Raw genomic sequence first — 115343 nt, forward strand, 5'->3', positions numbered from 1 at the left:
TGCATAATGGGCCTGCGAGTTACGTTACGTGGCAAGGTTAAGCCGATAGGTGAAGCCGGAGCGAAAGCGAGTCCTAACAGGGCGTCAAGTCGCGTGGCGTAGACCCGAAACCTTAGCGATCTATCCTTGGTCAGGTTGAAGGATTGGGTAACACCGTCTGGAGGACCGAACGCACCATAGTTGAAAATATGGGCGATGAACTGAGGATAGGAGTGAAAGGCTAATCAAGCTGGGAGATAGCTGGTTCTCCTCGAAATATATTGAGGTATAGCCTCGGACGAATACCGACGGAGGTAAAGCGCTGAATGGGCTAGGGGTCCTACCAGATTACCAAACCCAATCAAACTCTGAATGCCGTTGAGTAGTATCCGGGAGTCAGACAGTGCGAGATAAGTTGCATTGTCGAGAGGGAAAGAGCCCAGATCGTCAGCTAAGGTCCCAAAGTCTGACCTAAGTGTCAAAGGATGTGGAAGCGCATTGACAACCAGGAGGTTGGCTTAGAAGCAGCCATCCTTTAAAGAAAGCGTAATAGCTCACTGGTCAAGCGAGTCCGCGCCGAAAATATAACGGGGCTAAAGGTCAGCACCGAAGCTACGGGCTTAGAAATAAGCGGTAGAGGAGTATTCTCAGGTAGATACACGCCGGACCGTGAGGACCGGTATCGGACCTGAGAAGAGCTTATGCAGGCATGAGTAGCGATAAAGCAGATGAGAAATCTGCTCGCCGTAAGCCCAAGGTTTCCTGGGGAAGGATAATCCTCCCATGGGTTAGCCGGTACCTAAGCCGAGGCCGAGAGGCGTAGGTGATGGACAACAGGTTAATATTCCTGTGCTACCGAGGAAGGCGTTGAAGTAAGCAGGGACGGAGTAGGATAGGCCAAGCGCGGCGTTGGTTTGCCGTGTTCAAGCCCGTAGGGTGTCTCACCAGGACCCAAGAGGGACAAACAGTGAGACATTAGCCCGAGAGGTGATGAGGCGAAGCTTCGGCTTCGAAACTTGGTGATTCCACACTTCCAAGAAAATCTGCGTACAGAGCCCCTTCGGTAACCGTACTGCAAACCGACTCAGGTGGGCGGGAAGAGTATTCCAAGGCGCGTGAGAGAACCCTGGTTAAGGAACTCGGCAAATTGACACCGTAACTTCGGGAGAAGGTGTGCCCTTTTTCGTGAGAAACTTCGCGTTTCGAGCGTCGGAGGGTTGCAGAGAAACGGCGGTTGTGACTGTTTACTAAAAACACAGGACTCTGCAAAGTCGTAAGACGACGTATAGGGTCTGATGCCTGCCCGGTGCTGGAAGGTTAAGGGGACATGTCAGCGCAAGCGAAGCATTGAACCGAAGCCCCAGTAAACGGCGGCCGTAACTATAACGGTCCTAAGGTAGCGAAATTCCTTGTCGGGTAAGTTCCGACCTGCACGAATGGCATAACAACATCCGCGCTGTCTCGACCAGGGACTCAGCGAAATTGTATTGGGGGTGAAGATACCCTCTACCCGCGGCAAGACGGAAAGACCCCATGAACCTTTACTGCAACTTGGCAGTGAGTTTCGGGACATTCTGCGTAGGATAGGTGGGAGACTTTGAAGTCGGGCCTCTGGGTTCGATGGAGTCACCGTTGAAATACCACCCTGGATGTTCTGGGATTCTAACCTGCGCCCATAACCTGGGCGGGGGACACTGCCTGGCGGGCAGTTTGACTGGGGCGGTCGCCTCCTAAATCGTAACGGAGGCGTGCGAAGGTTCCCTCAGCCTGATTGGAAACCAGGCGTAGAGTGCAAACGCACAAGGGAGCTTAACTGCGAGACCGACAGGTCGAGCAGGTGCGAAAGCAGGCGTTAGTGATCCGGTGGTCCCGAATGGAAGGGCCATCGCTTATCGGATAAAAGGTACTCTGGGGATAACAGGCTGATCACTCCTGAGAGTTCACATCGGCGGAGTGGTTTGGCACCTCGATGTCGGCCCATCGCATCCTGGGGCTGGAGCAGGTCCCAAGGGTTCGGCTGTTCGCCGATTAAAGCGGTACGCGAGCTGGGTTTAAAACGTCGTGAGACAGTTTGGTCCCTATCTGCCGTGGGCGAAGGATACTTGAGAGGAGCTGACCATAGTACGAGAGGACCTGGTTGGACGCACCTCTAGTGAGCCAGTTGTCACGCCAGTGGCACAGCTGGGTAGCTATGTGCGGAACGGATAACCGCTGAAAGCATCTAAGCGGGAAGCCGGCCTCAAGACAAGGTATCCCAGGCGCAAGCCTCTAAAGACCCCTTGTAGACTACAAGGTTGATAGGCTGGGGATGGAAGTCACGTAAGTGGCGGAGTCGACCAGTACTAATAGGTCGTGCGGCTTAACCATGTCTCTAAGGCAACAATTGAGTTCGCGCCCAGGATTGGGTTTGCGAAGCTTGTTTCGCCTAGCGCCCGTTTGAGAAAAGACGATCTTTTCACTGAGCACCAACAACGCTCGGAAACGTGGACACCCACAGTTTCCGGTGGTGATCTCGAAGAGGCCACACCCGATCCCATCCCGAACTCGGAAGTTAAGCTCTTCGGAGCCGATGGTACTGCACGGGAAGCCGTGTGGGAGAGTAGGACGCCGCCGGGATTATCTTACGAAGGCTCGAGTCGATTACGACTCGGGCCTTTCTTTTTTTGTCTTTGGACCTTTGTTCATCGGCATTTTGGGCGTTTGGAACGCCGCGAAAGTCGCGCTCGTAAGCGGCTGTGCTTTCCTTGCGTGCTCAAGCATTTCTCCATCGATCGATTTCGCGGCAACTCGCGTTAATCTCGGTAGGTGTTGCGTCGACTTCGAGATGCGCTGCGCTCGGTTCCTACGTGGGTCGTTCGCTGGGTGCTGTTGAGTGTGGCCGGCGTGGGCTTGATCGCCGTGCTGTCGTTTCCCCCGTTGATGCGGGGACGCGTGAAGGCCGTGGCCGAAAAGCGCGGGCTCGAGGTGGGCGTCGGGAGCATCCGCCCGGGTTGGTTCGCCCTGAAATTGTCCGATGTGGACGTCCGGCCGGAGGGGGTGCGCGGGGCGAAGCTGTCGTTGTCCCAGGTGGAGATCTCGCTCGACATGTGGATGCGACCGCGGAAGGTCGCGATCGTCGGCGGGCACGTCGAGGCAGACGGTGCGCTGGACGATCTCGAGAAGGAGATCGACGCGTGGCGTTCGCGCCATCCGTCGCGCAGTGGCGGTACGCCTAGCGGCAAACGGCCGCTCGAGGTGACGGCGGACGCGATTTCACTCGCGTGGAATGGCGGGGTGGACGCGCTCGAAGGCTCGGGGATCTCTTTTGCGCGCGGTGAAGACGGGACCCGCGTCACGGTGCCGGAGCTTCGCGTGAGGCACGATGCGTGGAGCCTCGAGCTCGGCGAGGCGGGTGCACGGTTTTCCAAGGAGGGGGCGCTCGCGGAGGCGCAGGCGGCGCGGGTCGCGGTGGATCTCGTCGCGCGTGCGCCCATGGAGGCGACGCCCAAGCCCGCCGCGGCACCGGCGGAACCCGTGCCTGCGCCGGCGCAGCGGGAAGATCCATCGCCACGTTCGCGGCGTTCCGCGAGTGCGCGTGCGAAAGGGACGCCGCCACCGGCGGCCGTGCCGGAGCCTGCACAGGATGCAACCCCGCTGTTGTCGCTGCCGGATCTGCACGCGATGCGGGCGCGCCTCGGGCTTTTGGCCAAGGGGCTCGCCAAGCATTGGGAGCCGGAGGCTTCTCTGCGCGTGGACGGCTTGTCGTTCCGATGGGGTCGTGATGCCGATCGGCTCACGGTGGGGCCGGGGCCGGTGTCGATTGCCCGACGCGGTGACCGGCTCCTGGTGGAGTTCTCCACGAACCGCGCGACCGGTTCCCCCTCGGGGACGCCGCTGTCGCTTCGCGGGGAGCTCCCGCTCGAGCGCGGCGACATGGAGCTTTCGCTGGCCGGTGGGCCGGTCGCGCTGGCACCGCTCGGGGTGAAGGAGGGCGCGGGCGGTCTCACCGACGTGGGGCGCGGCACCTTGTCCGGGAAGGGGAGCCTCGTGCTCGCCGACGCGGGCGACGCTTTGGCCTTCGACCTGGACGTGGGGGCGAAGGATCTCTCCATCTCCAACCCGAAGCTCGCCGACGATGTGGTGCGGGGGCTGGCCATCTCGGCGCGGGCCAAGGGGGTACTCAACGACAAGGGGCTTCTGCGCATCGACGACGCGCAGGCCACGCTGGGGGCGCTGCGCGTGGCGGTGCGCGGCACCTTGGAGCAGACGGGGAGCCATGCGCTGGGATCGCTGTCCTTTGCCGTGCCGCAGGCGCAGTGTCAGGCGCTGTTCGAGAGCATCCCCAGCGCGCTCTTGCCGACCTTGAGCGGCGCAGCGATGAAGGGCACCTTCGGCGGAAAAGGGCAGCTGCAGTTCGATTCGCGCAAGCTCGACGACTTGATGCTCGAGTACGACTTCGACAACCTATGCAAGCTCACCGTGGTGCCGCAGGAGATCGACCACGGGCGCTTCACCAAGCCGTTCTTGCACCAGGTGTATCACCCCGATGGAACGGTGGGGCAGGAGGAGACGGGACCGGGTACCGAAGCGTGGACGGATCTCGGAGCCATCAGCCCCTTCATGCAGGTGGCCGTGCTGACCACCGAGGATGGCGCCTTCTTTCGCCACCATGGCTTCAACCATCGCGCCATCCGTGAATCGCTCATTGCCAACCTAAAGGCCCGCCGGTTCGTGCGCGGGGCGAGCACCATCACGATGCAGCTCGCGAAGAACCTCTTTTTGTCGCGAGAGAAGACGCTGTCGCGCAAGTTCGAGGAGGTCATCCTGGCGAGCTACCTCGAGCAGAATTTCTCCAAGCAGGAGATCATGGAGCTCTACTTGAACGTGGTGGAGTTCGGGCCCGATGTGTACGGCATCGGCCATGCGGCAGAGCACTACTTTGGCCGCAAGGCGGACGAGATTCATCTTCCCGAGGCGTTCTTCCTCTCCTCGCTTTTGCCGCGTCCGCTCGCGTACCATAAGACGTACGAGCGCGGGGAGCTCTCCGAGTCGTGGACACGGACGATTCGCTCCTTGATGGAGACGGCGTTCAAGCGCGGAACGATTTCGCGCGGGGAACTCGACTATGGTCTCTCCGAGACGGTGATGTTCCACAAGCCAGAGCAGCCGCGCCCGCCGCCGCGCTCTCCGGTCATCGGGTCGCGGCTGTTCGAGCAATCGATTCAGAAATAGGGACTACTTCTTCCCCTGCGCCCGCAGCGCGGCGAAAAAAGCGCGCAGGCGCGACGCGCACTCCTCTGCGAGGACGCCGCGCGTGACCTCGTAACGGTGGTTCAACCGGGTGTCCTGCGCAATGTTGTACAGCGAATGGAGCGCGCCGCCCTTGGGATCGTCGCAGCCATAGACCACGCGCGTGATGCGGGCGTGCACGAAGGCGCCCGCGCACATGATGCAAGGCTCCAACGTGACGTAGGCCGTGACGCCGTCGAGCCGCCAGCTCGGTGCTTTGGCCGCGGCCGCACGAAGGGCGACCATTTCCGCGTGCGCCGTGGCGTCGAGCCATGTCTCGCGCAAGTTGTAGCCACGTGCGATTTCGACGCCATCGGCCCCGACGAGGATGCAACCGACGGGCACCTCGAGGCGCGCCGCCGCGGCGTCCGCCTCGGCCAGGGCCGCTTGCATCCACGTCACATCGCGCTGCTCGTCCAACACGCTTCACTTAAGCCACATCGCTGCGGCGCGCAACAGCCGTGGCGGGTGCCGTTCGCGACCTACTGGCAGGCATCCTTTTCGACCTTGGCGAGCCGTTCGTAGGGGTCGATGCCCTGGTCGTAGTCGTCGTTCGGATAAATCGAGAAGTGCAGGTGCGCCTCGGTTCCCCGTGCTTGGCCGCTCTTGCCGAGGGCGCCGATCTCCTGGCCTGCCATCACGGTTTGGCCTTTCGCGAGCGTCGTCGGCGAGTCCATGTGGGCGTAGTAGTAGCTCCAGCCGTCCTTGTCCTTGAGGGTGATCGAGTTGCCGCCGATGGGGGAGGCACTCGGATCGTGCGAGGGATTCTCCGTCGTGGTTTCGACGACCGTGGCATCCGTCATGGCGACGAGCTTCGTTCCGACGGCGGCGAAGATGTCGTTGCCCAAATGCCCATTCTGGTGGTTGGCGTCGCCGGCGCCCGTGTGAAAGTCCGAGTTGGAGTTCGACCCATCGCAGCTCCACGTGGCCCAATTGGCGTCGTAGCCGAGGTTGTGCGGGCCCGCGACGGGGAAGCGGTCGGCTTTTGACGCCTCGTTGCATTGGGTTCCAGAGGTGTCCTGCGCCTGCACGGCGCGTCCGACGCCGGCGCTGTTGCAGTCGCCCCCGTTCGAGTCGGCGCACTTCGACGCCGTCGAAGCCCCCGCGTTGGCCGAGTCGACGATGGCGCCGGCGCAACCTGGCAGCAAATTCGTTGGCCCTTCGACGAGGCCGCCGCCGTCGCTGTCGGTCAATCCTTGGAGCCGCAGTCGCTCGTGGAACGCGAGTGGCTTCGTAGCGCGCGGCTTTTGCGAGCCGAGATCCGCAACGATGCGATCGAGAACGCGGCGTGCCTGCGGATTCGCTGGAAACGTGTTTTCCAGCACGTCGAGCGGAGCGGACGTCCCGGCGGTGGCGAGCTCCATGCGGGCGACGTCGTCTTTATGGCGCAACCGCGCCTCGAACGTGTGCTTCGCGCCGCGCGCGGTCGTGTAGTCGAATTCGACGATGGCGGTGTTCGTCGCATCGTAGCCCCGCACGACGGTGAATCGACCTTCGCCGAGCCGCATGCCCCACCTCTCGACGCCAAGCTCGGATCGCGTTTGGCTCGACGCCTCCATCTCGACGGCATCGGCCGACGGCGTCTCGGTCGACTTCGTGCACGCCAATCCAACGGTGGTGAAGAGTCCCAGAAAGACGAGGGCCGTCAGCTTTGCATGGGGCATGTTGGCCGCTTAGGGCAAGCGGCAGGCCACGCTCGCGCAGCGCAAAACAACGCGGTCGCGTGGGTCGCGAGGAATCGTCCTTTCCATCGCGCGGAAGCTTCCGTTCCGCGGCCCGGTGCCCGTTCGTGCCCGCTCGTGACTAGGCCCGGGTGGATCGCATCAGCGATGCGACGAGCGGCTCGAGCTCCTCGACCGAGAGCGGCGTATCACGAATCAGTCCCTGCATGAGCAGGCCCTCGAGTCCTGCGAGAAAGGCGCGGAACGTCATCTCGTCGCCGTGGTGCAGGAGCCGGGTCAAGATGTTGGCCCATCGACGCGCTGCAGGACGAAGTGCCGGCCGGCGTGCCGCCAGCAAGTAAAGCTCGTACTCGGCCATCAATCGCCCGCGACGCGGCCCGAGAGCGTCCGCGATCATCTCGGCCAATTCGCGGATCTCTTTGCGCTCGTCGCCACGGGCCCGCGCGATCCGGTCTCCGACGGTGACCGCGAACTCGTCCGCGCACCAGGTGAGCGTGGCGACGAGCAGATCGTCCAAGCTTTCGAAATGGTACGTCGTCGATGCGGTGGGCACCCCGGCCTCGTTGGCCACGCGCCTGTGCGTGATGCCCGCCACTCCGTCGCGCTCGACCAACCGCAAGGTGGCGTGGATGAGCGCTTCCCGCCTTCGATCCCCGCGGACCTTGCGCCCGTCGACCATGGTCATGCGTGTGCGCGCCCCAGTTCGAGCAACACCACGCCACCGATGACCAGGGCCAGCCCGCCGATCATGGTCAGGTTGAGCGGCTCCTTCAGGAACACCGCACCAATGAGGGCCACCCCGGCGATGCCGGCGGCGCACCAAATCGCGTAGGCGACGGCAATTGGAAATCCATCCTTCAACAGGCGCCCGAGCGCGCTGAACGCCACCACGTAGCCGATCACCACGACCACCGACGGCAGCAGCTTCGCGAAGTTCTCGGAAGCCTTCAACGCCGATGTGGCGGTGACCTCCGCGACGATGGCGATGGCCAAAAGGAGGTAGGGATTCATGCTCCACATATGTTGGGACGATCGTCCCAATAGACAAGGCTGCCCTAGGATTTGGCGGCTTCCCATCGCTGAGCCGCGCGCGCGTAGAGGACGATGGCCACGGAGCTCGCCAGGCCGAGTCCGACGAAGACCAGCCAGAACATGTGCGGGTGGTACGTGTCCCAGAGAAGCTGCGTGGCTTGCGTGGCGTCCAGTTGCGTGGCGCGCTGGAGTTCCGCCATGGCCTGTGTGCGCGTGATCGTGGCGAGGACCTCGGGCGTGAGCAGGTGGTGTTCGCCGAGGTAGCGCAGGGCCAGGTTGGCCTTGTCGGAGATGCGATCGTAGAGGAAGCCGCCGGCATAGGTCGCGGACGTGACGCCGATGGCCGCGGGTGCGCCGGTGAACCCCATGTAGAGTGCCTCCTCGCCGCGGGGGGCGATGGATGCCAAGTAGGCCCAGAACTTGGGCGCGGCGATCATCTCGCCGAGCGCGCAGACGAAGATGCCGAACAACGCGCAAAGCCCCATCGGTGTGATGCCGGCCAGGAGAAAGCCCATCGATACGACGGTGCCGCCGATGGCCAGGGCTGGGAGGCGCCCCAACTTTGCGGTCATCGCCGTGACGGGGAGCATGAGCACGACGATGGCCGTGCCCTCGACGTTGATCAGCAGCTCCGGAGGCACCTGCAGCCCGCGCGGCGTGGGGACGGCCAGCCAGCCTTCGCGAAGGCCGAACAAGGCAATGACGTCGCGACTATCGATCCATTCTTCGATGAAATTCGGCATCGAATCGAAGAGCTGGAAGTACAGGCCGAAGAAGCCCGACATCGCCACGAGGAAGGCGAGCAATCGCGGGCGCAGCATGGTTCGCACGGAGTGCACCACCACGCCCCACGTGCTGCGCGTACGCATGGTCTCGTCCGCGGAGGGCGGCGGGTCGCGGTAGGTCAAAAGGACGAGCCCATTGAGTCCGACGATGGCGGCGCAGGCGAGGAAGACCCAGCTCCACGAAAGGCGGCGCAGGTAGCCCGCGACCGGCGGGCCAAGCCAGCCGGCGAGGCCCACGACCTGGTAGAAAATGCCCCAACCGAGCGCGGAGTTCCGCTCGTCGAGCGCGCGGGCCAAGGTGGCTTGTTGCCCTGGTTTGAAGAAGGCGCTGGCCACGGCGAGCACCTGGCATCCGAGGAAGAAGCCCCAGAACGAGCGCTGCGTGGCCATGAGCACGTAGCCCGCGACCTTGAGCCCGATGGAGGAGGCCATGGTGGCGCGCCGGCCGTACTTGTCGGCGAAGCCGCCGACGAACATGGGCAGCACGGACTGGATCAGCGTCCAGCACGTGAGGATGATGCCCTTGGCGCGATTGTCGAAGTGCAGTCCGTTGGGATCTTGCGAGCTCGCGATGTACACCGGCACGACGACACGCGCGCCGTAGTAGGCGAGCCGCTCGAAGACCTCCATGGCGTTGGCCGCCCAGAACGGACGCGTGAGGGTGCGCAGTTGCGAAATCAAGACGCGCTGGACACTAACGCAGAACGTGACCAATCTTCATGGCATGCGTGAACGGCACGTGGCGTGGGAGGGCTTTTACAACGCGCGGGATCTCGGGGGGCTGAGCAACCGCGCCGGATGCGCCATTCGATTCGGGCAGCTCATTCGCTCGGCGGACTTGCGCTTCGTGACCGCGGCGGGGTGGCTCTCCGCTTACGATGCAGGCGTGCGCACCGTCGTGGACCTGCGCAACGAGCGCGAAGCGCGCCCGACGGCCGATGCGGTGGCGGCGCTTCGGCACCCGGAGATCCTTCGGGTCCACGTGCCCCTGGATGGGATCGACGACGTCGAACTGTGGCAGTTTCTGCGCGCGCAGGAGCTCGATGGCAGCCCGCTCTATTATCGGCCGTTCCTCGAGCGCAAAGCGGAGCGGGTGGTGGCGGTGTTGACGGCCATCGCGAATGCGGCGCCGGGCACGGTGATCTTTCATTGCTCCGCGGGGCGTGACCGAACGGGGCTCGTTACCTTGCTTCTGCTCGCCTTGGCCGATGTCGACATCGAGACCATCGCCGACGATTACGAGCTGACGACCGAACCACTCCGCACCCTGTTCGAGCGCATGGGCATGGGAAATGGTGACCTCGACGAGGTGGCCCGGATCCTCGCCCGAAAGAATACGACCGCGCGCGAGGCGCTTCGCCGGACCTTGGAGGGCCTGGACGTGGAGGCTTACCTGCTCGGTGCCGGAATGAGCCGGACGGACGTGACGCGGCTTCGGGCTCGTCTGATCGACTAGGTGGCCGACAACGTGAACGAGAGAATGCCTCCCTCGCGCAGGAAGCTGCCGCCGAGCTTCCAATCCCGGTAAGGGACGCCGTCGACGCGCAGGCTCTCGATGTATTTCCCTTCGCCCGACGTGGAAATCACGATGGGCGCACCGCCATCGGGCAGGACGAACGCGCTTGGAAACAAAGGCGCCGAGAGGAGCAGTTCCGCGGAGCCGGGCGTGCGCGGGTAGAGGCCCAAGGCGGCGAAGACGTACCAGGCGGACATGGTGCCGAGATCGTCGTTGCCCGGGAGCCCGGAAGGCCCCGTGGTGTAGACGGTGTTCACGATCTCGCGCACGGTCTCCTGCGTTTTTCGTGGTTGACCGAGCTCGTTGTAGAGCCATGGCGCGTGGATGTCGGGCTCGTTGGTCGGATCGTACTTGAGCGGGCCGCCTCCGCGCAGGAGCCAACCGCCGTGGGCGTCGTGGAAGAAGGCATCGAGTCGCGCGATGGCTTGGTCGCGTCCCCCCATGGCCTCGGCAAGGCCGGAGACGTCGTGCGGGACCATCCACGTGTACGCGGCGCTCGAGCCCTGCGCGAAGCCGCGATCGCTGGCCGGATCGAACGGCGTGACCCAGGCGCCGTCGAGGTTGCGCGCTTGGATGTACCCGGTTGCGGGGTTGAAGACGTTGCGCCAATAGCCACCGCGGGCAGCGAGTTCGCCGGCGATGCGGTGGTAGCCGAGCGACTGCGCCCAGCGGCCGAGTGCAAAGTCGGCCACGGAATCCTCGAGCGTTTCCGCGGCGCCGCCCCAGCAGTGGCACGCGTCGTTGGCGCTGTAATGCGAGGCGAGGTACTGCGCGAGGTTGGGGCGCTGCCCGACGCATTGGCCGGGGCAACCGGCGTCCTCGAGTCCCTCGGGGCGGGGCACCGTGGCCTGCCGGTACAGCGAATCGAACGCGCCGCGCGTGTCGAAGTTGCGCACGCCCATGGCGTGGAACGTCGCGAGTGTGGCGGCGGAGGGATCGCCCGTCATCACGTGGGTGGCGCCGTTGATGTGCACCCAGCGGTCCCAGACGCCGTCGTTCTGCTTGGCGTAGTTGAGCAGCGACTGCGCGAAGTTCCCCGCGACGCGCGGTTCGAGCAGCGCGAGCAACTGGATCTGCGCGCGGTACTGGTCCCAGCCGGAAAAATTGGAATACTGCGCATCCTGGCCGCGCTCGATGCGGTGTGGCTGCCGGTCCATGCCGAGGTAGCGGCCATCGACGTCGCTGACCAGGTTTGGCTGCTGGAGCGCATGGTAGAGCGCCGTGTAGAAGATGGTGCGTTGGGCGCCGGTGCCGCCGCCGACCTGGATGCGCCCCAGGTGATGGTTCCACGCGCGCCGGGTGGCGGAGGCCACGCTGTCGACGGTGGCGCGGCCGGGGAGCTCGGCGCGCAGGTTCTCGCGCGCGCCCTCGAGGCTGACGTACGAGATGGCGAGCCGCATGGTCACGTGGCTGCCCGGCGCAAAGGTGACGTATCCGCCGGAGCCGCGACCTTTGCGGTCGTTGCCGGTGGCGTAGCCCTCGCCGCCGGTTTGATGGAGCCCCCCGGGCTGGAGGGTCGCGTCTTTCCAGGTGCCGGTGCCCGTGAAGGGCTGATCGAACTCGGCGACGAAGTGAAGTCGGTAATAGCTTTTCCGGTTGTTGCTGCCGCCATTGGCGCGCCGGCCGCAGAAGGCCCCGGTGAGCACCGAGCCAATCACGCGGCGGTGCTCCGGATCGAGGTGGGTCTCGGCATCCTCGCTGCCATTGAGCGAGTTCGACGTGCGAAACAGCAGATTGGCCGGCTTGCCCTCGGGAAATCGAAATGTGCCGATGGCGGCGCGCTCGGTGGTGGCCACGTCGGTCGCCACGCCGTTGGCCAGACCGAGCTCGTAGCGTCCGGGTTGTGCGCGCTCGGCGGCGTGCGTGAAATCGCTCGCGTAGATGGCGTCGGTGACGTCGGCCGTGGGCGAGGAGGTGACGTCCCCCGCGTGCGGGAAAATGGGAACGTCGCCGGCGGCGCCGGGGTTGCAGCCGGCGCCATTGACGTGCGTGAGGCTGAAGCCGCGCAGGCGTGTGGTGCCGTACTCGTAGCCGTTGGCCGCGCCCGTGCTGGTCTGATCGCCGCGCGTGCTGGTGGGGCTCCACGCCATCATGCCGAAGGGAGCGGTCGCGCCGGGGTACGTGTTGCCGCCGCCCCTCGTGCCGATCAAGGGATCGACGTAGTCGGCGGGTAAGGCCCCGGAGCTCGAGGCGGTGGCGGTGGACGCAACGTCGAGCAGGATCGCGGCCAAAGCCACCACGAGAGGTCGGCGCATGGCGGCAGCGTAGCGCAGGGGCCGCGCTACGGTGCCGGATAATCGACGCTCAGGGAGGTGTCCCGCCACGCATCGAATTGGCCGCGGAGAACATCGAGTCGCTGGTGCGCCATCTGCAACGCGGACGCACCAAGTAGGAGGCGAAGCGGCGGCGTTTCCGCGTCGACGGCCGCGAGGACGGCTGCAGCGCCCCGGGCGGGATCGCCGGGTTGCTTGCCACCGCTTGCGCGCGTCGAGCCCCGTCGCTTGCCGGCCGTGGCGGCGTAGTCGTCGAGGACGATGGACGATTCGCGGAGGGACTTGGACGCCCACTCCGTGCGGAAGGCGCCCGGTTCGACGATGGTCACCTTGATGCCGAGGGGGGCGACCTCTTGCGCGAGCGATTCCGACAGGGCTTCGACGGCGAACTTCGTCGCGTGGTAGTAGCCCGTGGCGGCGAAGGCGACGAGCCCGCCGAGCGAGGAGAAGTTGACGATGTGGCCGCGCCGCCGTGCGCGCATCCCGGGAAGCACGCGCTGGATGGTGGCGACGAGGCCGAAGACGTTGGTCTCGAACTGGGCGCGCACGGCGTCGTCCTCACCTTCTTCGATCGCCGCCAGGTAACCGTAGCCGGCATTGTTGACCAGGACATCGACGCGGCCGAAATGCTCCTCGGCGGCGGTCACGGCGCGATCGATCTGCGCGCGATCGGTGACGTCGAGCGGCAGGGCCAGCGCGCGGGATCCATGCTCCTTCACGAGCGCGCCGAGCTGCTCGGGACGGCGTGCCGTCAGCACCGCGCGCCCGCCGCGGGCGAGAACGAGTTTGGCGATCTCATGGCCAAAGCCACTCGAACAACCGGTGATGAACCATATCGGGGTATCGTGGGTCATGGCCAAGGTATGCGGTCGGCGCGGCGCGAGGCGTTAGGGCGATGCTGCCAGTTCCTTGCACGATCCTTTCAATCCGCGACGCCATCGTTCGCCACTGCACGGCGCGGCGGCAGGCCACGAGCATCCCGCGGCTCACGCTTTTCCACGTCCGCGAGCCGACACCGCCCGTGCGCAGCATGTACGATCCAAGGCTCTGCGTGGTGGTGCAGGGCCGCAAGCAAGTCCTCCTTGGCGATCGCACGTACGACATCGGTGCGCGCGAATCCCTCATTGCCACGGCGGATCTGCCGGTCACGGCGCGCGTGACGAAAGCCAGTGCCGATACCCCGCACCTTGCGATCACCTTGGACCTGGATCGCGCGCGCATGGCGGAGTTGTTGCTCGCGATGCCCGATCCGCCGTCGCCGGCCGGTCCCTCTTCGGGGCTGGCCGTCGTGCGTCATACGGACGATCTTCTCGAGGCGGTGGCCAGGTTGATGGGCCTGCTCGATCGGCCTGCCGATATCCCGGTCATGGCACCGCTCATCGAGCGCGAAATCCATTACCGGTTGCTGCAGGGCGAGTTGGGCACGTTGCTCGCGCAATTCGCCACGGCGGGAACGCACCTGTCGCAAATTGGTCAGGTGACCGATTGGATCAAATCGCATTACGCGGAGCCGATGAGCATCGAGGATCTCGCGAAGCTTGCTCGCATGAGCGTGACCTCGTTTCATCGCCACTTCAAGGTGGTGACGGCGATGTCGCCGCTGCAATACCGAACGCGCATCCGCCTCGAGGAAGCGCGCCGCCGCTTGCTCGTGGAAGGGCGCGACGCCGGCGCCATCGGCTTCGAGGTGGGGTACGACAGCTCTTCTCAATTCAGCCGCGAATACCGCAAGATGTTCGGCGTGCCCCCTGCCACGGACGCGGCGCGCCTGCGCCGCGTCCATTCATGATCCGTTCATTTCGCGGATGGCGTCGCGACACGATGATCGCGCTCAACGTCGATAGATGACCACCTCCAAGGCGGCGCCATTTTTACGGCTTGCGTACAGTTCGCATCCGTCGTCGGAGACGCCGAAGGGAATGTCGTTCGTATTGGGTACGACCAATGTCGCCGTGCCCGCGCTCGAGGGCAGGGAGTTCGGCCAGCGCTGCTCGAAAATGCCGTACCCGCCCGTATTGAGTTTACCCCCGAGAAAGAGAACGAGGCCTCCTGTCGATTCTTCGGAGGTGGCCGCAAGGCCTTCCCATCCACTGGTGCCGGAACCCGTTAGGTTCGCGGCCATGGACCATACCGTTTTGTACCCTTCTTTTTCATAAATCTCCGCACCGTTGCGTACGAGGTAATACTCGGTGCGGCCGGTGCCCGGCGTATTCCAGCGGTCGACGGTGGTCATGACCGAGGTGGGCCCGAGCGTGGGTAGATTGTACGTGTAGTCCATGAGATTCGCATCGCTCGATTGGCGTACGCGGTACTCACTGGGTTGTCCGGCGCGCGTGATCTTGGAAATGCGTTGGTAGCCGGCGACGGACAGAATGCGCTCCTCGGGGTGATAAATTTGCTCCTCTTGTTGGATCTGCAGATTCCCATTCACGAAATCATCGTGCGCATGATGGAGAATGCGGCGGGGATCCTGTTGCGTTGCGAAGTCGAATTCCCTGTATCCGAACGTGTAGCCCGCCACCGTATACGTGCTGGGCAAAGGCACCACGAGCGCCTGTTGAAATGGCGTTCCGCGGCATACTCCGCCAGCGTCGGTGCCGGCGTCGTTTGGGGGCGCGGGATCGCATCCGCCGTCGGCGGCGGTTGCGAGCGGGTCATCCGTCGAACGGTTTCCGGTGTCGGAATCGGCCGCGCACGCAGCCACGTTCCACGCGAGCAACGAGAAGAGGGAAGCGAGGGTCAAGCGAATCGGGAGGGTCATACCCGCGTGTTGTGCCCGCATGCGTGAATCCGTCACGGGCTCGCTAAAAACGTCGCGCGCATCGTCGGTGTTGGCACGGTTCGTTCGTCCTTCGTGCGAACAACGAGGAGGTTCCCATGTTGCAGAATTCACCGATGTACGCGTATCTCCCGGCCAAGGACGTAGCTCGAGCGCGGCGCTTTTACGAGGGAACGCTCGGCTTCAAGCCCAAGGCCGAACTTTCCGGTGGCGTCGCCTACGAGTTTGCCGGCGGCAGTGCCTGTTTTCTCTACCCGACGCCGAACGCGGGAACATCGCAGGCGAGCCAAGCCTTTTGGGATGTTCTGGACATCGAACGGGAGGTGGACGAGCTCAAGGCCAAGGGCGTGCGCTTCGAAGAGTACGACATGCCCGGGATGCGCAATGGCATCTGCACCGCCGGGGGCGCCAAGGCCGCGTGGTTCAAAGATACGGAAGGAAATATTCTCGCCATCGTGCAGCGGCTAACGTGATTGGGCGCGCTAAAGCGTCGGCAGGGCGGCGAAGGCGCGGGCGTCGTGGGCGGGCACCAAGGTGAGATCGGGAAAGCGCGTGGCGATCGCCGCCATGCGCAAAAGGTTCTCCCGGACGCGAGGTGGATCGCGGTCGGCGAAGGTGCGCGCGAGCCAGGGGCGTTCTTCGCGCTCGGTGATGCCTTCGCGCTGCCACGCCAGATCGCCGACGAAGGCGTAGCGATGTCCGTTGGGAAGCGCAACGAAAGCGATGATCGAGCCCGGCGTATGCCCCGGCGCCGGCACGACGACGATGGATCCATCGCCGTAGAGATCGTGGCTTTGAGGAAAGCCGAGGTAGGCGCCGCCGTCGAAGGCGTACGTCTCGTAGTGCGGCGCGGCCATGCGGGCCACGGCGGTGAGCCGGCCTCCGTCTTCGATGAAGCGGCGTTCCTCGGAGGTCACCAGGACCGGTACCTCGGGAAAGTCCGAGACGCCGCTGACGTGATCCCAGTGCGCATGGGTCAGCAGAATGCCGCGAAGCCGCGTGCGATCGTAGCCCGCGGCTTCGAGCTGCTCGGCGGCGGAGCGGCCCCGATCGAAGGACGTGATGGCGCGGAAGAGAAAGGGCATCTCACGAAAATGCGCATCGATGTTGCGGCCGAAGCCGGTGTCGATGAGCAGATCGCCGCGCGGGTGTTGGACCAGGGCCGCGGTCATCGTGAAATCACGCGGATCGCGAAAAGAACCACCGCGGTACGCAAAAGCCGCACTTCGATGCGTCACGCCCGTGGGCAATTGGAAGAGCGCCATGCCGGCGGGCGGTGATGCAGCCGGCACGGGATCGGGCAGCGGCGCCGGTGCGGGAAGTGGCGCCGCGAGAAACGAGCTCGCGAGCAGTGCAAGCGGCGCGAGCACCATGGCCAAGGCAACGAGCCGCAGCTTTCTTCCTCGGATCACGGCGCCATCGTAGCCCTCAGCGGCTCTTCCCGTCGACCAGCGTCACCGTGAAGGAGCCGGGCGGCACGTCGTCGAGGCAGCGCACGTTCACGATAGCCATTTTCGTACCGTCGGGTTTGACGCTGCGCCAAAACGACTCGACACCACATTGTTTGCAAAAGAGATGATCGGCCACGCGCCGGTTGAATCGATAATTGGCGAGCGACTCCTCCCCCTGCAAAAGCGAGAATCGGTCGGCGGTCACGAAGGTCAGCAAGAAGCCCTTTCGCGAGCAATGCGAGCAGTTGCACTCCACGACCCGTGCGAGATCGGTTTCCACTTCGAAGCGTACGTTTCCGCAATGGCATCCGCCGCGGTGCGTTTCGATGGCGCCCATGGTCAAAACATCCCATTGGGGTTGGCCGATTCCTCCGGAATGGGCTGCATGACATCCCAGTGTTCGACGATTTTGCCGTCTTCCAATTTGAAAATATCGACAATGGCCGATCCGCGCTGCCCGGGTTCGCGCACCCCGTGCACGTGGGCAATGACGAAGTCGCCCTCCGCAAAAACGTGTTTGACGTCGGCGCGCAAGTTGGGAAACTTCTCTTTTAGAAAAGCGAGAAAGGCCTCGAAACCTGCATGCCCATCGGCGATGAGCGGATTGTGCTGCACGTAACGGTCGCCGAGGAGTTTGGAGGCGGTGGCATAATCCTTTTGCCGCAGCCCGGCCTCGTAGAAAGCAAGAACGGTTCGTTTGTTGGCTTCTCGTTTTGCATCGTCCTGCAGCATGGCGAGGTCCTCTTTTCTTTACCTTGAGGTCAAAAATGGACGAAAAAAAACCGTTACAATGCGGCCATGGCCGCGCGCACGGCGCGGACCAAGGCGTCGGGCTTGGGAGAGACCTTGGCGAGCACGGTCATGCCGAGAATCGTCGTCAGCATGAGGCTCGCAATGTCCTTCGCGTTGCGGTGCGCGTCGATTTCGCCGGTGCGTTGGCCCTCTTCGATGGTGGCCTGGAGCGCGCGCGCCATTCGCTCGAAAATGCCGCGCACGATGGCTGCCGCCGCCTCGTCCTCGTCGCCGAATTCCGCGGCCGTGTTCACGGCGAGGCAACCGCGGCGCCGCAGCTTTGCGCGCTCCGGGGTGGCAAGCCGCTCGAGCGCTGCCTGCAGCCTTGCGCGCACGGGGCCTGGCTGCGCGAGGGTTGCCATCAAGCCTGCGACGCGCTCGTCCCCGTACCGACGCAGCGCCTGCTCGAAGAGCGCGCGCTTGTTCTCGAAGGTGTTGTACAAGCTGCCCTTGCCGATCCCGAGCTCCTCGACGAGATCGGCCGGGGTCGTGGCGCCATAGCCTTTGCGCCAGAACAGGTCCATCGCAGTGGCGACGGCCGCGTCGGGATCGAACTGCTTGGGCCTGCCCATGGATTGAAAGGTACGATTTCTGTACCTGCGAGTCAAAAATTAAAATGAATGGCGCTCCCTCGATTGGTCCAAAGCTCACCCCAATTGAGACGCGAGCCACGCCCGGGCGCTCGCTTCGTCGGAGAAGGGCTTCGTCGTCGCGTGGAACATGCGTTTGATCACGGGTGCGGCGAGGCGCAAAACCATCGACTGCGCCGTGGAGCTGGTGACCATGGCGATGCCGGCGCACTTCCCTTTGATCTCGTTGGTGCGGGACTCGACCCATTCTTTCCAGCGTTTGCTCACTTCCTCGGGGATGGGCGCGCCCTTGTCCTTGCTGGCGAGTACGAGCATGCCAAAACGCGGCAGCTCGAGGACGGCGCTGTCGAGGATGGCGATGGGCGCATCGAGGGCGCTGGCGCCGGTGAGCAGATCGTGTGCTGCGCGGAGGTCTACGAGGACGATGGGATCTTGTCGTTCGACTTTCATGAGATGTGCCTCCGTGCCTTTCGGCGGGGCCATGTGGGCTGCAGCCGTCGTGAGCTTAGCGAAGCGAGCCAACGCGACCCCGAAAAAATGACCCTTGAGGAGTTTTCCTTCCACGACGGAAGAATACGAATTACGAAGTGAACCGAGCGGACACTGGGACGCGATGGCAGATGAGGCCTACGAGGGCCGGAAGGCCCGAGTGAAGGCTTTGGCAATGCCTGCGCTGTCGTGGTGCATGTAGAAAAGGGTGATGGCGCCGTTGCGGACGGCGAACTCGGCGACGAATTTTCCTTCGTACGACGAGTTGCGGTTCACGAAGCGGAAGCCTTCGGCGCCGGGAAGAAAGACGCGATCGTGGCAGGCGAGCGGTTCGTCGGGGCGAAAGTAGGTGTGCTGCGCCTCGGAGCTTTCGGCGATGAGGAACGCGCGCACCTCGTCGCGTCCGCGCCAGGTGCCCGCCCAGGGGATCACCGCGCGATCGCCGGGGACGTGCAGCACGATGTCCTCGGCGAGCAGGCCGAGGGCGCGTTCCAAGTCGCCCGACTGGAACGCGTTCACGAAGGCGAGCACGACCTCACGGGGCGCGTCGCTCAAGGTGACGCCGTGCTCCTGAAAGGCGCGGCGCGCGACCGCGAGGGCATTGAGCGCACGCGGGTAGCCGGCATATCCGCTGACCTGCATGCACGCTTCCACGATCTCCTTGGGCGCCGCCCCCGCGCGCAAGGCCATGCCGATGTGGAGCTGTAGCTGAGGTTCACAATTTCCGAGCGCGGACAGCATGCACACGGTGGCGATTTCACGCGTGCGCACGTCGAGCCCGGGCCGGCCAAGGAAGTCGCCCAAGGCGCACAAGGTCATCCGCCCGAAGTCCGGCGCAAGGTCCGCCAAGGTGTCGGCGGGGCTCGCCGTCGGTTCGGCGTTGAGACTACGAAAGATCTTCAACCCTCGTTCGAATCGCTCGTCGGTCATATGGGCCGTATTACTACAGCCGCGCGAATCGTCACCGCGTGACGATCTTCGACGGAAGAGGTTCCAGCGCTCCCGTCGATCCAATTCGGAGCGCGAAAGTGCCTTCCACCGTTTCTAGAAATAAGAGCGCCCCCGATGCAAAAGGAACGAGGCGAAAGCCGTGGAGGGTGGAGATGTCCTGAAAACTCCCGGCACGAACATGGTCGTCGTAAAGAACGGTATCGGGCACCGACATGATGCTCTCGATGGGGGCCATCCTCATGCGAAGACCGCCGCGTGTGCCGGCGGACCACACGACCAACAGCTTTCCATCGAGGTAGGCCGTGGCCACGGAATCGTGGTCGGCTGGAAGAATGTCGCTCGAATGATAAGGCCGTTCCGCGAGACGCATCGATTTCGACGTGCAAGCGACGTCCGTGCAATGGATCTCTCGGAGCACCCCGTCGACGAAGGGCAACGGGTGGGCGCGCTGTTCGAAGAACGAAGGCTCCACACCGGTCAGAATGGCTTCGCCCGCCGCACATTGAAGTTGGCTAACGTATCCATTGTACCAGACGGGCGGGGACCAGCCGCGTGTGCCCAAGAAGGAAAGATAGATATGTCCCCAGCTGCTCCCGACGGCGAGAACATCGGTGCCGTTCGCCCGGCAGCGGCCGAGGCTCGGCGGGGCATTCGACGCTTCTTGGGCGCGCGCGACATCGTCGAAGTCTCCCTGCGCCGCAATGCGAACCCGTCGCGAGGGGCTCTTCGAGGGACAGCCGTCTTCGACACGCGTCAAACTGTCGTCCTTGTCTCCGATATACGCCAGACTGCCATCTTCGAGTGCCGATGGACAGGGCTTGAGCCACGTGCCGAGGCACCATGCCGGGTCCAGCTCCAGGTGCGTCTCGCGCCCGGATGTGTAGAACACCTCGAGGCCCGAGGTGACGTTGGAGCGTTTGGGTGTGTGCATGGGCGAGCACGTCATCTCCGTCCCGTCGTGCGCGAGCACGCACGCGGCACGCTCCGGCAGAAGGCCTCCCACCATGACGCGCAGCGTGCCATCGTAAAACGGTGACGGGCGTATACCGGATACGGGAACCCACTCGCCCCGCATGCGCGCGGCCCTGGGGAGTGTGGTCACGTTCAAGGGCGATGCGGGAGCAGGTGCTTCGTCGGCGTCGTGCGCGCGGTCTGCGGCCAATGGGATCGCGGCCGCGGCGGCGAAGAGGGCGCGAACGTGCGACTGGAGGTTGGCCGTGCCGTCGTCCGGTTCGGACAGATCATGGGCGAAGGCTTGGCTCGAATCGACCAGTGTGGGAGTGCTCCCTTGCCTTCGTGCGGCTGCCGCGAGGCGATGCGCGAGCGGGCCGCATCGCCCGGGCCATACCGGAATCTCACTTTCGCTCCATCGATTCCAGGGGAGGCCGAGAATGGCGAGTTGCGCATTGCGCACACGGAGGCTCGCCTGCTCCGGCGTGAACGTGCCCTGCGTCCCCACCAGGCACGTGGCCAGCCGATCCCACGCCTGCCATGTCTGCTCGAGGCGCACGCGGCGATCATGTCGATCGTGAAGCACGAGAGCACACGTCACCAGCCCGCCCACACCGACGAGCACCCCGAGGCCGGTGAGCCGCCGGCGAAGCCGCTGCCGGCGCTGCTGCGCGAGCAGCTCGGGGTCGGGCACGAGCTCGAGGTCATCCAGCCCGTAGCGCGTGCGGTAGGGCATCATCCCATCGATGATACCCAGGCCCGGTGAAAACCTTCCCGCGTGCAGCGTCGGCGCTAATTTTTGCCGCGGACGCTGATGCGGTAACCCGTTTTGCTGCGGCAGTCGCCCACTTGTTGCACGACGGTGAGGACGTCGCTATCGGTGAGGTTCCGGCTCAGCACGATGATGGTGCCGCTTCCGTCCCCGAGTTCGTTCCCGCCTGCGTCGTAGACGCGGATGCGTGCGCCGGGGATCGATTGCCATACGACGACGAAATTCGTGCCGGCAATCGGCTGGTGGATGCGCGGTGCGGGTAGCTCTTCGCACCGACTTGCCGGCGGTGTCTTGGTGGTGGGCCCTGGTTTGCACAACGTCTGCTGCGCCACCAAGACGTCACCCGAAATGAGGCTTCGCCCAAGCGGTGTCTTGATATCGTAATTGGGAAACCACGATATGGGCGTGGTGAAGCCCCCGGCGGAGCCCACACCGGCGACGTCGATTTTCGTGTGCGTCCCATTGGTCAGTGACGAGAGGTTCACCAGCTCCTGGCCGGTGAACGTCATGGGCGGATCGAAGGTGGGTGCGGAGAGGCTGGACGGCGCCGCGACGGCTTTTTCGACCGCCGATAGCGGGCTTACGTCGCTGCATAGTTGGATTTTCGCCTCGAAGGCGTCCCCCACGGTGAAGGGGCGCTTGCCCGGCCAGATGGCCGTCCAATCCGTGCTCGTTCCGCCGGTGACGGCGGAACCGCCGTTGACCGTGACGGTGAGTTGCGCCCCAGGAACGTGGCGCACGGAGATGATCTCGGCGCATTCGTAGATCAGCGCAGGGTCGATGACCGGCGCGGGCAGGCCCGCCGGGTAATCGACTTTGTGATCGCGCACTTTGACGGTGGCCGACGGCCCGGATACGACGCCGAGCGACTCTTGGCGCGCGACCACTTCGTCGCCCACGGACAATGCCGGAACATTGAATACCTCTTGCGCGGGGTTGCGGGCGATGAGGCTTCCCACGTCTACCCCGTTGATGGATAGCGTCACCTTCGCATCGAGGATGGCCCCGCGGACGGCGACCTGCGTGGCGCACGCGTAGAGCGGATCGATGACGATGGGCGGCGAGACGTGCGACGGATCATCCTTCGTGTCGACGGGGACCACGGTGCCGGTCGACGGCGGTGCTTTGCACTGCGCGCGAAGTGCATCGATGTGCGCTTTGAACTGCGATTGATCCATATCGTACGGGGGCATGGTTCCCGGCGACGGCCGCGACCTCACCGCATTTTCGAAGACGCGCGAGCAATAGCCGCTCATGCGCGTCGAAAGCGCCGGAAACCGCCCGGACCCGCCCGCGCGATGGCAGCTGTCGCAACGGCCGGGCGATGAAATCGCGTCGAGCAAGTTGGTGGGCGCGGAGTTCTGCAGCCAATCCGTGTGAACGAGCGGATCGTACCAGGACGTGCCAAACGCCGAGAATCCGACGAAGGGCGTCTTTTCGGGGTGCACGACGAAGGGATTTTCGCCCCCGTGGCAATCCGTGCACTCGCCCTGGTTGTTGGCCTTGAGGTCGAATCCACCGACGAAGCGATTGATGTCGATCACCTCGCCGCGGGTGAACTTCGGGCCGCTCCGAGGGCTGTCCCAGAAGCAGGCTTTGTTGCTCACGGTGCCGAGGCAGATGATCCCGAGAAGGGAAATCGTTTTGTTGTCCGCCATGTAGCGCGGCAGCGCCAAGCAGGTGCCCGCGGGCTGGGTGCTCTCGTAATGCATGACCTCCGCGCCGCCGGTGCCGAGGAAGTCGTCGTCGATGAGACCGCGGTTCGTCCACGCGCTGGAAAACATCGGCGGAGGAATGGGCACGCCGGCGGCCATGCATTCGCGAATGTACTTTTCGCCGCCCGAGTTCGTGGCGGTCAGAAGATTCATTTTGCGCGCCTCGTTGGCGGCGACGTCGCCAGGGGCGAAGTGCTCGATGTAATACGCGCGAAGCGCTTCGTTGACGGTGCCGATGCGGATGCGATCCACGGGGCGCACGTCCTCGTTCAGCCAATCGATGAACCGCGCCCGCGCGAGAACCTCGTCGGCGACCTCGCCGGCAATACGGGTTTCGGTGGCGTGGGACGAGGGGTGGCCCATGGCCGCGGCCTCACGGCGCAGCATGTCGATGAACTCTTCCTGGGTGCGGCGCAGCAGCGCCAAATCGGGCGAAATGGATTTGCCGTTCGCGCCGACGAAAACGCCGTGCCCGAAGGTCACGATGGATTCGTGGGTGGACGGATCGGGCGGGCGCGCCGGCTCGCTGCTTTCGCAGGCCAAGAACGCAGACGCCACGGCGAACATCACGACGAGAATCGGTAGAAGCGTACCCGGTCGCATGTGTCCCTCCTCGGGCAGTGCTCGAAGATGGAATAAGAACCGGGCCGCTATTCGGGCAGTCACCCGAATAGGTGACGGCTAATTAATTAAAATAGCCGTCGAAAAGAATGCGGCTGATTTCGGTCGTGGTGGTGCGGCCCACCTCGAAGCCGCCTTGGACGACCTTGGTGTCGTTCATGATGGCGAGGGAGAATCGCTCGCGTGGACCGGCGAAACCCACGGAGTTCGTGATCCAGGATCCGTCGTCGTTGTCATCGGCCCAGCCGTTCTTGTTGCCCGGCTGGGCGGCGGCGCCTGCGCCCCAAACGCCCCATTGCTGGTTGGGATCGACCATGCGCATTTCGCGCACGAGGTAGTCGCGGTGCTTGGGCGGCATTCGCGTGAGTACGAAGTTCACCAGGCGGTCCAGATCGTCGGCGGTGGTGCGGATCCAGCCCCAGTGGTGTGGGTGCTCGCGGGTGAAGGTCATGTCCGTCATGCCATAGCGCGGAAATCGCGCACCGAATTCCGCTTCGCCGCCGTAGCGATTCCATAGGGCATGGGCCGCGGCGTTGTCGCTCGTGTGCAGCATGTCGTGCATGTGCGCGCGGTCCTCGGCCGTCAATGCGACGGTGCCTTGATCCTCGCGCACGAGTAGGTCCACCGCGATGGCGAGCTTCGGCGTGGAGCAGGCCCACATGCGCGTCTTCGCGTCCGCGGTGCGCCAGACCGCGCCCGTCTCGCGATCGCGCAAGACAATGCCGGCGATGCCCGGGCGGCTTTTGGCATAGGTCTCCGCAAGCTCGATGCGATGGCGCAATTCCGCGTCGAACGCGGCTTCGTGCTGGACGGCGACGTCCGCCCTCGGCGATCCGTGCGGGCTGCAGCCCAGCGCGGCCAACGCGGCCAACGCGGCTAGAGCCCAAAAGGCAATTCGAGCGCGCGGTGCTTGCGCCATTCGCGATCCCCTCCGGCGATTTTTCGTTCGGCCAATTCGTGCATCATCAAATTGATGGGCCAATACGCGATGTTTTGGATCCACGAATGGTCGAGCGCAAAATCGTACCGTTTTCGAATCGAGGAATACGAATACATCGATCGCCAGGCGCGCACCCAGCCCGAGCGCAGCTCGTCGCGCGACATGCGCGCCGGCTCGAAGAATGGAGCCCCCGTATCGTGGTCGCGTTCGAGCCACCAGCGATCGCGCAAAAGGCGCCCTTCGGATTTGAGGCGCTTGTAAAGCTTGGTGCCCGGGTACGGTGTGAGCAGGGCGAAAAGGGCCATGGTCAGCCGGGACTCGATGCAAAATTCGACGGTGCGCTCGAAGGAATCGCCGTTGTCGTCGTCGAGGCCGAAGATGAAGCTGCCCCACACGGCAATGCCATGATCGGCCAGCATGCGCACGATCTCCTGGTATTTGCGCGGCTTGTTTTGCTTTTTGCCGACGGTGCGCACGGTCCCATCGTCCACCGATTCGAAGCCGATGAAGAGCGCGCGGCACCCCGCGCGGGCCATGACTTTCACGTTCTCCACCCGGTGCAAGGCCGCGAGCGAGGCTTGGGCCACCCAGTGCTTTTTGAGCGGCACCATGGCCTCGAACAGCTCGTGGCTGTATTTCGTGTGGATCATCACATTGTCGTCGCCGAAGAGAATGCGCGGGCCGACATCCTCGAGCTCGCGAATCACTTCCCGCACCGGGCGAAAGCGGAACGTGGTGCCGTTGTACGTCGAGACGCTGCAAAATTCGCAGGGGAATGGGCAGCCCCGGGTGGTTTGCACCACATCGAAGGGCACGTAGCGCACCGATTTGATGAGACCGCGCTTGGGCAATGGAAGGTTCTCCAGCGCAGGCCACTCGTCGTGCTTGTACACGCGGCGCGAAAGCAACGAGCGCGTTTGTCCGAGCCGGCCTTTGCGCGCATCCTCGATGACTTTGGGCCAGAGAAATTCGGCTTCGCCGGAGACGACGGCATCGGCGTGCTCGAGGCCCTCGTCCGGAAGTGCGGTGACGTGGATCCCGCCGAGCACGACTTTGGAGCCGCGCTTTCGATACGACTCGGCAATGGCGTAGGCCCGTGCCGCGGTTTTCGAGTTCACACTGATGCCCACCAGATCGGGCACGTCTTGGGCTTTCTCCAGATCGATGGGGTCCAGGCCGTCGTCGTGAAATGTAAGCTCCACGTCGTCCGGCGTGTGGGCAGCCAACGTCGCCACCCACAAAGGCTTGATGTACGTGGAATCTTCGTTGGAGGGCGCAATCAGGTGAACGTGCATGGGCGATCTCGCCCCCCCAACTTAGCTCAACCCCGCTGGGCTCAACCCCAGATCTGGCGTGCGGTCTGCACCACGCGCTCGAGCTTCGCCCATTGTTGCTCTTCGGTGAGAATATTTCCCTCCATGGTGGAGGCGAAACCACACTGCGGGCTGAGCGCGAGGTGTTCGAGCGGCACGTAGCGCGATGCCTCGTCGACCCGTGCGCGCAAGGTCTCCACCGATTCGAGCGTGGGGGTCTTGCTGGTCACCAGCCCGAGAACCACGAACTTGCCGTGCGGCACGAAACGAAGGGGGTCGAAGCTTCCCGAGCGCTCGTCGTCGTATTCGAGAAGGAATCGATCGGCGTTCAAGCTCGAAAAGAGCTTTTCGGCGATGGCGTCGTATCCGCCCTCGGCATACCAGTGGCTGCGGTTGTTCCCGCGGCAAAGATGGATCGCCAAGGTGACGCCGTCGCGCCGCCCGGCGTCCAAGCAGGCATTGTCGGCGGCAATGGCTTCGTCGAGCGCGGCCTCCGGATCGACGCCCATCTCGCTCTGCATCCACCCGCGCCACTTCTCGTCGATGTAATAGCTGTATCGCGGCGCATCGATTTGAATGTACGGAACGCCCGCTTGGGCCAGAGCGGCCACCTCGGCCTTCACGATGGACACGATGTCCCAGAGAAGCTCCGAGTGCGATGCATACGCGGCATCGGAAACCCCGCGCTTGTAGGCAATGGCGGGAAACTGCGTGGCGCTCGGAAGTGTGATCTTGAAGGGGCCGGGCGAGCGCTGGATCAGAAAGGGTAACTCGTTGGTGGTGAGCCCCCGCCGCTGGTGCAGTTTGGACACGACGACGCCGGTCACGTTGCTCACGGGTACGCGGCTATCGCGCTTCGACGCGTCCCACCTGCGCGACACTGCCCCATCGAGGTCGAGACCTTCCACGGCATCGGTGAAGTTGCTCATGAAGTTGCTGCGACGCAGCTCGCCATCCGTGAAGACATCGAGCCCGAGCATTTGCTGCTGGGCGAGGAGGCGGAGCACGTAACGATCTTCGATGGCGGAGAGCTCCTCCGCAGGGACGCCGCGCCACCGTGCAGCAAGGAGCTCGCGCGGCCGCAAAAGGCTTCCGACGTGGTCGGCTCGATAGGCGGGGATCATGGGCGGGCTTTATTGGATACACCCATCCCGCACGTCTGCCAATCGCGGATGAAGTACTCTGGGGCGCGATGAAGAAGACCTTCGAGACGACAATCGTGCGCGACGGTTCGGTGTGTTTCATCCCGGTGACGTTCGATCCGAAGCCTGTGTTCGGCAAGGTGCGCGCGCCTGTCAAGGTCACCCTCAATGGCTACACGTACCGGAGCACGATTGCCTCGATGGGCGAGGGCCCGTGCATTCCTCTGCGCAAGAGCAATCGCGAGGCGGCAAAGCTCGAAGGTGGCGAGACATTGAAGGTCACGTTGGAACTCGACACGGACGCGCGTTCGATTGAACCGCCGGCCGACTTCGTAAAGGCGCTCGAGGCGGAGCCGCACGCGTGGGTGCGCTGGCAGGAGCTCAGTTATTCGCATCAGCGCGAGCACGTCGAGGCCATCGAGGAAGCGAAGAAGCCCGAGACGCGCGCACGCCGCATCGCCAACGCGGTGAAGACGATCGTGAGCCAGCCGCCGAAACGTCGGCCGAAGGTCTGAGGCGGCCGGCAGGCGGTTGGGCAACTTGTTTGTTGCTTGGACAACATTGCCGCTGCGTCGAATTTGGACGCGCCAGGGTGGTGATTGACGCTGGCTATTGCCAATTTCCAAATATCGATTCGCCCCTTGCGCAGCATTGAAACGGTACGTACAAACGGGTGGCTCCGAGGTGCCCGCCTTCCGGGGTGCTTTTCGGACGGCTCGGACGCATCGAACATGAGCGCGCCCCGTATGGCCGTGCATGTTCGTGCTTTCATCCGCATGATTTCGTCATCGTGATTCGGGGTGCTCGGCCCGCGATGCCATTAGCCGATCCATGCCCGGCGTTCTTGCCGATCCGGCAGCTTAATAGGGACAAAAGAGAGGTCCTTGGTCATGAAGCAGCGTTTTCGTTCCATGCGATTGGCTTCCGCGCTGGTGCTTCTCGCGGCCGGCGTGGCATGCGGTGCGGGCTGTGGCACCGATGCTTCTGGTTCGGCGGCGGAAGAAGTCCGTGATACGCAGATGAGCTTCGAGGAATTCGAAGCCACCGTTTACCGCGAGCCCGAGACGGGTATTTACATCGTGGACGGGGATACCCCACTTCAAAACCGCGACGAACTCAAAGCATTCTTCGAGCAGTACGTCAGGCAAGGCGCATTGATCGTGAATCGCGTGGGAAATGCCGTCGATCGATGGGACGACAACCAGAAGATCCACATCTCCTATTGCGTGAGCACCTCCTTTGGCTCGAACTACAACACCGTAGTCACCGCCATGGCCAATGCCACGGCGGCATGGTCGAACAGCGCGTACGTGGCGTTTCAACACGTTAGCGGGCAAGACGGAGCGTGCACGGCGAGCAACACCAACGTGGTGTTCGACGTGCGCCCGGTCAGCGGGCAGCCCTATTTGGCGCGCGCATTCTTTCCGAGCTACGCCCGTGCCAATCGCAACGTGTTGATCGATTCGAGCTCATTTGGAAATACCTCTCCGTGGACACTCACGGGCATTTTGCGGCACGAGCTCGGCCACACGCTCGGCTTCCGCCACGAACACACGCGACCGGAATCGGGGCGTTGTTTCGAAGACAACAATTGGTTCGCACTCACGCCCTACGATTCGGCCTCGGTCATGCATTATCCGCAATGCAACGGGACCCAAACGGGCGACTTGGTGTTGACGGCGCGCGATCGCGAAGGCGTGGCCTTGCTTTACGGCACCGGCTTCAATGGCGGCGGCGTTTGGATGAGCGGCTGGTGCAGCCACGTCGGTGCCAGTTTCGGCCAGGCCGATTTCAACGGCGATGGTCGGGACGATATCTGGTGCCACGATCCGATGAACAACAGCGCGGGCAACACCTGGGTTGCGCTCTCCAACGGGAGCGCCTTCACGGGCGGCGGCGTGTGGATGGGCGGTTGGTGCGGCCATTCCGGTGCAAGCTTTGGGACCGCGGACTTCAATGGCGATGGCCGGGACGATATTTGGTGCCACGATCCGATGAACAACAGCGCGGGCAACACGTGGGTTGCCTTGTCGACGGGCTCCGGCTTCACGGGCGGTGGCGTGTGGATGGGCGGCTGGTGCGGCCATAGCGGCGCGACGTTTGGGCAGGCCGATTTCAACGGCGATGGTCGGGCCGATATCTGGTGCCACGATCCGACGAACAACAGCGCAGGCAATACGTGGGTTGCCTTGTCGACGGGCTCCGGCTTCACGGGCGGTGGCGTGTGGATGGGCGGCTGGTGCGGTCATAGCGGCGCGACCTTTGGAACCTCGGATTTCAATGGCGACAATCGTGCCGATATCTGGTGCCACGATCCCATCAACGGGACCAGCGCAGGCAATACGTGGGTTGCGCTGTCGACGGGCTCCGGCTTCACGGGCGGTGGCGTGTGGATGGGCGGCTGGTGCAGCCACTCCGGTGCGACCTTCGGGCAAGCCGACTTCAATGGCGACAACCGTGCCGATATTTGGTGCCACGATCCCATGAACGGGACCAGCGCGGGCAATACGTGGGTTGCCTTGTCGACGGGCTCCGGCTTCAGTGGCGGTGGTGTGTGGATGGGCGGCTGGTGCAGCCACTCCGGCGCGACATTTGGGCAGGCCGACTTCAATGGCGACAACCGCGACGATATCTGGTGCCACGATCCGACGAACAACAGCGCGGGCAATACGTGGGTGGCGTTGTCGACGGGCAGCGGATTCTCCGGTGGCGGCACGTGGCTTTCCGGCTGGTGCGGTCATAGCGGTGCGACGTTTGGGACGGCGTTGTTCAACGGCGACGCCAAGGCCGATATCTGGTGCCACGATCCGATGAACGGTTCCAGCGGCGGCAACACTTGGGTGGCCACCGCGCGCTGACCGGAAATGGCCAAGGGCGCCCCACGATCGGGGCGCCCTCGGTCGCGTCGCAGCGCGTTGAAACCCGCGATGGAAAGGCGCCGTGACGCCGAATGCGCCAATGGCACCCATGTTGGAGCCATTGCGAAATTTCGGGGCCCTTTGCTGCGAAGATCTGCACCATGAGTTTGGACGCGTCCGTTGCTGCAGAGCTTCCCGTCGTGGAGGAACGTACCCGCGCCCCGATCGAGCGCCAGGCGCGCATCGCGGACATCGACGTGATCCGCGGTGCTGCGCTATTCGGCGTTCTGATGTGCAATCTGGCCTTTTGCTACCGCACGCCATTGTTTGCCCACGGCGGCCCGCGTTACGACAGTGGCCTGGAGCATTGGGTCTCCACCTTCGAGCTGGTCTTCCTGTCGGACAAAGCGATGACGCTTTTTTCGATGCTGTTCGGCGCCGGTTTGACCATCTTCTACGAACGGGCGAGCGCCCGCAGTTCCGGTGCCATGGGGCTTTTGGCGCGCCGGTTGTTCTTCTTATCCCTCTTTGGCTTTTTGCACATGTTCCTGCTCTGGAACGGTGACATCCTGGTCGATTATGCGACCGCGGGCCTCTGCGCCCTCGCGTTCATGAAGCGGCGCGCCTGGGTGCTCTGGGTGGGCATCGTGGTGCTCACGCTCTTTCCGGTATTGGGCGAGTTCTGGCCGGCGTTGCGGGACGCGGCCTATGGGATGGACTCTGCCAAGCATTACGAGGATGCCATTCCCATCTATGGGCACGGTACCTATTTGGACATCGTTCGATATCGATGCCACGAAGCCGTCGTGTACATGTGGCGGGCGTACATCTTCTATTGGCCCGGCACGATGCGAAACATGCTCGTGGGCATGCTGGTCTGGCGCTCGGGTATTTTGCGCACACCGCTGGCGCACGCGCGCGCGTTGCGGTGGACGGCGCTCATCGGCATCGTGGTGGGCCTGGTATATCCCGTGGTCCGAACGATTCATTACGAGATTCACCATCGGTCGCTCTTTCCGCCGAATAGCGTGTGGAGGCCCGCGTTGAGCGCGATCTCGGCGCCACTCTTGGCGCTGGGGTACGCGGCGGGGATTCTCTTGCTCCTTCACCGAGGCGGTTTGGGGCAAAGGGCCTTCGCGGCATTGGCGCCGGTGGGGCGCATGGCGTTTACGAATTACCTGACCCAGAGCATGGTCTTTTCCACGGTCTTTTATGGATATGGCCTGGGGCTCATTGGCCAGGTTGGATACACCGTTCCAGCGCTCATGGGGATTTCGTTCTATGCCCTCCAATGCGTGGTGAGCACCTATTGGTTGCGCCACTTTCGATTCGGGCCCTTCGAATGGGTGTGGCGCTGCCTCACCTACGGGCGATGGCAGCCCATGCGCCTGGCTACGGCGCCATCGTAAGCGTTTCTCCCGGGGCGAGCGTCACCCGGCGAAGCGCACCGTGTTGCCAGCCAAGCAGGGCGATGCGCGGATCCTCGAGTGGCGCATCGAGCACGATGTCGAGGGCGGTGGGCGCACCCGCCTCCGCCGCGGCAACGGTGATGCGCATGCCCTCGACCTCGGTGACGTCGCCGACGGCATAGGTGCGTTCGGGGCGTCGAAACGCGCGCTCGAGAATGCCCTTGAGCAACGTCGTTCCCTCCACCTCGAGGCGTAGGGACGAGGGGCCGGTGCGCGTCACGCGATGCGTGCCGCGCGTGGCGGAAAGGGTGAACCAATTCTCGGTGAGCTCCGGGTGGTTCGCCCTCCGAATGAACCACGGATACAGGCCGAGGAGCGGATCGACGGCTGCGAGCACCACGACCCGCTCGGTCCCGGGCGCGATCTCCGCCGTTTCGGCGGTGCGTTCCAGGCGCTCGGCGATGTTGCCCAGCATGAACATGCCCTTCACGAGCACGAGCGGCGCGAGCAGCCCGTGGACGACGACGAGCACACCTGCGCCTGCCCGGCCGATGCGCCCGACGCCGTGAAGGATCACTGTGGCGATGAGCGCCATGGTGCCGAGGCTCGGGATGAGCAGCAGACGCGAGCCGAGGATCCCACCCAGCGTCAGCAACGAGGACATCGCACTGCCCGCGGCGAGCCAGGTCAGCGTTCTTCGCGCGCGCTGGTCGAGACGTGGCCACACGGCGCGTGTGCCTGCCGCGAGGCCCACGAGCGCAAGCAGCCCGACGGTGATCATCGGCCCCTTTCGCAGCGTGCCTGCAAGATCCGCCGGTACGCCCAGGATGGCATCGGCGGCGAGAATCGGAAGCCGCTCGACGGCGTTGGCCAAGTACCGCGCCGTGTCCGCACCCGGATCGACGTAGGCACCGCTTTCGCGCGCCCCGCACCCGAGCGCGCGGTACACGATGGCGTAGACGGCGAGGACGCCAACAAGGGGCAGGCTGTGCCGAAGTCGCCCGCGCTCGCGTCGCCCGAGCCACTCGTAGGCGAGCCAATACGCCGCGACGCCGGCGGCGGCTTCGCTGGCCGCGAGCCCGATCGCGAGGCCGAAGGGTCCGAGCCATCGCCCCGCACGAAACCCGCGCTCGCGATAGCGCACGTGCGCGGCCAAACCGAGCAGCGCAGGCACCGCGCCCGTGAGCAGGTGACGCGATGCAATCCACGCGATGGGAAGCGCGTGGCCGTCGTCGAGCACGAACAGGAGCAGCGCCAGATGTCCGAGCGCCCCCGGCAATGCTTCTCGATAGAGGAGGGCAACCACCCCGACGAGGGCGAGCCACCAGAAGATCGTGTGCACGTGGTAGCCGAGCGGCCGATGCCCGAACCACGCGAAGTCGGCGGCGACGAGCGCGCTGGTGATGGGCCGAAAGAAGTGCAGCGCGAAGTCCTTGGGCGTCCACCACGGGTACACGCCTTGGGCCACGAGCTTCTCGAGATGGCTCGGGTCGTCCGGCGTAAAGCGATAAAGGTCCCACCACGACGGGTTCCACACCACGCGCTTCTCGAGAAACGTGAGATGCATGAAGTCGTCACTGAAGAAGCCCACGCTCAGCGAAGGGAGCGCCACGAGCAGCGCGAGCAGCAGGCATGCCAAGGGAAAGCGGGGATGCTCGAAAAGATGCCACCCGAGGCGGCGGAAGAAGCGCGAGTCCATGCGGCGTCCTTGGTCTATGGCGGCCAGGGACCACAAAGTCAAACGATTGTTTGAAACGTGTGTTCTGCCTCGTGTAACCCTTGCTGCGTAGCGCGACAGACCCGATGCTCGGCGCGATGACAGCGCCTGCGGTGGCGGTTGGAAAGATTGGAAACTCTGTATCGCGTGTGGGCATCGCGGCCGTGGGCGCGTACGTCGGGGCGCAGGTGATTGCGGACATCACCAGCGTCAAAATCGGGACCGTCTTCGGCTTGGCCGTGGATATGGGGACGTGGATTTATCCCATCACGTTCACCTTGCGGGATGTCGTCCACAAGGCGCTGGGGCGACATGCGGCACGCACGCTGGTGCTCACCGCGGCTGCAGTCAATCTGGCCATGGCGGCGTATTTGCAATGGGTGGCCCGTCAGCCGAGCGATCCCAGCTATGCTTTGGGAAACGAATTTGCGGCGGTGTTGGGGCCATTGTGGCGGATCGCCATCGCCTCCATCCTGGCCGAGGTGGTGAGCGAGTTGCTCGACACGGAGGTGTACCATTGGTTCGTTCGCCGGGTGACGACGCGCCATCAATGGGCGCGGGTTGCGCTTTCGAATGCGGCCTCCATTCCGGTCGACAACGTGGTCTTTGCCGTGGGAGCCTTTGGGGCGTTGCCGTTTCTAAAGGACCATCCGCTGACGTTGCCGTGGCCCGCGGTGTGGTCCATCTTCTTGGTGAACCTCACGGTGAAGGGCGCCGTGTCGGCGCTCAGCTTGCCGCTCATTTACGTTTCCGCCGATCGCGATTGGCATGCAGATCCCGAAGATGCCTAAACGGTATTTGTCGCCGAGTGAAACGCGCATCATCGACGATGGTGTGAAGGCCATCTTCGCGGTGACGACGGTGCGCGGCGTCGTCGATCGCGATCGGCTCCAGCGTGCGCTCCACGTCCTGCTGCGCGAACATCCTCGGCTCGGCGCGACGATCGAGCGCGATGGCGATGGCTACGTGTTCTCCGAGCAGGGCACGCGGGCCCCGGAGATCCGCGTGCGACGGGTTTCGCTGCACACCGAGATCAACACGACGCTGGAGCGCACGCAGGCGCTGGTGCGCGTGAGCCTTCTGCCCGACGGTGCGCGGAGCCAGGTGGTATTGGCCATCGATCATCCGATTGGAGATGCCCGGTTCGTCGTGGCGATGAACGATAGGCTGTGGACTCTCTACACGGCGGCCGATGCGGCCGTGCCGGCCGTCGTTGCCGAAAAGGTCGTGCCCATGGAGGATCGGCTCCAAGGTCGGTTCGACGAGGCGGAGTTGGCGGATCTGGTGGCCCGCGTCGCGAAGGCGCCCAAGGCGGCCATGTTGGCGATTCGGCCGGACCCCGCACCGGATGCCACGCGATTCGAGGGGACGAGTCTCGACGTGGCGACGAGCGGCGCGTTGTTCGAGGTGGCGCGCGCAAGCAGGGTTTCGGTCCACTCGCTGGTATGCGGTGTCCTCATGACGGTGTTTCGCACCCGGTTCGATCCGGCGGGTGCACCGCACACCATCGCGTGCGACTCGCCGGTGGACCTCCGCGCGCGCTTGAAGCCGCCGCTTCCCACGCACGTGCCGGGCCTATGCGTCGGATTCGCGACGGTGTGGGTTTCCACGAACGGTGACGAGGACGCCGTCCATTTGGCGCGCGCATGTCAGGAGCAAATGGACGCAGCGCGCGCGACGAATTTCCCGGAAAAATTCTTCCTGGTGGGCGCCAAGTTGCCCATCGACGTCCACTGCCGCACGACGATGCTCGTCTCCAACCTGGGGAGACTGGCCGTCCCCCCGCTGCCAGCCGATCTCGACTTCGTCGATCTGCAGCTCCTCACCACCGGCACCGCGCCACCGCCCTTCTTCTTCGTCACGACCCTCCGCGGGCAACTGCGTCTCACGCTCCTCTACACCGAAGCCCACCACGAGCCCCTCCGCATGCGCGCCTTGATGAGCGACATCGAAGTGTCCCTGCGCCGGGCCGCGGGCTCATAACGTCGCTAATCGAAAAGGTACGCAACCTCGGACGGGCAACGGCCGATGGACTACTCATCGTGGCCCCCGATCGAATTGTCGGTTCAGGTGTTCGTCTCGTTCCGTGGCTGGCCTTCGTTGGTCTCCTGCTTCTGCTCGCGGGCGATGCGCGCGCGGCGGAGTCGTGGACCCTGCGTCCCGCACCGTCGTGGCGCACCGTCATCCCGTTGGAGAAAGATGGCACGGCACCTGCACCGGCTGCGCCAAACGGCAGTCGTTATCTGCTTTACGATCATCAGGTTCGCGTTTCCGAGCGTGCAGTGGAGTCGTATTGGCACTGGGCGCGAGTCATTACGAACGAGGCGGGCCTGCAGAGCAACTCCCAGGTCAATATCGAATTCGACGCCAGCTACCAACGTCTTCTCTTGCACTCCATCGTGGTGCGGCGTGGAGCGGAGGTGCTCAATCGCCTGACGCGAGATTCCGTCAAAGTCATCCAGCGGGAACAAGGTCTAGACAATCATGTGTACGACGGACGAAGCTCGGCCATCGTCTTTCTGACCGATCTACGGGTGGGCGACATCGTCGAATACGCCTACACGTTGGACGGGGGCGATCCGACGTTGGACGGTCGTTACGCGGACGTGATGACGCTGGGTTCTCCCGAGCCCATCGACCGCCTGTACGTACGCCTCGTGATGCCGCATGGCAGGCGGATCGCAATGGCCTTGCACGGGCCTCCGGGCAGCGAAGCACTCGTCGCACAGCGGCGCGCAATTGGCAGTGACGACGAGTACGTGTGGGACTTGGCGGAGACGAAGTCCCACGCGGCCGAAACGCAAGTGCCTTCTTGGTATGACGTTTATCCGTGGGTGCAAATATCGGAATACGAAACATGGCACCAAGTTGCAGTATGGGGCACCGAGCTTTTTCGAGTCCCGTCGAGCGTCCGCTTGCACGATTGGGTGGCCAAGTCCCTGCGGGAAAGTGGCTCGCCGGATGAGTTTTTGGCGCGAACGATTCGCTTCGTGCAGGACGAGGTGCGCTATTTGGGGATCGAGGTCGGTCTCGGGCGCCGGAGGCCGGCCCCTCCCGACGTGGTTTTCCAACGGCGATACGGCGATTGCAAAGACAAAACGGCGCTTCTCGTGGCGCTTTTGCAGGAGGCTGCAGCCACGGGACTTCGAGCACGCCCGGCGCTGGTCAACACCACGCACGGGCACGTTCTCGATCACTGGGCTCCGAGCCCGGGTGCGTTCGATCACGTCATCGTTCGTGTCGAGAAGGCCGATGGGACCATTTACTGGATCGATCCCACGATGGCGCTTCAAGGCGGCGGGCTCGAGCGCCTGCGCGACGCGCCTTACGAGCGTGCGCTCATTTTGGACGCCGCGACCACCGCGCTCGAGTCGGTGCCGAATGCGGTTCCCATCGAGCCATCTCCGTCGGTCCGCGATCACTTCGTGGTGCCCGCGCCCGGTTCGACCGATCCCGCGCGCCTCGATTCGGAGCGCCGGTACCAGGGTGTCCTGGCGGATGCCGCGCGGGTCTCGCTTCGCACGCAGACGGCGGAGCAGCTCGCCAAGGGATACCTGGAGCTCTACAAAGCCGATTATCCGGGCATCTCCGAGAGAGCTCCGCTCGAGCAAGTCGACGATCGCGAACGCAACGTCGTTACCGTCAGTGCCCATTTCGTGATACCGAACTACTGGACGTGGCAGGCGAACGAAGGGCGCTACATCGCCACGGCCGTGGCGCGATCCATCGATCGTTCGTTGGTGCGGCCTGCCGAAGACCGAAAGGTGCCATTGGCCGTTCCCTATCCCTTTCGCATGCGTTACCTCGCGGAATTCGAGCTTCCGTTCGATCTGACCTCGGATCTGGCCGCCCAGGAAACGGTGCGCAGTCGCGCGATGGAGCTCGTGTTCCAACCCACGTATGCGAACCGCGCACTGTATTACCAATACGATCTCACGACGCTCGCAGACGTGGTCGATCCCAGGGAAGCGAAGGTGCACGCGGAGAAGATCGATCGCGTTCAGCAGATCATCGCGCGATCCCTCACGTACCGCACGCCGCCGGCGGACGGCTTCAATTGGGGCGTCTTCGTGGTGGTGTTCGGCTTCACTGCGCTCACGATCGCGGGGGCTATCCGTGTTTACCGCTCCACCGCTCCTCGCAGCCAACTCGACGTCGAGCGCGAACTTCGGCCGATGCCCGTCGGCGGTTTGCTGGCCCTCCTCGGTTTGCAGGTCGCCGTCGCGCCCTTCATCCTCTTCGTGCGGGCGGTATCCGAGCTCAAGACTCACCACCGCGGGACTCTCGACGTATCGCCCGGGGCTGGCCGTCGTGATTGTCATCGAGCAAATCATGGCATTTGGGCTCACGATTTATGCGGTGCTCCTGGCGGGATTGTTCTTCACGAAGAGGCGCGTATTCCCGTTCCATTGCACGCTGTACCTGTCCATCAGCATCGCGTATGCCCTTCTGGAGGCTGTCGTGATGCATACGTGGCAGAGCGATCCGGCGCAGGCGACGACGAGTGCCGGCGCTGTTTTTACCACCCTAGCGTGGAGCGCGCTTTGGATCCTGTACCTGCGTGGGTCGCGCCGGGTGGGAGCGACCTTCGTACGCGGCTGAGAAGGCGCGACTTCCCAGCGGCACCCATGGCATGATGGGCCGTTTTCCACCATGGGAGCCTCCTAAAATGTCCAGCTTGTCCGCTTTTCCGATTACGGCCCGATGGCCTGCCCAGCACGAAGACCGGCTGCAGCTTTATTCGTGCACCACCCCCAATGGGGTCAAGGTCTCGATCATGCTGGAAGAGATAGGGCTGCCCTACGAGGCGCACCGGGTCGAGATCAGCAAGAATGAAAGCTGGACCCCCGAGTTTCTCTCGCTGAATCCCAACGGGAAAATCCCAGCGATCATCGACCCGAATGGACCGGGGGGAAAGCCGCTCGCTTTGTTCGAGTCGGGTGCCATTCTGGTGTACTTGGCGGAAAAGACCGGCAAGCTCCTGCCCGCGGATCCGGCCGGGCGTTACGAGACCATGCAGTGGGTCTTTTTCCAGATGGCCGCCATTGGACCGATGTTCGGGCAGGTGGGCTTCTTTCACAAATTCGCCGGCCGGGACATCCAGGACAAGCGCCCGCTCGAGCGTTACGTCACGGAATCGAAACGCCTGCTCGGCGTGCTCGAAACGCGCCTTCGGGACCGCCCCTGGATCATGGGCGAGGAGTACACCATTGCCGATGTGGCCACCCTCGGGTGGGTGCGCAATCTGATTGGCTTCTACGGTGCCCGTGATTTGGTCGAATTCGATACATTCGCCCATGTCGCGGCATGGCTGGAACGCGGCCTTGCACGCCCTGCCGTGCAGCGGGGGCTGAACATCCCCGCGTGAAAGCGCGCGTCGTTGCGGCGATGAGCATCACCCTTGCCATGGCCGCGCGGGCGGAGGCGCGTCCCACGCGGCCGCGGTTCGAGCCGACGGATCTCGAGCTCGAGGACACGGGGGTGGCGGAGCTCGATCTGCAGATCGGACCGGCATTCGGCGACGGGCCGGGCGGCAATCGCATGCTCTTGCCCGACTTCGAGTTCGACCTCGGGCTGTTGCCCAACGTGGAACTCGACATCGATGGCGCGTTCAGTCTGGATCACGTGGCCGAGCCTTCTTCGCGCGCCATGTTCAGCGAAGCACTCTGGACGTGCGTCAAGCTCGGTGTGTGGGATTCGCGTGGAAGCGTGGACGGGCCGAACGTCTACGCCGTCGGGCTTCAAGCCGGACCGCGGATCCCCATCCTGGACGGGCACGGGATCGGCTACGGCGCCCTCGCGCTCTTTGGCCTGACGCGGGAGCGCTACCATCTCGCACTGAACCTGGGGTTCATCCTCGATCCGGGCGACACCATCCACACGGGCCGCCCGACGAGCTTCGTGGGCGGCCTCGATGCGGATATTTCGCTCGATCGGCGCGGCGCGTGGTCGCTTCTCGGCGAGATTGGCGGCGTGTATTACACGAGCCGCGATCCCAATGACATCACCGCCGCCGTCGGTGTCGCTTGGCACGTCGGCGAGATGCTCGACCTCTCCGCCATCGTCCTCGGTGGCGCCTTCTCGGGGGCCGATCGCCTGGCCGTGCTCGTGGGGGCGTCGCCCAAGATTGCGTTGTGGTGAGCTACGGAACCGGCGCGAAAATGACGCCGAGCTTGTCGACTTCATCGCCGGAGCGGCCGTGAAATCCGACGATTTGCCAACCCTCGGGGGCCGTGTACGTCACGGACGAACCGCTCTTGGTGCCGCCGGCGAGCGTGCGGCCTTGGCTGGTGCCAAAGCTCGCATGGAAGATGCGCGTATGGCCGTCGAAGTCGTCGGCGTAAAGCTGGACCGACGTGACGTGTTCGCCCGCGTTCAAGGCCAGCGACTGCTCGGTTCCGCCGGTGCCGCCATGGCTCGAACGGGTGCCATTTCCCAAGGTCAAGCTGACTTGGTCGACCCGGTTCGCGCTGCGAAGCGAAATCGATTGCACCGTCGGGCGCGCGGGCAATTGGTTGGCATCGTTGTAGCTATCCCCGTGCGGCCCGCCGAATTGATCGCTGAGGCGGAGGCCCGAGGCCAGCGTGTATTGGAATTTCGTAAACACGGGACGGTGGTCGGAAAGCATGTGGCCATCCGAATCGCGGAAGGCACCATCCAACACCGAGTACGTTTGCGCGGACAGTGAAATGTAGGCATTGCTCCGATAAAGGACCTTGTCGACGAACTCGTACCCAAAATCGGTCAGCACCGTGTTCTCGTCGTCCCAGACCAGGGCCGGCGAACCTTGGGCCGGCGGCGTTCCGCCCTTCATGAGATCGACCCAGCTATCGTGCCCGACCGCGCCCAGCAGATTACGAATGTTGTCCCCGGTCCGCGTATACCGCGTATTCGTATCACCGAATACCAATACGGCATTTCCTGCGGAATGGCTACCGATGTAGTCGACGAGCTGCAGGATGTTCGCGCGCCGCGCACTCAGGGCGGCATCGGAGTCTCCGGCGTTGGTGTGCACGTTGTACGTATCGATGTAAACGCCTTCGGCGAGCCGGAGGCGCAGCCAGGTGAAGCCCTTCGGCGTGAGGTTGTTTCCATCGGTGCTGCTGTTCGTCTGCCATTTGACCCGATCGATGTCGTCTGCAAATGGGAATACCGACATGGTATTCAGGCCGGATCCGATGCCGGCTCCGCCGCTGGTCGCGGTTCGGTAGGGGTGATTGTCATTGGCATATAGAGCGGCGTGCGAATTGAAGTCTTCCTGCACGTTGACGAGATCGTATTGGCGCAGCTTCTGCCCAATGGTCGGGGTGTATTTCTCCGGGTCTCCACCATTGCCCTGCAGAATGGCCGGCAGGCCATCGACGTTGTACGTGACAACGTTGAACGTGCCGCTCGCGGCCACCGGCGATGCCGACGTCCCCTCGGACTCCGAAGGTGACGTTGCGGCGGTACATCCCACCGCACTGCACAATAGCGCGGTGGCAAACGTTTTGGATACGCGCATACGGTTCTCCTCGGCCACGCGTCTGCGTGGCGGTGAAGGTTCATTGGCTCGGCTCCGGCGTGGAGCGCACGAGCGTCGCGCATGCTTAGCCGCGGCGGCGCCCGTGATTCAACCCTGCGCGCCAATTACATCGAAGTAAGTAGAAGCTTGTAGGTCAAAGCGACAGTCGTGCAAACAAATGACGTCGTTGTGATGGGCTATTCGAAATGCGTTGACGATTGCACATCAAAAGAACGAAGACGCCCTGCCATGCGATCCTCCTTCGCCCCACTTCGAATTGTGCTCATTTCCGCATTGCCCTTCGGATTCGTATCCTTGGCATGCAGCAGCGACGGCTCGGCCGTGCCGCAGACGATCCCGGTGCCGGCGCCCCCGGCGGATCCGGGATTCACCGATTCGGCCCCGGTTCCCGCGGTTCCGGCGTATGTGGACCGGTACAAGTCCAATGTGGCGGCCAATGCGACGGAGGATACCAATGCGACGTTGGGGCTGCTCGCGAACTTCGACGCGCTCTGGATGCGTGGAGCGACGTGGGACGGCGGCCATCCCACGGAGACCGGAAGAGCCACCCTCGAGGCCAATATTCATTATGTGGTGAATGCCACGCAAGGTCGCACCTCGAACCAAGCGGACGACGCGTATTTCGATGATCGTCGAAATCAGAGTTACAGCATCATCGACGGCCTCGGCCCGCTCGCATCTCGGTACTATTCCGGGGCGGGGGCCACCACCACCATCACCGCCATCCCGGCCGATGCGACGACGGTGAGGTACGACGACCTTGGCACCGGCGCCGGTGATGCGGCCAGCGCCCTGGGAAAGGTCGTCGGCCTGGTGAATTTGCTGCGTGGAAACTATTCGTCCACCACACCCACGAAGAATTACTTCCTCTATCCCCGTCCGTTTCGACAGAGCGCCGACGTCGTCGTCGTTCCTACGTTGGTTCCGGCCGAGAGCTCGACACCGGCCACGGACAGCGGCTTTACGAGCGGGCACACGAACGCCGCTTATTTGGCGGCGTTTGCGATGGCTTATGCCATCCCTGAGCGCTTTCAGGAGCTACTGACCCGCGCCTCCGAGTTGGGGCACCATCGCATCGTTGCGGGCATGCATTCTCCGCTCGATGTCATCGGTGGACGGATGGCGGCAACGGCCATTGCCGCATCGGTGCTGGCCGATTCCGACAATGCCGCGGCCAAGCGGGCGGCCTACGAGCAGGTGCACGCGTACTTCGAAGAAGGGCAACCCGCCACGAGCCTCTACGAGCAGGCGCACGCGGGGCCGCCATCGATGGACCGGTTTGCCTCCGAGCGTGACAATCGGGCCGCATACCGTGAGCGCATGACGTACGGCTTTGCCCCGCCGAATGCCGCGGCCATGACGCCATCGGTTCCGTCCGTCCCGAAGGCCGCCGAGGTGCTGCTGGAAACGAGGTTCCCGTATCTCGATGCGGAGCAGCGGCGGGTCGTGCTCCGTACGACCGCGCTCGAATCGGGGCTTCCGGTGCTCGACGATCCGGAAGGGTGGGGGCGGCTCGATGTGGTGGCGGCCGCCGATGGCTATGGCCAATTCGCTGGCAATGTCGTGGTGACGATGGATTCGTCGCGGGGTGGATTCCACGCCGTCGACCGCTGGAACCATGACATTTCGGGTCCCGGCAAGCTGACCAAGCGCGGCACGGGGACGCTCATTTTGACGGGCCAGAACGGCTACGCGGGCGGCACGCAGCTCGAAGGCGGCACGCTCGAGGGGGACTCGAATACGGCCTTTGGCGCGGGCGCGGTGTACGTCGGCGGCGGCACCTTGATCGATCATGCGCCGGGGACGCTGACCATGGCGGGCGACTACACGCAACTCGCCGCGGGTACGTTGACCGTGGACTTGGGCACGGGCGGTGCGGGGCGTGTGGCGGTTTTGGGGCGGGCCACCTTCGTCGGGGGCACGCTGCACGTGCGTTTCCGTTCGGAGTACAAGCCTGCGGTGGGCGATACGCTCGAAGTGCTTTCGTGCAGTCGCTGCGCGGGCAAGTTCGACACCATTGCGGTCGACGGGTTTGCCGTTACGCCGCAGTACTCCGAGGGCGGCGTGAAGCTCCACATCGAGCGGGCTCCATCTCAATGAACGGCGCGGTAGGGGCGCAGCCTCGCCGGATCGAAGGTGGCAATCAGGAGCGCCTCGCCGGCTAGCACGTGCTAAGAACATGCATGCCCGACGTCAAACTCGATTTTCAGGCATGGCTCGCAGCCCGGCGCGACAGTGAGCTGTCGGACGAGAGCGATGCGCTGGGCGAGGAGCTTTTCACCTGGATGGACGAACAGGTCGTCGTCGAGAAGAGCGGCTGGGCGCCGGAGTTATGCGAGCGCGTCGCAACGCGACTGCAAGCCGCCGACCCTGCGAGCATCCGCAAATGCCCCGTGGTGTTCTGGTCCGAGCAGCGAACGGCCTTCGCCGTGCCCGGGCGCTACATTTACATTGGGCGGCGCCTGATCGAGGAAGCCATGCCCGAAGATGCGGTGGCCTTTCTCTTCGCGCACGAGCTCGCGCACCACCGACTCGGGCATACGAAGCAGCTTTTGCCGGCGTTGCGCTGGGCGCGGCATCTTCCCGTGGCCCAGATCGCGTCCTTTCTCGCCGTCGCGGCGGTGCGCCTTGCAACCTCGCGCGAGCAGGAAACGGAGGCCGACGCATGGGCCTTCGATCGATGCCTCGAGGTCGGTTACGACGGCCGGTCGTGCCTGCAGCTGTTCGACGTGTTGCGAAAGGTCGCCGAAGACTACGGCGATCTCGATATGGCATATGGCCACGACGACGTGGAGGCCGCCGCCCAGAGGGAGTTGGACAAGCACCAGCAGCCCGAATGGCGAAACGCCCTTTCCGCGCTTCTCGAGCGTGGAGCGCGCGCCCGCTGGGAGATCATCCGCGGGTATCCATCCATCCGCGATCGACGCGCCCGGCTCGAAGCGCGGCTCGCGGAACGCACGAGGTGACGCCTAGGACTCGGACGGCAGTCGTATCTTCGTGATTCTCGATGGGAACGGCGAAGGGGCGCCGGCGAGAAACCAGATGGCGATGACGGCGTCGAGGATCAGGCATCCAAAGGACGACGTCTCCATGAAAGGCCAAATGGGATTCCCGAACAGATGGTGCACCAGATCCCAGGCCGAGTGCATGAGCCAAGCGACACCGATGAACCGATGGGAGCGTAAACCCAAATAGGCCACGAAGCTGCCGACCGCGGGAAAGAGCAGCTCCCACGGTCCCAGGCCGCCGCTCAAATACGCACCGGTCGCGCCCGCGACGAAGATCGCATTGAAGTTTCGCCGCGCCGGCTCTTTGACCAACGACATGCAAAGAATGAAGACGAGGCCGCCCAGCACGGGGCCGAGGTAGTCGCCAATGTGTTCGGGGAATCCACGATGCATGGGACGAAGGATACGAAATGGGCCATACTCCGCGAGTGGCAACGAAGACATCTTTCGCAGGATTCTCGCCAAAGCGAAATGCGCGCTCGCCTCGCCGTCATTTGGTGGCCGTGCTGGCGTTCGACGGTGTCGTTCTCGGCGATCTCGCGACCCCTTGCGAATTGTTCGGGCGCGTTCGGACCGACGATGGGCGTGCGCCGTACGAGGTACGGGTGTGCGGCACGTCCAGCCGCGTGGCCTCGGAGCTTTTGACCCTGCACGCACCCTGGCGAATTTCGTCGGTGGACCACGCCGATACCGTGATCGTGCCCGGCGTAGACGATGTCGAGCGCCCCGTCCCCGTCGCGATCCAAACGGCCATCCGGCGCGCACTCCGTCGCGGTGCACGCATCGCCTCCATTTGCAGCGGCGCCTTCGTCTTGGCCGCCACGGGCATTCTCGACGGCTTGCGTGCGACGACCCATTGGCTCGGCGCGCCCGAGCTCGCGCGGCGCTATCCGCGGGTGCAGGTCGACCCCGATGTTCTCTACGTCGACAATGGGCAGGTGCTGACCTCCGCGGGCGCCGCCGCGGGGCTCGATTTGTGCCTTTACCTGGTTCGGCGCGACTTCGGTGCGGAGGTGGCCGCACGCGCCGCGCGGATTGCGGTGATGCCGCTCGAGCGCGCGGGCGGCCAAGCGCAATTCATTGCCTACGAGCCGCCGGCCCGGAACGGAACCGCGATGGGCAATCTGCTCGCGTGGATCGAGCAGCACCTCGCGGAGGAATTGACGCTGTCCGTGCTCGCCCGCCGCGCCGCGATGAGTTCGCGGACATTCTGCCGCCGCTTTCGCGAGCAAGTGGGCACGACGCCCGCGGCATGGATTGCGAGGGCCCGCGTCACGCACGCGCAGCGCTTGCTCGAGAGCACCAACCTATCCATCGAGACCATTGCCTCCGAGGTTGGGCTGCGATCGTCCACGGTGCTGCGCGATCACTTTGCGCGCCTATTGGGCACCAGCCCCAATGCCTACCGGCGCGCATTCTCGGCCGCCTGAGTGCCGGCGCGTCTGGATCCTCGGTGATCCTTCCACGCGAATTGCGGTTCTGTAAATTGGTGTGAACGGAGGCTATCCATGGGCGTGCAATGGCGTCGAATCCGTTGGATGGTTGCTTTTCTGGCTCTCACCGAGACGCGCGCGTTGGCTGCGGAGCCAGACCCCGTGATGAACAAGGCCGTCTTCAACGATCCCATTGGATCCAAGGCGGCGCAAAATGCGATTTTCATTCAGTTTGCGCGATTGATCGATCGCGTGCCGTCGGGGGAAGAGATCCAGATGTCCTTCTTCGGGTGGGACCCGCCCAATACGGGTGACACGGCCGAGGAGCCCGATCTCGGGGCCCGGTTGGTGGCCGCTCATGCCCGCGGTGTTCGGGTCAAGGTCATCTTGGATCAGGGAAATACGGGGAACGCGGCGCACACGCGTCTGGCGAACGCGCTCGGGAGCGATGATACGAAGCCCTCGTACGTGGTCACGTGCAATGACCAGTTTCCGAATGGTCCGAAGCGCGGCTGCATTGGAACGCGCGTCGTCACATGGTCGGACGGCAGCAAAACCTATGCGTACAATCACAGCAAGTTCGCTCTCTTTTCGAAGGTGGCACTTGCCGCGGGGACCGTGTCGAGCGTGGTCTTCCAAGGGTCTTCGAACATGGGACTCTGGGATACCAACGAGTCGTACAACAACATGCTCACGTGGAGCGACGCCGGCACGTACGGGGCATTTCGGACCTATTTCGAAGATTTGCGGCGTTACCGCCGCACGGCGGGCGGCAACAATGACTATTATTGGGTAACGCCCAGCGGGACCGACTACAAAGTGCACTTCTTCCCGCGGCGCGAGCGCTCCGGTCAGCCTTTGGACGATGCGGCTTCCGACACCGTGTACAACATCTTGGAGAGCATTCGATCGTGCAGCTACGACGACAACGGCGTGACGCGGCAAACCGACGTGCGCGTGGCCATGTGGGCCATCAATCGCCCGGTGGTGGCGCGCAAGCTCACCCAATTGCGCAGGGCAGGCTGTTGGGTCGACGTGGTGTTCTCCGAGGCGAACGAGTCGTCGTTGAACGAACTCCGTGCCGCGGGCGGGCCGCAGCTGACGAAATGCAACTACAACGTCGGACCCGGGCTCGATGTGCGCGTGCATTCGAAGTACATGCTCATCGACGGCGCTTACGATGACGACATCGTGCCGCGCGTCTTCACCGGGAGCCACAATTACGCCTACTCGGCCCTGCGCCAAGCCGATGAAACGTTGGTGCGGATCATGGGCCGCCCGACGCACACGGACTACCTGAACGACTTTTACCGCATCCGCGATACGTGCCGCGCCCGCGGAGGGATCATCCGCTAGCGTGCGGGCGGCGACGTTCGTTGCGCTCCGTAGCCGGAAATCGAGCCCTCGATGAGCTTCGTGATGACGTCCGCGATCTTCTCGAGCGGCTCGGAAAACTGGCTTCGAAACCAGCGCAAGGCGATGTGGTGGACCGCACCGACGTAGCCCGTGGCCAATGCGTCCCGGTCGGAGACGACCTTCGACTTCGCAGGGAATTCCTCTGCGATCATCTCTTGGAAAACGGTTCCCATGGCGGAGAGAAATCGTTCCACCTGCTTCACCGTGGGCGCCACGGTGAAGGCTTCGACAAGCAGGATTCGGGCGATGTACGGCTTGCGGTGGATGACCTTCAGGTAGGCGGTCACGCCGGCGCGCAGGCGATCGGGGAGCCGCGGCGGCGCGGCGGCGATGGCGTCGGTGATCTTGGCCCGCCATTCGTCGCCCAATTCATGGACGATTTGCGCAAAGAAGTCATCGATGCCGCTGAAGGACTCGTAGAAGTATCGCTGGGTCAAGCCGGATTCCGCGGCGATGCTTCGCGTGGTCGTTGCGGCGAAGCCGTCCCGCCCAAAGCACACGAGGCCCGCAGCCATCAGTCGCGCGCGTCGCTCCTCCCGACGCTGATCGCCGCTAACGCCTCCGTAAACACGCTGTCCTTCCATGGCTTTCGCACCGGCCGCCGAACGAGTCACAGCAAGATTTGACCTCATCTGCTTCCAGATACAAGGCGGAGAAATTTCCCACGTCTGCACACACAGCAGGAAATCCCGCAAAGAATGGCGTGCTCGTCGATCAAATTTGACATCGTTTGCTTCCTCATCAAAAGTGGAATCAAACGATGTCACATTGAGGGGTAGCCATGCGAGGGGATCGAACGGTTCTGCGCGCCGGCGCTGTCGCCATGTTGTTGTGCGCCTGTGGGGGCGGGGACGCGGAGCACACTGGAGGCGATGGATGGTCGCCCGACCGGGGGCCCGTGTCCGGTGGTTCCTCGTCCGAGGGGAAGCCCAGCGTCGGGCTCGTGGTGCTTTCCAATCGGCCCGATCTCCTGAGCGCCCATGACGCGCTGGTCGAAATCGTTCTTCCGCGCGGCGCGAGCGAGCCCGATATTGCGACACTTCGCGTCGATGTCGATGGGCGCGATGTCACGGCGGCGTTCGAACGCCGCAAGAACGGTCGCGTGATGGGGCTCGTGACGGGGCTTGCGCTCGGGCGCAACGTCCTTTCGGCGAGCTTGGCCGGCGGTGTACCGCATCGTGTCGAATTGGTGAACCATCCCAATGGCGGTCCCGTGTTCGCGGGGCCCCAGGTGCAGCCGTGGGCGTGCCAGTCGACGGCGGTCGACGAGGCGTGCAACCAGCCGGTCGCCTACAGCTTCTTTTACCGGTCCACCAACCCGAACAAGGATTGGCAACCCTACGATGCGGAGCACCCGCCGTCGGACCTGGCCATGACCACCACCGATGCGGGCGTGACCGTGCCCTTCATCGTGCGCGTCGAGACCGGGTACCAGGATCGCGATCAGTACACGATTGGCGTGCTGTTCCAGCCCGGCTCACCGTGGACGCCCTGGGAGCCGCAAACGCAATGGAATCGCAAATTGCTCATCACCCACGGCGGTAGCTGCGGGGTCAGCTACGCGGCCGGGTCTGCGCCCAGCATTTTTTACGACGGGGCCGCCGGAAACATCACGGGCCTTCCCATCATAGACAATCAAATAGCCAACAGTCCGACGGTGGCCTTGGGGCGGGGTTTTGCCGTCATGTCGACGGCGCTCGACAACAATGGGCACAATTGCAACCTGCTGACGCAGGCCGAATCGTTGGTCATGGCCAAGGAGCACCTCGTCGAAACCTACGGCGAGCTCCGATACACCATTGGAACCGGGTGCTCGGGCGGCTCCTTGTCGCAGCAGTGGATCGCGAACGCGTACCCTGGGATCTACCAAGGCATCTTGCCCCAGTGCTCGTTCCCCGACACGTGGACGAGCACCACGCAGGTGGCGGACTATCACTTGCTACGCGCCTATTTCGAGAACCCGCTCAAATGGAAGTTCGGCATCCTTTGGACGCCCCTGCAATGGGGCTCCGTTACAGGGCACCCGAACTACCTCAACGTCCAGCTCGCCGACAATGCCTTCTTCTCAGCGGCCGTCGCGACCTATGCGTGCTCTGGAACGACGGCCGAGAACCGCTACGATCCATTGACCAATCCGGGCGGTGTTCGCTGCGGCATTGCCGATCATGCGATGAATCTCTTTGGCCCGCGCCCTGCCGACGTGTGGACGGCGGCCGAAAAGACCGTGGGGCGCGGCTTTGCGGGGTTGGCCCTCGACAACGTTGGTGTTCAATACGGATTGGCGGCGCTCCAGAGTTGGGCGATCACACCGGCCCAATTCATCGATCTGAATGCCAAGATCGGTGGAGTCGATATCGATGGCCAGGTGGTCTCGAAGCGAACCGTGGCCGACCCGCAGGCGCTGGCCCGTGCCTACCGCAGCGGGGCGATCAACGAAGCCAACAATCTGGGTCAGGTTGCCATCATCGACCTGCGAGGGCCCGATCCCGGGTTTGCCCACGACGCATATCGGACTTGGGCCATCCGGGCGCGGCTCGACCGGGCGCAGGGGCACCACAAGAACCATGTCGTATGGTTCGGCCAGGTTCCCGTCTTCGGTGGGCTCAACTACCCACGGGAGGGCCTGATTGCCATGGATCGCTGGCTTTCCGCGGTCGAGGCGGATGGGCGTGACGCACCGCTCGCGCAAAAGATCGTCGAGGACAAGCCGGCCGACATTGGCGACTACGGTGCGGGGTATTTCTACGGTACGCCCCGGACGGTGGCCGGGGAGGCGATCACGACGGACATCAACAAGTGCCAGCTGAAGCCGCTGAGCCGGAATGACGACTATGGACCCGGGTTCTCCGACTCGCAGTGGTCCGAATTGCAAGCTATCTTTCCGGACGGGGTTTGCGACTACGCCAAATCCGGCGTCGCGCAGGACTCGACGATCCCGTGGCTCACATACCAAGATTCGTCAGGTCACGTCGTCTATGGGGGTCAGCCAATGCCAATGAATCGACAGGCTGGCGGCTGGGCAAGTGCGGCATTTTCGCCAAAGGAGCACTGAATCATGGCAACACGCGGTACCTTTCCATGGCTCGTGGCCTTCGCCCTTTCGCTGCTTGCGCCGACCATTCCGGCGTGCAGTTCGTCGTCGGATTCCGGCCGGCCCAATCCTGACGCAAATGACGCAGATGCTTCCACCCCGCCGCCGCCGGCGACGGGTGTTCCGGCGCGGACGTGGACCTGGGTCGACATCCCTGGCTCGCAATGTGCCAATGGCCAGCCCACGGGCATTGGCGTGTACGTGAATCCCGACTCGCCCGAGCTCTTCTTCTACATGGCCGGCGGCGGCGCATGCTGGGACGGCGAGACCTGTTTCGGAACCAAGTCGGCGACCTACGTGGAATCGGGTTACGCGCAGCGCGAGTTCGAATCGGATTCGCAGGCGCTGCTGGTCCAAACCATCCCGACCGGGAACAACCCACTTGCCGGTAGGAGCATGGTCTACGTCCCCTATTGTACGGGGGACGATCACGCAGGAAACAACGTCATCGACTACGAGTACAAGGGCGTGACCAAGACGGTCCACCACGTCGGCTACGAAAACGTGGGAAGGGCTCTCGAGTACGTCGCCTCCACCTGGCCTGGGATGAAGCGCTTGATTCTTGCGGGGGTGAGCGCGGGTGGCTTCGGAACCGTGTTCAACTTCGACCGCGTGCAGCGGCGATTTCCCAACGTGCGTGTCGATGGGATCGATGATTCGGGTCCGCTGATCCAGCCGGCACCGGGAATCTGGGAAACGGTGAAGTCGCACTGGAATGCGCAGCTCCCTCCCGACTGCCCGGGGTGCGGGGAAGTATCGGGCTACTTCGATTTCCTGGCTGGGAAATATTCGAACGGGCCGAACCGATTTGCGCTCATCTCGTACACGTTCGACAGTGTCATCGCAGGGTTCATGCAACTTTCCGGGGCACTGTTCAACTTGAAGCTCGAGGAGCTGGGCAAGCGAATCGCCTCTTCGTGGCCGGCGGCACGCTATTACTTCATTCCGGGCACGTTGCACGTCGGCATCGCCAACGATGCCTCCCCGGAGTTTTATGCGTGGGTGGCGGCCATGCTCGACGACGATCCGAATTGGGCCAATCATCCGAATTAGCCAATCACCTCGCGCGCATTGCCACTCAAATGTCACCCGCGCATCCGCGGAATGCGTGATATGCGGTCTTGCAAAAAAGGAGGCTTGTCATGGGCCGAATTCGTACGACCGTGGTACTCGGTTTGACGTCGCTCTGTGCGGCGAGCGTCTATTTGCAAGGTTGTCGAGGTGACGGTGTCGAGGAATCGCCGGCGCGCACCGAACAGCGGAGCACGCAAACCTCGGGGAACTTGATCGTCAATGGCGATGCGGAGTTCGGCGACTCGAGCGCCAGCGGATACGACGGCGTGACCATTCCTGGGTGGGAAATGGTCGGGGTGCCGAGCGTCGTCAGTTACTTGAACAGCACCGGGTTTCCCGACGCCGCGACGCCGGGGCCCGAAGATCGCGGCACGAACTTCTTCGCCGGCGGGCCGGTGGGGAATGCCTCGCTGCAGCAATTCATCGACGTCAGCAGCGTCGCCGCGGAGATCGACACCGGCACCGTCACCTTCGATCTCGCGGGATGGTTGGGCGGCTATGCTTACGAGCGCGCGTCGGCGAAGCTCACCGTGAAGTTCCAGGGCATTGCCAACGATGCGCTCGGCTCCGCGACCATCGGCCCCGTCACCGTCGTCGACCGTTGGGGCTCCACCTCGTTCCAGCGCCGCTCGACCCAGGGCGCCGTTCCCGCGGGGACTCGCCGCATCCGCGTCCAACTCGACCTCGACGGCGATCCGGTGCGCAATCTCCTGGTCCAAACGAACGACGCGTACGCCGACAACCTGTCGCTGACCTTGTCGCTGCCTCTGCCCGCCGCGCCGCCTCCGGAACCTGCCGCGAGCACGGCGCCTGCGCTGGACCACGTCTTCTTCGTCATCATGGAAAACGAGGGATTCGGGGCGGTCATCGGCAACGCTGCGGCGCCTTACCTGAACGACCTGGCGGCCAACAACGTGACCCTCGCCAATTCGTACGCGCTCGTGCACCCGAGCAATCCGAATTACATCGCCGTGGCGGGCGGCAGTGCTTTCGGGCGCACCGACAATCCGCCGCTCACCCTGGCCATCGACGCGCCCCACATCGGGGATCGCGTCGAGGAGGTGGGGCGAACGTGGCGTGCCTATGTCGAGGGCGCAAACGGCCTGTGCGACGGAGTTCCCCACGATACGCCCACCGGCAAATACTACCCGGACAATGTCCCATTTTGGTTCTTCGCCGACATGAAGGATCCCGCCCGCTGCGCGGCGCGATTGCATCCGATCGAGCAGCTCTGGACCGATCTGGCCAAGGACACGACGACGCCGGCGTTCGTGTGGTTCGAGCCGAATGGCTGCAACATGATGCACGACTGCAGCGTGGCCACCGGGGACGCCTGGATGAAGGCGAACTTGCCGAAGTTGTTCGCGTCGGAGGCGTGGACGAAGCGAAAATCGCTGCTCGTCATCACGTGGGACGAGGACCATTACTTCGACGGGCAACACATCCCGACGATCATCGCCGGCTCGCCTGGGCTCCTTCGCGCGGGGTTCGTGTCCAATATCCGCTACGACCACTACAGCATCGCGCGGACCATGGAAGAGGCCCTGGGCCTGCGCTTTCTGACCAAGAATGACCGGTACGCAAAGCCGCTCAACGACATTTGGCAGCGTCCGTAGCGAGCGAATCGCCGCCAAACAAAATTGCAGCCCAGGGCGTCGCGCCGGCATCCAAGAAAGGTGCGGCGCCCTCCCGCTCGAACGGCAAAGGTTTCGCCCGGCAATGCGGAAGCTCTCGCGCATCTGCTCGGCGCCGTTCCTCCCGAACCGCAGCTCGCCACGCTCGCGGAAAGTGTGCCATCGCCGAGTCGATGGCGGTACGAGCTCAAATTCGATGGTTATCGCATTCTCGCGTATTGCGATCGCGGCCATATCCTGTTGATGTCGCGGCGCGCGCTCGATTGGACCGGCGAGTTTCCCGAAGTGGCCAATGCGCTGCGTGCGCTTCGTCTACCCGCGAGCGTTCTCGATGGGGAGGTTTGCGCCGTCGACGAAGGCGGCATTCCTCGCTTCAACCTGCTTCAGAATCGCGCGGGCGGTGCGCGTCTGGTCTACGTCGCGTTCGATTTGCTTTGGCGGCGTGAGGACCTTCGCCGTGCCCCGCTCGAAGAGCGCCGAAGGGCCCTCGAGAAGCTCGTGGGGCACGATGCCGCGAGCACCGTCTTCGCTTCGACGTCGGCCGAAGGCGATCCTCGCGAGATCCTGCGCTTGGCGTGTCGCGCGGGCTATGAAGGCATCGTGGCGAAGCAGCAAGGCTCCCTCTATAGCCCCGGTCGTTCCCGCACCTGGCTCAAATTGAAATGCAGCAAGCGCCAGGAATTCGGGGTCATTGGCTACGTTCCCATGGTGGGCGGAAAGGTCGTCGGTGCTCTTCTTCTCGCCGTGCGCGAAGGCGATCGGCTCGTGTACGCGGGACGGACGGGGACCGGCTTCACCACCGCCCAACGCGCCGAACTTGCCCGCGGGCTCGATCGCCATCGTGTCGAGGAGCCTCCGGCGGCCGACGTTCCGCGGGATGTCCTGTCCACGGCGATCTGGTCGAAGCCACGCCTCGTCGTGGAAGTCGCCTACCTCGAACGAACCAAGGGAGAATTGCGGCATTCGTCCTTCAAGGGAATTCGCGCGGACAAAACGCCCATGGACTGCACATGGGAAATCAGCGACCCCAACGCGAATCCTAGTTAGTGACGAAGCGGTTCGAAGTAGCGATCGGCGCGGCGGAGGATTGCGCGGGCCAGCGATGTGGAACCTGCGGCGATGGCGTCGCGCTCGTGGTCCGTGAGCTCGGTCCATTCTTGGCGCAAGAAGTCCATATCGGACATGGCCTCGGGATGGCGGAGATCGGGATCCTCCGCGGCAAGCGCGGCGAGCCATGTGAGGGCGCGAGCCTCGCGCGTTTCGGGATCGGCGGCTTCCAACGCATCCACGGCGGCCGGGATGTCCTGCCGCGGATCCCCTGTTGGGTCGCCCGGAAGCCACAAGGCCGTCAGCCCCGCATGGCGCTCATTCATGAGCTCTTCCAGCGATAGCGGGGCTCCCGGTTCGCCGAGCGATACCTCGGAAGGAAGTGGCCCGACATCGATGTAGCGGAGCTCCGCCAGCGCGTTCCAATGCCGTAGCACCACGGAGATGCGGGCTTTCAGCGCGCCGAGATTGTACCGCGGCGCGGGGTCCGCGACCGTGAGCGCCACGGCTCCCCAACACGTGTTTCCCACGGCTGCGGCAAAGGCATCCTCGACCTGATCGCGCTCCTGCCAGTCCAAGGCCTCCTGGACGGCAATGCGAAGGCTGCGCACGAGGTAAAGCCGATAGCCGGGGTAGCCGGATGCCAACAGATCCACCGCTTCGTGGACGATCACCGGCGACTCCGGCGCGACGGCGAGCCATTCGCTGTCGGCGATCATCTCTTGTTGCGGATCGACGAAGCTGCCCGTCCGAGCGTAGCGCTTGGCGAGGAAGAGCGTCATCTCGCCAAGGAGACGCGCCGCCCGGCGATCGGGGCGCCACATGAACGCGGGAAATCGGAGTTGGCTATCCTCCCGATACGGTAGGGTCGTCACGGGTACTGAACGCGAGACTACACTGCACTTGGACCATGCGCACCGGGGTTCGGGCTTGGCCTATGTTTACAGAGATCCACGTCTTCCCAGGGCGGACAATCGCGCCTCGGCGATCGGCGCGCCTCTACCTTTTCTCGGGTCGAGCGTACCAGGCTTCGTGCGGGGACCACTGGGTGCACGCAAGACATGCCGTGTCGTGCCATTGTTTTCGGTCAGGGTCTTCGTCGGCTCGGCGAAACATCGTCCGTAGATTCGGCGGGTTCCTCGGGAAACCGAATGGCGTTTTCCGGGATGACGATGCCGGGGAGCTTGCGTGAAACCCAGATATGGACGGCGGTTGCCGCATCGACTGGCTCGTCCAAGGAGCCGGCTTTGATGGTGACGGATTCCGACGGCCCTTCCGGCTCGTGCCACAATCGAGAGCCGCAGTCCGCGCAGAATGCGCATCGGAGCCTTCCGCCGCTGTCCGTTCCGCGGGTCCACCATTTCGGAGTACCGCGGGTCAATCCGAAGCCCGCGCGGGGAACTTGAAGCGACATGCCGAACGCCGAGGCCGATTGCCTTCGGCATTCGCGGCAATGGCAAATATAAAGCCCCAGAGTCTCGCCCTCGCTTGCGTAACGTACGTTCCCGCACTGACATCCACCGGTGAGCATCACGGCACCAAGAATACGCCGGTTCAATCGAACTTCGGACACATTCGCGCGAGCTTGGTTGAGCTCAATCCGTGCCGACTTGATTTTCCGTGACAATCGGAGCAGCGTCGGGTCCTGATGGATCGACCGTGCCCTTCGCAGGAAGACCTTCAGGCCTTCGCCACGGGACAACTGGACCCGGCGTCGCGCGAGGCCATCGAAGCGCACTTGGCCGATTGTACGAGCTGCAAGCTTTTCGAGCGAATGCCGACGCCGGACAACGAAACGCTCACATCGCATGCGCGTTCGCCCAACGAGCGCCACCCGAGGCGCGATCGATCCCATGGGGCGTCCATTCAACCGGGTACGCTGGTCGGTCGCTATCTGGTGGTCGATTTGATCGGCACCGGCGGAATGGGGAGCGTTTACCGTGCTTACGATCCGAAACTCAATCGCAACGTTGCCCTCAAGCTGATTCGCGTTCGACCGCGCACTGCGGACGACGATCCGCCGCAACCGCGCCTTTTGCGTGAGGCTCAGGCTCTGGCGCAGGTGGTTCACCCGAACGTCGTCGCCATTTTCGATGTCGGTGAGTTTCGCGAACAGGTGTTCTTTGCCATGGAGTTGATCGAGGGCAGCACCTTGCGCGATGTGATGCGCCGCGCCGCACACGATCCACGAACGTCGTTGCGGTTGCTCGATCAGGCGGGACGCGGGCTCGCGGCGGCGCACGACGCGGGCCTGGTCCATCGCGACTTCAAACCCGAGAACGTGCTCGTCGATCGCGAGCAGCGTGCCAAAGTCGTCGATTTCGGCCTCGCACGTGCGGTCAATGCCCACAAAGCCGCGGATCTCGTGTCGGTGCCGCGCCCGGGCGAGTCTCCTTCGATGTTGGACCTCCGCATCACCGAGACGGGCGCATTCCTCGGGACGCCGGCTTACATGGCGCCGGAGCAGTACCTCGGGCAGCATGCCGACGCGCGCAGCGACCAATTCAGTTTCGCCTGCGTGGCCTACGAAGCGCTGTTCGGGCAGCATCCCTTTTTGAAAGGGACCAAGATTTCCATGGTGGCGCTTTGCGCCGGGGAAATCGTGGACACGGGCCGGCGGTTGGATCCGGCATACCTGCGCGTGTTGCGGCGTGGCCTGTCGCGCGATCCTGCGAATCGATACCCATCGCTCGAGCACCTGCTCGATGACTTGGCCCGCGTTCCACGGCGGCGAAGGCGTCGTGGCATCACCATCGCCGCGATCGCGTGCGCCGCGGGGGCCATCCTTGGCGTGCCGGCCATTCAGAAACATCGCGCGCAGCGTTGCGATGCTGCGGCGACGCAGGCGCTTGCCGGGATCTGGGACACGCCGCGACGGGAGAAGATCGAGGCCGTCTTCGTGGGCGACGGGCAGGCCTTCGGGCGCGCTCTATGGAAAAGCGTTGCGGCCGCGGTGGATACGTACGCGGAGCAGTGGAGAAACACGAGCGTGGAGCTCTGTCGGAGCGCGGACGGGTGGCGCTCCGAAGACAGTGCGACGCACGCGCGGTCCGCGTCGTGTCTCGACGAGCGGCGCCGCGAGTTGCGGGCCGCAACCGACGTACTCGCCGAGGGCGATCGGGACGTGCGCGCCCGCGCCCACGAGGTCCTTCTTCGACTCGGCTCGGTATCGAGCTGCCTGAATCCTGCGGTCCTCGCGTTCACGCGGTTGCCGGCGCACGACGCCGCGACCTCCAACACCGTCGAACGCATTCGCGATCTTCTCGCTCAAAGTCGTGCGCTCAATGATGCCCACAAGGTTGCACCCGGAGAATCCGCGGCACGGGAAGCGTTGGAGCTGGCGCGCAAGCTGCCCGACCGAGGGCTCGCCGCGGAAGCGCTCCACCATCTCAGCATGGTGCAGGAAACCGGTGCCGAATACGACGCGTCGGAAGCGAGCATCGTGCAGGCGCTCGCCGAAGCCGAAGCGAGTGGTCAAGAACGATTGCTGCCGTTGATTTGGTTGCAGATGATCCGCGTGATCGGCAACAGCCAAGGACGCACGCGGGACGTCGAGCCTCTGATCCCCTTCGTTCAGGCTACGGTGGAGCGCTTCGATCCCCAAGGCCCGGCCCATGTCGAGCTTTTGTTCGACCTGGGCATCATCGAAACCCGGGCAGGTCGATACGAGGCGGCCGCGGGACACCTCGCCGCGGCCCTGGAGATGTCGCGACGAGTATTCGGTGAGAACAACGTATTTCGTATCGAAATCTACCAGAACTTGGCGATTGCCGAGCAAAGTCTCGGTCAACTCGACAGGGCAAGCGCGCACATCAAATCGGCTTTGAGCGAGACCGAAGCGCTATTTGGTAATGACTATCCGGCCATCGTGGAAACATTGGCTTTGCTGGCACAATTGCTTGGCGAGCAAGGCGACAGTGCGGGAATGCAAGCGGTGGGGCAGCGTGCGCGCGCCATCATCGAGCAATCCTCTTCCCTCGAGAACAAGGACTTGGGGTATTCGCTTTCCACGTTGGGAAGAGCCTATTTGGCGGACGCTCAGCCGGACGTTGCCTTGTCTCTCTATCGCCGTGCGTACGCCATGGCCTCGCCGAACGAGCCGAACCGACATGCCCGCCTTTCCGGTCTTGCTCGCGCCGAAGAGATGCTCGGCCAGCTGGAGGTGGCGCGCAGCTCGTTCGAGGAGGCGCTCGCCATGGGCCGGCGCATGGCAGGCCCCGGTCACGCGCTGACGATCCTCTATGCCGTCGGGTTGGGACGGATCTTGCGCGCGCTGCATCGCGAGCGGGAGGCGCTGCAAGTTTGCACCGCGGTGCTCGAGGCGGCGGAGCGCCCGCCCGTGGCCCGCGGGATCTCCCTCGCATGGGCCCTCTCGTGTGTCGGCGAATCGTACGAGCAGCTCGGCCGGCTCCCCGCCGCAGTGGTGGCGCTCGAACGCGCGCAGAAGCTTCTCGAGGTCGAGGCGATTCCTCCTCGCCCCCTCCAGCGTGGGATTATCGGCTTCGCCCTTGCCCGCGTTCTTTGGGACAGCGGCGGCGATCGCGATCGCGCCCGACGCCTTGCCACCGAAGCGGCCGACACCTTCCGGCATGGCGGCCGCGCCGACGCCGAAAACGCCGTTGCCGTAGAGACATGGCTGACCAAGACATCCACGCCCCAACGATGAACGCTCTTACGCAGAACGAAATGCGATGACGTCTTCGTCGTACCTTCGTGACAACGGCGCGTCCGCGCATCGATCAGCTGTTGGAGGGTAATCCGGCACCCCCTCCCGGACACGAACTGTTCCTTCGGCAACTGTGTGTCGTCACTTCTTAATTTCTTGCGCCGTCGTACCGTTGGAGTAGAGCGTTTGCATCACGGTCGATGTATGATGCCGTGAAGAGGGGCATGCGGCGGGCGCTGACGAAAATACATCGGGTCAACCGCGCGCGCATAAAATAATATTCTCTAGATAGAATATCGAAATGCCGATGATGCACCGACATTTCGTAGCTTTCGCTTGCGCCATCTCGAATCGAGCGACTTCAACAACGGAGACTACGAATGAACGCAACTGCCAACGAATCGGGCGTTTTTGTCGGTAAATTGAACGGCATCAACCAAGAGTTCACGCGGTTTACCAGTCGTGTCTTCCCTTATCCGATCGAAGAGGTGTGGCCTCACATCTCCAAGAGCTATCTGGAACTGCAGCAATTCATTCATGCCTCCCAGGAAACGGCTTCGCCGGTGAAGCTCGTCTCGGGGGGCGACGGCGTGGGCTCGGTCATCGAGTTCGACTGGAACGGACAGCAAGTGCTGGAGAAGCTCGTGGAGCAGGATGACCACGATTACGTGTGGAGCATCATCGTCCCGGGCGAAACGCAGGTGTTCAAGCGTTACAGCGCGAAGCTGGCCTTCGTTCCCATCACCGAGACGGACGACTCGCCGGGCAACACCTTGGCGACACTCGAGTTGAAGATGGTCCTGCAGAAGCCGGAGACCGCCGCCCAGATCTTCTCGCACGTCGACCCGCTGATCCTCCAGCGGTTGCCGAGGCTCGAGGAGTTCATCCAGCAGAAGCACGGATATCAAACTGCACAATTGGCGGAGGAAGTGCAGGTTCCCGCCGACCGGCTCTGGTCCATCATCAGCAATTGGAACGACATCAGTTGGGTGCTCGATGGCCAATCGGTGAAGATCGACGCCAAGGACCCGTACCTTCGCGAGATCCGCTTCAAGGCAGGATATTCGATCTCGGAGCGCTTGGTGTCCAAGGATGACGACAGCCGCACGCTCGAGTACCAAATCCTGAAAGGCTCGTTCCCAGTTAGCTATTACAAAGGTAGAATTCATCTCGAACCGCGGGGGAACGAAAAGAGCGCCTTCCGGTACGATCTTCTTTTCATCCCCACGGGGAACAAGGAAGAAAGCGCAAAGGCGATCCTCGATCGGCTGAAGGCCGGTGTGAAATTCATCAATTCTGCCCTCGGTGGCCGCGCCTCCTAAGAACAACACCTCCACGGAGAAATCATGCCCAAGATTGCGTTGGTGACGGGTACGTCGTCTGGAATCGGATTGTCCTCGGCGGTGGGCTTGGCCCGCGCCGGGTTCACGGTCATTGCAACCCTGCGGGACGTGAAGAAGGCCGGCCCTCTGCGCGAGCGTGCTGCGCGTGAAGGGGTGACGCTCGACATCCGTGCCCTCGACGTCTCCGTGCCGACATCGGTCGACGCCGTCGTTTCGGAAATACTCACCCGCTACGGCAAGGTCGACGTGTTGGTGAACAACGCGGGGGCGGGCTATTTGGGCTCCCTGGAGCAGACTCCGCTCACCGAGTTCGAGCGGATGATGGACGTGAACTTCTTCGGAGTGGTCCGTACGACCAAAGCGCTATTCCCGCACATGCGTGCCGCGCGCTCCGGGCGCATCATCACCGTGTCGAGCGTCGGCGGTCTCCTCGGTCAGCCCTTCAACGATGCATACTGCGCCGCCAAGTTTGCCGTTGAAGGGCTGATGGAGAGCCTCGTGCCCATGGCACGGGCCTTCGGTGTGCACCTCTCGCTCATCGAACCCGGGCCCGTGAATACCGAGTTCGTGAACAACGTGCTCGAGGCGACCGGGCGCCAACCCGCTGCGTCGAACGATCCGTACGCACCGATGCTCAAATCGTACATGAGCGCCGTGGAGGCTCGTTATTCCTCGGAAGCGCAAACGGGCGACGACATTGCGCGCATCATCGTGGAGGCGGCAACCACCGATGCGCCGCATTTCCGCTATCCAACGTCGGACATGGTCAAGACTGTGGCGTCCTACAAGTACACGGATCCGACGGGCAACGTGGTGTTCAAACTGAGCGCGGCGGTGTCCGGGGAAAAGTCGAAATAGCATCCCAACGCCGCACCGGCGGGCGCTTCAATCGTTGCGCCCGCCTTTGGAGCGTGCTACCTCACCGGTCGTCGATTCCGGATGAGTGGTCCTGCGGCCGTGCGCCTTCGAGCGCCCCGCGGGAGCCCTTGCGGAGTGGCAATAGCGCTGCCTACTCCGCAAGAGGGGCGATCCATTCCATCGAGGTCGCAAGCCATGGCTCATCTGAAAATCGATATTCTTGCAGCACGCGCGGCGCGCTTGGCGGCCGTGTCGGGACTGCCGCTCGTTCTCGCGTCATGCTCCGGGGCGGACGCCGACGAAACGCAGGCATCCGGTGGCGCGCACGTCCTCGAGCGCGTGACGGAGAGTACGCCGATTTATTCGTACGCCGATGCCGTTCGCGAGGCGGTGTGGGTCGAAACGACGCTCGACAACGACGGTGATGGCAAGCCCGATAAAGTGGCCGTGGACATCGTGCGACCTCGGCTTCCCGCGGGCGACACGACGAAGGTCCCCGTCATCCTCGAGGCGTCGCCGTATTACAGCAATCGAGGACGCGGAAACGAGGCGGAGCTGAAGAGCTACGACGCGTCCGGCGTCATTCGAAAAATGCCGTTGTATTATGATAACTACTTCGTGCCGCGGGGATATGCCTTCATCGGCGTCGACCTGGCGGGCACCAATCGCTCGACGGGCTGCCTCGACGTGGGCGGAAAAGAAGAGATTCTCGCCACGAAAGCCGTCATCGATTGGCTCAACGGGCGCGCGACGGCACGGCGTGCGAACGGCACGGCGGTGGTCGCCGATTGGACGACGGGCAAGGTCGGCATGATTGGGAAATCGTGGGACGGGACCATCGCCAATGGCGTGGCCGCCACGGGAGTCGACGGCTTGGCGACCATCGTACCCATTGCCGGGATCAGCAGCTGGTACGTTTACGTTCGCGCCAACGGCACGCTCCGCGGCTCGAATCGGATGAGCGGACTGGCCACGAGCATGAGCGGCCGCCCCTCCGGCGTTTGCGATGCCCAAACGCGCGCCCTCCGAACGGGCCAGGACGACGCCACCGGCAACTACAACGATTTCTATGCCCAGCGCGATTACATTCCCGACGTATCCAAAGTTCGCGCGAGCGTGTTCGTCGTCCATGGACTCAACGACTGGAACGTGACGCCGCATCAATTTGGTCCTTGGTGGAATGCGCTGGCAGCCCGGAACGTGCCGCGCAAGATCTGGCTGCCACAGGTGGCCCACGTGGATCCGTTCGATTTCCGGCGCGAGGAGTGGGTCAATACCCTGCATCGCTGGTTCGATCATTGGCTTCTGGGCTTGGACAACGGCATCATGCAGGAGCCGATGGCGTCCGTCGAACGCGCGCCGGGGATGTGGACCGACGATGCCGTTTGGCCTGCGCAGGGCGTGCACACGGAGTCGCTCGCATTGGGCATTGGCGACGGGCGCACGGGCACCATCGGAGGGCTCCCCTCCAGCACGGAGGTGGCGCCGGTCCGCACCTTCACGGACGTTCCATCGTTGACCGAAGCCGATGCCACCTCGAGCCCGAACACGTCCAAGAATGGGCGCCTCGTCTTCTTGAGCCAGAAGCTCACCAGGGCGATTCGGATTTCCGGCGCGGCCAACGTGAAGTTGCGCATTCGCGCCAACAAGCCGACGACCGAATTCACCGCGCGCCTTGTCGATTATGGCAGCGCCAGCCGGAATCTCAGTTTCCGATCGGGCGTGGACGGGATCGTCAATCTGACGACGTCTTCATGCTGGGGCGAATCGTCGACGGGCGACGATGCTTGCTACAAGGACACGAAACTCGATGTTTCGAATACCGATTACGGAGTCATCACGCGCGGCTGGCTCGATGCCGCACACCGCGACTCACTTCGGAATCCGACCTCACTGAATTCGAGCACGTGGTACGAGGTCGTGGTGCCGCTCGACGTGGACGACGCCGTCATCGATGCGGGGCACGTCCTCGGCCTGGTCATCGTTGCCAGCGACCGCGAATTGACCGCCCCGCAAACGACGGGTGCCACCATCGACGTCGACCTTGCAACGTCCACGCTGCGTCTTCCCATCGTGGATACGGGGGCGACCTCGGTCTCCGCGCGTGAGGTTCTCGCGCCCGCCGAGGACGCGACCGCGCCCGTCGCCCCTTGGATCCATGCTCCCCGTCCGACGGATTGGCCCGACAGCTTCGATCCCACGGCGACGTTCTACTGATCGCTCAATACTGGGTAGCCTGCAATGTCCACAGATGGTCTTGTGTTCCATTGTCCTCGAATTGCACGACATTGGCACTGTCCTCCGTGGACATTCCGGATACGGCGAGGAGCTTGCCACTGTTCGAGTTTTTGATCTTGAATCGCCCTCCGCCCGTGTCGATCAGCCGCCACACGTGATCGGGACCGCCATCGTCACTCCATTGGACCGCGCCCGCGCTGTTCTCGAGGGAGGCGTGGCGGATCCCGAGGACCAGATGGCTATTTTCGTTCACGATTTTGAACTGCCCACCCGGGGCGCGCACGAACCGCCACAAATGGTCGCGCGTGCCATTGTCACGGTATTGCTGGACCTGGGCACCGGCCTGGTGCGCCGCGTTCTCGACGGCGAGCAATTTGCCGCTGTGCACGTTCACCAGGTGAAACACTGGCTCGCCCCATGCTTCGAATTCGCTCAGGCCCCAGCCCACGTTGCCACCTCGGTTGGGTGCGACGACGCGAAGCTTGGACGTGGCGAGCGTCGGAAAGCGAATCGTCTGTCGTGCATTGGCCGCCGGCAGCGACGGGGAACGCGCCTGATTCGGCACCGATGACCAGGCGCCGTTGCTCCAATATTGGAGATCGTAACTCGCGGGAACGCGCACACCCCCCGCGTCGTCGTAGAAGTACAGGGTCACATTGCCAAGGATGACCTGGCGCTGAAAATCGATGCCGAAATGGTCCTGGGCGTTGGGGCTCGCATAGGTGGTCCAGCGGCTGTTCTGCGGAATGCCATTGCGGTAAACGATGCCGTCGATCGCGCGCCAAACATCGTCGTACGGCGACGTGTACGATGCGAATGGCTGCACGCCGTGGCCGAAATGCTGGCCATTGGCCGCCAGGTTCACCCGCGTCTCCGAGGGGGCGAGCACCGCGGGCCCGACGTCGACGGTGAGCGCGTTCGTCGACGGCTGGCTCGCGCGTTTCGTCCCGTCGACGTACACGTGCAGCCCCGGCCCCGCTCCGTAACGGGTGCCCGTGCGGTCCCACAGAATCGTCAACAGGTGCCCATGGTAAGGTGCATTCTCGAGGGCGAAATAGTCCCAGCTCGCGGGGGCCAAGGGCGCCACGGTCACGCGTGGATCGGGGCGTCCACGAAGGCCGATCAGCCCGGAGATGACGTTGTCGGCGTACGTCGAATGGTTGTAATCCTCACTGTGATTGTACCCGTCGTACATCCATGAGTCCAAATCGGGCTGATGGGCCTCCGCGACATACGGAGAGCCATTCTTGAATTGCGTCACGGCGTACGTGTGAAGCAGCGCGACGTAGTCACCCGCCGAAATGTCTCCCTGGGGCGAGTAATCGAGGAGCACGTTTTCCACCGCGGTTAGGATCTGCGAGGTGGCAAAGGGCCACGAGGGGCCATTCCAGCGGCAGCAGCCGTCGTTGGCCTCGTGCATGAACCAGTGGCTCCGCCGCTCCGTGGTGGTGGGGCCGTAGGGGGCGCCGAACCCATTGGGATCGAGAAGCTGCCGAAACGCGATGGAGGCCGAGGGAGGCGCCATATCGAACATCCACGGAATGAACCCCATGGCCTCGCGCGAGGAGGTGAACGCCTTCGTCGGATTCTCGTCGCGGGCAATGCCATAGAAGAATTGGCGCTGGGGATCCCACAAATGCGCTTTCAGGGCACTTTGCAGTGCGGAGGCGCGGGCGTCGAAGTCGCTGGCCAGGGCCGAGTCTCCTGCGAGGCGAGCCATCTTGGCAATGGCGCGCGCGTCCCCATACTGGTACGCGTTGAGCGTGGGCCGGTATCCGGCGCCACCATGGTACGGATCTCTCGATTCGTACGACGACGCCGAGAGCTCCGTGGCATCCCACACGGGAACCTGCCAATACAGGCCGAGCGTTGCGTCGAATTGGTGGTCCCACCCGTGGTATTGGGCCACCAGAGGAGCGAGCTCCCCCAAGGTAAATGACGTATCGCCGGTGGCGAGGTAGTGATCCCACACCGCGCTGGCCGCCCAAAAGCTGTATTCGTGGGCCCAATCGGTGGTATTGGGATTGACCGATTCGTCTTTCGGTTTGGGAAAGATCCCCGGCCCGTTGAGCCAATAGTCGATGATGTCCTTCGCGTAGGTCGGATCGCGAAGCCAGCGTCCCTCGCGGATGTGATGCCCGGCCGCGGCATTGATGCCGCCGTACGGTGCGCCATAGAAAACGGGGGTCAAAAACTCGTTCGAGAGAAAGCCATACTGAGCCCCCGTGTACACCAGGTGCTGCTTGTAGCTTTGCCATCGGTAGTAATAAACGCGCTGAATGGCATCGTCCGGTGCCTCGAAAAAAGGGATGTTGCGCTCGAACCACCCTGGATCCTCCACCTGACCGAGGAGTGCCGCATGATTCAGGAACGACGTTCCCGTGGCCAGCGCGATGGACTCCGCACGCGAACGCGAGCTGCCATCCGTGTCGATGCATCCCGCGATGGCCAACCCACCTGCGAGCACACCGCACCAGGTCCCCTTTGCGGTCAGCATGCACGCGACGATATCACTGACCGCGCACCCGCGCTCGTGCCCACTCGCAGTGCCACGATTCGGTACCAAATGATCGGAGGTGTCGAGCCCACTCTGTCGTTCGGAAGACCTCCACTGAACTTCGATGGGGCCCTGGTCCAAATGCGGTTCACGTCGCGTGTTGCAACCGCAATTTCGATGTCGGATTCATTTTGATCCGACGCGGGTGCGCTCCGTGAGCTAAACGTTTGCGTACGGAGAAAATGGGGTACCCATGGACGCTTTCCGTCACGCGCTGCGCCGTCGCCATATTTCCAAGTTGAAGTATCTGTTCTTGGTCATTGGCATGCTTGTGCTCGTGGCCGTCGGCCAAGTTCGAAGCGCGCCACGTGCGTGCGATTTGGGCGAGGACCATTGCCACACGGAAGGCCAGTGCTTCGTCGCCGGGACACTCGTGGCGACGCCGTCGGGGGAACGTCCCATCGAGAGCCTCGCGGTGGGCGATCTGGTGTTGGCCCGCGGAGAGTCGGACGACGTGGTCGCACCTCGTCACATCACCCGCACATTCGTCCGTGCCGCACCTTCGTTGGTCGATGTGATTTGGATGACGATCGATGGCGAGCGCGAGCGCGTTCGTTCAACCCCTGAACATCCCTATTTCACCCTCGACCGCGGGTGGATTGCGGCTGAGGAACTTCGCGTCAACGAAGCATTGCTCGATCGCGATGGCCACGAAGTGCACGTCGCCAAGGTGCTGCCCATCCCGCAGGAGGCGATGGTCTACAACCTCGAGGTCGATGTCGACCATACGTTCTTCGTCGGTCGCACGGGCATCTGGGTTCACAACCAGTGCATGCGCGACGACTTCGGGGTGCCCGGAGGGCCGGGAGGCAAACCCGGGAAGTGGGGCAAAGGCGGCAAAGGCGGCAAGGGCGGCAAAGCGGGCCCGGGGGGCGGCGCTCCTCCCGGCAACTCCAAAGGAGATCCGGGGAACTCGAAAAAGCCGCCGCCGGATTCGACGAATGACAAGAACCCTGGAAATTCCAAAGGAGACCCGGGGAACTCGCGAGGCGATCCCGGGAACTCGAAAGGCGATCCCGGGAATTCGAAAAAGCCGCCGCCGGATCCTTGTGCCAAGAGCGGCGGAAAACCGGACAGCCCCGCCAGCACCGGAGGCAAAATCACCGCCGATCCCGATGGGGCCGTCTTCTGGTCTGGGCGCGACAGCAAGGGAACGGACGTCAAAGAATCCGCCGAGGCCTGGGCCAGGGCCAATGGCCGCAACACCCTCGAGGGCAGGATCAAGGATCAGGGCATCTGTTCCGCGAAATGGAATCCCAAGGACCCGACGACGAAAGATTGGTGGCGAACCGAATCCCGCATTTACGCAGGGAAGGCGAGCGGCAATGCGTACTTCTTCGCGGGCTCCGATCGGCGCGACAACTCCACGTGGGACCGCATCGAGTTTCCTCAGCTCAAGGCGAACCCCAAGGTCAACTGCGTCTATCAGGTCGACGCCGACACCTTGCAGCAGAAGTTGATCTATACGAAGCCCGGGGCGAGCTGCAAATAGTCGGTCGCTACAAACCGATTCGCGTATTTTTGGCAAACGACGTCGATGTTTGCCATTGCTGCCAGGCACTGCGGATCGCATCCGCCGAGTTGCTCGAAATGTTTGGCGTCGTCCTCCACGACGTCGGTCCGTACCATCCCCAGGGCGTGGGATTCAGGGCATTCGTGGATTTGTAGGACCACATGGTCCAACTCAGTCCGGCGTTGTTGTACGCATTTTTCGTATAGGTCCACGCGTTCGGATAATCGAAGCAGTTGAACTCGCCAATGTAGCCCGGCACATTCCAGGAGGCGTGATTGTTGAAATCCGCCACCTGCCGATCCGTGCCCGCTCGGACCTGCGCCTCGGTGCCATTGAATTGGTACTCGTGCATCTCGTAGACGACGTTGGTCCAGCCGTACTGCGAGGGAGGCGGGAGCATGCTCCAGTTCCAATTGCCGAACGTTCCCTCCATGAAGATCATGTGATCGGGATCGACCGAGCGAATCGACGAATAGAGGTTTCTGTACGCGTCCCACACGGCCTGCGTGTTCGGGGCACCCGTGGGCTCGTTGAGCAAGTCGTAGCCGGCCACCGTGGGGTTTCCCTTGTAGCGGTTGGCGATTTGCCACCACATCCACGCCGTATTCCCCTTGTTGTTGTCGCTGTTCCAATATTGGTTCTGGTTCGAGCGACCGGTGTGGTCGGCCGTGCTTTGTCCTCCGACGGCACCATGCATGTCGATGATGACGTAAAGCCCCCGCGCACCCGCATTGTTCACCACCCAATCGAGCATCTCGAAGGCGTCGGAGCGCCAACCGCCATTGGAGATGTTGTTGATGGGATAAAAATTGCCGTACCAGACCGGTACGCGCAGGGCGTTGTATCCAGCGTTCCTCACATTGTCGAGATCCAGCGTGGTAAGCCACGCTTGCTGATACGATTTGATGAGGCTTTGCTCGGTGGCGATGCCAAAGCGGTTGTCGAGTTGCTGCAGGACGGCGTAATTGTCCGCGAGGCTGCCGCTGTCCATGGGCGTCATCCACTTCTCGAACACCAGCCAGCCGCCAAGGTTGAATCCACGCAATGGGACGACCTGGCCGCTCGCGTTGACGATGTTGCGGCCCTGCGTGTGGAGCATACTCGGTGCGAGCGCCAAGGATTGCTTGGCGACGGTCTCGTTTTCCACCGTGCGGGCCTGCTCTTCGCTGGAACCGTCGACGGCACAGGCCGCGAGTCCCATCACGAATGCACTCAACAAAAACCGTGTGCCGCCACGAACGAGTGTCATCGGGCCCTACCTCCGGTTGGAATGAGTTATCAATCGCTGCTCGGGCAACTAGGTGGTCACCCGGGAGCTTGGCGGCTTTGATGTTAATCATACGCATTACAGGGTCAAGCAGGACGTGTATCTGAGCCGGCGGGATCTCTTTGTCGGTACGGACCAGTAGGACGGAGTGGAATACGAGGAGGCCCATTGCGCGAATGTCGCATTGCGCGATTGTCGCGACGCCGCGACAAATTCCACGAGGGTGCGATTTGTACGGCGCGGCCAATCCATTTAGAGGACGAAGGATGAAAACTTCGCGGGTGCTTCCCGTACTTCTCGTTGGACTCTCGCTTTCCACATTGGCCCATGCCCAAGGGCCCGCGCCCGTCCCCAAGGAGGACCCTCTCGAATCCGGGACGGTGGGCCTCGAGATTGGACTGCGCACGGGTTTCGCTCTTCCTTTTGGCCAGATCGCGGACCGCGCCCCGGACATTTCGGAATACGTCACGGGCCAGGTCCCCTTTTGGCTGGATGCCGGTTATCGCATCATTCCCGAATTGTACGTGGGCGGGTATGCCCAATACGGTATCGGCATTACCAAGAATTGCCCGTCCGGAATCAGCTGCTCCGCGAACGATGTTCGCCTTGGCATCAACGTCCAGTACCACCCCACGCCCTTGCAGGTCACCGACCCATGGATCGGCCTCGGTTTCGGCTACGAGGTTTTCAACCTGTCGCAGTCGACGACGCGCGGAGAAAGCGCTGACGCCTCGGCCAAAGGTTGGGAGTTTGCCAATTTTCAAACCGGCGTCGACTTTCGGGCGTCCCCCAACTTTCGCATCGGTCCCTTCGTCAGCTTCTCGCTCGACCAGACGGCGACGATCAGCCAGGGCAGCCTCTCCTCGAGCGACTTCGACAAAGCGCTCCACATGTGGCTCTTTTTCGGCCTCCGTGGGGCATTCGTGGTCGGCGGTTAGCCTGAATCAATCGGCCTCTACGCCATTTCGTGGCGATTGGATATCGATGGCTCGGACGATCGGCCCCATAGAAGGCGCTCATCCCGGAGGAATGCGATGAACCGTCGAGACTTCGTGACAGCGAGCTTGGCCTCCTTGACCGTGGCGTGTACCCGGAGTGCGCCCGCAGCGCACGCGGGCACACCCGAACTACGGCTTCCGCCCGACGGAGGCGTCCGAACGGGAGGTTCGCGCATGATCGACATTGGCGGAGGGCATCGCGTTTGGACGAAAAAGGTCGGCGATGCGCCCATCAAGGTGCTCCTCCTCCATGGCGGGCCGGGGGCCGATCATTCGTATTTCGAATGTTTCGAGGACTTTCTTCCGCCGAACGGTATCGAGTTTTATTACTACGATCAGCTCGATTCGACGAATTCGGACAAGCCAGACGATCCAAAGCTCTGGACGGTGGAACGCTACCGCGACGAGGTCGAGTCCGTGCGAAAGGGGCTCGGGCTCGAGCGTTTCTACCTCTTGGGGCATTCGTGGGGTGGAATGCTCGCCATGGAGTATGCGCTCGCGTACCCCGACCATCTCGATGGGGTGATCATCTCCAACATGGTGGCCAGCGTCCCGTCGTACATGGCCTACATGGGCAAGCTTCGCGCGGCCTTGCCCAAAGATGTGCAGGCCACGTTGGACAAATACGAAAAGGTCGGAAACTACGAGGCGCCCGAATACCAAAAGGTCATGTTGGAGCAGGTCTACACCCGGCATATCTGCCGGCTCGACCCGTGGCCGGAGCCCATCGAGCGGACTTTTCGCAATTTGAATGCCAAGATTTACAACTACATGCAGGGCCCCAACGAATTCGTCGTCACGGGCACCTTCAAGAATTGGGATCGCTGGGCGGAGCTTCCGCGCATTCGGGCTCGCACGTTGGTCATGGGCGCCAAATACGACGAAATGGATCCGGAGGCGTTGCGCAAGATGGCGACCCTCATCCCGCACGCGCGCGCGTGGATTTCCGAGAAGGGAAGCCACATGGTGATGTACGACGATCAAATGCCGTATTTTCGCGAGCTCCTGCGCTTTCTCCAATCAGGATAGACGCGTCGGTGCACCGGTGCAGGCTCGGCGGACGCACCCACGAAACCAAGTATGGCCCGCGTCGTTGTCCAGGCGCGGGCTCCATGCTTGCGCAAACGTGAGCTTCGACGGTGTGCCGGTCACGGACAATCGACGCAGGCCGAACGCCCCCAGCACGATGGCGGCCAGCCGCGCCGGGAGAACGGTGTAAGCGTCGCTTTCACGCACCAACGATGCCGCGGCCAGAAACGATGGCACGATGCGACTCGGTGGCCGGCCGCGTTGTCGGCTCGGGAGCTTGCGCAGGGCTTCCTCCCGTCGCGTCTTCGTGGCGACGGCGACTTCCTCGAGTGCGGTGAGGCGTTTCGGACTGATTCGACGCCCGGCCCATGGGTGGTCCTGCCGGACGACGGGAACGAGGTCGTCCTGATAGAGGCGTTGAATGCGCACGTCGGGCGCGCGCCCGTGCTGCACGCCGATGTCGAGATCGACTTCGAGCCCGTCGGTCGATGCGACGAAATGAAGGGCTACGCGCGGTGCTTCGCGGCGCACGAGCATCTCGAGCACGCGGCCCAGGGTCACGATGACGGCATCGGATGCTCGGATCACGAAGGTTCGCTCGAGCGTGGCGACGTCCAGCGGCTGCTCGGGCCGAAGCAGCGCATCGATCTCGTTCGCCACCACGCCCACGCGATCACGCATGGCCAGCGCCCGCGGCGTGGGCACCAGGCGATTGCCCGCGCGCACGAAGAGCGGATCCCCAACGGCGGCCCGCAACCGTGCAAGCGTGTGGCTCATCGCCGGCGGGCTAATGTTCATGCGGCGTGCGGCACCGGTCACGCTGCCTTCGCGGAGGAGCGCATCGAGGGCCAGCAGAAGGTTCGCATCGGCGGATTGCATCTTGTGCATCTAGCATGTTCGTATGTTTCAATCGATTCATTCTGCCTGCGCACTAGATTCTTGGGAAATCGCTCAGGAGGTAAATCGATGGCGAAAATTGCTCTGGTCACGGGTTCCACCGTCAATATTGGCAAGGCCATCGCGCAAAGGCTCGCGCGGGATGGATATCGTGTGGTCGTCACCTCGCGCCACGAGGAGGAGGTCAAGCAGGTGAGCGCGAGCTTGCCCACACCGGGCGGGTACTATGCCCTCGACTTCGCCGACCCTCGCCAGATCGAGTCCTTGTTTGCCTATATCGCCGACAAGTTCGGCGGTATCGACGTGCTGGTCAACAACGTGGCGTACACCAAGAACGAATCCATCTTCGATTGCGACGAAGAAACGTGGGAGCGGACCATCCACACCAATCTGCGCAGCTATTACCTGTGCATGCGCCATGCGGCGCGCATGATGCGCGATGCCGGAAAGGGAGGCAGCATCGTCAACGTCACGATATCCGTCACCCGCGGCGTGCCCAACAAGTTCAGCTATACGACCAGCAAGGGTGGGGTGAATTTCATGACCATGTCGGCGGCGCTCGACCTTGCGCCTTATGGCATTCGCGTCAATGCCATTGGTTCCGGCATGGTGGGCACGCCGGTGGGGCATCGCACGTCCGATCGCCCTCGTGAGAACGCAGCCATTCCCCTCGGCCACATCGGCGCTCCGGAAGACGTTGCGCATGCCGTGGCGTTTCTCGTTTCCGAGGAAGCATCCTTCATCACAGGCGCGCTCTTGCCGGTGGATGGTGGCGGATTCGTCGGGCACTCGTTCGGAAGCGCTGGGCATCACGTTGCGTTCAGACCGCCACGTTCGCCGAGTTGAGTGAAACCCGGGCCGCCGGCCCGCGTAGTCCCGGGGCATCAAGGAGGCAACCATGACGACTGCCATCGAGAAAGAGAAAGCGCGGCCCGTGGACATGAAACTCGAGGTCATCGTGATCCCCGTGTCGGACGTGGATCGCGCAAAGGCGTTCTACGAAAGACTCGGCTGGAGACTCGATGCGGACTTCGGGGACGGCGATGACTTCCGCGTGATCCAGTTCACACCGCCGGGTTCCGGGGCCTCGGTCATCTTCGGAAAGAACGTCACCGCGGCGGCACCCGGCACCGCCCAAGGATTGTACCTCATCGTCGCCGACATCGAGGCCGCCCGCGCCGAGCTGCTCGCACGCGGCGTGGACGTGAGCGAGCCGTTCCACCACGCCGGCGATGGATACGGCGGCATGGACGAGCCCTACTTGTTCGGGCGGCGCCGCGTTCGCGGTGCGGATCCCGAGCATCGCAGTTACCGCTCGTATGCCTCATTCCGCGATCCCGACGGCAACGGCTGGCTGCTTCAGGAGGTTACTTCGCGATTGGCGGGACGCGTGGACGCCAACACGACGGCGTTCGCATCGGCGTCCGATCTCGCGGGTGCATTCCGGCGCGCGGCGGCCGCACACGGTGAGTACGAGAAACAACTCGGCCACCACGATGACAATTGGCCGGACTGGTATGCCGATTACATGGTTCGGGAACAAGCCGGCAAACCGGCCCCGTGAAGTTTTATAAGGGAACCCCACCGTCACCTTGGTCGATGGACGCCACGGAAGGAAAGGGGCGCGAGAGGTCGCCCCGCACGCGTCATCGGCCGATTACACGGCCATGACCTTAACGTCGTGGCTGGTTCCGAACCGTCTTTGAAAAGGGAGCTCTTTTGACGCGATTTGCGATTTGCGCACACGGGGCACGGCCATTGCGGAATCGCGCGCCTCATGAAATATGCACGCCTTGGCTTGGCGCTCTTTGGCGCGATGGGCTCCTTCTTCTCGATGACCGCGCACGCCCAAGAAGTGGCAACTTGGCGCTGCGAGCTCGCGGACCACGAAGGCATCGACGATGGTGACGCCCGCACGGCGGCGAAGCTCGTTTGCGCCGAGGTGCAGCGCGGCGGGCCCGCCCCCGGCGGCGTATACCAAGTAGGGTTGGGCAAGCTGGGAACGGCGGTGATCCTGACGCTCGAGGCCGATGTGCGCGGTGCGCACGACCAGCGGCAAATGAAGCTTTCGGGCATCGAGGAAGTTGCCACCGCCGCCCCGCGCATCGCGGATGCGCTCCTTCATGGAAAATCCGTGGATCAAACGGAGCGGCTCGGAGGATTGACCAACGAGGAAACGAAGAACGCAAAGCGAAAGCAAGGCTCGATGCACTTCGCGCTCGGCCTCTTCGGGGTGTCGCCCAACATGAAGGGGATAGCGCCCGGCGTCGATTTCACCCTTCACTACGAAACGGCGGACTTTTCCGTCGGGGTCGGGGCGCGCTTCGCCGGGAAAACCAACGACTCGTACAAGATGATGTACGACGCGCTGAACATCGGTGGTCGCTACTACCTGACCTCGACCGACGTGAGCCCCTTCCTGGGTGGTGGCATCGCGTGGACGTGGCTCACCGCCGATGGCTTCGAGAGCAACAACGGCATCGGTGCCTATGCCGAATTGGGCGTCGAACTCCTGCGGACGCATAGTGCGCACCTCGCCGCGATCGCCCGCATCGATGTTCCGAGCTACAGCCTCGAACGTCGCTCGACGGCGAGCTACTACGCGCCGGCCAGCTCGGGCATGGCCTTCACCTTTTGAGTGCGCTGAGCGCGCTGAGTGCGCGGCCTCGACCTTAGTTTCGGACCTTCCCCGAAGGTGGGACCTCGTCGGTCTTGAAGACGTGACCGTCGCCGGTTCGCTGAAGCGTGCCTTGAATCCGGCGGAGCGCTACGCGAACGTCGGAAAGGTCGTGGCCGATGCCCGCGAGGGCTTCTGTTTGCGTGTCGGCCATTTCGAACATGCCCGAATCGGGACTGCCTGGTTCGCTGGCGGCCGTGGATTCCATCTTACCGAGAGCAGCCTTGATGCGAACGAGGTAGAGCTGCATGTCGGCCAAGGTAGAGGCCTGCTCGTGGGTCGCGCCGTATCCGATTTGCCGAGATGAGGTAACGACGTCTTCGAGATCTCCAAGCAATCGGTACGCTTCGCAAACAATGTTCTCGACCGTCACCCGCTTCATCTTCGTCCGCCCCCTTTCGCATTCTTGAGTTGCTCTCTTGCAATCCGTCGTTGCTCGAAGAGGCTTTGATCATGCGCGCGATGTTCGCGGGACGCCATAGGGTGACGTTCAAATTGGTGCGCGCGGGTGTTCAACGAGGCGCCCCCCACCATCAGAGCTCCGATCAATGCGCCACGTGGGAGCAGGCGCCGCGTTCGCGTGCCTCGGGCGACGTTTTCGCGGTGCGCGCAACCGTAGCGGGCTGGTTGGGCAACAACGAAGCGCCCGCAATGCGAACAATGCTCCGACGAGGCCGAGGCGGCATCGTGGCCGCGGCTCGGAACGATGGCCCCGTGTGGTATGGCTTGGCACATGGCTTCGGACACGCGGTTGCTCTCGGAGCGGTTTCCTCGCGCGTCGGCGTATCATCCGGATTGGGTCATGGCCGGCATCAGCGGCGGCGCCAACTCGCTTTGGCTGACGGAGTGGCTATCCGGAGCACTTCGCCTCCGGCCCGGTATGCGGGTGCTGGATCTCGGCTGCGGAAGGGGCGCTTCGTCCATCTTTCTGCACCGCGAATTTGGGGTGCAGGTCTGGGCGACGGATTTGTGGTTCAGGGCGTCGGAGAGGCTCGCGCGCATCCGCGACGCCGGTGTCGAAGACGGTGTGTTTCCGATTCACGCGGATGCTCGCTCCTTGCCCTTCGCCACCGAGTTTTTCGACGCCATCGTGAGCATCGATTCCTTTCTCTATTACGGCACCGACGATCTCTATCTGAGCTACCTCGCCCGATTCCTGAAACCTGGCGGTCCGGTGGGGATTGCCAGCGTTGGGCTGGTGCGCGAAATCGATGGCGTGGTGCCAGAACACCTCCGGAGCTGGTGGGAGCCCAGCATGGCGTGCCTTCATTCGGCCTCGTGGTGGCAACGGCACTGGGGCCGGACGGGAATTGTGGATATCGAAACGGCCGACACGATGCCGGATGGATGGCAAGTTTGGCTCGACTGGCAGAAAACCGCGTGCCCGGCGAATCGCACGGAAATCGAAGCACTGGAAGCCGATCGTGGTGACCATCTTGGTTATGTTCGCGTCGTAGGCCGTCGCAAAGCCGACGCGAAGTTGGAGGACCCGATCACATCGGTGCCCTCCGAGTACACGAAGCAGCCGTTGCTACGCAGGTAGCGCGATTCCCGATCATCATGGGACAACGACGTCACCCCGGCTCTTGTTCACGGCCCGTGCACGGGCCCGACGAGAGCCTGGCCTTCGTCATTCCCGATTGACGCTCGCGCCGGATCTTTCGCAGCGCAGAGCTTGTACTTGCGTTTCGGATGGAAGAAAGCGTGGCGCGCTGACGTAGAATGCGCAACGAGAGCATGATCCCTTCTTCGCCTGACCGATCCTTCCCGCGCTACGTCCTCGATATCGAGAAAATCGAAGAGCAGCTCGGAGCCCCGCTCGGGCCGCTCTTGGTCGAGCTTTCCCGGATGGCTTGCAAGCTCGATCCGTTCTGCCCGATGGCCGCGTTCGAGCCCTTGCAAATGGATCTCGTGTACCTCAATGAGGAATCGCCCACGGCGACGCCTTTGGTGCCCGACGACGCATTGATCTTTCTCGAAACCGGCGCCAACGGGACCTGTGCCGGGTTCCTCGATGATGGCTCAGGCCGCCCGCTCGACGAGCGGGAGGTGTGCCTCGTGCGCAAGGGCGAGTCGTGGACCGTGGCGCCAAATCTGGCCACGTTTCTTGGAATGGTTGCGGTGGCCGGCACCGAAGCCATCGATCCCGAGCGCGACACCGACGAAGGGTGGTTCGAATGCCGCGAGGAACGCTTGGCCGACGAGGAAGACGGCTTCCGAGCGCTCTCGGAAAAGCTCTGCACCTTGCCCGGCGTGACGCTGCATCGCAAGGGGCCGGTCCCCAAGTACGCGTATTGGTGCTACGAGCCGCCCTCCGAGCCCCAACAGGGTGGGCTCGCGGGCGTTCGGCAGCTTCTACGAAAAGGAAAACGTCGCAAGGCATCCGTCGAGCTGGTGAAACAGATCAATGTCGTGCTGAGCGTGGCGGATCTCGTACCGCCCGAGCGTTGGGGGGAGCTTCAAGAGCTGGTGACGGCGCTGAAGCCCAACCTCGCCGAACCGGTTCGCGCCGAGCTCGCGAAACGCGGCGTGCAGTGAATGGCGCCTAAGCGCGACGCGGCAGCTGCAGCCGCGCGACGCATCCGGTGGCGTCCGTGCGATTCGTCAGGGTGAGCTCCCCGCCATGCGCCTCGGCGATCTGCCGCGACAGCGCAAGACCGATGCCCGTGCCCCCGCGCTTGGTCGTAAAAAACGGCACGAAGAGGTTTGCGTCGCTGGCCAAGCCGCGGCCGTCGTCGGTGATCTCGAGCAACACGTAGGTCTCTTCGAGTTCCCATCGGATGGCCACGCCGCCTTGCGTCTCTGCGGCGGCGTCCACCGCATTGCGAATCAGATTGATGAGAAGCTGCTCGAGCTGATCGGCATCTCCTACGAGCTGCACGTTCGGTCCTCGCGTGACACGGATGGGCAAACGGGTCTCCAGTTCCGCCACGCGCTGCACGAGTGCGGTGACGTCGACCTGATCGTGCCGCGGAGGGGGAAGTTGCGCCATCCGCGCGTACGCCGTGAGGAATCGACCCAGGCCTTCCGCCCGGCGCGCGATCACCTCGAGACCGCTCGCGATGTCGTCTTCCCAGTCGATCGGACGCGGCGTCCGCGTGAGGAGCGCGCGCTGGCTGTGCGCAATCGACTGAATCGGCGCGAGCGAATTGTTGATCTCGTGGCTCAACACGCGCACGAGCCGCTCGAAGGCCTGGCGTTCCTCCTCACGGACGACCCGTTTCACGTCGGTGAGGACCAGGAGCTCGTGTGGAATGCCGCCGCGCCGAAAGACGCTCTTTCGGATTTGCCAGGTACCGCCCGCGCGCTCGATGCGTGAGGCGTTGGGTGCGCGTAGCCAGTGCGCGATGCCGAGCTCCGTTGCGGAGCGCGTGAGCAACGCCTCGGGGGTGGCGTCGAGCAAGGTGGCGCCCGCGCGGTTGACGAGGCGCAGTTGGCTTGCTCCGTCGAAGGCGAAGATGGCCACGTCCACCTGCTCGAGGACGATGCGTACCAGCGCATCGGCCTCGAGTGCGGCAAGGCGCCGCTCGCGGAGGTTGTCGCCGAGCGCATTGATCTCGAGCATGAGTTCGCCCAGCGGGTTGCCGGCGCGCGCACCGGTGCCGCGCAGCGAAAAGTCGCCGACTCGAATGGCCTCCACCAGGTTCGTCATCGTCCGGAGAGGCCGCATCACCCGCGCGCGCACGGCGAGCGCTGCGCCCACCCACGCCACCACGATGAGGAGCGCCAAGGCCATGCGCAGGTCCACGGACGCGGGGCTCCACGCCAGAAAAGCGAGTGCGACGGCTGCACCGGGAAGCGCGCCCAGGAATGCCGTGAGCGAGACCTGCGCGTCGTGCGCGAGCCTGCGCGACCGGGGCCGCACCTGGGGAACGTCAGCCGCCGCCACGAAGCCCGAAATAGGAGAGACGGCGATAAAATGCGCTGCGACTGAGGCCGAGCGCGCGCGCGGCCTCGGCCACGTTCCCGTTGGCGCGTGCGAGTGCACGCTCCGCCAGCACCTTTTCGGCGTCTTCCAGCGTCATATCCTCCAATTTGCGCTCGCCCTCGGCCTTGGCCTTGAGCGCGAAATCCTCGGGCAGGACGGTGTCGCCTTCGGCCATCAACACCGCGCGCTCCACGGCGTGGCGGAGCTCGCGGACGTTCCCCGGCCAGGTGTGTTGACGAAGCAGCTCGATGCACGCGGCATCGAATCGCGATACCGAAAGCCCGTAGCGGCTGGCGTGCTCACGGAGAAAGTGCGCTGCGAGAAGCGGGATGTCCTCACGGCGATCGCGCAGCGGCGGAAGCTGGATTTCGACGGTGTTCAACCGATAGAGCAGATCCTCGCGGAAGCGACCCGCGGTCACTTCGTCGGTGATGCGCGCGTTGGTGGCCGAGACGACGCGCATCTCCACCTTGCGCACTTTGGAGGAGCCCACCGGCTGAAACTCCCCCGTCTGCAGCACGCGCAGGAGCTTCGCTTGCTGGCTGGGCGGCATGTTCGCGATCTCGTCGAGGAACAGCGTGCCCTGATCGGCGAGCTCGAACGCGCCGACGCGGTCGGCTTTGGCGTCGGTGAAGGCGCCCTTCACGTGGCCGAACAATTCGCTCTCGAAGACGCCGTCGGCCAGCCCTCCGGCGTTGACCGGCACGAAGGGGGCCTTGCTGCGCTTCGAGGCGCCGTGCAGCCATCGCGCGACGACGTCTTTCCCTGTCCCGTGTTCTCCGGTAACGAGGACGTTCGCGTCGGAGGGGCCGATGCGATCGATGAGGCGCATCACCGGCTGCATCGCCCGCGACTCGGCGATCATCGCCGGCAGCTCGCCGCGTCGGAAGGCGCGGTTTTCGCGCTCGAGCCTCTGCGCATCGCGCAGGGCCCGCGCAAGCTCGGCTTGCGCGCGCAAGGTGGCCACGAGGCGCGTGTTGTCCCAGGGCTTCTGCACGTAGTCGCGTGCGCCGCGTCGCATGGCCTCGACCGCGCCTTCGATTCGGCCATACGCCGTCATCACGACGACGGGCAAGGTCGGGTCGATCGCCCGCAACCGCGCGAGCACGTCGAGCCCCTCCTGCCCGGAGGTCGTGTCGCGCGTGTAATTCAGATCGATCAGCGCGACATCCACGGCGGTCGCCTCGACGCACGCGACGATGGCTTCGGGCGACGAGGCGGTGACGACCTCGAAGCCCTCCGCCTTGACGAGCAGCCGCAGGGCGGCGAGGACGTCAGGCTCATCGTCAGCGAGCAGAATCTTCATGGCCGTAGAGGGCACTATACCGCTACTCCGCGCGCAGGACGGACATCAGGTCGATGCGGGTCGCGCGCCTCGCGGGCACGAGCGCGGCGATGCCACCGACGAGGAGCAGCAGCAGCGCGATCCCGCCGTAGGTCAGCGGATCGTAGCGGCCAATGCCGAAGAGGAATGGCTCCAGCAGCCGTGCGAGCGCGAAGGCGCCGACGAGGCCCGCCGCGATGCCCACTGCGATGAGCTTGCCGCTCTGGAGCACGACCAGGCGCACGATGTCGCGGGGCATGGCGCCCAGCGCGGAGCGGATCGAGAACTCCCTCTCGCGCTGCGTGACCGCGTACCCCGTCACGCTGTAGACGCCCATGACGGAGAGAAACAGCGCCGCGCCGGAGAAGATGCCGAACAGCAGCATCGCGAAGCGCTGGCCGGAGATGGATTCCGCGACCCACTCCGGAAGGGGCTTCAAGCTGTCGACGGCCTGGTTCTTGTCGATCTCGTAGATCGCGCTTCGCACGGCGTCGGGTTGGACCACGGCATCGTCGTGCCGCAGCACGAAGGCGGCGTAACCCGAGGAGATCTGGGCGAAGGGAAAGTAGAGCTGCATGCCCACCTCGCCATCGAGCTCCTGCTTGACGTCCCCGACCACGCCGACGATCTCGCTCCAATCGTCACCGCCCCCCGAGATCCGCTTGCCGATGGCATCGCCGCCGAAGTAGGTCCTGGCCATCGTCTCGTTGACGATGGCCACGTGGGCGGCCTTCGCGGTGTCGAAGCTCTCGAACGGGCGGCCGTGGATCAAGGGGATGCGCATCGCCTTGAAATAGTCAGGGGTGACATGAAAGGTGCTCGCTGCGGGCAGCTCGGCGGCGCTGGTCGCGGACAGCGCCGCGGTCCGGAAGTACGTGAAATCGCCTCCTTCCATGAAAGGGACGAACTGCGAGGCGCCCACCGCGGTGACGCCGGGCAGGGCGGCGAGGCGCTGCGTGATCTGCTCGGTGAACACCGCGCGTTGCTCGTGCGTGGCGAAACGCTCCTTGGGCATGGAGATGCGAACGGCCAGCGCTCCTTCCGACTGAAACCCCGGGTCCACTTTTTCCAATGCGGCAAAGGTGCGCATGAGAAGCCCCGCGCCAACCAGGAGCACGAGGGTGACCGCCACCTGAACGACGACCACCGCGCCACGCCATCGTTGCGAGCGCCGCGTGGCGCTCGCGCCCCGTCCGCCGTCCTTCAGGAGCTCGTTCACGTCCACGCGCGCGGTCTGGATCGCGGGCACGAGCCCGAAGACGATGCCCGTGAGCAGGCTGAGCGCGAGGGCGAAGATCACGGTGTGACCGTCGAAGGCCACCTCGCTCTTGCGCGGGAAATCCTCGGGCGCGAGCGACATGAGGACGCCGAGGCCCCAATGCGCCACCAAGAGACCGAGCAGGCCCCCAAGCCCCGCGAGCACGATGGCTTCCACGAGAAGCTGGCGAACGATTCGTCCCCGGCTCGCGCCAAGCGCCGTGCGCGTGGCAATCTCCTTGGTGCGCGTGGTCGCTCGTGCGAGCAGGAGGTTCGCCACGTTGGTGCACGCGATGAGGAGCAGAAACGCGCCCGCGCCGAGCACGGAGATCAGAACGGGCCGCACGTTCTTCACGCGCGACTCCAGCATGGGAATGACCTTCACGCTCCAGCCGCGGCTGTCGGGATTTTGCGCGGCGACCTGCTCGTTGATGCGCGCCACCTCGCTCTGGGCGCTCTCGAGCGAGGCGGACGATCGGAGGCGGCCGAAAACGTCGAAGAAGCGCGATCGATGATCCCGTGCCGCACCTTCGTTCCAGACCAGCGGCGTGAACACGTCGCTGCGGTCGCCGGACTGGAACTCCTGGGGCATGACGCCGATGACGCGAAAAGGGTGGCCGTCGAGCTGGATCGACTGCTCGAGGATGTCTGGGCGCGCGCCGAACCCGCGAAGCCAGAGACCGTGGCTGAGGACGACCACGCTCTCATTTCCGCGAAGCGCGTCCTCGGCGGTAAAGTCCCGCCCTCGTTCGGGCGGTGTGTGCAGGGCGGCGAAGTAGTTCGGCGTCACGCTCAGGCAACGGACGCGAATCGGCTCGGAGCTGCCGGTCAGGCTTCGTGGGCCGCCGCGAACCGCCACCAGTTGCTCGAATTGCGTCGCCGCCTCTTTCCATTCGAAGTAGTGCGCGCTCGCGGGCCGGAAGTCCGGAAAGGCCGGCGGGTTCGATTCCCGAATCACCACGAGGCGATCGGACTCGGGATAGGGCAGCGGGCGCAGAAGCACGCCGTTCACCACGGAGAAGATCGCGACGCACGCGCCGATGCCGCCCGCGAGCGTGAGCAGGACGGCCAGGGTGAAGCCTGGCGCCTTGACCAACTGTCGAAATGCAAAGCGCAGATCGTGCATCATCGGATGTTCACCCGGTCCACGTTGTCCCATCGTGTCATGTCGCTCAGCACCACCTCGTCACCTTCGCGCAGCCCCTCGCGCACTTCGATCTGATTCACGGAGCTCCTTCCGAGAACGACGCGAATGCGCTCGGCTTGCCCCGACGTCACCCGGAAAAGCGTGGAAGGCCCGTCCGTCTGAACGCCGGCCGGGCGCTCCACGAACACGACGTCGCTCAGTCGTTCCAATTCGATGTACCCCTCCACGGTGAGATCGGGCCGGGCCCCCTTCGGCAGATCCCCTTCGAGCGCGATCTCCACCGACACGGTCCCTTGGCTCGCCGCCGTGGCGATGCGCGCAACGTGACCGGTTATCGTGCCGTTGCGCGTGTCCACCTCGGCATGCTGCCCGAGGATCAGATCTTTCGCCTGCACCTCCGACACGCGGATCTCGGCTTTCAGCCGCTCCGGCTGGACCACCTTGGCGAGCACGGTGCCGGGCACCACCCATTGCCCGAGTTCGACGGGGATCTCTTGCAATACGCCGCTACCGCCGGCGCGTACATGCATGGAGTCCACCTGGCGCTTTCGAAACGCGGCGACTTCGCGGCGGCGGCTTATTTGGCTGCGTTGCGCGGCGATTTCGTCGCGGAGGCTCTGGGCGACGACGTCGACTTGTTCCCTCGCGAGCGCGACGCGCGAGGTGAGCTCCGTGGCGTGGGCTTGCATCCGATGGACGTCCAGTTCCGTGAAGACCTCGCCGGCACCGTTCGTGTACGCGCGGGCGCGGTGCTCGGCATCGATCAACTCGGCGACCAGCGTCGCCAACGATCCGCGCTCCTTGAGCTGCTGCGTGCGCAGTCGGCTCGTCATCTGGAGAAGGTCGGCCTCGGCGCTCGCCACCTCGCGTTCCGCCTGCAGCGCTTGCAGCACCAGATCGGCGTTGGTGAGCTCCATCAGCGGCGTCTCGGGCTGGACGACCATGCCCGCCCGTCCGGCGATCTGCTCGATGCGTCCAGCCGTCTCGGTGGTGATCCATTGCGTCTGCTCGGGCACGAGGCGACCATTGCCCTTCACCTGCCGCAACATGGGCCCGCGCTTCACGACGCCGACCCAGAGGGTGGAGCGCTCGAGCGTCGGCGCCGCCGCCTTGAGTCGGCCCACGAAGACCGTGACGAGCAGCACGACGGCGAAGCCCAGAAGGGGAAGCAGCCACGCGCGGTGGTTTGCGCGGCGGACGCGAGGAATGTCCATCGAGCCGCGTCCTACAGCAACGCATGTGCCAGTCCGCCCTCCCCGCGTTCCCGTGGACGACGGCCCGATTCGACCCCGCGCGGACCGTCCGCTTGCGGGATGGCGATTCCCATAGCCGGACGGTCGGGGCGTGTCGCCCGCTAAACGGCGAGGATGATTCTCGAACAGGAAGAAGGAAATCGCCAGGACGCCAGGGGGGCCAGGATCGCCAACTGAACCAACAATAAATCAAAAAAGTGAGAGTTTATTGTTGGTTCACCTGGCGATCCTGGCGCCTCTCTTCTGGCGTCCTGGCGGTTTCTTCTTCTCGTCGTGACGCCGTTCGAGGATCGCGCTCGCTGATTAGCCGTCGGCGTTCTCGAGCGAGGAGGCGACGCGCGCATCCTGGTCCGGCATCGCGCCGTTGTCGCGAAGGTAACCGTGTTTGCGAGGATCGGGCATGGCCCACGACGCGAAGAGCGCGACCGCGGAGAGAACCGTGACGTACCAGAAGTACCCTCGCTCGATGCCGTGGGCCTTGAACTGCAGCGCCACGTATTCGGCCGTCCCGCCGAACGCCGCATTCCCGATGGCGTACGAGAGGCCCACGGCGAGGGCGCGAATTTGCGGCGGGAACATCTCCGCTTTCACCAGCCCGCTGATCGACGTGTAGAAGCTCACCCCGGCGAGGGCGAGCAAGAGCAACGCGAAGGCCGCAACCGGCGAGTGCACTTGGCCGAGGGCGGTGAGCAACGGCACCGTGCCCAGTGTGCTCACCAGGCCGAAACAAAGCATGGACGGACGACGCCCGATGCGATCGGAAAGGGCACCGAACGCGGGCTGCATGAGCATGTAGCAAAAGAGCACGGCGGTCATGACCTGGCTCGCGGTCTCGCGCGGCAGGTGCGCGGTGTTGACCAGGTACTTCTGCATGTACGTGGAGTACGTGTAGAAGACGAGCGAGCCGCCCGCCGTGTACCCCAAGACGATGAGCAGCGCGCGCGGGTACTGCAGCACCCCGCGCAAGGTGCCGGCCTTCTCGTCGCTGCGGGTTTCGGCGCTGCTGGTCTCCACCAGCGATTTGCGCAAAAACAGGGCGACGATGGCCGCGAGCGCGCCGAGCACGAAGGGAATGCGCCAGCCCCAAGCCTTGAGTTCTTCGGCCGAAAGAATCTGCTGAAGGATGACCAGGACCAGCACCGCCAGCAGCTGCCCGCCAATGAGCGTGACGTATTGAAACGAGGCATAGAAACCGCGTCTGCCGGCCACGGCCACCTCGCTCATGTAGGTGGCACTCGTGCCGTACTCGCCGCCGACCGACAGCCCTTGAATCAGCCGCGCGAGCAACAAGAGCGCGGGCGCGACCTTCCCGACGGTGGCATACGTCGGCAAACAGGCGACCATCAGAGAGCCGAAGCACATCATCAGGACCGACACCATCATCGAGGTGCGGCGTCCCAGCTTGTCGGCAAGGCGCCCGAACAACCATCCGCCGAGCGGCCGCATGAAGAAGCCCACGGCGAAGACGCCGGCCGTGTTGAGCAATTCGGTGGTCGGATCGCCCGACGGAAAGAACGCCGACGCGAAATAGATCGCCGTGAAGGAGTAGGTGTAGAAATCGAACCACTCCACCAAGTTGCCGGACGACGCGCCGACGATGGCCAAGATGGGGCTTTTCGGCGAACTGGGCGGCTCTTGGCGCGATTGGGCGTCGTGCATCGTTCCAGGTGCTCACGCTTCGCCAGCTACGGCAAGCGCCTCGTTAGTCCGGCAATGCGACGCCGACGGTGCAGAGCAAGCCCCCATCCACGGGCAAGCTGACGCCGGTGACGAAGCTGGCGCGTTCGCTCGACAGAAAGGCGATGACCTCCGCAATCTCGGAGGGGCGGCCGACGCGCCCCAGCGGATGTGCGGAGCCCCATTGGTCGATCATCCGTTGCTCGCCTTGGGGAGAGCCGTCGGCGAATCGTCGGGCGCTTGCACGAAGCATCGGTGTGTCGACCGATCCGGGGCACACCGCATTGGCGCGAACACCATGGCGAGCTTCGTCGAGTGCCACCGTGCGGATGAACGCGTTGAGCGCGCCCTTGGTCGCCGAGTAGGCGGCGACCGCGTTTTGGCACACGAACGCCTGCACCGACGAGACGGCCACGATGGCGCCGCGGCCACTGGTTCGAAGGTGCGGCAGTGCGTGCTTGACCACGAGAAACGCGCCTTTGACGTTCACCGCGAAGGTGCGGTCCCAATCCGCGCCGTCGGTATCGGCGGCCGTGCCATAGCTTTGCACGCCGGCGGCCATGACGACCACGTCCAACCTGCCAAAGCGCTCCACGGTGGCTGCGACCAGGCCGGCGACTTCGGACTCGTGGGTGACATCCGCGGTGCGGGCCAGCGCGCTCCTTCCCGCGAGTTCCGCGGCGACCCGATCCGTCTCGCGCGGGTCGATGCCGCACAATGCAACCGAGGCCCCGCGCGCGAGCAACAGATCCACCGTGGCCCGCCCAATTCCGCTCATTCCACCGGAAACCAGAGCCACCACACCGTCGAACTCGGCCATGCTCGCATGGTGGCAGGCCGTTCTTCGGAGCGTCAACGGCCAGCTCATCTGAGGTGCAACTAAATGGTTGCACCTCGTCCGGGCCATTGCTACATCTGCAACCAGATGGTTGCAGAAACATAGGAGCCAACATGAGTTCTCAAGAGATCGCTGCCAAAGCCGAAATGCTGATTCGAAGTCCCGTGGCCAAGGTGTTCGAGGCGTTCGTCGACCCGGCCATCACCAGCAAAATCTGGTTCAGCCACGGCAGCGCCAAGCTCGAGGTGGGCAAGACGGTGCAGTGGGACTGGCGATGGTACGACTTTTCGGTCCAAGCCAAGGTCAAGGTGCTCGAGCCCAACGAGCGCCTCGTCGTCGAATGGTCTGCTTATGGCTCACCCACCGACATCGAGTGGGTATTTACGGCACGTCCGGACAATACGACCTTCGTCAGCGTCACCAATTCCGGATTCCGCGGCACCCCGGCCGAGATAGCCAAGTTGGTCGTGGACTCCACGGAGGGCTTTGCCTTTCTGCTGGCGGGCGCAAAAGCACTTCTGGAGCACGGTGTGCAGCTGAATCTCGTGCCCGATCGCTTCCCGGATGGCTTGCCCAAGAGCAAACGGAGCTGAACGCAGCCCGGGTGGGTTGCGGTCCACCGGCAATCGCGCGAAGGTAGGTCGGCTGGAGGGGGCCCATGATCCTACTCGACCCGAAGCACCACACCCGTCCGTACCACGATGCGCGTTCGAAGGAGGTGATGGTCGACACCATCGCGTTCTTCGAAAACAAGGGCAAGCGCAAGCTCTTGGACGACTACTATGCGCGCGTCTGGTATTCCGATTTTCTCGGTTTCGTCAAAGAGAAGAAGATCTTCGCCACCATGTGCACCCCCGCGGGTTACGGCGCCCCCCACTCCCGCTGGGACACCTGGCGCATTTGCGAATTCGCCGAGATACTCGGGTTTTACGGGCTGCAATATTGGTACACGTGGCAAGTCTCGGTGCTGGGGCTGGGCCCTATTTTGATGAGCACGAATGAAGCGCTCAAGCGGCGTGCCGCGGCCATGCTGGAGGCGGGCGGCATTTTCGCTTTCGGTCTCTCGGAGAAGGAGCACGGCGCGGACATCTACTCCACGGGAATGCAGCTGAAACAGGCCGGGAATGGGCAGTACGTGGCGAGCGGCCGCAAATATTATATTGGCAATGCCAACCAGGCGGCCATCGTGTCGACGTTCGGAAAGCTCGATTCGGGCGATTATGTCTTTTTTGCTGTCGATTCCCAGCACCCCAAGTTCGAATGCGTTCGCAATGTGGTGTCCAGCCAGAATTACGTGGCCGAGTACGCGTTGAACGATTATCCCATCGGGGAGGCCGATATCCTGGAAAAGGGCCAGGAGGCGTGGGACGCGGCGCTCAATACCGTCAACATCGGGAAATACAACCTCGGCTGGGCCTCGATCGGCATCTGCACGCACGCGTTCTACGAGGCGATCGAGCACGCCGCCCATCGCCGTCTGTACGGCATGCAGGTGACCGATTTCCCGCACGTCAAGCAGATGTTCGTGGACGCGTATGCGCGGCTGGTGGCGATGAAGCTGTTCGCGCTGCGCGCGGCCGACTACATGCGCTCGGCCTCGGCCGAGGACCGGCGCTACCTTTTGTACAATCCCATGGTGAAGATGAAGGTGACCACCCAGGGTGAGGCGGTCATCGATTTGCTCTGGGACGTGATTGCCGCCAAAGGATTCGAGAAGGATACCTATTTCGGCCAGGCGGCCATCGATATTCGCGCGCTACCGAAACTCGAGGGAACGGTGCACGTGAACATCGCGCTGATCGTGAAATTCATGCCGAGCTATTTCTTTTTCCCCGCCGAGCTTCCCGACGTTCCGCGGCGGGACGAGGCGGTTCACGACGCGTTTCTGTTTCACCAAGGTCCGGCCAAGGGGCTGAGCAAGATTCGCTTTCACGACTACACGCGCGCCTTTCGCGGTTTCGACCAGCCGAACGTGCGCCTGTTCGCCGAGCAGGCGGGGCTCTTCAAAGCGATGCTCGCGGCGGCACCGCCCAGCGAAGCGCAACTCAAGGACGTCGACTTCCTGCTGGCCGGAGGGGAGCTCTTCGCGCTGGTCGTTTATGCCCAATTGATTCTGGAGAACGCGCGCATCTACGCCATCGAGGGTGAGCTGGTCGATCAGATATTCGACTTCATGGTGCGTGACTTTTCGCGCCTGGCGCTCAATCTGTACAGCAAACCGAGCAGCACGTCCGATCAGATGGAACACTGCACGAAGATGATTCGAAAACCGATCCTGGACGATGCCCGCTATCGAAAAGTGTGGACCGAGCACGTTTATGCACGAAATCTCGCCTATCGAATGAACCCGTAATGGATTTTCGTCGAATGGGTTGAGGTGACGCCGCCCGACCGAGCGCCATGAGCGCGATGGAAGGGCAAGGCTCGCGCATCAAATTGACAACCAACTTACCTTCATGCACCTCAAGCCAACCTTTCTCCTTTTTGCGGCGGTGGGCGCGATCCTGGGGGCTGCCTCGAGCGCACACGCCTTCTGCCGCACGATGACCGGCCGAGAGCCGGGCGATGCGCAGGAAACGAATCGGTGCACGAACTGGAAGGAGCAGGAGCAGAACGCCTGCTGTCCCTACGGCAAACCTCTGTTCTGGCGAAACGCCTGTGTCGGATTCAGTCTGCAAAAGAACGCGAGCCGGCAAGTATCCCTGAGCGACGCCGAACGCATATTCAAGCGCGCGTTCGCGACATGGACCGCCACCACATGCTCGCTGAACGGCACGCCGGTGGGGCGTGTGAGCATGGATGTGAGCTACCTGGGGGTGGTCGACTGCAGCTTGGTCGAGTTCAACGAGGAGGCCCCCAACCAGAACGTCATCATGTTTCGCGATTCGGGGTGGACCCATCTCGATCCGAACGCCACGCTCGGGCTCACGACGGTGACGTACAACCCGAACACGGGTGAGATTTCGGGCGCCGACATGGAAATCAATGCGGCCCAATCGAAGCCGCTCTCGGTCAGCGATTCTCCGCCCGCCGGCTCGGTCGACCTTCTCAGCATTGCCACGCACGAGGCCGGGCACTTCCTCGGCTTTGCGCACTCGACGGTGTCCGATGCCACGATGTACGCGACGTACTTCGGCGTCGGCATGCGCGACCTTGCACCCGACGACTCCACGGGCATTTGCAACGTGTACAAGCCCGACCAGAATCGCACCACCGGCGATGGCGTCGTACGCGCCGACAAATGCGATCCCACGCCGGCGCATGGCTACATGAGCCAGTGTGCCGATCACTTGTCCATCGAGGGCGGGGGATGCGCGCTCGCTTCGGGAAGCTCGCGAGGCTCGGAGCCTTCGCCAATGCCGTCGCCGTTGACCGCGGCATTGGGCGCGTTGAGTCTCGTTCTCCTGCGGCGCGTCCGACATGCGCGCGGCATGCGGATGCACATCGACGAGCGCCGCTGAGCTTGGAGAAGCGTTCGCATCGCAAAGAGCGCGCGATGCAGAATCGTTTCGTGCGAGAGTGAGCTCAGGGAGAGAGCTCATGAAAGAGACGCCGTTTCGTTCCGTCGACCCCACAAGCGGTGAAGTGCTGGGAACCTTTCCCCTCGCGAATGCCGCGGAAATCGAGCAGATCCTCGGCCGAGCCGCCCATGCCCAACGTCAATGGGCGCAGCGTTCGGTGCGCGAGCGTGCCGACGGCCTTCGCAAGGTTGCGGCGTTGCTCAAGGCGCGCTCCGGCGACATGGCAAAGCATGCGGCGCGCGAAATGGGCAAGGTCGTCGCGGAGGGCGTCGCCGAGGTCATGAAGTGCGCCCTCGCCTGTGAGTACTACGCCTCGCAAGCCGAAGCGTTCCTCGCCCCGCGCATCGTCGAGAGCGACGCGTCCCGAAGCGCGGTCCACTACGAGCCGCTCGGTGTGCTGCTTGCGATCATGCCGTGGAACTTCCCCTACTGGCAGGCGGTGCGCCTCGCCTCGGGCGCGCTCATGGCGGGCAATGGCATCGTGATCAAGCATGCGCCGAGCGTCCCGCAGTGTGCGCTGGCGCTGGAGGCCGTGTTTCGCGATGCCGACCTGCCCGCCGGGCTGGTTCAGAATCTGTTCGCCGACATCGATCAGCTTCCGGGCATCCTGAACGACCGACGCATTGCCGCGGCGACGCTCACGGGAAGCACGCGCGCGGGCCGATCCTTGGCGGCCGCGGCAGGCCAAGCGTTGAAGCCGGTGGTGCTCGAGCTCGGCGGCAACGGCGCATTCGTCGTCCTCGGGGACGCCAACCTGGAAGAGGCGGCGCTGGTGGGCGTGAAGTCGCGGACGATGAATGCCGGGCAGACCTGCATTTCGGCGACGCGCTTCATCGTCGTCGACAGCGTTTACGACCGATTCGTCGCATTGCTTCGCGAGAACCTGGGCAAGCTGCGCATGGGCAGCCCCCTGGCCGAGAACACGGATCTCGGGCCGATGGTCAGCCTTGCGCAGCGCGAACGGTTGCACCAGCAGGTGGAGGCGGCGGTGGCCTCGGGCGGCAAGCTGCTCCTCGGCGGCAAGGTGCCCGATGGCCCGGGCGCATACTATCCGCCGACGCTGATCGCCGACGTGGCGCCCACCGCCGCCGCATTCCGGGAAGAGCTCTTCGGCCCCGTGGCCATCGTCACGCGCGTGAAGGACACGGCCGCGGCCGTCGAGGCGGCGAACGACACCGTTTACGGTCTATCGGCCGCGGTGTGGGGCAGCAATGCGAAGGAGCTCGACGCGATCGCGGCGCAGCTTCAAGTCGGTGCCGTCTTCGTCAACGGCATGGTGAAGAGCGATCCTCGGCTTCCGTTCGGGGGCATCAAGGACTCCGGGTTCGGCCGCGAACTCGGCATCGAGGGGATTCGCTCCTTCACCAACGCAAAATCGGTCTGGATCCGCTGACGTCCGTCAGTTGCAGGTTCCAGGGCCGTTGTATCGAATCTGCGTCGTCCCCGAGAAGCCGCCTCCCGCACGGAGTTTCGCATCGAGGCTGTTCGCCTCGCACTCGGGGACCAACGGATTGGCCCAGACGATCAGATAGTCACCGCCGACCTTCGTGAGCTGCGCCACGCTGGCGATGCTCGTCAGTTTGTCATTGCCCTGGATGCGGAAATTCCCGTCGACGGTCGTCAGCTGCGCGAGCGCGGTGATGTCGGTCAGGTTGCGGTTGTACTCGACGTCCAAGTCGCCAGCCACCGACCGAATTGCCTCCAGCCCCGCCAAATGGGTGAGCGCATCGCACGATTCGATGCGGAGATACCCGTTTACGCTGGTCACGGAGCTCAATGGCGCGAGGCTGACCAGCGAAGGCGCCCGCAAGGAAAGGGCGCCCCCGACCTTGCTCAACGAATGCAGCTCCTGAATGCTGTTCAGGGCAGCGCCGCTGATGACCAGATCGCCGGTCACCTCCCGCAGGTTCTCGAACGCCGCGAACCTCGTCAGCGCATCGTTCTCCCGGATCTCCGTCTGCCCTGCCGCCTCCAGCGCTTCGAGCCCGCCGAGCGTCGTCAACGCATCGTTGTCCTGAATCGATAGAAAACCAGATACCGATTTGAGGTTGTGCAGTGCATTGAACTGCTTCAACTTGGGATTCCAACGAATATTGACGATTGCCATCTCGGTGGGCGCGTTCAAACTGCCAATTTCCGTCAGCTCCCTATTGTTGTAGATGAAAATTCCGTATGCCGGAACCAGCGCACCGAGGCCGCGCAGGTTCTGAAGGGCATCATTGTCTTCGACGTTGAGCTGAACCACCTTGGACAGATTCTCGAGTCCCGCGACCGAGGTGAGCGCCGTGTGCAAGAGGCGGAGGCTACCGGTCATGGTCGTGAGATGCTCGAGGCCGCGCAGATCCCGCAGGAGGAGGGACCGCGCGATGGTGATGTCACCCGCCGAGGTCAGACTCCGTAGGCCTTCGAGTGTCGACAACGATACCTGGTCCAATTCCAGCTTCCCCACGCTCTGGACATTTCCGAGGTCCAACGTGTCGAGCGAGAGGCACTTCGTCAAAGTGACCGGGCCCGGCATCTTCGTGACCTGGGGGAAAGACACGCGCTGCAACCGGGTGTTGTCGAGGATCAGCCCGCCCAACGTGCTCACTCTGTCGAACGCGGACAACTCACCGAGCAAGCTTCCCTCGATCGATACCGCACCTCCAATGCTGCTCAGCGCCGGCAACCGGTCGAAGGTCGACAGTTGGGGCGAGCCGTCGATCAAGATGCTGCCCTGGATCTCTTGGAGCGCGGGGAACCCCCCGACGTGTTGGAGCTGCGTCTCCTCCGAAATTTTGAGCCCGCCGATCTTCGTGAGCCGGCTCGGGCCGAGCCATTCGACGAGCGCATTGTTCTTGATGAACAAGTTCTCCCCCACGCTCTGCAGTGACGGCAATGCGTCGAGCTGCGCAAGGCTCGTGTTGTTGGATATCCGAAGCTCGCCTCCGACCGCCTGGAGCGCCTCGAGACCATGCAGCGACGGCAGTCGCGTGTTGGAGTCGATGATCAGATCGCCGCCCACTTTCTGGAGCTGGGCGAGCGGTTCCAGATTTTTTACGAGGCTGCCGCTGCGAATGGTGAGCGAGCCGGTGATCTCGTTGCAGCCGGCAATGGCCTCGAAATCCGACGCCTGGGCCACGGTGACAGGGCCCGCGCAGGTCGTTGCCACATCGACGGGGCCATTGCGCAGCCCCTCGCGGTTCGTTGGGTCGGCCGAGTCTGCGCACGCCGCGAGGCTAGCGAGGAGTACGAGCCCTGCGGCCCCCGGCGCACGCGCAGCTGCTTTCCGCAAACGAGAAATCATGGATCTCCTTCTCCACCACCCGGAAGACAACGATGACCCCTTTCTGCAATTGGGAAAAGGGCGAAGCTTCCGTCACGAAAGTCGCGCCGTCACGGATTTTGGGGCGGCTGGCAGCAGTCGTCGCCGTCGCAATTGTCCAAGGCGAGGATCACGGGCTGGGGGCGTTCGGGCGAAGCGTTGGGCGGGTGGGGGGCCGCCATGGCCTCGACGGGATCTGCGACGCAGGACGACAAGAAGTGCGGAAAGATGGGTTGAGCCGTCGGAACGGCGCAGGTGTTGTTCTCGGGCTTGCGATTCTCGATTGCGATGCAGTCGTGAATCTTGGTGACCACCGCTTTGGAAAACTTCAGCGACGCGAGGTCGAGGCGTTTCCACACACGTCCCATGTCCGAAGTGCCCTTGGCGACGGGCGGCAGGTGCGAGCAACTGAATTTCGCCGTTTCGTCGGCCTCGGCGAAGCAACGCATCACACTCGCCTCGTACGCGCACAAGGCATTGCCTTGCTCACAGCCGCAGGTATCGTCGATGAAGGTCCACTTGGCGGGCTCGCTCGCGCCGTAGATGCATTGCTCACCGCGGGGCGGCGTGTTTTTCGGCGGCGGGGTGGGGGCGCACCCCGCGTACCCTACGGCGACGAGTGACAGGACGAAGAGCGCGCGCGATGTTCTCGAGACGGGCATGAGCAAAGAGCCCGCATCTTAGTGCGCCCCGAGCGCGCGAGGCCAGCGATTGCTCAGCCCCAGGCCATCTCGCCCTTGGCGACTTTTGCGCCGATTTCGAGGGCCACGCCCATGCCCGCGCCCGGATAGTGCCGCTTCATCGCAGCGATGAGTGCGGCAGCATCGCTGGCCCCGGCGAGCTCTTTTTCGAAGGTCACCAGGTAATCGCGGGTGTAGGCGATGGCGGAGGCATCGGTTGCAGCCCCCGTCACGGCGTGCCCAGGCACGACGACGGACGGATTTCGCGTTGCGAGGACGTGCAGGTTTTCGATCCACGCTTTGCGCTCCTCGGCGCTCGGCGTGTCCGCGACCCAGACGTGGACCCCCGAAAAGACGAGCACACCGCCGAACATCGCGCGCAGGGAAGGAACCCACAAATAGCGCCGATTGACGAGGCCACGCGCCTCGACGATCTCGATGCTCTCCCCCTCGAGCACGAGCTTGCGCTCGTTGAAGGGCGCGGGAACGACGACGTCGGCGAGCGACGCGGGGCCATTGTCTCCGAGCTTGGGCCCCCATATTTCGAATTTCTTCTGCACGCTGGCCTGGATGGCGGCGACGGTTCCCGGGGCGGCCAAAATTTGCGCCTCGGGAAATGCCGCGCGAACGGGTCCCAGCGAAAAGTAGTAATCGGGATCGCTCTGGCTCACGTAGATCGCGGTGAGCCGCTTGCCGGTCGCTCGAATGGCGGCCGCGAGCTTGCGCCCGTCCTCGAGCGTGAACCCTCCGTCGATCAACAATGCGTCGGATGCGCCCGCGAGCAGCACCGGCGCACGGAAGAAGCCCTGCTCACCCGCAGGGAAATGCGTCCACGTGATCGTCATGCTCGATTCTCCTTTCGGCTATCCGGCCCGGCGCGTTGCGGAGCGGATCTGGTGAAGCAAATCCTCGACGCGCCCGTAAAGAAGGCTCGTCGAAATCACGCGAAGCGCCGCGTGCTCGTGCAAAATGAGCGTGGGCACGCCGTGCGCGTTGACCGAGCGAAGAAGCTTGCGCCCTTCGACCATGCGCGCGATCGCCGCATCCAGGAGCTCCGGCTCGCGCATCGCCACGCTCGCGGCCGCCGCACCGAGCCCAATTTCGTGGAGAATCTCCGCAAGCACATCGTAATTGGTCACGTCCCTTCCGGCGACGTAGCGCGCGGACTGGATGGCCTCGAGTGCCGCGAGCTCGCTCTCGGGCGCCGTATGCCGAACGGCCGTCAACGCCATGACCGCGGGCCCCGAGTCGAGCGACGAGCTGCGATCCGCGAGGACATAATCGCGGTAACGTTGCGAGAAGACCTGCTCCGTCAACGCGGCAATCCGCTGATCGTTGGACCACGCGTGCTCGGCAAAATGGTCATCCATCGGTCGCACGCCCGCGCCCGCGAACAATCCGGATGGCGCGAGATCCATGGTCACCCCGGGCTCCTGCGCCAAGCGCCGAAGGGAGGGCGTCGCACCGTAGCACCAGCCGCAGAGCGGGTCGTAAATGAGCGTCAACCGCACGGGCGAGTGCATGCCATTCTTCATGGCCGTAATTCTTAGCGGTGGGCCCCCGTTTGCAGTAGGCACCGAGTTCATACAGACTGTTTGCCAAAGGCAAACAATGCGCACCGCCTCCCGCGAACCGCTGAATTTGAACCGACTCGCGTATTTTGCTTACGTCGTCGAAGCGGGCTCGTTCACACGCGCCGCGGAACGGCTCGGTATCACGAAGGCGGTGGTGAGCCAGCAGGTTGCCCGACTCGAGCGGGAGGTGGGGACCACGCTCCTCGTGCGCACCACCCGCAAGGTCGTTCCCACCGAGGCCGGGCGAGCCCTTCACGCTCGATGCATGGTGATCCTGCGCGAGTCATCGGAAGCCTTCGACGAGCTCGCGCAGGGCGTTGCCGAACCGCGCGGGAAGCTGCGGGTGACCGCGCCGTTCGATTACGGCACCTCGGTCGTCGCCCCGGTGGCCACGGAGTTTACGCGCACCTATCCGCACTGCGATGTGGAGTTGATGCTCAGCGATCGGCTGGTGGATCTTCAGACGGTCGATTTGGCCATTCGCGTGGGATGGCCCCGCGATTCGAGCCACGTGATGCGCCGGATCGGCACCATGGAGCAATACTTGGTGTGCACGCCCAAAATGGCCATGCTTCTCGGGCGTGGCAGCGAGCCGGAAGACCTCGGCTTGCTGCCCTTCGTGGCGAACAGCTCGCTGCCCGATCCGAACGTGTGGCGCTTCACGCACCCCGAGCACGGGCGCCGCACGGTGCGGATGCGGGCGCGCATCACCGTCGATGCCACGCCGGCGGCGCACGTGGCGGTGCTGACGGGAGCAGGGACTTCGGTGCTTCCAGACTACCTTGTCAGCGCCGATCTCGCCGCCGGGCGCCTGGTGCGGGTGCTTCCGGAGTGGAAGCTCCGAAGCGGCGGGATCCACGCGCTCTTTCCGCCCACGCGATTCCGTTCGCCCAAGGTAAGCCGCTTTTTCGAGTCGATGAGCCGCGCGGAGACCGAGCGCCACGCGAAAGCGCGCGCAGAGCAGATGGCCGTGCGTTGATTCCCTTTGCAGAATTACGTGTTTCGATGAGGAAGCATGCACAATATTCGTCAGCGCGAGCCTCGTAAGCGGGGTGGTCGGCGCGGCGGTTCGGTCCTAGCACCAGGCTTTACCCCCAAAGGCCTGCCTGGATGACCGCTTCGACGTCGACCGTTTCCCCTGCACCAAAAGCTTTCGGCGCGCTCGCACTGCGCGGATACCGCGCTTACTTGCTCACGTTCATGTTGACCATGATGGCTGACAACGTCGAGCACGTGATCAGTTACTGGGTCGTCTTTCAGAAGTTTCACTCGCCTGCACTCGGCGGTTTTGCGGTCGTCTCGCACTGGCTCCCGTTTCTTGCATTTTCGGTGGCCATCGGCGCGCTCAACGATCGATTCGATTCGCGGCGCCTCATTCAGGGGGGCGCGGTTTTGTTCATGATCGCGTCGGCGGGGTGGGGCTATTTCTTCATCACCGACACGTTGCAAATGTGGCACGCGATGGTGCTGCTGGTCATTCACGGATGCGCGGGCGTCTTGTGGGTGACCTCGAGCCAGATGCTCCTCTACGACATCGTTGGACCTGCCTCGCTGCCCAGCGCCGTGCGCCTTGCCGCCACGGCGCGCTACCTCGGTGTGTTGGTCGGACCCGGCGTTGGCAGCGTGGTGATGCTCACGCTCGGCCCGACGCGCGGCATCTTCTTCAACACCGTCTTTTACCTGCCGCTCTTCTTCTGGTTGATCTCGGCGCCCTACGGCCGTCATTTTCGTGGGGACACGTCCGGTCCGAAGCGCGCCGTGCGCGGGCTCGCCGACATCGTGCAGACCATCCGCGAGGTGCGAACGATTCCGTTGCTCGCGACCATGATCCTCCTCGCGGGCGGCGCATCGTTCTTCATCGGCAACAGCTACCAGGCCCAAATGCCGGGCTTCGCGAACGATCTCGGCCACGGCGATCCCGGCACCGCGTACACGATGCTGCTTGCCGCCGACGCCGCAGGGGCGCTGCTCGCGGGCATCTTGCTCGAGAGTCGCGGAGGCATCTTCAAAATGAGCCCACCGACGGCGGTCATCCTCGCCATGGGTTGGGCCGCCGCGCTGTTTGGCTTTGCGCTGATGCGCGTGTATCCGTTGGCCATCGCGCTTCTCTTCCTGGCCGGTTTTTTCGAGCTTTCGTTCAGCAGCATGACGCAGACGTTGGTGCAGATGCACGCCCCCGAGACCACACGCGGTCGCGTTCTTGGTCTCTACAACATGGCAGCCGCCGGCTTGCGCGCCTTCAGTGGCATCACGGTCGGACTCGTAGGAAGCCTTGCGAGCGTTCACACGTCCTTGGCTGTCGCCGCCGGGGCATTCGTCTCCGTAAGTGCCATTCTCCTCGCCCGGCTGCGCACCGCATCCAGCGTGACTTGACAACGTCGGATCCCCTTACGATCTCGGGGTGCGCAAGCGCCTAACATGTAAGCGCTGTTTTCGTAATATAATATTTTAGCGCGACGACGCGTTGCGGCAAGCATGTATTTGTTTGCGCATCCCATCGCTCCATGGAAATCATAATTCCCATGAGGCAACTGATTCGAGGCCAAGGCCTCGTTGTTCCGATCGTGGCGTTGTTCGGAGCAACGACTCTCGCGTGGGGGTGTGCGGGGTTGTCGTCCGACGACAAATCTTTGTCCGGGCATGACACCGGTATCAATGGCGGCGGGGATGCCGACCGGTTGACGGAGGACCCGGTGCCCGTGCGCGTGATCACGGCATCCTCGATCGCGGAGTTGCAGGCCGCGCTCGACAAGGCTGCTCCGGGCGATCGCATCGAGCTAACCAACGGCTCTTACACATTGAGTTCCGCGATTCGGTTTAGCCGATCAGGGACTGCTGCGCAGCCGATCACGGTGGCCGCGCAGAATACCGGGGGGGCGGAGCTCACAGGGTCGGCGACATTCAATTTGAGCTCCGTGTCGTACGTAGGCATTTCCGGATTCAAAATCACCACGTCCGCGGGCGTGAGCATTCCGGGGAACGCAGACCATATTCGATTCAGCCGCAACACGATTGAGATGGCCGCGTCGCCGTCGACCAAGAGCTGGGTGACCGTCGCGGCGAACGACACCGAGGTGGATCACAACACCTTCCAGAACAAATCGACCGAGGGCGTCTACCTGCAGATCACCGGGCCCGGAGAGGCCGACATGGCCCGAGGAACGTGGGTGCACCACAACTACTTCTACAATCACACGTACGGCGGGACGAACGGTGGCGAGTCGGTTCGACTGGGACTCAGCAAGCGTCAGCACGCATCCGCGGAAGCGAAGATAGAATACAATCTTTTCGAGAAGGCCAACGGCGATGCCGAGGCCATCTCGGTGAAGTCGTCGAACAACGTCGTTCGCTACAACACGATTCGCGACAGCATCGGATCCATCGTCCTCCGCCACGGCAATGCCAATCGGGTGGAGGGAAACATCGAATTAGGGGGAAGTTCGGGAATTCGGCTCTACGAGAACGATCACGTCATCGTCAACAACCTGATCCAGGGCGGCACGGGTCAGATCCTCGTAGGGTCGGGGACGTTGGTCGACGACACGAACAATGGCACGGAACACGCGCGGGTCGACCGAGCCTTGATCGCCTTCAACACGGTGGTGGGTTCGGGGCGGCTGTTGGACATCGGACCTGGCAGTGATCCCTACGGCCCGGACGACTGCACATTCGCGAACAACATTTTTCAGGGCGGCGAGTCGGCGACGCTGATCCGCATCGGCAAGGCGACCAACCTACACTGGGACGGGAACATCGTGTGGGGCGGCAGCGCCGGTGCTACTCCCTCCAGCGGATACCGAAATGTGGATCCAGCGCTTGGAACCGATGCCGATGGCCTCTATCGACTCACGTCGGCCACCGGCCCGGCCATCGACGCGGCGCAAGGCTCGTATCCCCAAGTCACCTTGGACATCGATCTTCAAACGCGGTCGGGCGCGAAAGACGTAGGCGCAGACGAATTCGTCGCGGGTGGAACTCCACGACGCCCGCTGAGCACGGCGGACGTCGGCCCCAGCGCCCCGTAAGAGAGTGCGGCAGCGTACGCGTCGGGCGCCGCCGCCAATCCCTTTCGTACACGGGTTTCAGCGCCCGAGAGGCATTCGCCCAATTCGCCGACAAGTTTCAACGCGAATTGCCCCTTGCCCGATGCACCGGCTGGAACGAGACTCACCCCATCGACGCGGCGAGCATTCGGAGCATGAATCAACACTGACCTGGCTCGAAGCCCATGCTGTCGAACCAAATGCCCGCTTGCGGATGCTCCAGCGCGCGCCGGACGTACGGAATGACGTTGGCCGGCAATCGATGGAGCGAGTACCAGGCCAATTCGTCGCACTTGTGAGGCTCGCAATTGCTCACCTCTCCCCTCCAGCGTTCCACCCGAACGAAAAAATCGATGCGTTCGTCGCTCGATTTGCGGTGCATCACACCGATGACCCGTACATCCGCGGGCTCGACCATGACGCCACATTCTTCTCGTGCCTCGCGAATGGCGGCGGTCACCACTTCCTCGTCCCCATCCAGGTGCCCGGCGGGGACGCTGTAATTGCCATCCTCGTAACCTGTTTCGAAGCGTCGCAGCAACAGGACCTCATCCCCGCGGGCGACAACTACGTGGACGGCCACAGGCATTGCAAAGCGATGAACCAAATTCAACCTCCGTGAGAACAGCTTATCCCAGGTAGCGCGAAGTTTGGTGCGCACTCGGCGCGTACCACGCGGCGCATTCACGCACGCAATATGCCGGCGTCTTGCGTGGAATACGGTGGGCCCGACGATTGCTGCGCCAATGGTCCCAGCCATGAAGACCGAACTCGCCGTTGTCTTTAGTCCCGTCGGCGGAGGTCACAAATCCGCCGCCCTGGCGCTGGCCGATGCTGCGCGCTCCCGCGGCATCTCCGTCGAAGTGCTCAGCCTGTTCGACTTTGCGCCCCGTGCCGTGGGAGACGCCTATTTGCAGGCGCACCTCACCGGGCAAAATACGGTCCCCTGTCTCTATGGCGCAGCTTATTTCGCCGCGAATCAGCGCGGAGGGCGCTTCGAGCCGCTGCGCCATACCGTCGATCGTATTGCCTTTGGCGCACTGATTCGCGCCATCGATGCACTCGCACCCCGCGCCATGGTGGCGACGCATCATTTGCCATTGGTCGTGCTCGGGCACGCGCGGCGGCGCGGGCGTTTGACCATGCCGCTTTTCGGCGTGGTGACCGATTATACATCGCATGCATGCTGGGCCGAGGATGGCGTCGATGGCTTCGCCGTCGCGTGCCCGGAGGCCGCCCACGAGCTCGAGGGCCACGGTATTCAACACGATCGCATTGCGGTGACCGGTATTCCGGTGCGTGAGGCCTTCGAGCGCATCGAGCCCGTGCGGCAGCCCGAGCGCGGGGAGCCGCTTCGTGTGCTGGTGACAAGCGGCGGTTTCGGCGTGGGCCCCGTGCGCCGAATCGTGCGCTCCTTCGCGGGAATGCGGGACGTTCACGTGACCGTCGTCTGCGGCGCCTCGGCGCACGTGCGCGACGCGATTTCGCGCGACGTTTTTCGGATGCGCCTGAATGCCGAGGTCGTGGGATTCGAAAGCGATATGTCGCGTCGTGTGCGGGATGCACATATCGTCGTTGGCAAAGCGGGAGGCCTCACGGTATCCGAGACGCTTGCGGCGGGCAGACCCATGATCGTCGTCAACGCCATCCCAGGTAATGAGAAATTGAACGAGGCTTATGTCTGTCGCGGGGGCGCGGGGATTTGTGCGCCACCCCATCGCGTGGGCGAGCGGGTGCGCGAGCTTTACCAGCGCGGCATCATCGCGGAAATGGGCGCAAACGGCCGCGCCCTGGTGCGCGCGGGGGCGGCCGATCGCATCGCGCGCCTCGCGTGCGCCGCGTAAAGCCGAGGTGGCGATTCGAATGGACACCGCCTCGAGCTAAGGCGATGCGAATCGAACGAGTTCGCGACCGTGTCGTTCGGTATCCGCGGCAAGAAAGGCGGCATCATTCAGATTTCCGAGCCAGCGGATGCGCGGCGATGCGGGACCTGGCACGATCTCTCCGAGCGCGCGGGTACCGGCCGGCGTGCCGTCGCTCACCCAGGGCTCCCCTTCGCCGGGAGCCCCAGACCAGGCGAGGCCATCGCCTCGAACGAAGTGCAGGCGGTCACCGTGCACGAACAAATCGTTGGATCGTGGTGCGATCTCGATGGGAACGTTGGCATTGCCCAATACGACTTGAAGGCCGTGGTTGAACGTGTCGATGGCCAAACCGTCACGGAAAGGCACGATGGCTTCCACGTCGGACACGATCTGGAATGCCGTCGTGCCGTCCAGCCGATAAACAATCTTGTTGCCCAGCGCGAAGGCACGATGGGGCCCTGTTGCATGCACGCGCGTGACGTTGCTCGCCGGCGAGACCTGCACAGTGCCACCTGGCGTGCCATCGCTGACGAAAAGCCGTTCGCCGCCGAACACCAGGTACCCGGAGGCCTCGTCGACCGCCGTCACCCGGCCGCTTCCGAGCTTCGCCACCACCTGTCCATTGGCATCGATCCGCGCGAGCCCATTGGGCGTGGGCAAGTACAGGGCATCTCCGCGAACGATCCATCGCGCCCCCTCGGTCACACGCCCGATGGCCACCTCTTTTCGCTGGCCGGAGGGCGTTCCATCGGACGAATGAACCTCCTCGTTGGCGTCGGCGAAGAAGACACGTTGGCCGAGGGCCATCATCGGGAGGTCGAATCGTCCGCCGGTGGGGTCACAAAGAAAATCGAGCTCCAATGGATGAACGGTCGCGATATCCGTGGCCTGCCCGCGCCATGATGCAAGTTCGCATTTGCCCCAACCGTTGCCGGACGCGCGCACGATGAAATAGCGATCACCGAGTTTGGCGGGCGGCCCCATGTGCACCGGTCCAATCGAACGCGTTCCTGCCCGCGTTCCGTCCGTGAACCACGATTGCCGGTACTGCAGCGAAAAGGACGCATTGGCCGCGAAGACGGCGCCGGAGCCACCCTCGAGTGGAAAAAATCCGGTCGGATCCGAAGGCGCGGTCCGATCCTCCACGGGAATGACCGTCAGCTTGCCGTCGGCGAATTTCATCGCGCACGGCGTGGGCCACGACGTTTCGTTTTCGCAGACGAAGAAGATCCAATCCGGGCCCATCACCGCAGGTGCTCGCGTCAACGCCGTGTCGGTGGGGTAGCGTGCGGGCCCCAAGCTGGCCATCGTGCCGAGTGCGACGGTGCCTTCCGCGGTGCCATCGCTCCGCCAGACTTTTCCCTCGTTGATGTCGTCGTCCCAGAAGAAGGCTGCCCCCGGAGCTTGGGTCCACGGCTGCAGCACCGCGTAGGGATCGGTGGGGATGGTGGCGATCTTTTTCGCCGCCGCCGGCTCGCCCTCGATGGCCCACACGTCTTTTCCTTGAAGCAAAAGAGCACGCGAATCCGTGACCGAGAGAAGCTTGGTGGTCCAATCCGGGGTTGGCGCCCCGGACACGCTGCTCACCGTCAAGGTGGCAGGATCGAGGACGTAGAGTTTTCCGTCGATGGACAAGACCGCGGAGTTCCCCACGCGGACGGCATATTCGAGTTCACGGCTGCCGGCGGGAATGCCATCCACCTTGCGGGTGCCGGCCGCGGTTCCGTCGGTTACCCACACGCTATAGCCAACCCCCGACGCGTACCCACTCAGGATCACACGATCATTCATCACGAGTGAACGAAGCAAGGATCCGGTGGGCCCCGGAAGGGTGGTCGTTCCCGCGTCCGTTCCATCCGTGCGCACGATGTTTCCATTGACGCGCAGCAGCGCGTAGGACGCCGTCGACACGACCACCTCGTCGACGGGGGCATTGGGAATGGCCGTCAAATGCGACAGGGAACTTCGTGCGCTGTCCGTGCACCAAACGGGGGAGGCGGCTCCGAGCAAAACGCAAACTCGTTCGCCCGCGACGAACGTTTGTTCGATATCCGCATAGCTGGTCACGCCGGGAATGCCCGTCGGAAGAGCGCCGACGATGCGTGTGCCTCCCTGGGTGCCATCACTTCGATAGAGGTTCCAGGTCGTACCATCGCTGGCGCTGAAGAAGATGGAGTCGAACGCGGCCAGCGGCGCCGATGGCCAGGCATCGGCCGTTCCCGGCGCGGTCTCGATGGCTAGCTTGGTGCCTTCGGCGGTTCCATCGGAGACCCATAGCTCGGCGCCATGATCGTGGTCGGAGCCGGAAAAATAGATCTTTCCGCGAAATGCCGTCGCCGACGGGATGTCGCGCGCCGTCGCATGGACCGATCGCGCCTTGCGCACATTCAAATCGAAGACCTCGAAGCCCGCCGCCGGCCCAAGCGAATCACCATCCGGTCCCCCGTCGCGCGGCGGCGTGCCCGGATTTCCGGGTCCGTCGCTTCCACCACCACAGCGAACGAGTGCGAGCGCCAGCGTTCCCGCACCAAGAATGCCAACCAAACGTCGATTGAGAAGGGTCATCACGAGCTCCGTCCGTACCGAACCGAGGCGTTGGACGGAAGGTACCGCGGACTCTTCAAAGGAAAATCACCAGCTCCCCCCGAGTCCAACGCCCATGCTCGTGTGGGTCGCAACGGGGCGCAGCTCCATTTTGAATCCGAGATCGTTGCGCACCAGGACGGTTTTGGGCGATACGAGGCCGCCAATCAGCATGGCAAGGCCGCCCGTCTGCACGATCCCGTCGAGGGCGCAGAAGAATTGTCCGGTCGACGACTGCGTCTGCGCGGCTTGGATGAACGGTCCCAAGGCCGGCAGAAGAAGCGCCGACGCGTTGTCCTGGGCATCGGCGCTGATCGAGGCGGCCATCAATGAAAAGACATAGAAGATGCCAAAAGGAATGGCGCCGCCGATGACCAATCCGCGACGAATTCTCGTTTCCATGTGATAGCCATTCGGAATCGGTTGCCCCTCCTCCCAGTCGTCGAGGATGCGAGGGCCGCTCAAGGCCACCGTGGTGGGAATGCCCCCCGTCTCGGGGTGAAGCTGCACGATGATGGGATTGCTCATCGTACCGTGCGGCGCCCACGAAGGCTGTCCTGCCGGCGGCGCCTGGGGCACACCCTCTGCGGCGAGCGCAGTGCGCGACGTCGCCGCGATGCACGACAACACGACGGCCGCGCGTGCGAGGTTTGCGAGGCGATGAGGGAAGAAAGCCTTGCTGTTGCCTGCTGCAGTCATGCAGTGGTGGTATCGCGCCGGACGGAGGCGAACAAATGACACATGCTGACGCGTGAGGCGCGTTAGTCGTCCCCTTGAAAAACGTTGCGGCGTGCTTGGCGGCGCATGGCGCGCGGCGACTGTCCGAACGCGCGCAAGAAGGCGCGTCGCATGTGCTCGTAGCCCGTGAATCCCGCTTCGCGTGCGATGTCGTGGAGCGAATGGTGCGTTCGCTCCATCAGCGTGCGTGCAGCCTCGATGCGCAGATCCTCGACGGCCTTTGCCGGCGGGCGCCCCGTCTCCTTGGTGAAGGCACGCGCGAATTGCCGCGGGCTGAGATGGGCTACCTTGGCGAGGTGCTCGACCGAAAGCCGCAGGTGCAAGTTGCGTTTCGCATAGGTGAGAACATCCTGCATGCGATCCGACTTCGGCTCGAGCTCGAGCAGTACGGAATGCTGCGATTGGCCGCCGGTTCGCCGCTGGTAGAGGACCAGCCCCTTCGCGACGCTTCGAGCCAGTTCCACACCCAGATCTTCCTCCACCATTCCGAGTGCGAGATCGATCGATGCACTTCCGCCGGCCGATGTCCAAACGTGGCCATCGGCGATGTAAATGCGATCTTGCTCCACGTTCACCTTTGGATACTTGGATTGAAACTCGCGTGATTTGCACCAATGCGTCGTGGCGCGCCGGCCATCGAGAATGCCCGCATCCGCGAGGGAAAATGCGCCCGTTCCAAGCGAGGCGATCCGGCGTGAGGTCCTCATCGCCCCCTGCAGGAACGCCACGAGTGCGGCCGGAGGGGGCACGATGACCGTGCTGCAGTCCGAGACCACGGCTGCACCGGAGATGATCACCGTGTCGTATTCGGGCGCGCCCAGGGGTTGCGTCTCGATGGTTACACCCATCGAGGTGCGTACGCGGCCGCCCGTCTCCGAGAGCACGTGCACGTCGTAATGCACCTGTTTCGAATTCGCCAATTCGAAGGCCGCAAGTGCCGCGAAATTCAACGCTTGGAAACCCGGCGTCACGTAAAAACCGAGTCGGTGCATGACGGCGGACTCAAAAGCTTCGCATCAAGGTGTCTCGCAGGGTTTCCAGGCGTCCTTTGAGCTCGAAAAGCTCTTCGTTCGAGCACTCCTCGAGCGCGCGACCGATGCCGCGAGGTACGTCGGGCGCCTTGGACTCGAGGGCCCGCCCGCCTTTGGTCAGCTCGATGATGACTTGTCGCTCGTCCTTGGGGCCGCGTGTGCGCGAAATCCACTCCATGCTCTCGAGCCGCTTCAGAAGGGGCGTGAGGGTGGCCGAGTCGAGGTAAAGGCGCTCGCCGATCTCCGACACGGTAAGCGCGTCACGCTCCCATAAAACGAGCATGACGAGGTATTGCGGATAGGTGAGCCCGAGGTCCACGAGCAGGCGCCGATACACCTTGTTCAACGCCAACCCTGCCGAGTACAGCGCGAAGCAAAGCTGATCATCGAGGCGCAGAGACGGCTCCGTGGCCGTCTCCACACTGGTCGGTTTCTCCATTGAGAAGATGATGAATCGGATGCGATGCAATCGCAAGCGATTTAAATGCCGCGCCCGCTAGTCGATGCCATCGGCGGCGGCGAGGATGACATTGGCCACTTCCTGCGGGTGCGACACCATGGCCACGTGGCTCGAGGCCAGCTCGGTGACCTGTGCATGGATCGTTTTGGCCATGGCGCGTTCTTGATTCGGCTGGATCATGTGATCGTTCGCGGCGACGACATACCAATTCGGTTTGCTGGCCCACGCGGGCGTGTGGATCTTCTCCTCGAAGGCGCTGACGCGAATGGGGCCTTGCGTGGTGGCAATGATATTGGCCACATCGGGCGATACGTCGGGGGCAAAGTGATTGCGCACGGTCTCGGGCGGCAAGCTGCCGAAACCAAAGGCGTCGACCTTCAAGGTGGCGAGCCCGGGCGGGGGCGGGAAATCCTTGCTCGTGTCCGCAGTCGACTGACCTGCCGAGGGCGCAAACGCCGCGACGTACACCAGCGCTTTGACCTTGTCGTCGTTGCCGGCTTCGGTGATCACCGTACCACCCCAGGAATGTCCCACCAGGACGACCGGTCCGCTCTGCCCCGCGATTGCGCGCTTGGTGGTTTGCACATCGTCGGACAACGACGTGAGCGGATTCTGTACGGCAACGACGTGGAGCCCCTTGGCTTGGAGCAACGGGATGACGTTGGCCCACGACGATCCATCGGCAAATGCGCCGTGTACGAGGACGACGGTCGTTTGCGAAGGCGGAGGCGGTGGGTCGGCCTTGGTGCTACTCGAGCACGACGCGCCCAAAGCAATGAGGGAGGTAAAGGCCGCAATGCGGATGCTGCTCATGGGGTATCTCCGTATCTCGAAGCGATTGAAAATGGCTCCACCGCCGATTCGTATTCGGGGAGAGTCCACGCTTCAGGACACTTTCGTTGCCTGAACCCATGAGGTAAATGTCATAGAGTTGACGAATTCGGACACGCGAGCGGGCCCGTCCACGGCAACGGCCGGTGGACGGGCCAACAATCCGCGATTCGCTGCACTCAGGGTGTAATGATGGGAAGCAGATGCGAAATCTTGAGCGTCTTGGCGTCCACCGTTTCACCGCGGAGGGCGCGTTTGACGATCTCGATGACCACCGGATGGTTGGGTATGCCAAGGTGCATGGTCAGGTCCAATTTGAGACCCTCGATGTCCTGAAGCGTGATGTTGGTGAACCGGTGGCCCGAGACGCCGTTCAGAGCGCACTGCGTCCATGGTGTGACGGCTTCGTCGTGCTTGGTGGAGATGCACACGTAGCTGACTCCTTCGAGGGTGTCGCCGCCATCATCCAATTCCGCCTGGATGCTGGCCATCGAGTCCCGCGATTGCTGGAGCGCAGCCTTGCCCACCATCAAATTGGTGGTCTGACACGCGACATTTTGAACACGGAGATAGGTCGTGATGGCGGTACCGAGCGTTTGCATGGCCATCATGGTGGTCCCATGGTTGGACGGCGCCAACCCGATCAGCTTGTCGACTTTGTCTTTTCCACCTTCGTACTTGAGATACCAGCGGGGCATGATCCCTCCGCCTTGGGAGTGGCCCACCAAGTCCACCTTCTGCGCGCCTGTCTTGCGCAAGACTTCGTCGACGAACAAAGCCAGCTCTTTGGCTGACTCCTTGATGTCGCAATATCCCTTGATGACCGGTGGCAGCGAGGCGTCTTTACAACCGAAGTTCAGGGCAAAGACGGCGAAGTTGGCATTTTTTAGCTCTTGGGAAAGCACTTTGAACGTGTTGTAACGATTGGCCCACGTGCCGTGCACGAGAACCACGGGGTTGGTTCCCGGCGGAGGTTTGGCCACGGTCGCGGCGGTCTCGGCGAATGGGTCCTGTGCGCCCGGCGGAAGGGCCTCGGGTCGCAGGCACGATTCGACGAGCGCCTGTTGAAATCTCGCCACTGGCGACCCCTGCGCAAGATTGGTGGCCGCATTTGCGAGTGTTCCGAGAGGATTAATGGGAGTTTTCATTCCACGCTCCTTTGCAATCCAGGTTGTGATTCGTCGCGGTCACGACCGACCCCCCCCGTCTGCACGGAAACGGGAATTCACGAGGTTGTCGATCGCATCGAGAAGGGCTGCATCCCAGTCCGCCGGAAGCAGCGTCGCGAAAGCCTCGCTGGCAGTATCTTGCCGTCGGGCGTTTTCAAATCAAGCGTGGAAATGTCTTCGGATCGCTTTAATCGTGCGAGGAGCGATTTGCACGCATTTGTTGCCATGGCACTCATCGGCCGTGCTTACCGATGAGCGCTGTCTCACCTGCGCAAACTCGCTACGTGCGTCGTGTTCGTCCCGTTCGGCAGGGCAGGCAAGCTGAGGGCTGAAGTTGCCCGCGACGCAGCCGCTCTTCGGCGCGTCTTTCGATTGACTCCGGCATCGCGCCGGCACAGACTCCTCCCGCCTAATTTGAAATCACGTGAGTTGACGGCGGCTTCATTCCCAGCCGCGTGATGCAAACGAGCAGGGTGCGTTCGAGACATCTCCGGAAGAGGAGGGGGCGCGCAGTTTCCCGATGTCGATTGTGAGTCAATCCCGACGTTGACGACGAACGGCCATCGAAAACGGTGGCGGAGGGTGGAGCTATGGCGATCTTGGAGCCGCTGAAGAACTTGATGGATAAAGGGCCCGACTTGCCGGTACCGAGTGACCTCGCGGAGGCATTTCGGAAGAGATTTACATCCGTCATGCCCGAAGGGGCCGCAAAGTATCTCGATCAGATGAGGAAGGAGTACCCGGAGGAGATGGCCTGGGTGGATCCCTCTCCTCTGGATGGCGGCCCTTTGATGCTGCGCGAGCTTTACTGGCGGAAACTCACGGCGGCCGTCGTTCGAAAGAACAACGTCCTCCAGGCGCGGCGCGCCCCATCGGACGAGGATCGCGTGACGCCCATCCTGATTGGGAAACGCTACCCAGGGCTCACCGGGGCGCCGGTTTTCGTGTCGGAGAATACGCCGGTGAAGGAGTGCCAGAGCCCCATTGCCCTGTTGGTTTTGAAGTGGGTTCTGTTTCAAAAAGAAATCGTCGGTATGAGCCAGTTCTACAAGGATCCGTGGAAGGGCACCGGCGTGCCTTATCCGCCGGAGTTCCAGGCTCTGAAGCCAGCGCCGCAGGTGCCGGAAGACTTCCGCCAAGGTGCAGATAGATTGGCAGGCGTTGCACGCCGCGGTCCCTTCTCCATCTACACGAGGAAGGACGGACAGGACTACATCGTGGATCTGCGGAAGATCGAGGCGCTCGAGACGAGGGCTCCGTTCGTTCGCGCGGGCGGGCTGGCTCGGTTCTCACGCAATGGAAATGGCAGCCTCGCCACCGTGGGCGTCGAATTTCAAGGCAAGACGTATCGGCCGGGTGCGAATGCCGAGTGGGCAATGGCCGAGAAGCGCTTCCTCGTCGGGCTCAACTCCTTCGGCACCTTGGCCGATCACCTCACGCATCTGCACATCGTTGCCGCGGGCACGTGGACGATCTGCACCCGCCTCACGCTTCCGGCGCGCCATCCACTCCGCTGTCTTCTCGAGCCATTCGTGATCGAGACGATGCGTGTGAACAACGACAACATCGATGGCTTGATTCTCAGCGAAAACAGCAACGTCCCATCCTACACCGGGTATACGCTCGCAACGGTTCACGGGGCCATGCGAAATGTGATATCCGACTTCGACATACGCTGGCTCGACGCCGAGCACCGCGCCAAGGAGCAAGGCTTGCTCGACGATCCCGCGTTTCCGACCATGCAGAGCGCGGTGGACCTCTTTCGCATCTTCCGCCGCTTCACCAGCGCGTGGTGCAAGGAGTTCGTCCCCACGATCGACCCGGAGACGCGAAACTTCTGCCAGGAGCTGCAAAACCGAGTTCCGAACGGCGTTTTCAAGCTTCTTGGGATCGACGGCATCGCCCAGCTCACGACCGAGCATGTCGCCCACCTGGTGACGATTGGCATGTTCAGTGAATCGATCTGGCACACCATCGTGGCCAACATGGTTCGCGACTACGAAATGCAGTTCGATATCATGCCGCCGGCCATCAATGCCGAAGGCCATCCGACGCTCGGCATCGTCTTGGAAAAGCGAAACTCGATCACGATTGCCGACCTGCTGCGCTACAAGCTGCTGGACGACAACGTTCCTTTCCCAAACGACGCGATGAAGCAAAGTTGGGCAAAGTTCCAGGCCGACCTGAAGGATTACGAAGCGGGCGTCCGCAAGGACGCGTCGACGCAACGCTACCGCGTGATCCCGAGTGAGGTACCCGGTTCGATTCACGCCTGAAAATTTGCTTGGGCCATCGCAAAGGAGCGGGGAAATGAAAAATCCTGTGATGCAAACGAAGGCGTATTCTCAGCCAATCAACGCTATTTCGTCCGAGGGTACTTGTCCGTTTCCCCACGCCGCCGATGGCATGACCAAACCGGCGGACGGGGCGGCTCGAGCCGCGGGCACGGGCTCCTCCGCCCGCGGGACCGGCCGTCCCGTGCGCAAGGACTTCAGCGTCCTTCGCCGCGCCATTCACGCCGGCACGTACGTGGGAATCCTCGCGCTCAAGCCGGTCAAAATGTACGCGTACCGGACGCGCTTCAAGTTCATCAAGCGCGCCATCCTGGAGGTGACGACACCCATCGATTGGAGCCTCATTTTCTTCAATATTCAGAATCCGACCATGCTCCTTCACGAAAAGGCGTATGGCGGGAATTTCCTTTTCGGAAAAGGGGTCATGGTGATCGACCACCGGCGTACCGAAGAGGAGATTTCGAAAGCGGCGCCACGCTGCAACGACTTCATGGGCGTGAGCTTCGTCACCGGGGATAGCATCGTCTTCGCAACCAACAGCGGCAGCATCAACCAGTGCCCGCCCGCCCGCGGTGCCAGCCGCAACTACATGGAGACGCAGATCTTCACGCCGGAGGTGCGTGCAATCGAGCAGGATTACGAAAAGGCGCGTGCGGAGTGTGCCGACATCCTCGAGGAATGGAAGCGTGCCGACGACATGGCGACGATGCTCGGCATTCGAGGGGCAGCGACCCGCATCCTGCTGAAGCTCCTCACAGGCAAGACGATTCCAAAGAAGGACGCCGACGACGTTACGCGCGAGTTCTACAACCGATTCGCGGAGGCGTCGCTGTTTGGCCGATATGCGACATTCATGACTGGGCTTTTGGGCACGCACGAAAGGATGCGGCGAAACGTCTACCAGAAGCTGAAGGACCACGGTTTCGACGTCATGCTCATCGAGATGGTCATGTTCGCCGGAATGTTCAGTATCGGTACGATCGTGATGCGATGCGTGGAAGACATCCAGAGGTTCAAGATTCGCTACGAGGAGCTGACCTACGAGGAAAAACGGAACTTCGTCATCGAAGCACAGCGCCTTTTCCCCACGGTGACCTCCGTTCATCGCATCTTGGAGAAAGACGAAGTCGTCAAGATTGGCCGCAAACAGATCAAGCTCCAAGCCGGCGATCAAATGGTCTATCCATTCGCCTGCTCGAACCGCGATCCGAATCAGTTCCACCAGCCCGAACAGCTTCGCCTCGACCGCCCTCAGGAGGAATACGACAAGGTCCTGAGCTGGTCGAAAGGCCCCCATCGCTGCCCCGCGATGGCCCTCTCGATCACGGTCGTGGTCTCCATGCTCGATACGCTGGCGGAGAGGCACGACTTGTCCCAGCTGAAGATCTTCAACATGCAGATCTGACGTCCGTCGGTTTCCCGCAGCAGGCCCGTGCTCGCATCCGAGCACGGGCCAACGCCGCGCAGAGAGCTTACGGTAGCCGGACGGGGGGCACGGGCGGGAGCTCGCATACGAACTCCGGTGGGTTCATTTCGCGCACCTCGGCGAGATTGAGCTTGGTTCGGTCGAACTTGTCCAAATGCAGATTGGAGAAGGCCGATAAGGCGCTTCCCTCGTTGTGCTCGAGGCAGATGCGTTGCGGGTTGGGGCCCTGGGCTCCTGGGGGCAGGATGCCATCGTAGAGCATGTCGGGAACCCTGTTGTTCTCGGGGAATTGGCCGAGGGTCAGAAGGGCGCCGAGTTCCTTGCTGATGTCGGGGGCGGTGCCGCCTTCGGTGAACGTGTTGTCGTGGACGTGAATCTTGCTTGGCCACTGGTACGGCGCATAATTCGGATCGGTGGTTTGCTCCACGACGAGAAAGCTGAGAATCGACATGTGCGCCGTCTTGTTCTTTTCGAATGTATTCTGAAAAACCTCGACGTTGGTGCTTGCCAGGACGGCGACCCCGGTTCCTCCTGGCACGTGCCGCACCAGGGCCGAGGGGGCGAAATTGGTTCCGTTGTTTTCGCGAACGCGGTTTTTGAAGACGCGTATATCGTGTCCGCCGACCTGTTGCAGATTCGGTACGTCGAAGACGAGAATTCCGGCGGCGTTGTCGTGCGCCTCGTTGTCGTATACGTCGGCGGTGAAGCAATTTTCGAGCTCGATTCCTGCGACGTTGCCGTGCGCCTCGTTATTTTGCACCACGATGTTCTTCGATTGCCCCACGTAGATTCCCGCATCCGATGCGCCAATGACGAGACTCTTCTCGATGAGCACATCGGTCGACTGGACGGGATAAAGACCATAGCCGCCGTGTTTGGACGTGTCCTCCGAGGACCAGTAGGTCTTCAAATCGCGAAAGACGACGTTCGTGCTTTGCAGAACTTTGACGCCGTTGCCGGGCGGGTCCTTCACGGTGAAACCCTCGATGCGCAGATTCCGCACGTATTGGGCATAGACGCTGTCGTTGGCCGTTGTCAGCCCGGCGAAGTCCAGCACCGTCTTCTCGCGGCCTGAGCCGAGCAAGGCGATGTCGTTGACATTGGAAGGCAACGCAATCTGGTTGGTGAACGTGAACGTGCCCTCACCAAACTTGACACTTTCGCCCGAGCGGATGGTGGCGATTCGATTTTGAATCTCGAGTTCGCTGGTTCCGCTTGCAAAGAAGGTGCACCGGTTGGCCGCGGTGCACGAGGGATCGCCCGGCGGATTCTGCGAATCGTCGCTGCTGCACGCGAGCAAAGAGGCGCCGAGGGCGAGGAGCGCTAGGGTCATGCCGTGGAAGGCGCATGTTCTCATGACCGGAGTATACGCTCACGTCAGGGGGCGCCGGGCCGTTGCGGCGAGCCCTTCGTCGAACGGTCCTCGTACTGGCAAGTATCCTGGCCACGGCATGCTCGCAGCCGAAAGCGCCTGCGTCCGTCGCGTCCGTTGGATCGGCTGAAAATCGGCTCTCGCCTGGGGAGCACACGGGCGTCGTCGGCGACGCGTCGATTGTCTACCGCGTGTACGGAACCGGGCCGGTCATGATTGCACAGTCAAATACTACTTCGAGCGGTCCGAGCGGCGAAAACCGCACACCCCGGGAACCAAGCCCAAGCCGCAGCCGCCGTACGACGTGCGTGCTCGCTTGAGCGAAATCAAAATGCCCACGCTCATCCTGGTGGGGGAACGTGATTTCGTCTGCTCCGTCAAAATGGCCAATATCATGCACCAAGGAATCCAAGGGTCCCACATGGCGGTGCTACCGAATGCGGGGCATATGGTGCACTTCGAAGTTCCCCAAGAGCATGCGCGTGCGATTCATGAATTCGTCGCGTCGCTCGGCTAGAGCGCGGAACGAATCCGTGCGGCGAGCGCTTCGAGCTGCGCGGTATCCGCCATCTCACGCGCATGCAACTTGAGTGGCTGGTCCGCCCAGCGTGGGATCACGTGAAAATGCAGGTGCGGCACGGTCTGTCCCGCGGCCGCGCCGTTGAACTGCCCGATGAAGAGGCCTTCCGGATTGAGCACCGTCCGCAACGCGAGTGCGACGCGCTTCACCGTCTTCATGCATTCGAACGCGCCGTTCTCGGACAACTCGTAGAATGTCTCCACGGCCTCCTTCGGCAAGACGAGCACGTGCCCTTTGGATTGAGGCATGATGTCCATCATGGCGAGCGTCGTGTCGGACTCGCATAACCGAACGCACGGCATCTCTCCGCGAAGGATCTTTGCGAATACGTTGCTTTGATCGTAGGCCATCGGATCCTCCTCACGCGCCCGCGGCGCCTTGCCTCGATTCTCGCCGCCCGTGCGCGTCGTGCGCAAGCGAGTCCGCGTGCGATCGGACTGAAGCGGACTTCACCGGGCCTGGCGGTGTCGGGTCGACGACGCTCGCGATTCTCCAGATCAAACGCGCACGAGAGCCGTAACGGCAGCATGCAACGTTACCGTTCTCGGTCGCTTTTATCCGCTTTCGTTCTTTCCTTTTCCGCAGCGTGCTCCCTTCCTCCCGATCATCCCGAGGAGACGACGGGCGATATCGGGCAGCCCCTCCGGGTGACGCCACCCTCCGTGGCAGGCGGGGCGGTTCTCGGTTCCGGCTATGCCGTCGACCGTCGAGCGTTTACCGGCACCTGCCTTTCGGGCGAGGTTCGATACGCCGGCGGCTCGTCGGGTGGGTTGGGCCTCACGCGCGTCGATGGTGCGTGGCAGCTTGCCTCCGACGTCGGCGTGGAGGAGGGACCCGCGGCGTTTGCGCCCGCGATGGACAACTTGGCCGCGCGATTCGTGACCACGGCCGAGTCGACGGCGTCGCGCCAAAGTGTCACGTACGGCTACCGCGTGCAGGGTAAAAGCGCCGTCCTCGTTAATGGCGTTCCGACCCAGGCCGCGCTGGACGCAAAGGCGGAAGGGGCCGAGGCCGTGAAGCAAGCATGCGGCACGGAGTTCGTGAGCGAGGTCCAACTTGGTGCGGGGCTCTGGGTCAACGTCGGGGTCGACTACCTCGACCGGAGTGCGATGGATGCCTTTCGCAGGTCCCTGGAAGCCAAAGTCCGCGCCGGCTTCGAAAGCGGAGAGGCCTTCCATCTCGAGGAGCCGGGCAGTGCCAAGAGCGCGCATGTCACCATTTCGGCCTATCAGCTCGGTGGCGATCCCAAAAAGCTCGGATCGATGTTTGCGCAGTCGCAATGCCAGACCGGCGACAATGTGCCTGCCGATTCGAGCGGTGTCGCCAAGAAATGCATCGCGACGACCACGTGTTCGCTCTCGGCGCCGCAGGATTGCAACGACGCGTTGGCCCGCGTCCGCGGGTATGCGTACACCTCCTTTCCAAAGCAGATCGAAAACCTTTCTTATGACATCCATGCCCCAACCGGCGCGGCCGTGCTGGCGTATGTGACGCGGAGCTACAGGGAGGCCGGGTATTCCAACATCGTCGATGAAGAGAGCCCCGTCACGCCGCCCGGCGTGGCGAGTGCGCGCGTTCAGCTCCACCAGCGTCTTCGGGACCTCGCGCGCGATCGTGCGCGCGTCGAGACACTCCTCGGGACGGCGTTTCGGCTCACGTCCGAGGAGCGAACGGCGTTCGATGCAACCCACCGGAACATTCTCAATCAGATGGTCGAAACGGGCCGTGTCCTCCGCACCTGCTATTCGCGACTCGGTGAATGCGAGGCTGCAGAGACTGCGCTCGCGGAACGGTTCAAAGGCCCGGATTATCGCTACGATCTGGAAAGCCTCGTCAAGGCCCCCGGGTTCTTCGAATATTGCTCCGGTTTCGAACCGTCGGTCGAGAGCACCAAGACGCTCGATGCCATTCGTGATCAATTGGGCGCACGCGGGCTCTCGTGCGAAATGGCCGCCGACAAGCTCGCCGTTGCGACGTCGCTCGATCTTCATGCCAAGGGACTCGTCGACATTCGCCCACTCCGCGGTGCAACGTCGCTGCAAGCGCTGAACCTAAGGCAAAATCAATTGCGAAGCCTTGCCTCATTTCCCGCGCTGCCGCGCCTTGCCCGATTGAATGTGGCGTACAATCGACTTGTCAACGTGGAACCACTCACGGCATTGCCCGCGCTCGTGTCCGTGAAAATTCAAGGAAACAACGAGATCGAGGACCTGTCGCCGCTCGACCGAATTCCCACCCTCCAGACGAAAATCAAAACCGACGCCGATGTTTGTCGGCTGGAGCGCGCCGAGGTCCTGGCGGCGGGCATGATCAGCGATCAAGAATATGCGATTTACGAGCGCCGCAATTGGGGGCCCGACTACAACCGCACCGGTGATCGGGGCTCTGGAATCGATCTGTGGATCCCGTGCGCGAGGGTCGCGCCCGATCTTCCCGCCGGGCTTGCTCCGTAGAAGTGGTACAAGTGCTTGCGCGCGGGCGCCTCGAGCTGGAACTCGAGTGCGCCCGTAGCAAGTGCGAATTACTGCGCCGTGATCTTCACGGTGGCCGGCGCGCTGTTTTCGAGTTCGTCGTTGACCACGAGCTCGATCTCGTAAACACCGACCTTGTCGGCCTTGAAGGTCGGCTTCTTCGTGGTGGCATCGCTCAAGGCGGCGGTGCTGCCGGCCGGCTTGGACTTGAGCGTCCACGCGAATGAAAGCGTGTCGCCCGGGTCCGCGTCGGAGCTTGCGCTGCCATCGAGCGTGACCGTCGCGGCGGCGATGACCGTTTGCGCGTTGCCCGCATTGGCTACGGGTCTTGCATTGCTGGCGACGGCGCGGATTTTGACCTCCGCCGCGTCGCTGTCGACCTTGCCGTCATTCACAATGAGGGATGCCACGTAGTCGCCGGCCAGATCGGCCTTGAAGGTCGGCTTGGCCGCGGCGGCGTCGTTCAAGGCAGCCTTGCTCGTCGCCGGCTTCGTCTTGAGCGTCCATTTGTACGTCAGCTTGTCCTTGTCCGGATCGCTGCTCTGCGATCCGTCGAGTGCCACGTTGTTGCCCACGAGTACCTTGGAGGGCCCGGTAGCCTTGGACGACGGCTTTCCGTTCTGGCGATCGCTCGTGACGGTGACCTTGACCGTCGCCTTTCCCGAGGCGCGGCCATCGCTC

At 63.4% G+C, this 115343-nt stretch carries 91 protein-coding genes, 2 rRNA genes and 1 pseudogene (2 of these 94 cut by a window edge); 46 read left to right on the plus strand and 48 right to left on the minus strand.

Going from position 1 to position 115343, the window contains the following annotated elements; all coding sequences use genetic code 11:
- The 3 genes from LZC95_47575 to LZC95_47585 all read left to right on the plus strand — a co-directional run.
- Nucleotides 1-2346 (plus strand): 23S ribosomal RNA (locus tag LZC95_47575); it begins 616 nt to the left of the window's first position.
- A gap of 132 nt (nucleotides 2347-2478) precedes the next feature.
- Nucleotides 2479-2595: ribosomal RNA gene (gene rrf, locus LZC95_47580) — 5S ribosomal RNA — on the plus strand.
- A gap of 192 nt (nucleotides 2596-2787) precedes the next feature.
- Nucleotides 2788-5190, plus strand: a complete 2403-nt coding sequence (locus LZC95_47585; protein ID WXA94095.1) for a transglycosylase domain-containing protein — start codon at nucleotides 2788-2790, stop codon at nucleotides 5188-5190.
- A 3-nt stretch (nucleotides 5191-5193) separates the two neighbouring features.
- Here LZC95_47585 and tadA read toward each other — a convergent pair whose 3' ends face one another.
- The 5 genes from tadA to LZC95_47610 all read right to left on the minus strand — a co-directional run bounded on the left by tadA (nucleotide 5194) and on the right by LZC95_47610 (nucleotide 9427).
- On the minus strand, nucleotides 5194-5640 hold the full coding sequence (tadA, locus tag LZC95_47590; protein WXB00282.1) for a tRNA adenosine(34) deaminase TadA: 447 nt from the start codon (nucleotides 5638-5640) through the stop codon (nucleotides 5194-5196).
- An 89-nt stretch (nucleotides 5641-5729) separates the two neighbouring features.
- Nucleotides 5730-6911 carry a M23 family metallopeptidase gene (locus LZC95_47595; protein ID WXA94096.1) on the minus strand — a complete coding sequence of 394 codons (1182 nt, stop codon included), beginning with the start codon at nucleotides 6909-6911 and terminating at the stop codon, nucleotides 5730-5732.
- Nucleotides 6912-7050: 139 nt separating this feature from the next.
- Complete coding sequence (locus LZC95_47600) at nucleotides 7051-7614, minus strand: TetR family transcriptional regulator (GenBank protein WXA94097.1); 564 nt, start codon at nucleotides 7612-7614, stop codon at nucleotides 7051-7053.
- Entirely contained in the window at nucleotides 7611-7940 is a 330-nt protein-coding gene (locus LZC95_47605) for a multidrug efflux SMR transporter (GenBank protein ID WXA94098.1), read from the minus strand. The genes LZC95_47600 and LZC95_47605 overlap by 4 nt, the downstream gene beginning before the upstream one ends.
- 44 nt (nucleotides 7941-7984) lie before the next feature.
- Nucleotides 7985-9427 carry an MFS transporter gene (locus LZC95_47610; protein ID WXA94099.1) on the minus strand — a complete coding sequence of 481 codons (1443 nt, stop codon included), beginning with the start codon at nucleotides 9425-9427 and terminating at the stop codon, nucleotides 7985-7987.
- Nucleotides 9428-9452: 25 nt separating this feature from the next.
- On the opposite strand from LZC95_47610, the gene LZC95_47615 reads away from it, so the two are divergent.
- Entirely contained in the window at nucleotides 9453-10202 is a 750-nt protein-coding gene (locus LZC95_47615) for a tyrosine-protein phosphatase (GenBank protein WXA94100.1), read from the plus strand.
- Here the strand turns inward: LZC95_47615 and LZC95_47620 are convergent.
- Both LZC95_47620 and LZC95_47625 read right to left on the minus strand, forming a co-directional pair.
- The gene (locus tag LZC95_47620) at nucleotides 10199-12517 is read right to left on the minus strand and encodes a GH92 family glycosyl hydrolase (protein WXA94101.1); all 2319 of its coding nucleotides are present in this window, start codon (nucleotides 12515-12517) and stop codon (nucleotides 10199-10201) included. The genes LZC95_47615 and LZC95_47620 overlap by 4 nt on opposite strands.
- 26 nt (nucleotides 12518-12543) lie before the next feature.
- Nucleotides 12544-13389 carry an oxidoreductase gene (locus LZC95_47625; protein WXA94102.1) on the minus strand — a complete coding sequence of 282 codons (846 nt, stop codon included), beginning with the start codon at nucleotides 13387-13389 and terminating at the stop codon, nucleotides 12544-12546.
- A gap of 41 nt (nucleotides 13390-13430) precedes the next feature.
- On the opposite strand from LZC95_47625, the gene LZC95_47630 reads away from it, so the two are divergent.
- Nucleotides 13431-14324 carry an AraC family transcriptional regulator gene (locus LZC95_47630; protein ID WXA94103.1) on the plus strand — a complete coding sequence of 298 codons (894 nt, stop codon included), beginning with the start codon at nucleotides 13431-13433 and terminating at the stop codon, nucleotides 14322-14324.
- A 42-nt stretch (nucleotides 14325-14366) separates the two neighbouring features.
- On the opposite strand, the gene LZC95_47635 is transcribed toward LZC95_47630, so the two are convergent.
- The gene (locus LZC95_47635; protein WXA94104.1) at nucleotides 14367-15317 is read right to left on the minus strand and encodes a hypothetical protein; all 951 of its coding nucleotides are present in this window, start codon (nucleotides 15315-15317) and stop codon (nucleotides 14367-14369) included.
- A 95-nt stretch (nucleotides 15318-15412) separates the two neighbouring features.
- Here LZC95_47635 and LZC95_47640 point away from each other — a divergent pair, with 95 nt between their 5' ends.
- Nucleotides 15413-15787, plus strand: a complete 375-nt coding sequence (locus tag LZC95_47640) for a VOC family protein (protein WXA94105.1) — start codon at nucleotides 15413-15415, stop codon at nucleotides 15785-15787.
- A gap of 9 nt (nucleotides 15788-15796) precedes the next feature.
- On the opposite strand, the gene LZC95_47645 is transcribed toward LZC95_47640, so the two are convergent.
- From LZC95_47645 to LZC95_47695, 11 genes are all read right to left on the minus strand, one after another.
- Nucleotides 15797-16726 (minus strand): MBL fold metallo-hydrolase, encoded by a 930-nt coding sequence (locus tag LZC95_47645; GenBank protein WXA94106.1) that lies wholly within the window; start codon nucleotides 16724-16726, stop codon nucleotides 15797-15799.
- Between the two features lie 16 nt (nucleotides 16727-16742).
- Nucleotides 16743-17102, minus strand: coding sequence for a GFA family protein (locus LZC95_47650; GenBank protein WXA94107.1), 360 nt, complete (start codon nucleotides 17100-17102; stop codon nucleotides 16743-16745).
- Between the two features lie 2 nt (nucleotides 17103-17104).
- On the minus strand, nucleotides 17105-17497 hold the full coding sequence (locus LZC95_47655; GenBank protein ID WXA94108.1) for a nuclear transport factor 2 family protein: 393 nt from the start codon (nucleotides 17495-17497) through the stop codon (nucleotides 17105-17107).
- Between the two features lie 53 nt (nucleotides 17498-17550).
- Nucleotides 17551-18129 carry a TetR/AcrR family transcriptional regulator gene (locus LZC95_47660; GenBank protein ID WXA94109.1) on the minus strand — a complete coding sequence of 193 codons (579 nt, stop codon included), beginning with the start codon at nucleotides 18127-18129 and terminating at the stop codon, nucleotides 17551-17553.
- Nucleotides 18130-18204: 75 nt separating this feature from the next.
- On the minus strand, nucleotides 18205-18597 hold the full coding sequence (locus LZC95_47665; protein ID WXA94110.1) for a hypothetical protein: 393 nt from the start codon (nucleotides 18595-18597) through the stop codon (nucleotides 18205-18207).
- A 177-nt stretch (nucleotides 18598-18774) separates the two neighbouring features.
- Nucleotides 18775-19566, minus strand: a complete 792-nt coding sequence (locus tag LZC95_47670) for a carboxymuconolactone decarboxylase family protein (GenBank protein ID WXA94111.1) — start codon at nucleotides 19564-19566, stop codon at nucleotides 18775-18777.
- A gap of 31 nt (nucleotides 19567-19597) precedes the next feature.
- Entirely contained in the window at nucleotides 19598-21277 is a 1680-nt protein-coding gene (locus LZC95_47675; GenBank protein ID WXA94112.1) for a hypothetical protein, read from the minus strand.
- A gap of 53 nt (nucleotides 21278-21330) precedes the next feature.
- Nucleotides 21331-23628, minus strand: a complete 2298-nt coding sequence (locus LZC95_47680) for a hypothetical protein (GenBank protein WXA94113.1) — start codon at nucleotides 23626-23628, stop codon at nucleotides 21331-21333.
- 82 nt (nucleotides 23629-23710) lie between these two features.
- The gene (locus tag LZC95_47685; GenBank protein ID WXA94114.1) at nucleotides 23711-24565 is read right to left on the minus strand and encodes a class A beta-lactamase-related serine hydrolase; all 855 of its coding nucleotides are present in this window, start codon (nucleotides 24563-24565) and stop codon (nucleotides 23711-23713) included.
- Entirely contained in the window at nucleotides 24523-25881 is a 1359-nt protein-coding gene (locus LZC95_47690; protein WXA94115.1) for a B12-binding domain-containing radical SAM protein, read from the minus strand. The genes LZC95_47685 and LZC95_47690 overlap by 43 nt, the downstream gene beginning before the upstream one ends.
- Nucleotides 25882-25922: 41 nt before the next feature.
- Nucleotides 25923-27023 carry a cobalamin-independent methionine synthase II family protein gene (locus LZC95_47695; protein WXA94116.1) on the minus strand — a complete coding sequence of 367 codons (1101 nt, stop codon included), beginning with the start codon at nucleotides 27021-27023 and terminating at the stop codon, nucleotides 25923-25925.
- Nucleotides 27024-27091: 68 nt separating this feature from the next.
- Between LZC95_47695 and LZC95_47700 the strand changes: the two genes are divergently transcribed.
- From LZC95_47700 to LZC95_47710, 3 genes are all read left to right on the plus strand, one after another.
- Entirely contained in the window at nucleotides 27092-27556 is a 465-nt protein-coding gene (locus tag LZC95_47700; protein WXA94117.1) for a YdeI/OmpD-associated family protein, read from the plus strand.
- Between the two features lie 375 nt (nucleotides 27557-27931).
- A complete protein-coding gene (locus tag LZC95_47705) occupies nucleotides 27932-29899 on the plus strand; it encodes a M57 family metalloprotease (protein WXA94118.1) in 1968 nt (655 codons plus the stop codon).
- Between the two features lie 161 nt (nucleotides 29900-30060).
- On the plus strand, nucleotides 30061-31308 hold the full coding sequence (locus LZC95_47710) for a DUF418 domain-containing protein (protein WXA94119.1): 1248 nt from the start codon (nucleotides 30061-30063) through the stop codon (nucleotides 31306-31308).
- Here the strand turns inward: LZC95_47710 and LZC95_47715 are convergent.
- Nucleotides 31292-33007, minus strand: a complete 1716-nt coding sequence (locus LZC95_47715) for a hypothetical protein (protein WXA94120.1) — start codon at nucleotides 33005-33007, stop codon at nucleotides 31292-31294. The two genes, LZC95_47710 and LZC95_47715, sit on opposite strands and share 17 nt — an antisense overlap.
- 116 nt (nucleotides 33008-33123) lie before the next feature.
- Here LZC95_47715 and LZC95_47720 point away from each other — a divergent pair, with 116 nt between their 5' ends.
- From LZC95_47720 to LZC95_47740, 5 genes are read left to right on the plus strand one after another with little or no spacing between them, the layout of a single operon-like run.
- On the plus strand, nucleotides 33124-33816 hold the full coding sequence (locus tag LZC95_47720) for a queuosine precursor transporter (GenBank protein WXA94121.1): 693 nt from the start codon (nucleotides 33124-33126) through the stop codon (nucleotides 33814-33816).
- Complete coding sequence (locus LZC95_47725; protein WXA94122.1) at nucleotides 33809-35008, plus strand: hypothetical protein; 1200 nt, start codon at nucleotides 33809-33811, stop codon at nucleotides 35006-35008. The genes LZC95_47720 and LZC95_47725 overlap by 8 nt, the downstream gene beginning before the upstream one ends.
- 59 nt (nucleotides 35009-35067) lie before the next feature.
- Nucleotides 35068-37662: a DUF3857 and transglutaminase domain-containing protein gene (locus LZC95_47730; GenBank protein WXA94123.1), complete on the plus strand. Its 2595-nt coding sequence runs from the start codon at nucleotides 35068-35070 to the stop codon at nucleotides 37660-37662.
- 32 nt (nucleotides 37663-37694) lie between these two features.
- Nucleotides 37695-38393: a glutathione S-transferase N-terminal domain-containing protein gene (locus LZC95_47735; GenBank protein ID WXA94124.1), complete on the plus strand. Its 699-nt coding sequence runs from the start codon at nucleotides 37695-37697 to the stop codon at nucleotides 38391-38393.
- 20 nt (nucleotides 38394-38413) lie between these two features.
- Nucleotides 38414-39166 (plus strand): hypothetical protein, encoded by a 753-nt coding sequence (locus tag LZC95_47740; protein ID WXA94125.1) that lies wholly within the window; start codon nucleotides 38414-38416, stop codon nucleotides 39164-39166.
- Nucleotide 39167: 1 nt separating this feature from the next.
- Here the strand turns inward: LZC95_47740 and LZC95_47745 are convergent, their stop codons facing one another.
- A complete protein-coding gene (locus tag LZC95_47745; protein WXA94126.1) occupies nucleotides 39168-40529 on the minus strand; it encodes an endonuclease/exonuclease/phosphatase family protein in 1362 nt (453 codons plus the stop codon).
- A gap of 249 nt (nucleotides 40530-40778) precedes the next feature.
- Here LZC95_47745 and LZC95_47750 point away from each other — a divergent pair, with 249 nt between their 5' ends.
- The gene (locus LZC95_47750) at nucleotides 40779-42650 is read left to right on the plus strand and encodes a phosphatase PAP2 family protein (GenBank protein ID WXA94127.1); all 1872 of its coding nucleotides are present in this window, start codon (nucleotides 40779-40781) and stop codon (nucleotides 42648-42650) included.
- A gap of 83 nt (nucleotides 42651-42733) precedes the next feature.
- A complete protein-coding gene (locus LZC95_47755; protein ID WXA94128.1) occupies nucleotides 42734-43516 on the plus strand; it encodes a M48 family metalloprotease in 783 nt (260 codons plus the stop codon).
- 3 nt (nucleotides 43517-43519) lie between these two features.
- On the opposite strand, the gene LZC95_47760 is transcribed toward LZC95_47755, so the two are convergent.
- Nucleotides 43520-43951, minus strand: coding sequence for a DUF6010 family protein (locus tag LZC95_47760; protein WXA94129.1), 432 nt, complete (start codon nucleotides 43949-43951; stop codon nucleotides 43520-43522).
- 35 nt (nucleotides 43952-43986) lie between these two features.
- Between LZC95_47760 and LZC95_47765 the strand changes: the two genes are divergently transcribed.
- On the plus strand, nucleotides 43987-44988 hold the full coding sequence (locus LZC95_47765) for a helix-turn-helix domain-containing protein (GenBank protein ID WXA94130.1): 1002 nt from the start codon (nucleotides 43987-43989) through the stop codon (nucleotides 44986-44988).
- A 108-nt stretch (nucleotides 44989-45096) separates the two neighbouring features.
- Nucleotides 45097-46347, plus strand: a complete 1251-nt coding sequence (locus LZC95_47770) for a phospholipase D-like domain-containing protein (protein WXA94131.1) — start codon at nucleotides 45097-45099, stop codon at nucleotides 46345-46347.
- Here the strand turns inward: LZC95_47770 and LZC95_47775 are convergent.
- Nucleotides 46344-46991, minus strand: coding sequence for a TetR/AcrR family transcriptional regulator (locus LZC95_47775; protein WXA94132.1), 648 nt, complete (start codon nucleotides 46989-46991; stop codon nucleotides 46344-46346). The two genes, LZC95_47770 and LZC95_47775, sit on opposite strands and share 4 nt — an antisense overlap.
- A 197-nt stretch (nucleotides 46992-47188) precedes the next feature.
- On the opposite strand from LZC95_47775, the gene LZC95_47780 reads away from it, so the two are divergent.
- From LZC95_47780 to ligD, 4 genes are all read left to right on the plus strand, one after another.
- Nucleotides 47189-49459 (plus strand): DUF6351 family protein, encoded by a 2271-nt coding sequence (locus LZC95_47780; GenBank protein ID WXA94133.1) that lies wholly within the window; start codon nucleotides 47189-47191, stop codon nucleotides 49457-49459.
- A 3-nt stretch (nucleotides 49460-49462) separates the two neighbouring features.
- Nucleotides 49463-50551, plus strand: coding sequence for a pectinacetylesterase family protein (locus tag LZC95_47785; protein ID WXA94134.1), 1089 nt, complete (start codon nucleotides 49463-49465; stop codon nucleotides 50549-50551).
- A gap of 89 nt (nucleotides 50552-50640) precedes the next feature.
- Nucleotides 50641-52188 carry an alkaline phosphatase family protein gene (locus LZC95_47790; protein ID WXA94135.1) on the plus strand — a complete coding sequence of 516 codons (1548 nt, stop codon included), beginning with the start codon at nucleotides 50641-50643 and terminating at the stop codon, nucleotides 52186-52188.
- Between the two features lie 60 nt (nucleotides 52189-52248).
- The gene (gene ligD, locus LZC95_47795) at nucleotides 52249-53253 is read left to right on the plus strand and encodes a non-homologous end-joining DNA ligase (GenBank protein WXA94136.1); all 1005 of its coding nucleotides are present in this window, start codon (nucleotides 52249-52251) and stop codon (nucleotides 53251-53253) included.
- Here ligD and LZC95_47800 read toward each other — a convergent pair.
- The gene (locus LZC95_47800; GenBank protein WXA94137.1) at nucleotides 53250-54128 is read right to left on the minus strand and encodes a hypothetical protein; all 879 of its coding nucleotides are present in this window, start codon (nucleotides 54126-54128) and stop codon (nucleotides 53250-53252) included. The genes ligD and LZC95_47800 overlap by 4 nt on opposite strands.
- Nucleotides 54129-54901: 773 nt before the next feature.
- On the opposite strand from LZC95_47800, the gene LZC95_47805 reads away from it, so the two are divergent.
- From LZC95_47805 to LZC95_47820, 4 genes are all read left to right on the plus strand, one after another.
- Nucleotides 54902-57919 (plus strand): tetratricopeptide repeat protein, encoded by a 3018-nt coding sequence (locus tag LZC95_47805; protein WXA94138.1) that lies wholly within the window; start codon nucleotides 54902-54904, stop codon nucleotides 57917-57919.
- A gap of 380 nt (nucleotides 57920-58299) precedes the next feature.
- Entirely contained in the window at nucleotides 58300-59241 is a 942-nt protein-coding gene (locus tag LZC95_47810; GenBank protein WXA94139.1) for an SRPBCC family protein, read from the plus strand.
- Between the two features lie 24 nt (nucleotides 59242-59265).
- On the plus strand, nucleotides 59266-60120 hold the full coding sequence (locus LZC95_47815; GenBank protein ID WXA94140.1) for an SDR family oxidoreductase: 855 nt from the start codon (nucleotides 59266-59268) through the stop codon (nucleotides 60118-60120).
- A gap of 195 nt (nucleotides 60121-60315) precedes the next feature.
- Nucleotides 60316-62337 (plus strand): Xaa-Pro dipeptidyl-peptidase, encoded by a 2022-nt coding sequence (locus tag LZC95_47820; GenBank protein ID WXA94141.1) that lies wholly within the window; start codon nucleotides 60316-60318, stop codon nucleotides 62335-62337.
- A 4-nt stretch (nucleotides 62338-62341) separates the two neighbouring features.
- Here the strand turns inward: LZC95_47820 and LZC95_47825 are convergent, their stop codons facing one another.
- Nucleotides 62342-64855, minus strand: coding sequence for an RICIN domain-containing protein (locus tag LZC95_47825; GenBank protein ID WXA94142.1), 2514 nt, complete (start codon nucleotides 64853-64855; stop codon nucleotides 62342-62344).
- Between the two features lie 253 nt (nucleotides 64856-65108).
- Here LZC95_47825 and LZC95_47830 point away from each other — a divergent pair, with 253 nt between their 5' ends.
- A complete protein-coding gene (locus tag LZC95_47830; GenBank protein ID WXA94143.1) occupies nucleotides 65109-66407 on the plus strand; it encodes a Hint domain-containing protein in 1299 nt (432 codons plus the stop codon).
- Between the two features lie 7 nt (nucleotides 66408-66414).
- On the opposite strand, the gene LZC95_47835 is transcribed toward LZC95_47830, so the two are convergent.
- Nucleotides 66415-67677 (minus strand): glycoside hydrolase family 5 protein, encoded by a 1263-nt coding sequence (locus tag LZC95_47835; GenBank protein ID WXA94144.1) that lies wholly within the window; start codon nucleotides 67675-67677, stop codon nucleotides 66415-66417.
- A gap of 284 nt (nucleotides 67678-67961) precedes the next feature.
- Between LZC95_47835 and LZC95_47840 the strand changes: the two genes are divergently transcribed.
- Both LZC95_47840 and LZC95_47845 read left to right on the plus strand, forming a co-directional pair.
- A complete protein-coding gene (locus LZC95_47840) occupies nucleotides 67962-68633 on the plus strand; it encodes a hypothetical protein (protein ID WXA94145.1) in 672 nt (223 codons plus the stop codon).
- A gap of 234 nt (nucleotides 68634-68867) precedes the next feature.
- Nucleotides 68868-69722, plus strand: coding sequence for a proline iminopeptidase-family hydrolase (locus LZC95_47845; GenBank protein ID WXA94146.1), 855 nt, complete (start codon nucleotides 68868-68870; stop codon nucleotides 69720-69722).
- On the opposite strand, the gene LZC95_47850 is transcribed toward LZC95_47845, so the two are convergent.
- The gene (locus LZC95_47850) at nucleotides 69714-70601 is read right to left on the minus strand and encodes a LysR family transcriptional regulator (protein ID WXA94147.1); all 888 of its coding nucleotides are present in this window, start codon (nucleotides 70599-70601) and stop codon (nucleotides 69714-69716) included. The two genes, LZC95_47845 and LZC95_47850, sit on opposite strands and share 9 nt — an antisense overlap.
- Before the next feature lie 87 nt (nucleotides 70602-70688).
- On the opposite strand from LZC95_47850, the gene LZC95_47855 reads away from it, so the two are divergent.
- From LZC95_47855 to LZC95_47865, 3 genes are all read left to right on the plus strand, one after another.
- Nucleotides 70689-71465: an SDR family oxidoreductase gene (locus LZC95_47855; protein WXA94148.1), complete on the plus strand. Its 777-nt coding sequence runs from the start codon at nucleotides 70689-70691 to the stop codon at nucleotides 71463-71465.
- Between the two features lie 52 nt (nucleotides 71466-71517).
- Nucleotides 71518-72183, plus strand: a complete 666-nt coding sequence (locus tag LZC95_47860; protein WXA94149.1) for a VOC family protein — start codon at nucleotides 71518-71520, stop codon at nucleotides 72181-72183.
- A 213-nt stretch (nucleotides 72184-72396) separates the two neighbouring features.
- Nucleotides 72397-73257, plus strand: coding sequence for a hypothetical protein (locus LZC95_47865; protein ID WXA94150.1), 861 nt, complete (start codon nucleotides 72397-72399; stop codon nucleotides 73255-73257).
- Between the two features lie 34 nt (nucleotides 73258-73291).
- On the opposite strand, the gene LZC95_47870 is transcribed toward LZC95_47865, so the two are convergent.
- Nucleotides 73292-73678 carry a hypothetical protein gene (locus LZC95_47870; GenBank protein WXA94151.1) on the minus strand — a complete coding sequence of 129 codons (387 nt, stop codon included), beginning with the start codon at nucleotides 73676-73678 and terminating at the stop codon, nucleotides 73292-73294.
- A gap of 351 nt (nucleotides 73679-74029) precedes the next feature.
- On the opposite strand from LZC95_47870, the gene LZC95_47875 reads away from it, so the two are divergent.
- Nucleotides 74030-74839 (plus strand): methyltransferase domain-containing protein, encoded by an 810-nt coding sequence (locus LZC95_47875; protein ID WXA94152.1) that lies wholly within the window; start codon nucleotides 74030-74032, stop codon nucleotides 74837-74839.
- 194 nt (nucleotides 74840-75033) lie between these two features.
- A complete protein-coding gene (locus tag LZC95_47880; GenBank protein WXA94153.1) occupies nucleotides 75034-75834 on the plus strand; it encodes a hypothetical protein in 801 nt (266 codons plus the stop codon).
- A gap of 7 nt (nucleotides 75835-75841) precedes the next feature.
- Here LZC95_47880 and LZC95_47885 read toward each other — a convergent pair whose 3' ends face one another.
- The 6 genes and pseudogenes from LZC95_47885 to LZC95_47910 form a co-directional block, all read right to left on the minus strand.
- On the minus strand, nucleotides 75842-77185 hold the full coding sequence (locus LZC95_47885) for an ATP-binding protein (protein WXA94154.1): 1344 nt from the start codon (nucleotides 77183-77185) through the stop codon (nucleotides 75842-75844).
- Complete coding sequence (locus LZC95_47890) at nucleotides 77172-78530, minus strand: sigma-54 dependent transcriptional regulator (protein ID WXA94155.1); 1359 nt, start codon at nucleotides 78528-78530, stop codon at nucleotides 77172-77174. Before LZC95_47890 ends, LZC95_47885 begins: the two co-directional genes overlap by 14 nt.
- A gap of 22 nt (nucleotides 78531-78552) precedes the next feature.
- Nucleotides 78553-80964 carry an ABC transporter permease gene (locus tag LZC95_47895; GenBank protein ID WXA94156.1) on the minus strand — a complete coding sequence of 804 codons (2412 nt, stop codon included), beginning with the start codon at nucleotides 80962-80964 and terminating at the stop codon, nucleotides 78553-78555.
- Complete coding sequence (locus LZC95_47900) at nucleotides 80931-82166, minus strand: efflux RND transporter periplasmic adaptor subunit (protein ID WXA94157.1); 1236 nt, start codon at nucleotides 82164-82166, stop codon at nucleotides 80931-80933. The genes LZC95_47895 and LZC95_47900 overlap by 34 nt, the downstream gene beginning before the upstream one ends.
- A gap of 459 nt (nucleotides 82167-82625) precedes the next feature.
- Nucleotides 82626-83864 (minus strand): annotated as a pseudogene (locus LZC95_47905) (MFS transporter).
- Nucleotides 83865-83907: 43 nt separating this feature from the next.
- On the minus strand, nucleotides 83908-84750 hold the full coding sequence (locus tag LZC95_47910; GenBank protein WXA94158.1) for an SDR family oxidoreductase: 843 nt from the start codon (nucleotides 84748-84750) through the stop codon (nucleotides 83908-83910).
- Between the two features lie 83 nt (nucleotides 84751-84833).
- On the opposite strand from LZC95_47910, the gene LZC95_47915 reads away from it, so the two are divergent.
- The 4 genes from LZC95_47915 (at nucleotide 84834) to LZC95_47930 (ending at nucleotide 89634) form a co-directional block, all read left to right on the plus strand.
- A complete protein-coding gene (locus LZC95_47915; GenBank protein WXA94159.1) occupies nucleotides 84834-85313 on the plus strand; it encodes an SRPBCC family protein in 480 nt (159 codons plus the stop codon).
- A 65-nt stretch (nucleotides 85314-85378) separates the two neighbouring features.
- On the plus strand, nucleotides 85379-87073 hold the full coding sequence (locus tag LZC95_47920) for an acyl-CoA dehydrogenase (protein ID WXA94160.1): 1695 nt from the start codon (nucleotides 85379-85381) through the stop codon (nucleotides 87071-87073).
- 103 nt (nucleotides 87074-87176) lie between these two features.
- On the plus strand, nucleotides 87177-88181 hold the full coding sequence (locus tag LZC95_47925; protein ID WXA94161.1) for a matrixin family metalloprotease: 1005 nt from the start codon (nucleotides 87177-87179) through the stop codon (nucleotides 88179-88181).
- A 79-nt stretch (nucleotides 88182-88260) separates the two neighbouring features.
- The gene (locus LZC95_47930; protein ID WXA94162.1) at nucleotides 88261-89634 is read left to right on the plus strand and encodes an NAD-dependent succinate-semialdehyde dehydrogenase; all 1374 of its coding nucleotides are present in this window, start codon (nucleotides 88261-88263) and stop codon (nucleotides 89632-89634) included.
- Between the two features lie 6 nt (nucleotides 89635-89640).
- Here LZC95_47930 and LZC95_47935 read toward each other — a convergent pair whose 3' ends face one another.
- The 4 genes from LZC95_47935 to LZC95_47950 form a co-directional block, all read right to left on the minus strand.
- Nucleotides 89641-91527, minus strand: a complete 1887-nt coding sequence (locus tag LZC95_47935; protein ID WXA94163.1) for a hypothetical protein — start codon at nucleotides 91525-91527, stop codon at nucleotides 89641-89643.
- An 89-nt stretch (nucleotides 91528-91616) separates the two neighbouring features.
- Entirely contained in the window at nucleotides 91617-92207 is a 591-nt protein-coding gene (locus LZC95_47940; GenBank protein WXA94164.1) for a hypothetical protein, read from the minus strand.
- 53 nt (nucleotides 92208-92260) lie between these two features.
- Nucleotides 92261-93070, minus strand: coding sequence for an MBL fold metallo-hydrolase (locus LZC95_47945; GenBank protein WXA94165.1), 810 nt, complete (start codon nucleotides 93068-93070; stop codon nucleotides 92261-92263).
- Between the two features lie 18 nt (nucleotides 93071-93088).
- The gene (locus LZC95_47950; GenBank protein WXA94166.1) at nucleotides 93089-93760 is read right to left on the minus strand and encodes a DsbA family protein; all 672 of its coding nucleotides are present in this window, start codon (nucleotides 93758-93760) and stop codon (nucleotides 93089-93091) included.
- A gap of 76 nt (nucleotides 93761-93836) precedes the next feature.
- Here LZC95_47950 and LZC95_47955 point away from each other — a divergent pair, with 76 nt between their 5' ends.
- The 3 genes from LZC95_47955 to LZC95_47965 all read left to right on the plus strand — a co-directional run bounded on the left by LZC95_47955 (nucleotide 93837) and on the right by LZC95_47965 (nucleotide 97824).
- Nucleotides 93837-94778: a LysR family transcriptional regulator gene (locus LZC95_47955; protein WXA94167.1), complete on the plus strand. Its 942-nt coding sequence runs from the start codon at nucleotides 93837-93839 to the stop codon at nucleotides 94776-94778.
- A gap of 131 nt (nucleotides 94779-94909) precedes the next feature.
- A complete protein-coding gene (locus LZC95_47960) occupies nucleotides 94910-96172 on the plus strand; it encodes an MFS transporter (GenBank protein WXA94168.1) in 1263 nt (420 codons plus the stop codon).
- A gap of 149 nt (nucleotides 96173-96321) precedes the next feature.
- Nucleotides 96322-97824 (plus strand): polysaccharide lyase 6 family protein, encoded by a 1503-nt coding sequence (locus LZC95_47965; protein ID WXA94169.1) that lies wholly within the window; start codon nucleotides 96322-96324, stop codon nucleotides 97822-97824.
- Between the two features lie 178 nt (nucleotides 97825-98002).
- On the opposite strand, the gene LZC95_47970 is transcribed toward LZC95_47965, so the two are convergent.
- Entirely contained in the window at nucleotides 98003-98383 is a 381-nt protein-coding gene (locus LZC95_47970; GenBank protein WXA94170.1) for an NUDIX domain-containing protein, read from the minus strand.
- 217 nt (nucleotides 98384-98600) lie between these two features.
- Here LZC95_47970 and LZC95_47975 point away from each other — a divergent pair, with 217 nt between their 5' ends.
- Nucleotides 98601-99686: a hypothetical protein gene (locus tag LZC95_47975; GenBank protein WXA94171.1), complete on the plus strand. Its 1086-nt coding sequence runs from the start codon at nucleotides 98601-98603 to the stop codon at nucleotides 99684-99686.
- A gap of 36 nt (nucleotides 99687-99722) precedes the next feature.
- On the opposite strand, the gene LZC95_47980 is transcribed toward LZC95_47975, so the two are convergent.
- From LZC95_47980 to LZC95_48005, 6 genes are all read right to left on the minus strand, one after another.
- On the minus strand, nucleotides 99723-102272 hold the full coding sequence (locus tag LZC95_47980) for a hypothetical protein (GenBank protein WXA94172.1): 2550 nt from the start codon (nucleotides 102270-102272) through the stop codon (nucleotides 99723-99725).
- Nucleotides 102273-102338: 66 nt separating this feature from the next.
- Complete coding sequence (locus tag LZC95_47985) at nucleotides 102339-102989, minus strand: hypothetical protein (protein WXA94173.1); 651 nt, start codon at nucleotides 102987-102989, stop codon at nucleotides 102339-102341.
- A gap of 62 nt (nucleotides 102990-103051) precedes the next feature.
- Entirely contained in the window at nucleotides 103052-104020 is a 969-nt protein-coding gene (locus LZC95_47990) for a helix-turn-helix domain-containing protein (protein WXA94174.1), read from the minus strand.
- A 10-nt stretch (nucleotides 104021-104030) separates the two neighbouring features.
- Nucleotides 104031-104498 carry a MarR family transcriptional regulator gene (locus LZC95_47995; protein WXA94175.1) on the minus strand — a complete coding sequence of 156 codons (468 nt, stop codon included), beginning with the start codon at nucleotides 104496-104498 and terminating at the stop codon, nucleotides 104031-104033.
- Nucleotides 104499-104555: 57 nt separating this feature from the next.
- Complete coding sequence (locus LZC95_48000) at nucleotides 104556-105332, minus strand: alpha/beta hydrolase (GenBank protein ID WXA94176.1); 777 nt, start codon at nucleotides 105330-105332, stop codon at nucleotides 104556-104558.
- A 197-nt stretch (nucleotides 105333-105529) separates the two neighbouring features.
- On the minus strand, nucleotides 105530-106429 hold the full coding sequence (locus LZC95_48005) for an alpha/beta fold hydrolase (protein WXA94177.1): 900 nt from the start codon (nucleotides 106427-106429) through the stop codon (nucleotides 105530-105532).
- Between the two features lie 680 nt (nucleotides 106430-107109).
- Here LZC95_48005 and LZC95_48010 point away from each other — a divergent pair.
- The gene (locus tag LZC95_48010) at nucleotides 107110-108795 is read left to right on the plus strand and encodes a hypothetical protein (protein ID WXA94178.1); all 1686 of its coding nucleotides are present in this window, start codon (nucleotides 107110-107112) and stop codon (nucleotides 108793-108795) included.
- 130 nt (nucleotides 108796-108925) lie between these two features.
- Nucleotides 108926-110218, plus strand: a complete 1293-nt coding sequence (locus LZC95_48015) for a cytochrome P450 (GenBank protein ID WXA94179.1) — start codon at nucleotides 108926-108928, stop codon at nucleotides 110216-110218.
- Between the two features lie 67 nt (nucleotides 110219-110285).
- Here LZC95_48015 and LZC95_48020 read toward each other — a convergent pair whose 3' ends face one another.
- On the minus strand, nucleotides 110286-111596 hold the full coding sequence (locus LZC95_48020; GenBank protein WXA94180.1) for a right-handed parallel beta-helix repeat-containing protein: 1311 nt from the start codon (nucleotides 111594-111596) through the stop codon (nucleotides 110286-110288).
- 331 nt (nucleotides 111597-111927) lie between these two features.
- Between LZC95_48020 and LZC95_48025 the strand changes: the two genes are divergently transcribed.
- The gene (locus LZC95_48025; protein WXA94181.1) at nucleotides 111928-112128 is read left to right on the plus strand and encodes an alpha/beta hydrolase; all 201 of its coding nucleotides are present in this window, start codon (nucleotides 111928-111930) and stop codon (nucleotides 112126-112128) included.
- Here LZC95_48025 and LZC95_48030 read toward each other — a convergent pair.
- On the minus strand, nucleotides 112125-112541 hold the full coding sequence (locus LZC95_48030) for an HIT family protein (GenBank protein WXA94182.1): 417 nt from the start codon (nucleotides 112539-112541) through the stop codon (nucleotides 112125-112127). The genes LZC95_48025 and LZC95_48030 overlap by 4 nt on opposite strands.
- Nucleotides 112542-112718: 177 nt before the next feature.
- On the opposite strand from LZC95_48030, the gene LZC95_48035 reads away from it, so the two are divergent.
- Entirely contained in the window at nucleotides 112719-114644 is a 1926-nt protein-coding gene (locus LZC95_48035; GenBank protein ID WXA94183.1) for a hypothetical protein, read from the plus strand.
- A gap of 68 nt (nucleotides 114645-114712) precedes the next feature.
- On the opposite strand, the gene LZC95_48040 is transcribed toward LZC95_48035, so the two are convergent.
- Nucleotides 114713-115343 carry the 3' portion of a PKD domain-containing protein gene (locus LZC95_48040; protein ID WXA94184.1) on the minus strand. Its footprint extends 308 nt past the window's final position, so the window shows 631 of its 939 coding nt (coding positions 309-939); its start codon lies off the right edge, out of view — the gene reads right to left on this strand; the stop codon is at nucleotides 114713-114715.

It is taken from the genome of Sorangiineae bacterium MSr12523 (assembly GCA_037157775.1).
Taxonomy (GTDB): domain Bacteria; phylum Myxococcota_A; class Polyangia; order Polyangiales; family Polyangiaceae; genus Pendulispora; species Pendulispora brunnea.

What these genes read in the sequence shown, in the direction of transcription:
- tadA (WXB00282.1), bottom strand. Translation starts at nt 5,640, where the DNA reads ATGCAAGCGGCCCTGGCCGAGGCGGACGCCGCGGCGGCGCGCCTCGAG.
- LZC95_47595 (WXA94096.1), bottom strand. Translation starts at nt 6,911, where the DNA reads ATGCCCCATGCAAAGCTGACGGCCCTCGTCTTTCTGGGACTCTTCACC.
- LZC95_47600 (WXA94097.1), bottom strand. Translation starts at nt 7,614, where the DNA reads ATGACCATGGTCGACGGGCGCAAGGTCCGCGGGGATCGAAGGCGGGAA.
- LZC95_47605 (WXA94098.1), bottom strand. Translation starts at nt 7,940, where the DNA reads ATGAATCCCTACCTCCTTTTGGCCATCGCCATCGTCGCGGAGGTCACC.
- LZC95_47620 (WXA94101.1), bottom strand. Translation starts at nt 12,517, where the DNA reads ATGCGCCGACCTCTCGTGGTGGCTTTGGCCGCGATCCTGCTCGACGTT.
- LZC95_47625 (WXA94102.1), bottom strand. Translation starts at nt 13,389, where the DNA reads ATGACCCACGATACCCCGATATGGTTCATCACCGGTTGTTCGAGTGGC.
- LZC95_47630 (WXA94103.1), top strand. Translation starts at nt 13,431, where the DNA reads ATGCTGCCAGTTCCTTGCACGATCCTTTCAATCCGCGACGCCATCGTT.
- LZC95_47635 (WXA94104.1), bottom strand. Translation starts at nt 15,317, where the DNA reads ATGCGGGCACAACACGCGGGTATGACCCTCCCGATTCGCTTGACCCTC.
- LZC95_47640 (WXA94105.1), top strand. Translation starts at nt 15,413, where the DNA reads ATGTTGCAGAATTCACCGATGTACGCGTATCTCCCGGCCAAGGACGTA.
- LZC95_47650 (WXA94107.1), bottom strand. Translation starts at nt 17,102, where the DNA reads ATGGGCGCCATCGAAACGCACCGCGGCGGATGCCATTGCGGAAACGTA.
- LZC95_47655 (WXA94108.1), bottom strand. Translation starts at nt 17,497, where the DNA reads ATGCTGCAGGACGATGCAAAACGAGAAGCCAACAAACGAACCGTTCTT.
- LZC95_47660 (WXA94109.1), bottom strand. Translation starts at nt 18,129, where the DNA reads ATGGGCAGGCCCAAGCAGTTCGATCCCGACGCGGCCGTCGCCACTGCG.
- LZC95_47665 (WXA94110.1), bottom strand. Translation starts at nt 18,597, where the DNA reads ATGAAAGTCGAACGACAAGATCCCATCGTCCTCGTAGACCTCCGCGCA.
- LZC95_47670 (WXA94111.1), bottom strand. Translation starts at nt 19,566, where the DNA reads ATGACCGACGAGCGATTCGAACGAGGGTTGAAGATCTTTCGTAGTCTC.
- LZC95_47675 (WXA94112.1), bottom strand. Translation starts at nt 21,277, where the DNA reads ATGATGCCCTACCGCACGCGCTACGGGCTGGATGACCTCGAGCTCGTG.
- LZC95_47680 (WXA94113.1), bottom strand. Translation starts at nt 23,628, where the DNA reads ATGCGACCGGGTACGCTTCTACCGATTCTCGTCGTGATGTTCGCCGTG.
- LZC95_47685 (WXA94114.1), bottom strand. Translation starts at nt 24,565, where the DNA reads ATGGCGCAAGCACCGCGCGCTCGAATTGCCTTTTGGGCTCTAGCCGCG.
- LZC95_47690 (WXA94115.1), bottom strand. Translation starts at nt 25,881, where the DNA reads ATGCACGTTCACCTGATTGCGCCCTCCAACGAAGATTCCACGTACATC.
- LZC95_47695 (WXA94116.1), bottom strand. Translation starts at nt 27,023, where the DNA reads ATGATCCCCGCCTATCGAGCCGACCACGTCGGAAGCCTTTTGCGGCCG.
- LZC95_47700 (WXA94117.1), top strand. Translation starts at nt 27,092, where the DNA reads ATGAAGAAGACCTTCGAGACGACAATCGTGCGCGACGGTTCGGTGTGT.
- LZC95_47705 (WXA94118.1), top strand. Translation starts at nt 27,932, where the DNA reads ATGAAGCAGCGTTTTCGTTCCATGCGATTGGCTTCCGCGCTGGTGCTT.
- LZC95_47710 (WXA94119.1), top strand. Translation starts at nt 30,061, where the DNA reads ATGAGTTTGGACGCGTCCGTTGCTGCAGAGCTTCCCGTCGTGGAGGAA.
- LZC95_47715 (WXA94120.1), bottom strand. Translation starts at nt 33,007, where the DNA reads ATGGACTCGCGCTTCTTCCGCCGCCTCGGGTGGCATCTTTTCGAGCAT.
- LZC95_47720 (WXA94121.1), top strand. Translation starts at nt 33,124, where the DNA reads ATGACAGCGCCTGCGGTGGCGGTTGGAAAGATTGGAAACTCTGTATCG.
- LZC95_47725 (WXA94122.1), top strand. Translation starts at nt 33,809, where the DNA reads ATGCCTAAACGGTATTTGTCGCCGAGTGAAACGCGCATCATCGACGAT.
- LZC95_47735 (WXA94124.1), top strand. Translation starts at nt 37,695, where the DNA reads ATGTCCAGCTTGTCCGCTTTTCCGATTACGGCCCGATGGCCTGCCCAG.
- LZC95_47740 (WXA94125.1), top strand. Translation starts at nt 38,414, where the DNA reads ATGAGCATCACCCTTGCCATGGCCGCGCGGGCGGAGGCGCGTCCCACG.
- LZC95_47745 (WXA94126.1), bottom strand. Translation starts at nt 40,529, where the DNA reads ATGCGCGTATCCAAAACGTTTGCCACCGCGCTATTGTGCAGTGCGGTG.
- LZC95_47750 (WXA94127.1), top strand. Translation starts at nt 40,779, where the DNA reads ATGCGATCCTCCTTCGCCCCACTTCGAATTGTGCTCATTTCCGCATTG.
- LZC95_47755 (WXA94128.1), top strand. Translation starts at nt 42,734, where the DNA reads ATGCCCGACGTCAAACTCGATTTTCAGGCATGGCTCGCAGCCCGGCGC.
- LZC95_47760 (WXA94129.1), bottom strand. Translation starts at nt 43,951, where the DNA reads ATGCATCGTGGATTCCCCGAACACATTGGCGACTACCTCGGCCCCGTG.
- LZC95_47770 (WXA94131.1), top strand. Translation starts at nt 45,097, where the DNA reads ATGGTTGCTTTTCTGGCTCTCACCGAGACGCGCGCGTTGGCTGCGGAG.
- LZC95_47775 (WXA94132.1), bottom strand. Translation starts at nt 46,991, where the DNA reads ATGGAAGGACAGCGTGTTTACGGAGGCGTTAGCGGCGATCAGCGTCGG.
- LZC95_47780 (WXA94133.1), top strand. Translation starts at nt 47,189, where the DNA reads ATGCGAGGGGATCGAACGGTTCTGCGCGCCGGCGCTGTCGCCATGTTG.
- LZC95_47785 (WXA94134.1), top strand. Translation starts at nt 49,463, where the DNA reads ATGGCAACACGCGGTACCTTTCCATGGCTCGTGGCCTTCGCCCTTTCG.
- LZC95_47790 (WXA94135.1), top strand. Translation starts at nt 50,641, where the DNA reads ATGGGCCGAATTCGTACGACCGTGGTACTCGGTTTGACGTCGCTCTGT.
- LZC95_47805 (WXA94138.1), top strand. Translation starts at nt 54,902, where the DNA reads ATGGATCGACCGTGCCCTTCGCAGGAAGACCTTCAGGCCTTCGCCACG.
- LZC95_47810 (WXA94139.1), top strand. Translation starts at nt 58,300, where the DNA reads ATGAACGCAACTGCCAACGAATCGGGCGTTTTTGTCGGTAAATTGAAC.
- LZC95_47815 (WXA94140.1), top strand. Translation starts at nt 59,266, where the DNA reads ATGCCCAAGATTGCGTTGGTGACGGGTACGTCGTCTGGAATCGGATTG.
- LZC95_47820 (WXA94141.1), top strand. Translation starts at nt 60,316, where the DNA reads ATGGCTCATCTGAAAATCGATATTCTTGCAGCACGCGCGGCGCGCTTG.
- LZC95_47825 (WXA94142.1), bottom strand. Translation starts at nt 64,855, where the DNA reads ATGCTGACCGCAAAGGGGACCTGGTGCGGTGTGCTCGCAGGTGGGTTG.
- LZC95_47830 (WXA94143.1), top strand. Translation starts at nt 65,109, where the DNA reads ATGGACGCTTTCCGTCACGCGCTGCGCCGTCGCCATATTTCCAAGTTG.
- LZC95_47835 (WXA94144.1), bottom strand. Translation starts at nt 67,677, where the DNA reads ATGACACTCGTTCGTGGCGGCACACGGTTTTTGTTGAGTGCATTCGTG.
- LZC95_47840 (WXA94145.1), top strand. Translation starts at nt 67,962, where the DNA reads ATGAAAACTTCGCGGGTGCTTCCCGTACTTCTCGTTGGACTCTCGCTT.
- LZC95_47845 (WXA94146.1), top strand. Translation starts at nt 68,868, where the DNA reads ATGATCGACATTGGCGGAGGGCATCGCGTTTGGACGAAAAAGGTCGGC.
- LZC95_47850 (WXA94147.1), bottom strand. Translation starts at nt 70,601, where the DNA reads ATGCAATCCGCCGATGCGAACCTTCTGCTGGCCCTCGATGCGCTCCTC.
- LZC95_47855 (WXA94148.1), top strand. Translation starts at nt 70,689, where the DNA reads ATGGCGAAAATTGCTCTGGTCACGGGTTCCACCGTCAATATTGGCAAG.
- LZC95_47860 (WXA94149.1), top strand. Translation starts at nt 71,518, where the DNA reads ATGACGACTGCCATCGAGAAAGAGAAAGCGCGGCCCGTGGACATGAAA.
- LZC95_47865 (WXA94150.1), top strand. Translation starts at nt 72,397, where the DNA reads ATGAAATATGCACGCCTTGGCTTGGCGCTCTTTGGCGCGATGGGCTCC.
- LZC95_47870 (WXA94151.1), bottom strand. Translation starts at nt 73,678, where the DNA reads ATGAAGCGGGTGACGGTCGAGAACATTGTTTGCGAAGCGTACCGATTG.
- LZC95_47875 (WXA94152.1), top strand. Translation starts at nt 74,030, where the DNA reads ATGGCTTCGGACACGCGGTTGCTCTCGGAGCGGTTTCCTCGCGCGTCG.
- LZC95_47880 (WXA94153.1), top strand. Translation starts at nt 75,034, where the DNA reads ATGATCCCTTCTTCGCCTGACCGATCCTTCCCGCGCTACGTCCTCGAT.
- LZC95_47890 (WXA94155.1), bottom strand. Translation starts at nt 78,530, where the DNA reads ATGAAGATTCTGCTCGCTGACGATGAGCCTGACGTCCTCGCCGCCCTG.
- LZC95_47895 (WXA94156.1), bottom strand. Translation starts at nt 80,964, where the DNA reads ATGGGACAACGTGGACCGGGTGAACATCCGATGATGCACGATCTGCGC.
- LZC95_47900 (WXA94157.1), bottom strand. Translation starts at nt 82,166, where the DNA reads ATGGACATTCCTCGCGTCCGCCGCGCAAACCACCGCGCGTGGCTGCTT.
- LZC95_47910 (WXA94158.1), bottom strand. Translation starts at nt 84,750, where the DNA reads ATGAGCTGGCCGTTGACGCTCCGAAGAACGGCCTGCCACCATGCGAGC.
- LZC95_47915 (WXA94159.1), top strand. Translation starts at nt 84,834, where the DNA reads ATGAGTTCTCAAGAGATCGCTGCCAAAGCCGAAATGCTGATTCGAAGT.
- LZC95_47920 (WXA94160.1), top strand. Translation starts at nt 85,379, where the DNA reads ATGATCCTACTCGACCCGAAGCACCACACCCGTCCGTACCACGATGCG.
- LZC95_47925 (WXA94161.1), top strand. Translation starts at nt 87,177, where the DNA reads ATGCACCTCAAGCCAACCTTTCTCCTTTTTGCGGCGGTGGGCGCGATC.
- LZC95_47930 (WXA94162.1), top strand. Translation starts at nt 88,261, where the DNA reads ATGAAAGAGACGCCGTTTCGTTCCGTCGACCCCACAAGCGGTGAAGTG.
- LZC95_47935 (WXA94163.1), bottom strand. Translation starts at nt 91,527, where the DNA reads ATGATTTCTCGTTTGCGGAAAGCAGCTGCGCGTGCGCCGGGGGCCGCA.
- LZC95_47940 (WXA94164.1), bottom strand. Translation starts at nt 92,207, where the DNA reads ATGCCCGTCTCGAGAACATCGCGCGCGCTCTTCGTCCTGTCACTCGTC.
- LZC95_47945 (WXA94165.1), bottom strand. Translation starts at nt 93,070, where the DNA reads ATGACGATCACGTGGACGCATTTCCCTGCGGGTGAGCAGGGCTTCTTC.
- LZC95_47950 (WXA94166.1), bottom strand. Translation starts at nt 93,760, where the DNA reads ATGAAGAATGGCATGCACTCGCCCGTGCGGTTGACGCTCATTTACGAC.
- LZC95_47955 (WXA94167.1), top strand. Translation starts at nt 93,837, where the DNA reads ATGCGCACCGCCTCCCGCGAACCGCTGAATTTGAACCGACTCGCGTAT.
- LZC95_47960 (WXA94168.1), top strand. Translation starts at nt 94,910, where the DNA reads ATGACCGCTTCGACGTCGACCGTTTCCCCTGCACCAAAAGCTTTCGGC.
- LZC95_47965 (WXA94169.1), top strand. Translation starts at nt 96,322, where the DNA reads ATGAGGCAACTGATTCGAGGCCAAGGCCTCGTTGTTCCGATCGTGGCG.
- LZC95_47975 (WXA94171.1), top strand. Translation starts at nt 98,601, where the DNA reads ATGAAGACCGAACTCGCCGTTGTCTTTAGTCCCGTCGGCGGAGGTCAC.
- LZC95_47980 (WXA94172.1), bottom strand. Translation starts at nt 102,272, where the DNA reads ATGACCCTTCTCAATCGACGTTTGGTTGGCATTCTTGGTGCGGGAACG.
- LZC95_47985 (WXA94173.1), bottom strand. Translation starts at nt 102,989, where the DNA reads ATGACTGCAGCAGGCAACAGCAAGGCTTTCTTCCCTCATCGCCTCGCA.
- LZC95_47990 (WXA94174.1), bottom strand. Translation starts at nt 104,020, where the DNA reads ATGCACCGACTCGGTTTTTACGTGACGCCGGGTTTCCAAGCGTTGAAT.
- LZC95_47995 (WXA94175.1), bottom strand. Translation starts at nt 104,498, where the DNA reads ATGGAGAAACCGACCAGTGTGGAGACGGCCACGGAGCCGTCTCTGCGC.
- LZC95_48000 (WXA94176.1), bottom strand. Translation starts at nt 105,332, where the DNA reads ATGAGCAGCATCCGCATTGCGGCCTTTACCTCCCTCATTGCTTTGGGC.
- LZC95_48010 (WXA94178.1), top strand. Translation starts at nt 107,110, where the DNA reads ATGGCGATCTTGGAGCCGCTGAAGAACTTGATGGATAAAGGGCCCGAC.
- LZC95_48015 (WXA94179.1), top strand. Translation starts at nt 108,926, where the DNA reads ATGACCAAACCGGCGGACGGGGCGGCTCGAGCCGCGGGCACGGGCTCC.
- LZC95_48020 (WXA94180.1), bottom strand. Translation starts at nt 111,596, where the DNA reads ATGAGAACATGCGCCTTCCACGGCATGACCCTAGCGCTCCTCGCCCTC.
- LZC95_48030 (WXA94182.1), bottom strand. Translation starts at nt 112,541, where the DNA reads ATGGCCTACGATCAAAGCAACGTATTCGCAAAGATCCTTCGCGGAGAG.
- LZC95_48035 (WXA94183.1), top strand. Translation starts at nt 112,719, where the DNA reads ATGCAACGTTACCGTTCTCGGTCGCTTTTATCCGCTTTCGTTCTTTCC.